At 67.0% G+C, this 114388-nt stretch carries 101 protein-coding genes, 3 tRNA genes and 3 pseudogenes (1 of these 107 cut by a window edge); 49 read left to right on the forward strand and 58 right to left on the reverse strand.

The window, feature by feature from the left end; translation table 11 throughout:
* From RZR99_RS06010 to RZR99_RS06025, 4 genes are all read right to left on the reverse strand, one after another.
* Positions 1 to 918: alpha/beta hydrolase (locus RZR99_RS06010; RefSeq protein ID WP_323118827.1), on the reverse strand; the 918-nt coding region annotated here is incomplete at its 3' end.
* A gap of 68 nt (positions 919 to 986) precedes the next feature.
* Positions 987 to 1985: an NADP-dependent oxidoreductase gene (locus tag RZR99_RS06015; protein WP_323118828.1), complete on the reverse strand. Its 999-nt coding sequence runs from the start codon at positions 1983 to 1985 to the stop codon at positions 987 to 989.
* Between the two features lie 93 nt (positions 1986 to 2078).
* Complete coding sequence (locus tag RZR99_RS06020) at positions 2079 to 2564, reverse strand: PaaI family thioesterase (RefSeq protein WP_323118829.1); 486 nt, start codon at positions 2562 to 2564, stop codon at positions 2079 to 2081.
* Positions 2564 to 2875: a Dabb family protein gene (locus RZR99_RS06025; RefSeq protein WP_323118830.1), complete on the reverse strand. Its 312-nt coding sequence runs from the start codon at positions 2873 to 2875 to the stop codon at positions 2564 to 2566. Before RZR99_RS06025 ends, RZR99_RS06020 begins: the two co-directional genes overlap by 1 nt.
* Here RZR99_RS06025 and RZR99_RS06030 point away from each other — a divergent pair.
* The 4 genes from RZR99_RS06030 (at position 2874) to RZR99_RS06045 (ending at position 5211) form a co-directional block, all read left to right on the forward strand.
* Positions 2874 to 3239, forward strand: a complete 366-nt coding sequence (locus tag RZR99_RS06030) for a hypothetical protein (RefSeq protein WP_323118831.1) — start codon at positions 2874 to 2876, stop codon at positions 3237 to 3239. The genes RZR99_RS06025 and RZR99_RS06030 overlap by 2 nt on opposite strands.
* 256 nt (positions 3240 to 3495) lie before the next feature.
* The gene (locus tag RZR99_RS06035; protein WP_323118832.1) at positions 3496 to 3771 is read left to right on the forward strand and encodes a VF_A0006 family four-cysteine protein; all 276 of its coding nucleotides are present in this window, start codon (positions 3496 to 3498) and stop codon (positions 3769 to 3771) included.
* A gap of 668 nt (positions 3772 to 4439) precedes the next feature.
* Positions 4440 to 4877 carry a BPSL0067 family protein gene (locus RZR99_RS06040; protein ID WP_323118833.1) on the forward strand — a complete coding sequence of 146 codons (438 nt, stop codon included), beginning with the start codon at positions 4440 to 4442 and terminating at the stop codon, positions 4875 to 4877.
* Positions 4864 to 5211, forward strand: coding sequence for an STY0301 family protein (locus RZR99_RS06045; protein WP_323118834.1), 348 nt, complete (start codon positions 4864 to 4866; stop codon positions 5209 to 5211). The genes RZR99_RS06040 and RZR99_RS06045 overlap by 14 nt, the downstream gene beginning before the upstream one ends.
* Positions 5212 to 5304: 93 nt before the next feature.
* Here RZR99_RS06045 and RZR99_RS06050 read toward each other — a convergent pair whose 3' ends face one another.
* The 5 genes from RZR99_RS06050 to RZR99_RS06070 form a co-directional block, all read right to left on the reverse strand.
* Positions 5305 to 7131, reverse strand: a complete 1827-nt coding sequence (locus RZR99_RS06050) for an ATP-binding response regulator (protein WP_323118835.1) — start codon at positions 7129 to 7131, stop codon at positions 5305 to 5307.
* A 399-nt stretch (positions 7132 to 7530) separates the two neighbouring features.
* Positions 7531 to 8709: an acetyl-CoA C-acyltransferase gene (locus RZR99_RS06055; RefSeq protein WP_323118836.1), complete on the reverse strand. Its 1179-nt coding sequence runs from the start codon at positions 8707 to 8709 to the stop codon at positions 7531 to 7533.
* Positions 8710 to 8765: 56 nt separating this feature from the next.
* Positions 8766 to 9392, reverse strand: coding sequence for a bifunctional nicotinamidase/pyrazinamidase (gene pncA, locus RZR99_RS06060; protein ID WP_323118837.1), 627 nt, complete (start codon positions 9390 to 9392; stop codon positions 8766 to 8768).
* A 31-nt stretch (positions 9393 to 9423) separates the two neighbouring features.
* On the reverse strand, positions 9424 to 11508 hold the full coding sequence (locus RZR99_RS06065) for a 3-hydroxyacyl-CoA dehydrogenase NAD-binding domain-containing protein (RefSeq protein WP_323118838.1): 2085 nt from the start codon (positions 11506 to 11508) through the stop codon (positions 9424 to 9426).
* A gap of 207 nt (positions 11509 to 11715) precedes the next feature.
* Complete coding sequence (locus RZR99_RS06070) at positions 11716 to 13359, reverse strand: 3-(methylthio)propionyl-CoA ligase (RefSeq protein ID WP_323118839.1); 1644 nt, start codon at positions 13357 to 13359, stop codon at positions 11716 to 11718.
* Between the two features lie 142 nt (positions 13360 to 13501).
* Here RZR99_RS06070 and RZR99_RS06075 point away from each other — a divergent pair, with 142 nt between their 5' ends.
* The 5 genes from RZR99_RS06075 (at position 13502) to RZR99_RS06095 (ending at position 17304) form a co-directional block, all read left to right on the forward strand.
* A complete protein-coding gene (locus RZR99_RS06075) occupies positions 13502 to 15067 on the forward strand; it encodes a protein adenylyltransferase SelO (protein WP_323118840.1) in 1566 nt (521 codons plus the stop codon).
* 64 nt (positions 15068 to 15131) lie between these two features.
* Positions 15132 to 15563: a peptide-methionine (R)-S-oxide reductase MsrB gene (msrB, locus tag RZR99_RS06080; protein ID WP_323118841.1), complete on the forward strand. Its 432-nt coding sequence runs from the start codon at positions 15132 to 15134 to the stop codon at positions 15561 to 15563.
* A gap of 97 nt (positions 15564 to 15660) precedes the next feature.
* Complete coding sequence (locus RZR99_RS06085; RefSeq protein WP_323118842.1) at positions 15661 to 16191, forward strand: septation protein A; 531 nt, start codon at positions 15661 to 15663, stop codon at positions 16189 to 16191.
* A gap of 2 nt (positions 16192 to 16193) precedes the next feature.
* Positions 16194 to 16502, forward strand: a complete 309-nt coding sequence (locus RZR99_RS06090; protein WP_323118843.1) for a BolA family protein — start codon at positions 16194 to 16196, stop codon at positions 16500 to 16502.
* A 22-nt stretch (positions 16503 to 16524) separates the two neighbouring features.
* Positions 16525 to 17304 carry a peptidylprolyl isomerase gene (locus RZR99_RS06095; RefSeq protein ID WP_323118844.1) on the forward strand — a complete coding sequence of 260 codons (780 nt, stop codon included), beginning with the start codon at positions 16525 to 16527 and terminating at the stop codon, positions 17302 to 17304.
* A 190-nt stretch (positions 17305 to 17494) separates the two neighbouring features.
* Here RZR99_RS06095 and purL read toward each other — a convergent pair whose 3' ends face one another.
* Entirely contained in the window at positions 17495 to 21562 is a 4068-nt protein-coding gene (gene purL, locus RZR99_RS06100) for a phosphoribosylformylglycinamidine synthase (RefSeq protein WP_323118845.1), read from the reverse strand.
* A gap of 264 nt (positions 21563 to 21826) precedes the next feature.
* Here purL and RZR99_RS06105 point away from each other — a divergent pair, with 264 nt between their 5' ends.
* The 3 genes from RZR99_RS06105 (at position 21827) to pgi (ending at position 26486) form a co-directional block, all read left to right on the forward strand.
* Positions 21827 to 23131 carry an FAD-dependent oxidoreductase gene (locus tag RZR99_RS06105; RefSeq protein WP_323118846.1) on the forward strand — a complete coding sequence of 435 codons (1305 nt, stop codon included), beginning with the start codon at positions 21827 to 21829 and terminating at the stop codon, positions 23129 to 23131.
* Between the two features lie 40 nt (positions 23132 to 23171).
* Complete coding sequence (locus RZR99_RS06110; protein ID WP_323118847.1) at positions 23172 to 24767, forward strand: NAD(P)H-hydrate dehydratase; 1596 nt, start codon at positions 23172 to 23174, stop codon at positions 24765 to 24767.
* Positions 24768 to 24863: 96 nt separating this feature from the next.
* Positions 24864 to 26486, forward strand: coding sequence for a glucose-6-phosphate isomerase (pgi, locus tag RZR99_RS06115; protein WP_323118848.1), 1623 nt, complete (start codon positions 24864 to 24866; stop codon positions 26484 to 26486).
* 70 nt (positions 26487 to 26556) lie between these two features.
* Here pgi and RZR99_RS06120 read toward each other — a convergent pair whose 3' ends face one another.
* Positions 26557 to 27273 (reverse strand): ABC transporter ATP-binding protein, encoded by a 717-nt coding sequence (locus RZR99_RS06120; RefSeq protein WP_323118849.1) that lies wholly within the window; start codon positions 27271 to 27273, stop codon positions 26557 to 26559.
* On the opposite strand from RZR99_RS06120, the gene RZR99_RS06125 reads away from it, so the two are divergent.
* Positions 27272 to 27943 carry an arylesterase gene (locus RZR99_RS06125; RefSeq protein ID WP_407655407.1) on the forward strand — a complete coding sequence of 224 codons (672 nt, stop codon included), beginning with the start codon at positions 27272 to 27274 and terminating at the stop codon, positions 27941 to 27943. The genes RZR99_RS06120 and RZR99_RS06125 overlap by 2 nt on opposite strands.
* 95 nt (positions 27944 to 28038) lie before the next feature.
* Here RZR99_RS06125 and RZR99_RS06130 read toward each other — a convergent pair whose 3' ends face one another.
* The 8 genes from RZR99_RS06130 to tig form a co-directional block, all read right to left on the reverse strand.
* Positions 28039 to 29970 carry a SurA N-terminal domain-containing protein gene (locus tag RZR99_RS06130; RefSeq protein WP_323118851.1) on the reverse strand — a complete coding sequence of 644 codons (1932 nt, stop codon included), beginning with the start codon at positions 29968 to 29970 and terminating at the stop codon, positions 28039 to 28041.
* An 85-nt stretch (positions 29971 to 30055) separates the two neighbouring features.
* Positions 30056 to 30132: transfer RNA gene (locus RZR99_RS06135), tRNA-Asp, on the reverse strand.
* 27 nt (positions 30133 to 30159) lie between these two features.
* Positions 30160 to 30235 (reverse strand) — tRNA-Val (locus RZR99_RS06140).
* A gap of 57 nt (positions 30236 to 30292) precedes the next feature.
* Complete coding sequence (locus tag RZR99_RS06145) at positions 30293 to 30565, reverse strand: HU family DNA-binding protein (protein WP_323118852.1); 273 nt, start codon at positions 30563 to 30565, stop codon at positions 30293 to 30295.
* A 224-nt stretch (positions 30566 to 30789) separates the two neighbouring features.
* Positions 30790 to 33210, reverse strand: a complete 2421-nt coding sequence (gene lon / locus RZR99_RS06150) for an endopeptidase La (protein ID WP_323118853.1) — start codon at positions 33208 to 33210, stop codon at positions 30790 to 30792.
* Between the two features lie 196 nt (positions 33211 to 33406).
* Positions 33407 to 34678, reverse strand: coding sequence for an ATP-dependent Clp protease ATP-binding subunit ClpX (gene clpX, locus RZR99_RS06155; protein WP_323118854.1), 1272 nt, complete (start codon positions 34676 to 34678; stop codon positions 33407 to 33409).
* Between the two features lie 150 nt (positions 34679 to 34828).
* Positions 34829 to 35482 (reverse strand): ATP-dependent Clp endopeptidase proteolytic subunit ClpP, encoded by a 654-nt coding sequence (clpP, locus tag RZR99_RS06160; RefSeq protein ID WP_323118855.1) that lies wholly within the window; start codon positions 35480 to 35482, stop codon positions 34829 to 34831.
* A gap of 138 nt (positions 35483 to 35620) precedes the next feature.
* Positions 35621 to 36970, reverse strand: a complete 1350-nt coding sequence (gene tig / locus RZR99_RS06165; RefSeq protein ID WP_323118856.1) for a trigger factor — start codon at positions 36968 to 36970, stop codon at positions 35621 to 35623.
* Between the two features lie 404 nt (positions 36971 to 37374).
* Between tig and RZR99_RS06170 the strand changes: the two genes are divergently transcribed.
* Entirely contained in the window at positions 37375 to 38520 is a 1146-nt protein-coding gene (locus RZR99_RS06170; RefSeq protein ID WP_323118857.1) for a glycerate kinase, read from the forward strand.
* A 151-nt stretch (positions 38521 to 38671) separates the two neighbouring features.
* A complete protein-coding gene (locus tag RZR99_RS06175; RefSeq protein ID WP_323118858.1) occupies positions 38672 to 39121 on the forward strand; it encodes a MarR family winged helix-turn-helix transcriptional regulator in 450 nt (149 codons plus the stop codon).
* A 370-nt stretch (positions 39122 to 39491) separates the two neighbouring features.
* On the opposite strand, the gene RZR99_RS06180 is transcribed toward RZR99_RS06175, so the two are convergent.
* On the reverse strand, positions 39492 to 40484 hold the full coding sequence (locus RZR99_RS06180) for a 2-dehydropantoate 2-reductase (protein WP_323118859.1): 993 nt from the start codon (positions 40482 to 40484) through the stop codon (positions 39492 to 39494).
* 225 nt (positions 40485 to 40709) lie between these two features.
* On the reverse strand, positions 40710 to 41852 hold the full coding sequence (locus RZR99_RS06185; protein ID WP_323118860.1) for a helix-turn-helix transcriptional regulator: 1143 nt from the start codon (positions 41850 to 41852) through the stop codon (positions 40710 to 40712).
* 292 nt (positions 41853 to 42144) lie between these two features.
* Between RZR99_RS06185 and RZR99_RS06190 the strand changes: the two genes are divergently transcribed.
* From RZR99_RS06190 to RZR99_RS06220, 7 genes are all read left to right on the forward strand, one after another.
* Entirely contained in the window at positions 42145 to 43200 is a 1056-nt protein-coding gene (locus RZR99_RS06190) for a porin (protein WP_323118861.1), read from the forward strand.
* A 38-nt stretch (positions 43201 to 43238) separates the two neighbouring features.
* Positions 43239 to 44429, forward strand: coding sequence for an MFS transporter (locus RZR99_RS06195; protein ID WP_323118862.1), 1191 nt, complete (start codon positions 43239 to 43241; stop codon positions 44427 to 44429).
* A 30-nt stretch (positions 44430 to 44459) separates the two neighbouring features.
* Positions 44460 to 45569 carry a class II histone deacetylase gene (locus RZR99_RS06200; RefSeq protein WP_323118863.1) on the forward strand — a complete coding sequence of 370 codons (1110 nt, stop codon included), beginning with the start codon at positions 44460 to 44462 and terminating at the stop codon, positions 45567 to 45569.
* A 296-nt stretch (positions 45570 to 45865) separates the two neighbouring features.
* A complete protein-coding gene (locus RZR99_RS06205; RefSeq protein ID WP_323118864.1) occupies positions 45866 to 46033 on the forward strand; it encodes a hypothetical protein in 168 nt (55 codons plus the stop codon).
* Positions 46034 to 46079: 46 nt separating this feature from the next.
* Positions 46080 to 46433 carry a BON domain-containing protein gene (locus RZR99_RS06210; protein ID WP_323118865.1) on the forward strand — a complete coding sequence of 118 codons (354 nt, stop codon included), beginning with the start codon at positions 46080 to 46082 and terminating at the stop codon, positions 46431 to 46433.
* Positions 46434 to 46529: 96 nt separating this feature from the next.
* A complete protein-coding gene (locus RZR99_RS06215) occupies positions 46530 to 46727 on the forward strand; it encodes a CsbD family protein (protein WP_323118866.1) in 198 nt (65 codons plus the stop codon).
* A gap of 524 nt (positions 46728 to 47251) precedes the next feature.
* Positions 47252 to 47875, forward strand: coding sequence for a phospholipase D family nuclease (locus RZR99_RS06220; protein ID WP_323118867.1), 624 nt, complete (start codon positions 47252 to 47254; stop codon positions 47873 to 47875).
* Between the two features lie 103 nt (positions 47876 to 47978).
* Here RZR99_RS06220 and RZR99_RS06225 read toward each other — a convergent pair whose 3' ends face one another.
* Positions 47979 to 53216 carry an ESPR-type extended signal peptide-containing protein gene (locus RZR99_RS06225; RefSeq protein ID WP_323118868.1) on the reverse strand — a complete coding sequence of 1746 codons (5238 nt, stop codon included), beginning with the start codon at positions 53214 to 53216 and terminating at the stop codon, positions 47979 to 47981.
* A 1146-nt stretch (positions 53217 to 54362) separates the two neighbouring features.
* Here RZR99_RS06225 and RZR99_RS06230 point away from each other — a divergent pair.
* Both RZR99_RS06230 and RZR99_RS06235 read left to right on the forward strand, forming a co-directional pair.
* A complete protein-coding gene (locus RZR99_RS06230) occupies positions 54363 to 54827 on the forward strand; it encodes a cupin domain-containing protein (protein ID WP_323118869.1) in 465 nt (154 codons plus the stop codon).
* A gap of 171 nt (positions 54828 to 54998) precedes the next feature.
* Positions 54999 to 55409 carry an amidohydrolase family protein gene (locus RZR99_RS06235; RefSeq protein WP_323118870.1) on the forward strand — a complete coding sequence of 137 codons (411 nt, stop codon included), beginning with the start codon at positions 54999 to 55001 and terminating at the stop codon, positions 55407 to 55409.
* Positions 55410 to 55670: 261 nt separating this feature from the next.
* Here the strand turns inward: RZR99_RS06235 and RZR99_RS06240 are convergent, their stop codons facing one another.
* Entirely contained in the window at positions 55671 to 57380 is a 1710-nt protein-coding gene (locus RZR99_RS06240) for a hybrid sensor histidine kinase/response regulator (RefSeq protein WP_323118871.1), read from the reverse strand.
* 137 nt (positions 57381 to 57517) lie between these two features.
* Positions 57518 to 58024, reverse strand: coding sequence for a response regulator transcription factor (locus tag RZR99_RS06245; RefSeq protein ID WP_323118872.1), 507 nt, complete (start codon positions 58022 to 58024; stop codon positions 57518 to 57520).
* A 71-nt stretch (positions 58025 to 58095) separates the two neighbouring features.
* Here RZR99_RS06245 and RZR99_RS06250 point away from each other — a divergent pair, with 71 nt between their 5' ends.
* Complete coding sequence (locus RZR99_RS06250; protein ID WP_323118873.1) at positions 58096 to 58680, forward strand: winged helix-turn-helix domain-containing protein; 585 nt, start codon at positions 58096 to 58098, stop codon at positions 58678 to 58680.
* 181 nt (positions 58681 to 58861) lie between these two features.
* On the opposite strand, the gene RZR99_RS06255 is transcribed toward RZR99_RS06250, so the two are convergent.
* The 5 genes from RZR99_RS06255 to RZR99_RS06275 all read right to left on the reverse strand — a co-directional run bounded on the left by RZR99_RS06255 (position 58862) and on the right by RZR99_RS06275 (position 61261).
* Positions 58862 to 59287 carry a lysozyme inhibitor LprI family protein gene (locus RZR99_RS06255; protein ID WP_323118874.1) on the reverse strand — a complete coding sequence of 142 codons (426 nt, stop codon included), beginning with the start codon at positions 59285 to 59287 and terminating at the stop codon, positions 58862 to 58864.
* Positions 59284 to 59784 carry a glycoside hydrolase family protein gene (locus RZR99_RS06260; protein ID WP_323118875.1) on the reverse strand — a complete coding sequence of 167 codons (501 nt, stop codon included), beginning with the start codon at positions 59782 to 59784 and terminating at the stop codon, positions 59284 to 59286. The genes RZR99_RS06255 and RZR99_RS06260 overlap by 4 nt, the downstream gene beginning before the upstream one ends.
* A gap of 244 nt (positions 59785 to 60028) precedes the next feature.
* Complete coding sequence (locus RZR99_RS06265) at positions 60029 to 60520, reverse strand: tyrosine-type recombinase/integrase (protein WP_407655412.1); 492 nt, start codon at positions 60518 to 60520, stop codon at positions 60029 to 60031.
* Complete coding sequence (locus RZR99_RS06270; RefSeq protein ID WP_323118877.1) at positions 60418 to 60957, reverse strand: tyrosine-type recombinase/integrase; 540 nt, start codon at positions 60955 to 60957, stop codon at positions 60418 to 60420. The genes RZR99_RS06265 and RZR99_RS06270 overlap by 103 nt, the downstream gene beginning before the upstream one ends.
* Positions 60958 to 61174: 217 nt before the next feature.
* Positions 61175 to 61261 (reverse strand) — tRNA-Leu (locus RZR99_RS06275).
* 268 nt (positions 61262 to 61529) lie between these two features.
* On the opposite strand from RZR99_RS06275, the gene hpnD reads away from it, so the two are divergent.
* Positions 61530 to 62363, forward strand: a complete 834-nt coding sequence (gene hpnD / locus RZR99_RS06280; RefSeq protein WP_323118878.1) for a presqualene diphosphate synthase HpnD — start codon at positions 61530 to 61532, stop codon at positions 62361 to 62363.
* 21 nt (positions 62364 to 62384) lie between these two features.
* Here hpnD and RZR99_RS06285 read toward each other — a convergent pair whose 3' ends face one another.
* The 5 genes and pseudogenes from RZR99_RS06285 to RZR99_RS06305 form a co-directional block, all read right to left on the reverse strand.
* Complete coding sequence (locus RZR99_RS06285; RefSeq protein WP_323118879.1) at positions 62385 to 63224, reverse strand: DUF3472 domain-containing protein; 840 nt, start codon at positions 63222 to 63224, stop codon at positions 62385 to 62387.
* Positions 63225 to 63229: 5 nt separating this feature from the next.
* A complete protein-coding gene (locus RZR99_RS06290) occupies positions 63230 to 64456 on the reverse strand; it encodes a DUF1501 domain-containing protein (RefSeq protein ID WP_323118880.1) in 1227 nt (408 codons plus the stop codon).
* Positions 64457 to 64514: 58 nt separating this feature from the next.
* Complete coding sequence (locus tag RZR99_RS06295; RefSeq protein WP_323118946.1) at positions 64515 to 65927, reverse strand: DUF1800 domain-containing protein; 1413 nt, start codon at positions 65925 to 65927, stop codon at positions 64515 to 64517.
* A gap of 205 nt (positions 65928 to 66132) precedes the next feature.
* Complete coding sequence (locus RZR99_RS06300) at positions 66133 to 66426, reverse strand: hypothetical protein (protein ID WP_323118881.1); 294 nt, start codon at positions 66424 to 66426, stop codon at positions 66133 to 66135.
* Positions 66426 to 66607, reverse strand: a pseudogene (locus RZR99_RS06305) (hypothetical protein). Before RZR99_RS06305 ends, RZR99_RS06300 begins: the two are co-directional and overlap by 1 nt.
* Positions 66608 to 66685: 78 nt before the next feature.
* Here RZR99_RS06305 and ompR point away from each other — a divergent pair.
* The 4 genes from ompR to RZR99_RS06325 all read left to right on the forward strand — a co-directional run bounded on the left by ompR (position 66686) and on the right by RZR99_RS06325 (position 70173).
* A complete protein-coding gene (gene ompR, locus RZR99_RS06310; protein WP_407655408.1) occupies positions 66686 to 67420 on the forward strand; it encodes an osmolarity response regulator transcription factor OmpR in 735 nt (244 codons plus the stop codon).
* 45 nt (positions 67421 to 67465) lie between these two features.
* Positions 67466 to 68824, forward strand: coding sequence for an ATP-binding protein (locus RZR99_RS06315; RefSeq protein WP_323118883.1), 1359 nt, complete (start codon positions 67466 to 67468; stop codon positions 68822 to 68824).
* Between the two features lie 195 nt (positions 68825 to 69019).
* Positions 69020 to 69568: a peroxiredoxin gene (locus RZR99_RS06320; RefSeq protein ID WP_323118884.1), complete on the forward strand. Its 549-nt coding sequence runs from the start codon at positions 69020 to 69022 to the stop codon at positions 69566 to 69568.
* A gap of 77 nt (positions 69569 to 69645) precedes the next feature.
* Positions 69646 to 70173: a carboxymuconolactone decarboxylase family protein gene (locus tag RZR99_RS06325; protein ID WP_323118885.1), complete on the forward strand. Its 528-nt coding sequence runs from the start codon at positions 69646 to 69648 to the stop codon at positions 70171 to 70173.
* A 138-nt stretch (positions 70174 to 70311) separates the two neighbouring features.
* On the opposite strand, the gene ispF is transcribed toward RZR99_RS06325, so the two are convergent.
* Both ispF and ispD read right to left on the reverse strand, forming a co-directional pair.
* The gene (gene ispF / locus RZR99_RS06330; RefSeq protein WP_323118886.1) at positions 70312 to 70794 is read right to left on the reverse strand and encodes a 2-C-methyl-D-erythritol 2,4-cyclodiphosphate synthase; all 483 of its coding nucleotides are present in this window, start codon (positions 70792 to 70794) and stop codon (positions 70312 to 70314) included.
* Between the two features lie 33 nt (positions 70795 to 70827).
* A complete protein-coding gene (gene ispD / locus RZR99_RS06335) occupies positions 70828 to 71538 on the reverse strand; it encodes a 2-C-methyl-D-erythritol 4-phosphate cytidylyltransferase (protein WP_323118887.1) in 711 nt (236 codons plus the stop codon).
* Positions 71539 to 71557: 19 nt separating this feature from the next.
* Here ispD and mfd point away from each other — a divergent pair, with 19 nt between their 5' ends.
* The 5 genes from mfd (at position 71558) to RZR99_RS06360 (ending at position 79094) form a co-directional block, all read left to right on the forward strand.
* Complete coding sequence (gene mfd / locus RZR99_RS06340; RefSeq protein ID WP_323118888.1) at positions 71558 to 75136, forward strand: transcription-repair coupling factor; 3579 nt, start codon at positions 71558 to 71560, stop codon at positions 75134 to 75136.
* A 103-nt stretch (positions 75137 to 75239) separates the two neighbouring features.
* Positions 75240 to 76451: an acetylornithine deacetylase gene (argE, locus tag RZR99_RS06345; RefSeq protein ID WP_323118889.1), complete on the forward strand. Its 1212-nt coding sequence runs from the start codon at positions 75240 to 75242 to the stop codon at positions 76449 to 76451.
* A 67-nt stretch (positions 76452 to 76518) separates the two neighbouring features.
* Positions 76519 to 77535 carry a threonine/serine dehydratase gene (locus tag RZR99_RS06350; protein WP_323118890.1) on the forward strand — a complete coding sequence of 339 codons (1017 nt, stop codon included), beginning with the start codon at positions 76519 to 76521 and terminating at the stop codon, positions 77533 to 77535.
* A 156-nt stretch (positions 77536 to 77691) separates the two neighbouring features.
* On the forward strand, positions 77692 to 78102 hold the full coding sequence (locus RZR99_RS06355; protein WP_323118891.1) for a hypothetical protein: 411 nt from the start codon (positions 77692 to 77694) through the stop codon (positions 78100 to 78102).
* A gap of 557 nt (positions 78103 to 78659) precedes the next feature.
* The gene (locus RZR99_RS06360; protein ID WP_323118892.1) at positions 78660 to 79094 is read left to right on the forward strand and encodes a DUF3574 domain-containing protein; all 435 of its coding nucleotides are present in this window, start codon (positions 78660 to 78662) and stop codon (positions 79092 to 79094) included.
* A 296-nt stretch (positions 79095 to 79390) separates the two neighbouring features.
* Here the strand turns inward: RZR99_RS06360 and RZR99_RS06365 are convergent, their stop codons facing one another.
* Positions 79391 to 81901, reverse strand: a complete 2511-nt coding sequence (locus RZR99_RS06365) for a penicillin-binding protein 1A (RefSeq protein ID WP_323118893.1) — start codon at positions 81899 to 81901, stop codon at positions 79391 to 79393.
* 518 nt (positions 81902 to 82419) lie between these two features.
* On the opposite strand from RZR99_RS06365, the gene RZR99_RS06370 reads away from it, so the two are divergent.
* The 4 genes from RZR99_RS06370 to RZR99_RS06385 all read left to right on the forward strand — a co-directional run bounded on the left by RZR99_RS06370 (position 82420) and on the right by RZR99_RS06385 (position 85843).
* Positions 82420 to 83100: a PspA/IM30 family protein gene (locus tag RZR99_RS06370; RefSeq protein WP_323118894.1), complete on the forward strand. Its 681-nt coding sequence runs from the start codon at positions 82420 to 82422 to the stop codon at positions 83098 to 83100.
* A 107-nt stretch (positions 83101 to 83207) separates the two neighbouring features.
* Complete coding sequence (locus tag RZR99_RS06375; protein WP_323118895.1) at positions 83208 to 84389, forward strand: tetratricopeptide repeat protein; 1182 nt, start codon at positions 83208 to 83210, stop codon at positions 84387 to 84389.
* A gap of 192 nt (positions 84390 to 84581) precedes the next feature.
* Positions 84582 to 85013 carry a large conductance mechanosensitive channel protein MscL gene (gene mscL, locus RZR99_RS06380; RefSeq protein WP_323118896.1) on the forward strand — a complete coding sequence of 144 codons (432 nt, stop codon included), beginning with the start codon at positions 84582 to 84584 and terminating at the stop codon, positions 85011 to 85013.
* 383 nt (positions 85014 to 85396) lie between these two features.
* Positions 85397 to 85843, forward strand: a complete 447-nt coding sequence (locus RZR99_RS06385) for a hypothetical protein (RefSeq protein WP_323118947.1) — start codon at positions 85397 to 85399, stop codon at positions 85841 to 85843.
* A 63-nt stretch (positions 85844 to 85906) separates the two neighbouring features.
* On the opposite strand, the gene RZR99_RS06390 is transcribed toward RZR99_RS06385, so the two are convergent.
* Positions 85907 to 86782, reverse strand: coding sequence for an NAD(P)-dependent oxidoreductase (locus RZR99_RS06390; RefSeq protein ID WP_323118897.1), 876 nt, complete (start codon positions 86780 to 86782; stop codon positions 85907 to 85909).
* A 130-nt stretch (positions 86783 to 86912) separates the two neighbouring features.
* Between RZR99_RS06390 and RZR99_RS06395 the strand changes: the two genes are divergently transcribed.
* Positions 86913 to 87122, forward strand: a complete 210-nt coding sequence (locus RZR99_RS06395) for a dodecin (protein WP_323118898.1) — start codon at positions 86913 to 86915, stop codon at positions 87120 to 87122.
* 123 nt (positions 87123 to 87245) lie between these two features.
* Positions 87246 to 87845, forward strand: a pseudogene (locus tag RZR99_RS06400) (IS6 family transposase).
* 281 nt (positions 87846 to 88126) lie between these two features.
* On the opposite strand, the gene RZR99_RS06405 reads toward RZR99_RS06400, so the two are convergent.
* Positions 88127 to 88639 carry a hypothetical protein gene (locus RZR99_RS06405; RefSeq protein WP_323118899.1) on the reverse strand — a complete coding sequence of 171 codons (513 nt, stop codon included), beginning with the start codon at positions 88637 to 88639 and terminating at the stop codon, positions 88127 to 88129.
* A gap of 442 nt (positions 88640 to 89081) precedes the next feature.
* Positions 89082 to 89420 (reverse strand): NHL repeat-containing protein, encoded by a 339-nt coding sequence (locus RZR99_RS06410; protein WP_323118900.1) that lies wholly within the window; start codon positions 89418 to 89420, stop codon positions 89082 to 89084.
* A gap of 529 nt (positions 89421 to 89949) precedes the next feature.
* Between RZR99_RS06410 and RZR99_RS06415 the strand changes: the two are divergent.
* Positions 89950 to 90189: pseudogene (locus tag RZR99_RS06415) on the forward strand (DDE-type integrase/transposase/recombinase); the annotation flags it as partial.
* Positions 90190 to 90384: 195 nt separating this feature from the next.
* A complete protein-coding gene (locus tag RZR99_RS06420; protein WP_323118901.1) occupies positions 90385 to 91314 on the forward strand; it encodes a LysR substrate-binding domain-containing protein in 930 nt (309 codons plus the stop codon).
* 90 nt (positions 91315 to 91404) lie between these two features.
* Here RZR99_RS06420 and RZR99_RS06425 read toward each other — a convergent pair whose 3' ends face one another.
* Entirely contained in the window at positions 91405 to 92817 is a 1413-nt protein-coding gene (locus RZR99_RS06425) for an 8-oxoguanine deaminase (RefSeq protein WP_323118902.1), read from the reverse strand.
* 525 nt (positions 92818 to 93342) lie between these two features.
* On the opposite strand from RZR99_RS06425, the gene uraH reads away from it, so the two are divergent.
* Positions 93343 to 93696, forward strand: coding sequence for a hydroxyisourate hydrolase (gene uraH, locus RZR99_RS06435; RefSeq protein WP_323118903.1), 354 nt, complete (start codon positions 93343 to 93345; stop codon positions 93694 to 93696).
* Between the two features lie 52 nt (positions 93697 to 93748).
* Positions 93749 to 94942, forward strand: a complete 1194-nt coding sequence (locus tag RZR99_RS06440) for a urate hydroxylase PuuD (protein ID WP_323118904.1) — start codon at positions 93749 to 93751, stop codon at positions 94940 to 94942.
* A 144-nt stretch (positions 94943 to 95086) separates the two neighbouring features.
* On the opposite strand, the gene RZR99_RS06445 is transcribed toward RZR99_RS06440, so the two are convergent.
* The 11 genes from RZR99_RS06445 to RZR99_RS06495 form a co-directional block, all read right to left on the reverse strand.
* Positions 95087 to 95509 (reverse strand): ACT domain-containing protein, encoded by a 423-nt coding sequence (locus RZR99_RS06445; protein ID WP_323118905.1) that lies wholly within the window; start codon positions 95507 to 95509, stop codon positions 95087 to 95089.
* 144 nt (positions 95510 to 95653) lie between these two features.
* Positions 95654 to 96166: an ureidoglycolate lyase gene (locus tag RZR99_RS06450; protein WP_323118906.1), complete on the reverse strand. Its 513-nt coding sequence runs from the start codon at positions 96164 to 96166 to the stop codon at positions 95654 to 95656.
* Entirely contained in the window at positions 96163 to 97176 is a 1014-nt protein-coding gene (gene alc, locus RZR99_RS06455; protein ID WP_323118907.1) for an allantoicase, read from the reverse strand. Before alc ends, RZR99_RS06450 begins: the two co-directional genes overlap by 4 nt.
* A gap of 121 nt (positions 97177 to 97297) precedes the next feature.
* Positions 97298 to 97819: a 2-oxo-4-hydroxy-4-carboxy-5-ureidoimidazoline decarboxylase gene (uraD, locus tag RZR99_RS06460; RefSeq protein ID WP_323118908.1), complete on the reverse strand. Its 522-nt coding sequence runs from the start codon at positions 97817 to 97819 to the stop codon at positions 97298 to 97300.
* A complete protein-coding gene (gene puuE, locus RZR99_RS06465) occupies positions 97816 to 98769 on the reverse strand; it encodes an allantoinase PuuE (protein ID WP_323118909.1) in 954 nt (317 codons plus the stop codon). Before puuE ends, uraD begins: the two co-directional genes overlap by 4 nt.
* Before the next feature lie 147 nt (positions 98770 to 98916).
* Positions 98917 to 99714, reverse strand: a complete 798-nt coding sequence (locus tag RZR99_RS06470) for an aspartate/glutamate racemase family protein (protein ID WP_323118910.1) — start codon at positions 99712 to 99714, stop codon at positions 98917 to 98919.
* Positions 99715 to 99727: 13 nt separating this feature from the next.
* Positions 99728 to 101248 carry an NCS1 family nucleobase:cation symporter-1 gene (locus RZR99_RS06475; RefSeq protein WP_323118911.1) on the reverse strand — a complete coding sequence of 507 codons (1521 nt, stop codon included), beginning with the start codon at positions 101246 to 101248 and terminating at the stop codon, positions 99728 to 99730.
* A 153-nt stretch (positions 101249 to 101401) separates the two neighbouring features.
* Positions 101402 to 102100: a GntR family transcriptional regulator gene (locus RZR99_RS06480; RefSeq protein WP_323118912.1), complete on the reverse strand. Its 699-nt coding sequence runs from the start codon at positions 102098 to 102100 to the stop codon at positions 101402 to 101404.
* 324 nt (positions 102101 to 102424) lie between these two features.
* On the reverse strand, positions 102425 to 103363 hold the full coding sequence (gene ldcA / locus RZR99_RS06485; RefSeq protein ID WP_323118913.1) for a muramoyltetrapeptide carboxypeptidase: 939 nt from the start codon (positions 103361 to 103363) through the stop codon (positions 102425 to 102427).
* 57 nt (positions 103364 to 103420) lie between these two features.
* Positions 103421 to 103978: a tRNA adenosine(34) deaminase TadA gene (gene tadA / locus RZR99_RS06490; protein WP_407655409.1), complete on the reverse strand. Its 558-nt coding sequence runs from the start codon at positions 103976 to 103978 to the stop codon at positions 103421 to 103423.
* The gene (locus tag RZR99_RS06495) at positions 103975 to 104376 is read right to left on the reverse strand and encodes a DnaJ family domain-containing protein (protein WP_323118949.1); all 402 of its coding nucleotides are present in this window, start codon (positions 104374 to 104376) and stop codon (positions 103975 to 103977) included. The genes tadA and RZR99_RS06495 overlap by 4 nt, the downstream gene beginning before the upstream one ends.
* 201 nt (positions 104377 to 104577) lie before the next feature.
* On the opposite strand from RZR99_RS06495, the gene RZR99_RS06500 reads away from it, so the two are divergent.
* A complete protein-coding gene (locus RZR99_RS06500) occupies positions 104578 to 104712 on the forward strand; it encodes a hypothetical protein (protein ID WP_323118914.1) in 135 nt (44 codons plus the stop codon).
* Positions 104713 to 104715: 3 nt separating this feature from the next.
* Here RZR99_RS06500 and RZR99_RS06505 read toward each other — a convergent pair whose 3' ends face one another.
* Complete coding sequence (locus RZR99_RS06505) at positions 104716 to 105207, reverse strand: Lrp/AsnC family transcriptional regulator (protein ID WP_323118915.1); 492 nt, start codon at positions 105205 to 105207, stop codon at positions 104716 to 104718.
* Positions 105208 to 105377: 170 nt separating this feature from the next.
* Here RZR99_RS06505 and RZR99_RS06510 point away from each other — a divergent pair, with 170 nt between their 5' ends.
* The 3 genes from RZR99_RS06510 (at position 105378) to RZR99_RS06520 (ending at position 108361) form a co-directional block, all read left to right on the forward strand.
* Positions 105378 to 106607 carry a diaminopropionate ammonia-lyase gene (locus tag RZR99_RS06510; protein WP_323118916.1) on the forward strand — a complete coding sequence of 410 codons (1230 nt, stop codon included), beginning with the start codon at positions 105378 to 105380 and terminating at the stop codon, positions 106605 to 106607.
* Positions 106608 to 106651: 44 nt separating this feature from the next.
* Entirely contained in the window at positions 106652 to 107824 is a 1173-nt protein-coding gene (locus RZR99_RS06515; RefSeq protein WP_323118917.1) for a M20 aminoacylase family protein, read from the forward strand.
* Between the two features lie 216 nt (positions 107825 to 108040).
* Entirely contained in the window at positions 108041 to 108361 is a 321-nt protein-coding gene (locus tag RZR99_RS06520; protein ID WP_323118918.1) for a hypothetical protein, read from the forward strand.
* Positions 108362 to 108394: 33 nt separating this feature from the next.
* Here the strand turns inward: RZR99_RS06520 and RZR99_RS06525 are convergent, their stop codons facing one another.
* From RZR99_RS06525 to guaB, 5 genes are all read right to left on the reverse strand, one after another.
* Positions 108395 to 109384 carry an aldo/keto reductase gene (locus tag RZR99_RS06525; protein WP_323118919.1) on the reverse strand — a complete coding sequence of 330 codons (990 nt, stop codon included), beginning with the start codon at positions 109382 to 109384 and terminating at the stop codon, positions 108395 to 108397.
* An 83-nt stretch (positions 109385 to 109467) separates the two neighbouring features.
* Positions 109468 to 109974: a DUF1993 domain-containing protein gene (locus RZR99_RS06530; protein WP_323118920.1), complete on the reverse strand. Its 507-nt coding sequence runs from the start codon at positions 109972 to 109974 to the stop codon at positions 109468 to 109470.
* Positions 109975 to 110596: 622 nt separating this feature from the next.
* Positions 110597 to 112216 carry a glutamine-hydrolyzing GMP synthase gene (guaA, locus tag RZR99_RS06535; RefSeq protein WP_323118921.1) on the reverse strand — a complete coding sequence of 540 codons (1620 nt, stop codon included), beginning with the start codon at positions 112214 to 112216 and terminating at the stop codon, positions 110597 to 110599.
* Positions 112217 to 112333: 117 nt separating this feature from the next.
* The gene (locus tag RZR99_RS06540) at positions 112334 to 112945 is read right to left on the reverse strand and encodes a hypothetical protein (protein ID WP_323118922.1); all 612 of its coding nucleotides are present in this window, start codon (positions 112943 to 112945) and stop codon (positions 112334 to 112336) included.
* Between the two features lie 6 nt (positions 112946 to 112951).
* On the reverse strand, positions 112952 to 114388 hold the 3' portion of the coding sequence (guaB, locus tag RZR99_RS06545) for an IMP dehydrogenase (RefSeq protein WP_323118923.1). 24 nt of this gene lie beyond the right edge of the window; 1437 of the gene's 1461 nt are visible here — the last part of the coding sequence; its start codon lies off the right edge, out of view — the gene reads right to left on this strand; its stop codon occupies positions 112952 to 112954.

Consider the following 114388-nt stretch of genomic DNA (forward strand, 5'->3'; position numbering starts at 1 on the left):
GGCATGCGCATGCCGCACCTCGGGGACGTAGCCGCCCATCTTGAAGAATTCGTGAATCATGCCCGCATGGCAGACGAGGGTCGCCTCGTTGCCGGCCGCGCGCAACTTCTCAGCATACGCCGCGCCCTCGTCCGACAGCGGGTCGTACTCGGCCGTCGCGATCCACGCCGGCGCGACATCGGCGAACGACGGCGCGTCGCGCGTACCGTCCAGCGGCGCGAAACGCCAGTCGTCGCGATCGGACGCGTCACGCAGATATTGCGAGAAGAACCATTGGATCGTGTCGCCGGACAGCAGATAGCCGTTCGCGAGCCGCGCATGCGAATCGGTCTGCTGGTGCCCGGTCGTGCCCGGATAGATCAGCAGCTGCAGCGCGAGCGTCATGCCCCGGTCGCGCGCGAGCACCGCGCAGACGGCGGCCAGCGTGCCGCCCGCGCTGTCGCCGCCGACCGCGAGCCGCGCCGGATCGATGCCGAATTCGACGGCATGCGCGTGCAGCCAGACGAGCGCATCTTCCGCATCGTTCACCGCGGTCGGGAACCGATGCTCGGGCGCGAGCCGGTAATCGACCGACAGTACCGCGCAATGCGCATCGCGGGCGAACATCCGGCAGAGCGCGTCGTGCGTCGCCACGCTGCCGACCGTGAAACCGCCGCCGTGATAGTAGACGAGCGCCGGCAGCGGCTCGGCGAGACTCGGTGCGACGGGCAGGTAGAGACGGGCGCGGAACGCCGCGCCGTCGCGCGCGGGCACGTCGAGATCCTCGACCGAAAACATCGGCGCGGCGGCGACCTCGAGGATCAGCGCGCTGCGCTCATAGGCCGAGCGGGCCTCCTGGGGCGTCAGGTCGTGGTAGGGGCGACGCTTCGCGCGCTCGATCATGTCGAGCACCTGGGCAATCTTCGGATTCAAGGGCATCGTGAAAATGCGGCGCCTGATGCGCCGCCTGGAGCGGGCGACAAGCGCCGTATGATGCCACGGTCGCGTCAGGTCAACGCAACCAGCTGCTTGCCGAAATTGCGTCCGTTGAGCAGGCCGATCAGCGTTTCGGGCGCCCGTTCCAGCCCCTGCGCGATAGTCTCCCGGTAGTGCAGCTGCTTTTGCGCGACGAGGCCGCCGAGCTGCCTGAGCGCTTCCGGCCACACGTCGACATGCTCGCTCACGATGAAGCCTTGCACCAGCAGCCGCGAACGCAGGATCAGGTCCGGATGCGCGAGCGGCACCGGTGCGCCGTCGTAACCCGCGATCATCCCGCACAGCGCGATGCGGCCGCCCGGATTCATCAGCTCGAGCGTCGCATCGAGCCCCGCGCCGCCGACGTTCTCGAAACAGCCGTCGATGCCGTCCGGCGCGGCCGCCAGCAGATCCTCGGCCAGCCGGCCCGCCTTGTAATCGATGCAGGCGTCGAAGCCAAGCGTCTCGACGACGTAGCGGCATTTGTCCACGCCGCCCGCGATGCCGACCGCGCGGCAGCCCGCGCGCTTCGCCAGCTGTCCGACCACGCTTCCCACCGCGCCGCTCGCCGCGCTCACGACGACCGTCTCGCCCGCCCGCGGCGCAATGATCCGGTTCAGGCCGTACCACGCCGTCACGCCCGGCATTCCCACCGCGCCGAGATAGGCGGACAGCGGCACGTGCGCCGTGTCGACCTTCCTCAGGCCCTCGCCGGCCGACGTGCCGTACTCCTGCCAGCCGAACATGCCGACGACCTGATCGCCGACCGCGAAGTCCGGATGTTTCGATTCGACCACCTCGCCCGCGGTGCCGCCGATCATCACTTCGTTCAGCGGCTGCGGCGGCGCGTACGATTTCGCGTCGCTCATCCGGCCGCGCATGTACGGATCGAGCGACAGGAAATGATTGCGCACGCGCAACTGGCCGTCGGCAAGCGGCGCGAGCGGGGTTTCGACGAGCTTGAAGTTGTCGACGCGTGCCGCGCCGTCGGGGCGCGACACCAGCAGAATCTGTCGATTGATCCGGGACATCGGAAATCTCCTGTTCGTGATCGTCATCGTGCGCCGTCTGCTCGCACGGGAAAACGCGGCGCCGCGCGCCGCGGCCGGGACCGTGCGGGGCGGCTACGCGTCGCTCGGTCCGGGCAGCGCGCCCGGGTCGGTGCGGGTGCGTTGCCGGGCGATGTCGCGGCCGACGGCAAGCCGCTTCATGTACTTGAATGTGCCGAGCGCCTTCGCGACGAAATTGCCCGCGCTGTCACGCACCTCGCCCTCGCAATAGGCCATCGTCGTCGAACGGTGCAGCACGCGGCCGTACGCGCGCAATTCCCCGCGCCCGGGCTGCATGAAATTCACCTTCATTTCGACGGTGACGACGCCGACGCCGTCATCCGTGAGACTGCGCGCGGCCATCGCGAGCGCGACGTCCGACAGCGTCATCGTCACGCCCCCGTGCGCGATATTCCACGTGTTCATGTGCTGCTCGGCCAGCGGCAGCACGACCTCGCTCGCCCCGTCCTTTGCCGAGACGAGCCGCACGCCGAGGGCGTCGACGAACGGACTTTCGATCGCGGGCTCGCGCGGCGCCGCCGGAGGCTGAGTGCCGCTCATCACGCTTGATCGACCCGGTAGTCGACGCATTCGCGGCTTTCGCGCACCGCGCCGACGAACTGCTTCACGCCCTCGTGCAGCGGATGAACCTGGTACGCGTCGAGCGCGGCCTGGTCGACGAAGTCCGACACCAGCACGACGTCATAGGTCGAATCGAGGCCCGGCGTCGCCACGCCCACATCGAGACGCAGGATGCCCGGCACGATGTCGCGGCACGCGTCGAGCCGCTCCTTCAGCTTCGCCGCGTTCTGCGCACGCGTCGCGCCTTCGGCCGTTTCCTTCAATTTCCACATTACGACATGTCGGATCATGGTGTTCGTCTTGGTTCAGATGATGGATTTGTCAATGTTGCGGCCCAGCCGCTCCGGCGATCCGGCGCCGCGCCGTTCACCGGATGCGCGCGCAACCGTGCCGATCCGCCGCCAACGCGGCAGCAACGGCGGGAATCTCCCCGCGCCCCGGCACCGCATACGGCTACCGGGACCGCGCCTCACGCCGGCCGACGCGGCCGGTCACAACCCGGGCCAATTCGAAGCCTATCAAACTTGGCGGCCCGATGGGCGCACGGCCGTCGCCGAATCCGGGACCGGCAGCCATCGCGACGCCATTCGCGACGGACAGGCTGCCCCGGACACCCGCTTCGCGAGCGCATCGAATCGCGCGGCGCGGCCGTGATGCGGGACGCATCCGCCGCCCCCCTCCCCGGTCCTTGCGCGGCCGGCAGGGACACCGGCACCGCCCCGTGGCGGAAGTGCACAGGCCCGCGCATCGCCCATCGGCGGCAATTCAAGCCGACGTCGCCGCACACCGCCGCCGCCCGCACGCACCCTCCGCCGAGGCGCCGTGAAACCGGAGCTTTCAGGTGGTAAGATCCGACGTCGCCATTCGCGCTACTCGTCCACACAACATGCGCCACGCTCCTCGTTGGTTAATGTCGATCCTGCTCGCTGCACCGCTCACCGCATCGGCCTTCGGCAGCGACGATCAATACGACCAGTGCATCCTGCAGGCGCTGCGAAACAGCGAAAGCAGCTCGGTCGCGAACATCCTCCGCAGTTCGTGCCAGTCGCTTTACCGGGACGGTGCGATGCTCCTGCCCCGAGAAAAGGCTTATCACGCCTGTATCCTGCAGAACCTTCCGGGTGTCAGGGACAGCTTCGCGGCTCAGCAGATCATGCAGGCCTGCTCCCGCCGGAATCAGATGTGACGGTGCCGGTATCGCCGCGTATCGCGCGGCGCGTCGGCTTCGCCTCGGCATGCGCGGCGGGAAGGTGAATGCGGCACGTCCTTTTCGACCGAACGCACTGCCCGCATTCGCGGAATGCTCTTCGACCCGACGATCCTTTTGCTCCGGTCCCGCACGGCGTAATCCACGCGTTCCAGCCCGATCGACACGCTCGGCATCGACGCGGCCCACGCCCAATCCGCCGACACCTGAAAATAGCGCGCTGCCATGTCCTGCTCGCACGCCAATGCAAACAGGAATACCGCCTCCTCCCGTCCCGCGCGCCGTCACCCTCTTCTGACCAAGTGCCCCCGCGCGGAAGCGCGCATTGCATCCCGCGCCGACCTTGCCGCATTGCGCATGAAAACTGAAATCGCAGATTCAGACATCGCACGCTCGCCAAATCCTCGGAGCGACCTGATTCGAGCGAATCTTTCGGATATATCGCGTACCGCCGCATTCAATCCGATTTCCACCCGCGTTAATCGCCGTTAATCAAGTCAGCCGCATATTGCGCGGTTATCTCGAAACTCAGCATAATGCTTACGCGCCGGAAATCGTCGATCAACCGGGCGCTCCGTCGTACTCATCGAATGCGTCATCACTCGGCACCTCTGCCGATCATCCGTATCTCAAACACGGAGGCGTTTGTGGCTTATTTATCCAGCAACTACCAGAACAATGCCGGCGCACCGGCCGGAAAATGGACCTGCGCGCCGACCTCCAGTCTCGGGCCGTTCGATGCCGCGCCGAGCGGCAACGTCACCAAGGGCACCGATCTCTGCGGCCAGTGCGTGTCCTACGTGAAGAAGGTCTGCCCGATGCTGCCGCCGACCTTCAGCTGGGGCAAGGGCGCCGCCGTCAAGGACAACAAGGACATCAAGCCCGGCACCGTCATCGCAACCTTCAACCACGCCGGCAAATACCAGGGACACGCCGCGATCTACGTGGGCCAGAGCGCGGCCGGCATCAGCGTGTACGACCAGTACGTGACGCCGCCCAGCCCGAAGGCCGTCGGCCCCCGCACGCTGCGCTGGGGCGCGCACGGCACGTCGAACAACGGGGACAATTTCTATGTCGTGGAATAGGCGCCTCGCCGTCCTGCTGCTCGCGCCGCTGCTGGGCTGCTCGATCGAATCGGCGACGTCGGCGGAAGTGTGCCCCGTGCAGCCCGGCCATCCGCTACAGTACGTCGATGTCTTCGACGGCGCGCCGGAGGACATGGCGACGCTGGTGCCGGACCAGGCGCAGCCGACGTCCGGCTATTGGCAGCTCGCCTATGTCTACGACGCGGGCCGGTCCGTCACGGTCCGCTGCAAGTATGCGGGCGGGCAGCAGTCGGACGTGAAGCTGGCCCAGCGGGTCAACCGGTGCGATTACCGCATCGACGCGCAGAAAACGCTCACGCTCAAGTGCAAATAGCGGCCGGTCGAGCAGCGCCGCGCCTGCGCTGACTGTGCCACGCCCGGAACCCGGGCCGGAGCGCGGCGCGCAAGCCCGTTGTGCCGGAGCGGCTCACTCCGGCTCCACCTCGAGCGCCAGCAGCTGCGCGATCGCCCGCCTCAGCCTGTCGTTCGGCACCGGCTTGTGCAGCAGCATCAGCTCGCTCGCCTGCACTTCCCGCAGCCGATCGGCAGCCGTATCGCCTGAAATCAACATGGCGGGAATCGTCTCGTTGTATTCGTTGCGCAGCCGCTGAATCGCGTCGATGCCGGTTTCTCCGCCATGCAGCCCGACATCGCACAGCAGCAGCCCCGGCCGGCGCGGGTGAGCGGCGAGCCGCACGATCGCCTCGTCGGCCGAACCGGCGGTCACGACGTCATAGCCCCAGCCGGACAGCAGGATCGACATGCCCATCCGGATCGCCGCCTCATCGTCGATCACGACGACCAGTTCCGCCGTCGCACCGGCCGCGCCGGCCGCGACAGGTGCGGCCGGCGGTTCGCACACGACGCTCGCCTGCGCGAACGACACCTCGAAGCACGACCCGCGCCCCGGTGTCGAGCGCAAGCGGATCGTGCTGCCCAGCAGCACGGTGAGCCGCCTCACGATCGCCAGCCCCAGGCCCAGCCCCTGGTTGCGATCCCGCTCCGGATTGTCCAGCTGGTAATACTCCTGGAAGACCAGGCCCTGCTGCGATTTCGGAATCCCCCGCCCGGTGTCCCACACCTGCATCGCCACCCGCCCGCCCCGCCGCCGGCAGCCGACCACCACGCGGCCCACGTCGGTATAACGCACGGCATTGGCCACCAGATTGCGCGCGATCCGCTCGACGAGCGTCGGGTCGGAGTCGACCCACACGCGGCTACGGACGTGCGACAGCACGAGGCCCTTGGCCTGTGCATCGCCCGCGTAGTCGCGGCACACCCGCGCAAGCACCGGATCGATCGGAAACGCCCGCCGGTCGACCGCCACGACGCCCGCATCGAGCTTGGAAATGTCGAGCAGCGCCGCGAACAGCATGTCCATCGCGCTGGTCGATGCATCGATCTGCTCGACAAGGCGACGGCCCTCGGCCGGCATCGGCACGTTGCGCAGCGCGCCGACGAACAGGCTCAGCGCATGCACCGGCTGGCGCAGATCGTGGCTCGCGGCGGCAAGGAAACGCGATTTCGCCTGGTTCGCCTGCTCGGCGATCTCCTTCTGGCGCCGCAGGTCGGCCGCCAGCAGCTCGGCCGCGCGCCGCTCCCGTTCCGACTCCAGCTCGGCCTGCACGCGGCCGACGAACATGCGCGAAATCAGCAGCGCCGCGGATGCCAGCAACCCTGCGTAGAGCAGCATGAAGGCGACGCCGATGTCCTGATTCACGTAATTCAGCTCGAACGCGGTGATGCACGACACCAGGACCAGAATACCGAGCCAGACAGCCGACACGAGCGGCACGGTGATGCTCGCGAGCACGCCCGCCGCGATCAGTCCGGGCACGACGGCGATGATCAGGATCCGGCCCGCCTCGTCCGGAATGCGCGGCGTGCTCAGGTAGAGGCCGATACCGCACCATAGCGCGGTCGCGCCGCACAGCATTGCGGTGGTCTTGAGATCGCCCGACGTGTAGTCGACCGGCCGGTCGGCCCGCCCGGCCTTCAGCCGGTTCAGCGCATGGCCGGACCAGCTTGCTTCGCAGAGGAAGAACACGACGCACCACGCGGCAACGCCGACCGTCGGCATGGAGGCGCCGATCGCGGCGATCAACCAGATTGCCGACAGGCAGTTGGCAAAGGACAGGATCGGAATGATCAGGAACAGCGGCCGCAATTGCCGGTTGAGCAGGTGCTGACGCGTCTGGGCATCGGCGTCGGGGATCGCCCAGCAGTGACGCAACGCCGCCCAGATAGCCGTCATTTAGCGATCCGTATTATTAACTCCGGATTAATAAATTCGGACTGTCCGCCAAGCGCCGGGCAGCCGCTCCGCGCATCTTATCTTGTTCCGACATGTCGTTGAGGGCGGTATCGCGCGGCGCGCGGGCCGGGATCGCCTGACCGGGGACTCCGCTTCGACGGAGGAACCCGTGATGGGTGCGGCAGCCGGGCACATCCTCGCCGGGACAGACCCATCTGCTCGACGTGCAGCACGCCTGTCGATCGGCATTGGTGCCGGATCGTGCCCGTCGAACCCGCCGCCAGACAGTCGTGAGCCGCGAGTCCACGCGGCCAGCGAGTCGAATTGGCGCCCACCGTCTCGCGACGGGTACCGTCGCGCGCAGACGGACGGACCGAACGGCCCGTCCGTCGTTGCACGTCATGCGATCTCGAACAGCCCTGCCGCGCCCTGCCCGCCGCCGATGCACATCGTCACGACGACATACTTCGCGCCGCGCCGCTTGCCCTCGATCAGCGCGTGGCCCGTGAGCCGCGCGCCCGACACGCCGTACGGATGTCCGACCGCGATCGCGCCGCCGTTGACATTGAGCCGGTCGTCGGGAATCCCCAGCGTGTCGCGGCAATACAGCACCTGCACGGCGAACGCCTCGTTCAGCTCCCACAGATCGATGTCGGACACCTTGAGGCCCGCCTGCGTGAGCAGCTTCGGCACCGCGAACACCGGGCCGATCCCCATCTCGTCCGGTTCGCACCCCGCGACCGCGAAACCACGGAAGATCCCGAGGGGCTGCAACCCCTCGCGCTCCGCGACCTTCGCGTTCATCACGACGCATGCGGACGCGCCGTCGGAAAACTGGCTCGCGTTGCCGGCCGTGATCACGCCGCCCGGCACGGCCGAGCGAATCTTCGACACGCCTTCGAGCGTGGTGTCCGGGCGGATGCCTTCGTCGGCGGTGAGCGTGACCTCCTTCGTGTACAGCCGCCCGCTCGCCTTGTCCGCGACGCCCGCGCGCACCGTGATCGGCACGATCTCGTCGTCGAAGCGCCCCGCTGCCTGCGCCGCCGCCGCGCGCAACTGCGAACGCGCGCCGTATTCGTCCTGGCGCTCCTTCGCGATCCCGTAGCGCTTCGCGACGTTCTCGGCGGTCTGCAGCATGTTCCAGTAGATTTCCGGCTTGTGCTCGAGCAGCCAGCCGTCGAACATCATGTGGCGGTTCATCTCGTTCTGCACGCACGAGATCGACTCGACGCCGCCGGCGACGAACACGTCGCCCTCGCCCGCGATCACGCGCTGCGCGGCCAGCGCGATGGTCTGCAGGCCGGACGAACAGAAGCGGTTCACCGTCATGCCCGGCACGCCGATCGGCAGGCCCGCGCGCAGCGCGATCTGGCGCGCGATGTTGCCGCCCGTCGCGCCCTCGGGGTTCGCGCAGCCGATCAGCACGTCCTCGATGCGCGCCGGATCGAGCTTCGCGCGTTCGACGGCCGCCGCGACCACGTGGCCGCCGAGCGTTGCGCCGTGCGTCATGTTGAGCGCGCCGCGCCATGATTTCGCCAGTCCGGTCCGGGCGGTCGATACGATTACGGCTTCGGTCATGCCAGTCTCCTGAAGCTGAGTTCTGTTGGTCAAATGGAACGGAAAGAACGCCGCGCCTACGCGCGCACGTCCGCGGACTGGGCACGCGCCACGCCCGCCTCCTGCAAATCCCGCCACGCCCGCGCGAGCGATCCGTCCAGATCGATCGCGCGGCAGGCATCCTCGATCACCGCCGCCTCGAAGCCCGCGGCGCGCGCATCGAGCGCCGACCACGCGACGCAGTAGTCGGTCGCGAGCCCGCAGCACCACACGCGCTTCACGCCCAGCTCGCGCAGATAGCCGGCGAGCCCGGTGGACGTCGTGCGATCCGCCTCGACGAACGCCGAGTAGCTGTCGACTGCCGCGTGATGCCCCTTGCGGATCACGAGCTGCACGCGGCGGAGATCGAGGTCGCCGTGCAGCGCCGCGCCGGCGCTGCCCTGCACGCAGTGCGTCGGCCACAGCACCTGCTCGCCGTACGGCAGACGGATCGTCGAGAACGGCGCGCGCCCCGGATGGTTCGCGGCGAACGACGCATGATCGACGGGATGCCAGTCCTGCGTCGCGACCACGCGCTCGAAGCGCGCCGCGAGCCGGTTGATGACCGGCACGACCTGATCGCCGCCGGCGACGGCCAGCGCGCCGCCCGGCATGAAATCGGGTTGCACGTCGATCACCAGCAGGACTTCATCGGTGCGTTTCATGATGCGTCTCCAAGCGGGCCGCGTGCGCTCGTCACGCGTTGAAGCCGCGGCCGCCGGCCGCCAGTTCGACGATCGACGGCGCGATCCGCCACGCATCGCCGTTCGCCGCCGCCGCGTAGCGGCGGATCGCCCGCTCGACGTTGTACAGCCCGACCGTATCCGCGTACAGCATCGGGCCGCCGCGCCACAGCGGGAAACCGTAGCCCGTCAGGTAAACCATGTCGATGTCGGACGCCTTCGACGCGATCTTCTCTTCGAGAATCTTCGCGCCTTCGTTGACGAGCGCGAACACCAGCCGCTCGACGATCTCATCGTCGCCGAGCTTGCGGCGCGCCACGCCGCGCTCCTTCGAATACGCGACGACCAGTTCGTCGACGAGCGCGGACGGCTTCGCCTTCCGGTCGCCCGCCTGGTAGTCGTACCAGCCCGCGCCGGTCTTCTGGCCGAAGCGGCCCTGCTCGCACAGGCGGTCGGCGATCTTCGAGTAATGGAGATCGGGCTGCTCGAGATAGCGGCGCTTGCGGATCGCCCAGCCGATGTCGTTGCCGGCCAGATCGCTCATCCGGAACGGCCCCATCGCGAAACCGAATTTCTCGATCGCGCGATCGACCTGCGCCGGCAACGCGCCTTCCTCCAGCATGAACAGCGCCTGGCGAATGTACTGCTCGATCATCCGGTTGCCGATGAAGCCGTCGCAGACGCCCGACACGACAGCCGTCTTCCTGATCTTCTTCGCGAGCTGCATCACGGTGGCGAGCACGTCCTTCGCCGTCGCGTCGCCGCGCACCACCTCGAGCAGCTTCATCACGTTCGCGGGACTGAAGAAGTGCATGCCGACCACGTCCTGCGGCCGTTTCGTGAATGCGGCGATCTTGTTGACGTCGAGCGTCGACGTGTTCGACGCGAGGATCGCGCCCGGCTTCGCGACCTCGTCGAGTTTGCGGAACACCTGCTCCTTCACGCCCAGTTCCTCGAACACCGCCTCGACGATCAGGTCGGCCTGCTTCAGATCGTCATACGACAGCGTCGGCGCGATCAGCGCGAGCCGCGCGTCGAGCTTGTCCTGCGTGAGCTTGCCTTTCTTCACCTGCGCGTCGTAGTTCTTGCGGATCGTCGCGAGGCCGCGATCGAGCGCATCCTGGCGGGTTTCCAGCAGCGTGACCGGCAGCCCGGCGTTGATGAAGTTCATCGCGATGCCGCCGCCCATCGTGCCCGCGCCGATCACCGCGACCGCCTTGATCTCGCGCACCGGGGTATCGGCCGGCACGTCGGGAATCTTGCTCGCGGCGCGCTCGCCGAAGAACGCGTGACGCAGCGCGCGGCTTTCCGGTGTCTGCACGAGCGCGATGAAACCTTCGCGCTCCAGCGCGAGCCCCTTGTCGAAGCCGTGCTGTACGCCGGCCTCGATCGCGTCGATGCACTTGTGCGGCGCGGGGAAATTCGGCGCGACGGACTTCACGCTGTTGCGGGCGAACTGGATGAAGCCCGCCGCGTTGTCGTGCGCGATCTTGCGGTCGCGCACGCGCGGATGCGGGCCGGGCGCCGCGCCCACCTTGCGCGCGAACGCATGCGCGGCCGCGGCGAGATCGCCTTCCGCCAGTTCGTCGAACAACCCGCTTTTCGCCAACTGCTCCGACGGCACCGGCGCGCCCGACACGATCATGTTGAGCGCGGTCTCGAGGCCGACCGCGCGCGGCAGGCGCTGGGTGCCGCCCGCGCCCGGCAGCAGGCCGAGCTTCACTTCGGGCAGCGCGATCTGCGCGCCCGGCGCGGCGATCCGGTAATGCGCGCCCAGCGCCAGCTCGAGGCCGCCGCCCATCACGACGCTGTGCAGCGCCGCGACGACGGGCTTCGGGCTCGCCTCCACCGCGCGGATCACGGTGTGCAGCGTCGGCTCCTGAAGCGCTTTCGGGGTATTGAATTCGGTAATGTCCGCGCCGCCGGAAAATGCCCGGCCGGCGCCCGTCAGCACGATCGCCGTCACCGACGGGTCCTGCTGCGCGCGTTCCAGGCCGTCCATGAGCCCGGCCCGGGTCGACAAGCCGAGCCCGTTGACGGGCGGATTGTCGAGCGTGATGACGGCGACGCCGTCGCGAGTCGTGTAGTCCACTGCCATCTGTCTGCCTCCATGCGGTTGCGCGCGCCGGTGCGGCGCGCGCCTGCTTCGATGCGCTCGATTGTCCGCCAACGGCCGGAAAGCCGCTCGCGCGCCATCGACGCTTGTCGAGAATCAGAGGCAGCATACAACAAAAAAGAACGATCGTTCAATTTGCAAAAATGCCCGCTCCTCGTATTCGGACCGGGCAGGTTTGCACGGCGCCGCCTAGCCGGCGCCGACCGCCGTGGGCAGGACGTAATCGCGGAACATCTCGCGCAGCTTGAGCTTCTGCAGCTTGCCCGTGGCCGTGTGCGGCAGCGAATCGACGAACACCACGTCGTCGGGGATCCACCATTTCGCGACCTTGCCCTGGAAAAACGCGATCAGCTCGTCGCGCGACACCTCCGCGTCCGGCCGCTTGATCGCGACGAGCAGCGGCCGCTCGGTCCACTTCGGATGCGCGCAGGCGATGCAGGCCGCCTCCGCGACGGCCGGATGGGAGACCGCGACGTTCTCGATGTCGATCGAGCTGATCCACTCGCCGCCGGACTTGATCACATCCTTGCTCCGGTCGGTGATGTGCAGGAAGCCGTCCGCATCGATGGTCGCGACGTCGCCGGTCGGGAACCAGCCGTCGGCGAGCGGCGAATCGGTGCCGCCGAAATAGCGGTCGATCACCCACGGGCCGCGCACCTGCAATTCGCCGAATGCCACGCCGTCCCACGGCAGTTCGAGGCCGTCGTCGCCGACGATCCGCATGTCGATCCCGTAGACGACCCGGCCCTGCTTCTCGAGCAGGCGCCGCTGCTCGTCGAGCGGCCGCTGCGACTGCGCCCAGTTCAGCTTCGCGAGCGTGCCGAGCGGCGACAGCTCGGTCATCCCCCATGCATGGATCACCCGCACGTCGTAGACATCCTCGTAGGTGCGCAGCATCGACGGCGGGCACGCGGATCCGCCGATCACCGTGCGGCGCATCGTCGAGAAACGCACCCCCGCGTCGCGCATGTAGTTGAGCAGCCCGAGCCAGACGGTCGGCACCCCCGCCGAACAGGTCACGCGCTCCGATTCCATCAGCTCGTACAGCGACTTGCCGTCGAGATCCTTGCCGGGAAACACGAGCTTGGCGCCCGTCAGCGGCGCCGAGAACGGCAGGCCCCACGCGTTGACGTGGAACATCGGCACCACCGGCAGCACCGCGTCCATCGACGACAGCCCCATCGCGTCGGGCAGCGACGCGCCGTACGCATGCAGCACCGTCGAACGATGCGAATACAGTGCACCTTTCGGGTGGCCGGTGGTGCCCGACGTGTAGCAGAGCCCCGATGCCTGGCGCTCGTCCAGGTCGGGCCACGCATAGACGCCGTCCTCGGCGCCGACCAGCGTTTCGTAGCAGAGGAAAGGCGTCGCGCCGGAGGGCACGCGCGCTTCGTCCGTCATCGCGATCCAGCCCTTCACCTCCGGGCACTGCGGCGCGAGCAGCTCGACGAGCGGCGCGAAGCTGATGTCGAACAGGACGTAGCGGTCTTGCGCGTGATTGACGATGTAGGCGATCTGCTCGGGAAACAGGCGCGGGTTGATCGTGTGGCAGACCGCGCCCATCCCGCTGATTCCGTAATACGCCTCGAGGTGCCGGTAGCCGTTCCAGGCGAGCGTTCCAATCCGGTCGCCAACCTCAATGCCGAGGCGGGTGAACGCCTGGGCCAGCTGTTTGGAACGCCGCTCGCAATCGCGGTAGGTATAGCGGTGAAGATCGCCTTCGACGCGGCGCGACACGATTTCCACGTCGCCCGCATGCCGCGCGGCATGCGTGATCAGCGACGACACCAGCAGCGGCATATCCATCATCTGGCCCAGCAACGGCTTACCCATCGTCTTGTTCTCCCTGGAGGATTATTCGCGAAACGGTCTGCTTGCATCCGGCACTGCCGCGCACGGCCAAGCGGCCCGCGCGGCGCGGATTTACAATATCGACTTACTTTCCGATGATCAATATGTTGTTTTCCACAACACTATGTTGTTTTCCACCAGCGAGGCCGTGTTGGCAGCTACTCTTCCCGATCTCGCCGCGTCGCTCGCCGCGCCGCGTGACGACGCTTTCCTGTCGCTCGGCGCCGCGTTCCTCACGCGCCTGCCCGCCGCGCCGCTGCCCGAACCGTATGTCGTCGGCTTTTCCGACGATGCCGCGCGCGGCATCGGGCTCGATCCCGCCGTGCGCGACGCCGCGGGCTTCGCCGAGCTGTTCTGCGGCAACCCGACGCGCGACTGGCCTGCCGAGGCGCAGCCCTACGCGACCGTCTATTCCGGCCATCAGTTCGGCGTCTGGGCGGGCCAGTTGGGCGACGGACGCGCGCTTGCCATCGGCGAACTCGAACACGACGGACACCGCTACGAGCTGCAACTGAAGGGCGCCGGCCGGACGCCGTATTCGCGCATGGCCGACGGGCGCGCGGTACTGCGCTCGTCGATCCGCGAGTTCCTGTGCTCGGAGGCGATGCACCATCTCGGCATCCCGACCACGCGCGCACTGACCGTGATCGGCTCCGACCAGCCGGTCCGGCGCGAGGAAATCGAAACCTCGGCGGTCGTAACGCGGGTGGCGGAGAGCTTCGTGCGCTTCGGCCATTTCGAGCACTTCTTCTCGAACGACCGACCCGACCTGCTGCGCGCGCTCGCCGATCATGTGATCGCGCGCTTCTATCCGCACTGCCGCGACGCCGACGATCCGTACCTGGCGCTGCTGGAGGCCGTCATGCTGCGCACCGCCGATCTCGTCGCGCGGTGGCAGGCGGTCGGCTTCTGTCACGGCGTGATGAACACCGACAACATGTCGATCCTCGGCGTGACGATCGACTACGGCCCGTTCGGCTTCATCGACGCATTCGATGCGACCCACGTCTGCAACCACTCCGACACGCAGGGCCGCTACGCATACCGCATGCAGCCGCGGATCGCGCACTGGAACTGCTTCTGTCTCGCACAGGCGCTGCTGCCGCTGATCGGCCTGCAGCACGACGCGCCGGACGACGACGCGCGCGCCGAACGGGCGGTCGACGATGCGCAGGCCGTGCTCGCGCGGTTTCCCGAACGCTTCGGCCCCGCGCTCGAGCGCGCGATGCGCGCGAAGCTCGGCCTCGAACACGAACGGGACGGCGACGCGGCGCTCGCGAACCAGCTGCTCGAAATCATGCACGCGAGCCATGCCGATTTCACGCTGACCTTCCGCCATCTGGCGCGTCTGTCGAAACACGGCCCGCACGCGGATGCGCCGGTGCGCGACCTGTTCATCGATCGCGACGCGTTCGACAACTGGGCGAACCTCTACCGCGCGCGGCTGTCCGACGAAACGCGCGACGATGCCGCGCGCGCCGCCGCGATGAACCGCGTCAACCCGAAGTACGTGTTGCGCAACCACCTTGCCGAGACCGCCATCCGGCTCGCGAAGGACAAGGATTTTTCCGAAGTCGAGCGCCTCGCCCGCGTGCTGAGCCGCCCGTTCGACGAGCAGCCGGAGTACGACGCGTATGCCGCGCTGCCGCCCGACTGGGCGAGCTCGCTCGAGGTGAGCTGCTCGTCGTGATACCGGCCGCGCCCCGCGCGGCCTTGCCCGTGCCGTACCCCAGATCAATCAGGAGCTTCGAGACATGTCCCACGATCGAGACGACAAGTCCTATCCCTACCCGAAGGACGATGCCGAGCTGCGCCGCCGGCTCACCCCCATGCAGTACGAGGTCACCCAGCACGCGGCCACCGAACGCGCGTTCACCGGCGAATACACCGACACCGAGGACGCCGGCATCTACCATTGCGTGGTGTGCGGCACCGCGCTGTTCGAATCCGGCGCGAAATACCATTCGGGCTGCGGCTGGCCCAGCTACTTCAAACCGCTCAACAGCGAGGTCATCGAGGAGAAGATGGATCACACGCACGGCATGACCCGGGTCGAAGTCCGCTGCAACGAGTGCGGCGCGCACCTCGGTCACGTGTTCGAGGACGGCCCCCGCGACAAAACCGGTTTGCGCTACTGCATCAACTCGGCTGCGTTAAACTTCGAGGTTAAACCCGGGCAGAAGTAAGCCGGCGCTTAAACGGCACCCGTCCGCGCACGCGCCGGGGCTGGGGTCCCTACAACGCTGACGGGTCAGGTCAGCCCGTCACGCAGCCGCGATCACCATGAAATTTCTGTTCGATCTGTTCCCGATCATCCTGTTTTTCGCCGCCTTCAAGCTATGGGGCATCTTCACGGCCACCGCCGTCGCGATCATCGCCACCCTCGCCCAGGTCGCCTGGGTCGCATTCCGTCACAAGAAAGTCGACACGATGCTGTGGGTGAGCCTCGGCGTGATCGTCGTGTTCGGCGGCGCCACGCTCGTGCTGCACGACGAGAAATTCATCCAATGGAAACCCACGGTGCTTTACTGGCTTTTCGCGGTCGGCCTGCTCGCCGCGCGCTATGCGTTCAACAAGAATCTGATCGAGAAGATGATGGGCAAGCAGCTCACGCTGCCGCACCCGGTCTGGGACAAGCTCAACCTCGCGTGGGCCGCGTTCTTCGCGGTGCTCGGCATCGCGAACCTGTACGTGGTGAACCACTTCACCGAATCGCAGTGGGTCAACTTCAAGCTGTTCGGCACGACGGGCGCGATGATCGTGTTCATCATCCTGCAGAGCCTGTGGCTCGCCAAGTATCTGAAGGACGAGTAACGATGAACGACGCTTTCCTCACCGCATCCCCCGACGAACGCATCGCGCTGATCGAGGCGCGTCTCAACGCCGCGCTCGCGCCCGCGTCGCTCGCCGTGCGCGACGACAGCGCGCTCCACGCCGGCCACGCCGGCGCGTCGGCGGGCGGCCACTACACCGTGACGATCGTCTCCTCAGCCTTTGCCGGCAAGGCGCGCGTCGCGCGACACCGGCTGGTGTATGATGCGCTCGCCGATGCCATGCAGCGCGGTATCCATGCGCTGGCGATCGTGGCGTACACGCCCGAAGAATTCAATGTGTCCTCTCATTAAGTCGTCTCATTAGGAATTCCCGATGATCCTGAAATCCCCCCGCCTGTGGGCCCTGGCGGCCGCTTTCGCAGCCGCTCCGGCTTTCGCCCAGAACATCGCCGTCGTCAACGGCACGCCGATTCCGAAGTCGCGCGCCGACGCGATGATCGCGCAGCTCGTCCAGCAAGGTCAGCAGGACACGCCGCAGCTGCAGCAGGCCGTGCGCCAGGAACTCGTCAACCGCGAGATCCTGATGCAGGAAGCGATCAAGGAAGGCATCCCGAGCCGCCCGGACGTGAAGGCGCAGATCGTCGTCGCCCAACAGACCGCCGTGCTGCGCGCGATGATCGAGGATTTCCTGAAGAAGAACCAGCCGACCGACGCCGAGGTGAAGGCACGCTACGACGAACTGGTGAAGAACGCGGCGGGCCGCGAATTTCACTTGCACCACATCCTCGTCGACAACGAGCAACTGGCGAAGGACCTGATCGCGAAGATCAAGGCCGGCGCGAAGTTCGAGGATCTCGCGAAGCAATACTCGAAGGATCCGGGTTCGGCGAAAAACGGCGGCGACCTCGACTGGTCCGATCCGAAGGCCTACGTGCCGGAATTCGCATCGGCCGCGCAGCAGCTGCAGAAAGGCCAGATGACCGATACGCCGGTGAAGACGCAGTTCGGCTGGCACATCATCCGCGTCGACGACATCCGCAGCATCGCGCCGCCGCCGCTCGATCAGGTGAAGCAGCAGATCGCGCAGCAGATCGTCCAGCAGAAGCTGCAAACGTTCGAAGAAGGCCTGCGTCAGCAGGCGAAGGTGCAGTAAGCGCCGTCGGGTAGGCGCGCTACGCGCGCCGAATGAAAAATGCCGCTCCCTCGGAGCGGCATTTTTTTTGACTGCGTGGCAGGGCCAGCGCGGCACACCGGAGCGAACCGGCTGCAAGGACCTGATCCGTCGCCGCAAGCCGCAATCGCGGGCCGTCACGCGTCTCGCGACGCACCGCGGCCCGCCCGGATCAGCCGATCCAGCGGCGCGCGTTGCGGAACACGCGCAGCCACGGGCTCGCCTCGCCCCAGCCTTCCGGATGCCAGCTCATCTGCAGCGTGCGATGCACACGCTCCATGTGCGGCATCAGTACCGTGAAGCGGCCGTCCGCCGTCGTCACCGACGTCATGCCGTCCGGCGAACCGTTCGGGTTGAACGGATAACGCTCGGTCGCCGCGCCGCGATGGTCGACGAACCGCATCGCGACCGCGACGCGGCTCGCGTCGCCCTGCTGCGAGAAGTCCGCATAGCCTTCGCCGTGCGCGACCGCGACCGGAATCCGCGAACCCGCCATGCCCGTGAAGAAGATCGACGGCGATTCCTGCACTTCGACAAACGACAAACGCGCCTCGAACTGCTCGGACTTGTTGCGCGTGAACTTCGGCCACGCGTCGGCGCCCGGGATCATCGACGCGATGCTCGACAGCATCTGGCAACCGTTGCAGATTCCCAGCGCGAACGTATCGGGGCGTGCGAAGAACGCGGAGAACATGTCCGCCAGACGCGGGTTGAAGCGGATCGTCTTCGCCCAGCCCTCGCCCGCGCCCAGCACGTCGCCATACGAAAAGCCGCCGCATGCGACCGCGCCGGCGAAATCGGCCAGCGTCGCACGCCCCGCGAGCAGGTCGCTCATATGGACGTCGTGCGCGTCGAAGCCCGAGCGATCGAACGCATAGGCGGTTTCCAGATGCGAATTCACGCCCTGCTCGCGCAGGATCGCGACACGCGGGCGAGCACCCTTGGCGATGACGAACGGCGCGGCGATGTCGTCGGCCGGATCGAACGTGAGTACCGGCGACAGGCCCGGATCGGCCGCGTCGAGCAGCGCGTCGTACTCGGCGTCCGCGCAGGCCGGGTTGTCGCGCAGCCGCGCGATGCGCCAGCTGACTTCGCCCCACGCGCGGTGCAGCTCGGTGCGCGGCGCGTCGTAGATCTTCTTCGCATCGCGGAACACCTCGATCGCGTCGCGCTCGTGCACCGCGCCGATCACGTGCGAGCAGGCCGACAGCCCGTGCTCGCGCAGCACGGCGAGCACCGCGTCGCGATCCGGTGCGCGCACCTGCACCACCGCGCCCAGTTCCTCCGAGAACAGCGCGCGCAGCGTGCGGTCGTCGCGGCGGCCGCTCGTCTGCTTGGCCCAGTCCTTCGCGTCGCCGTAGTCGGACTCGTGCGCGTCGAGCGTCAGCATGTCGACGTTGAGCGACACGCCCGCGTGGCCCGCGAACGCCATTTCGCACACCGTCGCCCACAGGCCGCCGTCCGAGCGGTCGTGGTACGCCAGCAGCTTGTCCTGCGCGTTCAGCACCTGGATCGCCGAGAAGAAGCGCTTCAGGTCTTGCGCATCGTCGACGTCCGGCGTGTCGTTGCCGACCTGCTGCGTGACCTGCGCGAAGATGCTGCCGCCCATCCGGTTCCGGCCGCGGCCGAGATCGATCGCGATCAGCACGCTGTCGCCCGCGTCGGCGACGCGGCGCAGCTGCGGCGTCAGGTGGCGGCGCACGTCCTCGACGGGCGCGAACGCCGAAATGATCAGCGACACCGGCGCGACCACTTCCTTCGCGACGCCCCGGTCCTCCCACTTCGTCTTCATCGACAGCGAATCCTTGCCGACCGGAATGCCGATCCCGAGCGCCGGGCACAGCTCCATGCCGATCGCCTTCACGGTGTCGAACAGCGCGGCGTCCTCGCCGGCGGTGCCGCACGCGGCCATCCAGTTCGCCGACAGCTTCAGCTTGTCGAGCGACGCGATCGGCGCCGACGCGATGTTGGTGATCGCCTCGCCGACCGCCATCCGGCCCGACGCGGGCGCATCGATGACGGCGAGCGGCGTGCGCTCGGCCATCGTCATCGCTTCGCCGTGAAAGCCCGCGTAATCCATCGCGGTGACCGCGCAGTCGGCCACCGGCACCTGCCACGGGCCGACCATCTGGTCGCGCACCGACGTGCCGCCGACCGTGCGGTCGCCGATCGTGATCAGGAACGACTTGCTCGCGACCGTCGGGTGCTTGAGCACGCTGACCGCCACGTCGGCGAGCGCGATGCCGGTCACGTCGACCGGCGCGCGGTCGAGCGCGACGCGCTGCACGTCGCGGTGCATCCGCGGCGCCTTGCCCAGCAGCACTTCCATCGGCATGTCGACCGGATGCGCCCGGTCGCCTTGCGCCTCGTCGTCGACGAGTTGCAGTTGACGCACGTCGGTCGCGACGCCCACCACCGCGAACGGGCAGCGTTCGCGCGCGCAGATCGCCTCGAAGCGCGGCAGCGCGTCGGGCGCGATCGCCAGCACGTAGCGCTCCTGCGCCTCGTTCGACCAGATCTCGCGCGGCGACAGCCCGCTTTCCTCCAGCTGCACGCGGCGCAGATCGAAACGCGCGCCCTTGTCCGCGCCGTCGACCAGCTCGGGGAACGCGTTCGACAGGCCACCCGCGCCCACGTCGTGAATGCTGAGAATCGGATTCGCGTCGCCCAGCTGCCAGCAGCCGTTGATCACTTCCTGCGCGCGCCGCTCGATTTCGGGATTGCCGCGCTGCACCGAATCGAAATCCAGCTCCGCGGTGTTGGCGCCCGTTGCCATCGAGCTGGCCGCGCCGCCGCCCATGCCGATCCGCATGCCGGGGCCGCCGATCTGGATCAGCAGCGTGCCCGCCGGCAGGTCGTGCTTGTGCGTGTGGCCGTCGGAGATGTTGCCGATGCCGCCCGCGATCATGATGGGCTTGTGATAGCCGCGCACCTGGCCGCCGACGTTCTGCTCGTACACGCGGAAGTAGCCGCCGAGGTTCGGGCGGCCGAATTCGTTGTTGAACGCGGCGCCGCCGAGCGGGCCGTCGATCATGATCTGCAGCGGCGACGCGATGCGATCGGGACGGCCGTACTGGCCGCACGCATCGGCCGGATTGCGCTCGGCGACCGGCTGCGCGGCGTCGCGATCGTTTTCCCAGGCTTCGCGCGCGCCCGGCAGATCGAGATTCGACACCGTGAAGCCCGTGAGGCCCGCCTTCGGACGCGCGCCGCGCCCGGTCGCGCCTTCGTCGCGGATTTCGCCGCCGGCGCCCGTCGCCGCGCCGGGGAACGGCGAAATCGCGGTCGGATGGTTGTGCGTTTCCACCTTCATCAGCGTGTGCGTGAGCTCGGTGTGGCGGCCGTAGTGCTCCGCCGGGCCCTGCTCCGCCGCGCCGCGCGGGAACCAGCGCTCCGCCTGCGCGCCGACCATGATCGCGGAGTTGTCCGAGTACGCGACGATCGTACCTTGCGGATTCAGCTTCTCGGTGTTGCGGATCATCTGGAACAGCGAAATGTCCTGCGCCTCGCCGTCGATCGTCCATTGCGCGTTGAAGATCTTGTGGCGGCAATGTTCGCTGTTCGCCTGCGCGAACATCATCAGCTCGACGTCGGTCGGGTTGCGTTCGAGCGTGCGGAACGCGTCGACCAGGTAATCGATCTCGTCATCGGCAAGCGCGAGGCCCAGCTCGGCGTTGGCGGCCTCGAGCGCCGCGCGGCCGTGGCCCAGCACGTCGACCGTCGCGAGCGGTTTCGCGGGCAGTTCGTCGAACAGGTGTCGCGCGTCGTCGCGCGACGCGACCACGCTTTCCGTCATCCGGTCGTGCAGCGCCGCGCTCACCGCCGCGCGCGCGTCGTCGGCGAGCGCTTTCTTGCCGCCGACGCCGAGGATGCCGCTCTTGAGCGTCACCGTGAATTCGATCCCGCGCTCGATGCGGCGCACCTGCGACAGCCCGCAGTGCAGCGCGATGTCGGTGGCCTTGCTCGCCCACGGCGACACGGTGCCGAGGCGCGGCAGCACGACGAAGGTTTCGGTCGCGCCGCGCTCGTCCGATGCCTCGAACGGCGCGCCGTAGTGCATCAGCGCATCGATCCGCGCGCGATCGTCCGCCGTGAGCGGTTCATGCGCGTTGACGAAGTGCAGGAATTGGCCGCGAACCGCGACGATGTTGCCGTCGATGTGCTTGAGCGTGTCGAGCAGACGGGTTTGACGGAAATCGGAAAGGGCCGAAGCGCCGGGAAAACACGAGAAGTGAGCCATGGGCTGGACTGACGTCGATGAGTCGCGCAAGCTGGCGACGTGGGGCGAAAGGAAGGCCGTAATTATACCCGGAAGTGGCCCGCCCAAGGCCCCGGGCACGCGGCCGTGGCGGCGATTCAACGCTCGTCCGGAAGGCTGACGGGCGGCCTGCAACCCGTCGGCGGCGCCATTTGGCGCTATCATTCGCGCTTCACCGGGCTTCATACGGCCTGTCACGGGGACCAACCAACCGGGCCGGATTCATTGCCCGTCATCGAATCAAACATGGATGTCATCGTCATCGGCGGCGGGATCGGCGGCGTCGCCACCGCCTATCAGTTGCGCGCGGCCGGCCATCGCGTGTGCGTGGTCGAGCGTCATGCGACGGTCGCGCAGGGTGCCACCTACGGGCACGGCGGCGCAGTGCTGCCGACGCCGCTCGACGTCTGGTTCGGCCCGACTTTCATGCAGCACCGCCGGCCGCTCAAGAACGGCATCGTCTACAAGCCCGGCCTGAACGGTCAGTTGCGCCGCTTCGTGCGCCGTCTCGGCGAACTGGGCGAGCCCACCGCATACGCCTCGCACTACGCGAAGCTGCGCCCGCTGATCGACGCGTCGCGCGAAGCGATCGCGGACATCGAAACCCGCTTCAACCTCGAATTCGAACAGAAGAGCGGCGTGCTGCACGTCGTGCGCCACGCGCGGGAATGGGAACAGGCGCAGCCCGCGCTCGACCTGCTGCGCAGCCTCGACCTGCCGCATCGGGTGTTGAGCGCCGACGAATGCGCGGCGCTCGAGCCGTCCGTGCCGCTCGATCCCGAGTTCGCCGGCGGCGTGCTGTTCGAAGGCGAACGCACCGCGAACTGCCCCCTTTTCGTGAAACTCGTCAAGCAGGTGCTCGACGACCACGACGTGCAGTTCCGGCTCGGCCGGGCCGTGACCGCGATCCGCGCCGATGCCGGCCGCGCGGCGGTCGAGCTGGCGCCCGACCCGAGCGACCCGCGCGCGGCTCGCTCGAAGGAAGTCGACGTGATCTCGGCCGACGCGATCGTCGTCGCGGCGGGTACCGGCAGCCTCACGCTGCTCGACCGGCTCGGCGTGCGCCTGCCGCTGCATCCGGTGCGCGTCCATACGCTGACGGCCCCGATCGCCTACGAGGAACACGCGCCGCACCTGACGGTCGTCGACTCGATCAAGCGGATCACGATGACGCGGATGAACCAGCGGCTGCGGATCGGTGGCGGCGCGGTACTGCAAAGCATGAAGGACACCGCGCGGCCGCTCGCCGAGCCGTTGTCGGAAGCGGCGCTCGCGCTGCTCGGCCAGGCCACCCACGACTGGATCCCGGGCGCGGCGAAAATCTCCGCCGCACTGGCCTGGCAAGGCATCCGCCTGCTGTCGCCGGACGGTCTGCCGGTAGTCGGGCCGACTCCGCACCCGCGCGTGTTCGTCAACGTCGGCCACGGCCCGGCCGGCTGGGGTCTCGCGTGCGGGTCTGCTAAAGTGGTGGCGGATTACCTCGGCGGCGGCGCCCACCGCGTACCGGCCGAGACGCTCGCCGCGCTACGCGCGGAACGCTTCGCTGTCTGATGCCGCCCGGGTGCCGGGCGACGCTTGCTCGCCCGCCGCCATGACCCTCCCGACGCTTGCCGCTCACCCCGCTCCATCCGCCGCCGAGACGCTCGCCGCGCTGCCCGATCCGGCGCCGTCGCCGCTGCTCGGCACCGCCGAACTGCGCGCGATCGAAACCTGGGCTGCCGCCGCGCTGCCGCCGCACACGCTGATGCAGCGCGCGGGCGACGCCGCCGCGCGCTGGCTCGCGATGCGGCTGGCCGATGATCGGCGCCCCGTGTGGTTCGCCGCCGGCCCCGGCAACAACGGCGGCGACGCGCTCGTCGCGGCCGCGCAGCTGCAGCGGCTCGGCATCGAGACGGAAGTCTGCATGCCGGTCGACGTCCGGCCGGACGACGCGCGCTGGGCGCTCGAACGCGCGCGCGCAGCGGGCGTGCCGATCGCAGCCGAACCGCCGGCGTCGTTCGACGGCTATAGCTGGCTGGTCGACGGTCTGTTCGGCCTCGGCCTCGCCCGCCCGCTCGACGGCGCATTCGCGGCGCTGGCCGACCGGCTCGCGGCGCGCGCGCGACGCGACGGCCGCGTGCTGGCGCTCGACCTGCCGAGCGGCCTCGACAGCGACAGCGGCGCGCGCGTCGGCGCCGGCCCCGCCGTGACGGCTACCCACACGCTATCGTTCATCGCCGCGAAACCCGGCCTCTACATGGGAGAAGGCCGCGATCTCGCCGGCGAGATCGCCGTCGCGGCGCTGGAGCTCGAACCGCCCTCGGCGCCCGCCGTCCGCCTCAACGAGCCGTCGCTGTTCGCGCACGCGCTGCCGTCGCGCGCATTCGCGTCGCACAAGGGCACCTACGGCAGCGTCGCGATCGTCGGCGGCGACACCGGCATGTGCGGCGCGCCGATCCTCGCCGCCCGCGCCGCGCTGCACGCGGGCGCGGGCAAGGTGCATGTCGGCTTCGTCGGCGCCGGCGCACCGCCGTACGACCCCCCTTATCCCGAGTTGATGCTGCATCCCGCCGACGCGCTGCCCATCGAATCGCTGACCGCGCTCGCGATCGGCTGCGGGCTGGGCGCCGGCGTGCCGTCGGTCCGCGCGCTGCGCACCGCGTTGGCGTTCGACGGCGCGAAACTGATCGATGCCGATGCGCTGAACCTGATCGCGGCGACCCCTGAGCTGGCCGACGCGCTGGCCGCCTGCGGCGCGCGCGGCGATCCGGCCATTCTCACGCCGCATCCGCTCGAGGCCGCGCGCCTCCTCGGCACCGACACCGCGACGGTGCAGCGCGACCGCCTCGCGGCAGCCCGCGCGCTCGCCGCGCGCTTCGGCGCGGTCGTGGTACTGAAAGGGTCCGGCACCGTGATCGTCTCCCCCGACGGCCGCACGGCCATCAATCCGACCGGCAGCGCGGCGCTCGCCACCGGCGGCACCGGGGACGTGCTGGGCGGCCTGATCGGCGCGTTCGCCGCGCAGCGAATGCCGCGCTACGAAGCGGCGCTGGCGGGCGTGTACCTGCACGGTCTCGCCGCCGATTACCTGGTCGCGACCGGCGCCGGCCCCGCCGGGCTCGCCGCCGGCGAACTCGCGCCCGCGGTGCGCCTGCTGCTCAACCGCCGGTTTTACGCGCGCGCAGCGGCGGCGGCACCGCTATACTGACTGGCCCGCCGCCATGGCGGTCGTGCCCGCCCGCCGGCGCCGCTCCGGCCGCCGGTGCGGTACTCTTCCGATTCACGCTGCTTCGCCACCATCGCTATGACGCTGAATTCGCTCCCCGCTTGGCCCGCTCTGCAATCGCACTACGAAGAGATTCGCGACGCGCATCTGCGCGACTGGTTCGCGCCCGGCAATGACCCCGCTCCCACACGCGCCGAACGCTTCACGTTCTCGGGCGGCGGGCTTGCCGCCGATTTCTCGAAGAACCGCATCACCGACGCGACGCTGCGCCTGCTGGCCCAGCTCGCGCGCGAAGCAGGCGTCGAGGCGCGCCGCGACGCCATGTTCGCCGGCGAGATCGTCAATCCGACCGAAGGCCGCGCGGCATTGCATACCGCGCTGCGCGCCCCTTCGCCCGATGCGCCGTTCCACGCGCAGATCGCGGCGGAACGCGCGAAGATGGCCCGGTTCGCCGATGCGGTGCGCGACGGCGCGTGGACGGGCTACACCGGCAAACGGATCCGCCACATCGTGAACATCGGTATCGGCGGGTCGGATCTCGGGCCGAAGATGGTCGTGCATGCACTGCACCACCTCGCGACGCCCGGGATTTCCAGCCATTTCGTGTCGAACATCGACGGTGCCGATCTGGCCCGCGTGCTCGAGCAGATCGATGCCGAAGAAACGCTCGCGATCATCGTGTCGAAAACCTTCACGACGCTCGAGACGATGACCAACGCGCGCTCGCTGCGCGACTGGTTCGTCGCGCAAGGCTGCCCGGAGGGCGCACTCGCGAAACACTTCGTCGGCGTATCCGCGAATCCGGCCGAGGTCGTGAAGTTCGGCATCGCCGAGCAGAACGTGTTCGAAATGTGGGATTGGGTCGGCGGCCGCTACTCGCTGTGGTCCGCCGTCGGACTGTCGATCATGATCGCGATCGGCCCGCATCAGTTCGACGAACTGCTGGCCGGCGCGCACGAGATGGACGAGCACTTCAGGCACGCACCGCTCGAACGGAACCTGCCGGTACTGCTCGGGATGATCGGCGTCTGGTATCGCAACTTCTTCGGCTCGCAGAGCTATCTGGTCGCACCGTATTCGGAGGCGCTGCACTTCCTGCCGTCATACCTGCAACAGCTCGAGATGGAGAGCAACGGCAAGTCGGCGCGGCTCGACGGCGCCTTCGTCGACTACCCGACCGCCGCCGTCACCTGGGGCGAGCCGGGCACGAACGGCCAGCACGCCTTCTTCCAGATGCTGCACCAGGGCCCGACGATCGTGCCGATCGATTTCATCGCGGTGCTGACGCCCGAGCATGCCCTCGCCAGCCATCATCCGAAGCTGCTCGCGAACTGCTTCGCGCAGAGCGAGGCGTTGATGCTCGGCCGCACGCTCGACGAAGCGCGCAAGATCGCCGGTCCCGACCGGCCGGATCTCGCGCCGCATCTCACCTTCCCCGGCAACCGCCCGACCACCACGCTGCTGGTCGACGCGCTCACCGCCCGCTCGCTCGGCGCGCTGATCGCGCTGTACGAGCACAAGGTGCTGGTGCAGGCCGCGGTGTGGGACATCAATCCGTTCGACCAATGGGGCGTCGAGCTGGGCAAGATTCTCGGCAAGGTCGTCGAGGCCGATCTGACGGCCGCGCGGACCGATCCGGCGAAGCACGATTCGTCGACCTCGGCGCTGATCGCGCGCGCGCGCTCGGCGCTCGAGCGCTAAACGGCGGGGGAAGGGACAAGGGGCGTGGGCGAGGCACCGCCGCGCCCTTTTTGACGGCTGCCTGAACGGTTCAGGTGCCGCTGCGCTGCTGCGCGGGCGTGTCGACCAGGCGTCCGGCGTCGAGCGTCACGGTGCTCTGGCAGCGGCGCGCCAGTTCGACGTCGTGCGTGACGAGGACCAGCGTGGCGCCCTGCGCGCGGTTGAGTTCGAACATCAGATCGATCACCGCGTGGCCCGTCGCCGCGTCGAGGCTGCCGGTCGGTTCGTCGGCGAACAGAACCGCCGGGTGCGTGACGAACGCGCGGGCCAGCGCCACGCGCTGCTGTTCGCCGCCCGACAGCAGTTTCGGGTAGTGGCCGGTGCGCGCACCGAGTCCGACCTGCTCGAGCAGCGCGCGCGCGCGCTCCGCCGCCTCGCGCGCGCCGATGCCGCCTTGCAGTTCGAGCGGCAGCATCACGTTTTCGAGCGCGGTGAGATGCGGCATCAGTTGGAACGACTGGAACACGAAGCCCACCGCGCCGTTGCGCAGCGCCGCGCGTTCGTCCTCGCCGAGCTGACCGAGATCCTGGCCCAACAGGCGAACCGTGCCGCCCGTCGCGCTGTCCAATCCGGCGAGCAGCCCGAGCAGCGTCGACTTACCCGATCCGGAAGCCCCGACGATCGCGACGCTGCTGCCGGAGCGGACCGTCAGGTCGATGCCGTCGAGAATCGTCAGTTCGCCGGCCGCGTCGGCCACGCGCTTGGACACATTCCGTACTTCGATGATCGGATCGTTAATCTTGAGCATGAAAAAAACACTTCACTGGAAAACCGGCGCGACCGTCGCCGCATGGATCGGATGGGCCGTCGTCACGGCGAGCGGCGCCCAGGCGGCCACCGGCCAGCCGGCGGCCGGCGCGCCGGTGATCGTCGTACTGGGCGACAGTTTGTCGGCCGAGTACGGCCTGCCGCGCGATACCGGTTGGGTGGCGTTGATGCGTCAGCGCCTCGCGGCGCAACGAATCGATTATAGCGTCGCGAATGCAAGCATCAGCGGCGACACCACGAGCGGCGGCCGGGCCCGCCTTCCCGCCGTGCTCGCCCGCCTGAAACCGAGCGTCGTGATCGTCGAGCTGGGCGCGAACGATGCGCTGCGCGGCGTGCCGCTCGCGACCACCGAGAACAATCTGCGCGACATCGTCGCGCAAGCCCGCGAGGCGCGCGCGAAAGTACTGCTGGTCGGCATGTACGTGCCACCCAACTACGGCCCGGATTACACGCAAAAGTTTCATCGCGTGTACAGCACCCTGTCGACGGATCTGCGCGTGCCGCTGGTGCCGTTCCTGCTCGCCGGCATCGAGAACAAACCCGAGCTGTTCCAGGCCGATCAGATCCATCCGTCGCAGCGGGCGCAGGGCCTGCTACTCGACAACGTGTGGCCGACGCTCAAGCCGCTGCTGCAGACGACGACGCGCTAACCCGGCTCGGCGGCAGGCGCTCCTGAAACGACACAGCCCCGCTCGAAGGCGGGGCTGTGTCGTTCAGTGCGCTGCGCGGCCCGGATCGGACGCGATCAGTTGCCGTCTTGCGAGTTGTCGGCCGTCGAGCCGTACAGTTTCACCTTCGAACGGTCGCGCAGCGCCGCGAGGAACGCTTCCGTTTCGCTCTGCGCGTACACCTGCGCCAGTTGCTGCTGCGCGGCCGCGAGACGCTGCGCATCGACCGGCGCGGCCGGCACCAGTGCATTCACGCGGAAGATCGCGTAGCCCGTATCGCCCAGATCGACACCGACATAGGCCGGCAGCGATTTCGGATCGACCTTGTAGATGGCGCTCACTGCCGCGGGCGGCAAGCCATGCGCCTGGGTGCGCGAGATCTTGTCGGCCGGCGTGAAGCCCGCCGTCGATTTCGACTTCTGCAGTTCGGCGAGCTTCGCCGTGCCGTCCTGCTTCGCCAGCAAGGCGGCCTGCTCGGCGACGACCTTCTGGCGCACCGCATCCTTGAGCGCATCGAGCACGGGCACGGTCGCCGGCTTGTAGGTGGTCACGCGCGCGGCGATCAGCGTGTTGTTGCCGACGTCGATCGCCTGCGTGTTGTTGCCGTTCTTCACCGAGTCGCTCGCGAACACCGCGGCGAGGAACTTCGCATTGTTGAGCGGGCTATCCGGCGGCAGCGCGGCGCTCGGCCGCGGTGCGACAGTCGCGGTCTGGATCGTCAGCTTGTACTTGTCGGCGGCCGGCTGCAGGCTCTTCGCCTTTTCGTAGACCATCGACGTGAAGGCATCTGAGTTGTCCGCGAATGCCTTCGCGGCGAACTGCTGCTTCAGGTCGGTCGCGATCGAATCCTTCACGTCGGCCAGCGGCTTCTCGATCGCCGGCTTCACTTCGGTCGCCTTCAGGATGTGGAACCCGAGGTCCGATTCGACGACGCCGCTCACTTCGCCCTGCTTCAGCGCGAACGCCGCGTTGTCGAACGCCGGGCCACCCGCCGTCGACCCGCGCGTGATGAAGCCGAGATCGCCGCCCTTCGCGGCCGACGGGGCGTCCTGCGAATCCTTCGCGGCCAGCTGCGCGAACTGGTCCGGGTGTGCGTTGACGTCGGCCAGCACCTGCTGGGCCTTCGTTTTCGCGGCGGCCTTGTCGGCGGCGCTGGCGTCCTTCGCGGCCGCGAAGAAGATGTGGCTCACGCGCACCTGCGCTTCGGTGCGGAAGCGCGCCTGGTTGTCGTCGTAGTACTTCTTGACGTCCGCATCGGTCGGCTGCGCCGACGCGGCCGCGACAGCCGGCGAATAGACCAGGTACTGGATCGTCGCCGTCTCGGGCGTCGCGAACGCCTGCTTGTGCGCATCGTAATACGCGCTGATCTGCGCATCGGTCGGCTGCACCTTCGCCGCGTAGTCGCTCGTCTTGAGCATCAGTCCCTGCACTTCGCGCTGCTGCTCGGCCAGCTCGGTCAGATGCTGCGCGAGGCTCTTCGGCGTGAACGCGGTCGCGACGATGCTGTTCGGCACCTGCTGCAGCGCGAGGTTGTAGCGTACGCGCTCCTGGTACTGGTCGGGCGTCATACCCTGCATCGCCAGCAGTTGCGTGTAGCGCTCGCCGTCGAACGAACCGTCGGGCTTCTTCAGGGAACCGATGATCGGATCGCTCAACAGCGTCTGGCGGACTTCGCCGTCCGATGCGGTCAGGTGCAGACGGCGCGTTTCGTCAGCGAGCGCGCGCTGCTGGATCAGGCTGTCGAGCAGTTGCTGGCGACGCTCCGGCGTATCGAACGACTTCGCGTCGAACTGGGCGCCCAGCACTTGGCGCGCCTGGTCGACCTGCTGACGCAGCGCCCCGTCGAACTCGGCCCGGGTGATCTTGTGCCCGTTGACCTCCGCGACATTCGTACTTTCGTCGAAGAAACCACGGAAACCTTGAATGCCGACGATCCCAAGCCCCGGCAACACGATCAGGAGCAGGAGGAACATCATCAGACGCTGGTGATTGCGGAAGAAATCGAGCATGCGTGGCGGGTGAGATGGACAAAACGCCCGATATTACAACAGCGGGCAAGAAAAAAGGCGAACCGGAGTTCGCCTTTCGAAATGTTGGCGGAGCGGACGGGACTCGAACCCGCGACCCCCGGCGTGACAGGCCGGTATTCTAACCAACTGAACTACCGCTCCTTGATGCTGCCTGGCCGATCGCGAAACTGGTGGGTGCTGAGAGGCTCGAACTCCCGACCTACGCCTTGTAAGGGCGCCGCTCTACCAACTGAGCTAAGCACCCGCTCCGGATCTGCCGCCTGCTTGATTGAGTATTGCGACCCCTCATGCAGCTAGCCCGCTAGTTTAGCGCATCCTTCAGGGCTTTGCCAGGCTTAAATTTCGGGATCTTTGCCGCCTTGATCTTGATCGTCGCGCCGGTGCGCGGATTGCGGCCGTTGCGGGCGAGGCGCCTGCCCACCGCGAACGTACCGAAGCCCACCAGCGTCACCGTGCCGCCCTGCTCCAGCGTGCGCTTGACACCGCCGATCAGCGCATCGAGCGCACGCCCGGCCGACGCCTTCGACAGGTCCGCCTGTTGGGCGATATGGTCGATCAAATCCGTCTTGTTCATTCGCAGCCCCCGCAAGGTTGTTGGGTCATCGCAGCCGCGTGCCGCGTGTTGACGCACGCGCGCCTTCACGCCCGACCGCCCGGCCAGGCTCAGTCATTAGAAAAAGCCGAAACTGCGGTGTCAAGACAGAGCGTATCCCGATACGCGCGCCCCAATGAAAAAGCCCACGGCGAACGCCGTGGGCTTTGCAGGACCCGGATGCCGGCCCCATGCGGGCCGCGCAATCAGTGCTTGACGAACTCCGTCGAGCCCGCGTCCTTCGACGCTTCCGCGACCGGCGCCGCGGCCTTCGCCTCTTCTTCCGGCAGCGCGGCCGGCAACCGTTCGAGCGCGAGTTCGAGCACCTTGTCGATCCAGCGGACCGGCACGATCTCGATCGCATTCTTCACGTTGTCCGGAATCTCCGCGAGATCCTTCACGTTCTCTTCCGGGATCAGCACGAGCTTGATGCCGCCGCGATGCGCCGCCAGCAGTTTCTCCTTCAGCCCGCCGATCGGCAGCACTTCGCCGCGCAGCGTGATTTCACCCGTCATCGCGACATCGGCACGCACCGGGATCCCAGTCAGCACCGACACCAGCGCGGTCGTCATCGCGATACCGGCGGACGGACCGTCCTTCGGCGTCGCGCCTTCCGGCACGTGGATGTGGATGTCCTGCTTCTCGAACGCCTCATCCTTGACGCCAAGCCGGCGCGAACGCGAGCGCACCACCGAGCGCGCCGCTTCGACGGATTCCTTCATCACGTCGCCGAGCGAACCCGTGCGGATCACGTTGCCCTTGCCGGGCATCACGGCCGCCTCGATCGTCAACAGATCGCCGCCGACCTCCGTCCATGCGAGACCGGTGACCTGGCCAACCTGGTTTTCCTTCGCGGCCAGACCGAAGTCGTACTTGCGCACGCCGAGGAAGGTATCGAGATTGCTGCCGTCGACCTTGATCGCGCCCGAAGCCTTCTTCAGCAGCAGCATCTTCACGACCTTGCGGCAGATCTTCGACACTTCCCGCTCGAGCGAACGCACGCCGGCTTCACGCGTGTAGTAGCGGATGATGTCGCGGATCGCCTGCTCGGCGACCTCGATCTCGCCTTCCTTCAGGCCGTTGTTCTTCTTCTGCTTCGGCAGCAGGTAACGCTGCGCGATGCTGACCTTCTCGTCTTCCGTGTAGCCGGACAGGCGGATCACTTCCATCCGGTCGAGCAGCGGCGGCGGGATGTTGAGCGAATTCGACGTCGCGACGAACATCACGTCCGACAGGTCGAAATCGACCTCGACGTAGTGATCGGCGAACGTGTGGTTCTGCTCCGGATCGAGCACTTCGAGCAGCGCCGACGACGGATCGCCGCGGAAATCCATGCCCATCTTGTCGACTTCGTCGAGCAGGAACAACGGATTGCGCACGCCGACCTTCGACAGGCTCTGCAGGATCTTGCCCGGCATGGAGCCGATGTAGGTCCGGCGGTGGCCGCGGATTTCCGCCTCGTCACGCACGCCGCCGAGCGCCATCCGGACGAACTTGCGGTTCGTCGCGCGAGCGATCGACTGGCCGAGCGAGGTCTTGCCGACGCCGGGAGGCCCGACGAGGCAGAGGATCGGCGCTTTCACCTTGTCCACGCGCTGTTGCACCGCGAGATACTCGAGAATGCGTTCCTTCACCTTCTCGAGGCCGTAATGATCCTCGTCGAGCACCTGCTCGGCGTTCGACAGATCATTGTTGACCTTGCTCTTCTTGCGCCACGGCAGCGCGATCAGCGTGTCGATGTAGTTGCGCACGACGGTCGCCTCGGCCGACATCGGCGACATCAGCTTGAGCTTCTTCAGCTCCGCGTCGGCCTTCTTCTTGGCTTCCTTCGGCATGCGCGCGGCGTTGATGCGCTTCTCGAGTTCCTCGAGATCCGCCCCTTCCTCGCCCTCGCCCAGCTCCTTCTGGATCGCCTTGACCTGTTCGTTCAGGTAATACTCGCGCTGACTCTTCTCCATCTGGCGCTTCACGCGCCCGCGGATGCGCTTCTCGACCTGCAGGATGTCGATCTCGGCCTCGAGCTGCGCGAGCAGATGCTCGAGACGCTCGATCACGGGGAACATCTCGAGGATGTGCTGCTTCTGGTCGAGCTTGAGCGGCAGGTGCGCGGCGATCGTATCCGCCAGGCGGCCGGCCTCGTCGATGCCCGACAGCGAAGTCAGAATTTCCGGCGGGATCTTCTTGTTGAGCTTCACGTACTGATCGAACTGCGACACGATCGCGCGACGCAGCGCTTCGGTTTCGGCGCTGTCGGCGTGGTCGGGTTCGAGCGGCATGACTTCGCACGAGAACTGGGTCTCCTGCTCTTCGATCGACAGCGCCTGCGCGCGCTGCAGCCCCTCGACCAGCACCTTCACGGTGCCGTCGGGCAGCTTCAGCATCTGCAGGATGTTGGCGATACAGCCGACCTCGTACATGTCCTTTTCGGTCGGCTCATCCTTGGCCGCGGTTTTCTGGGCGACCAGCATGATGTGCTTGCCGCCTTCCATCGCGACTTCGAGGGCCTTGATCGATTTCGGCCGGCCCACGAAGAGCGGGATCACCATATGCGGGAAAACGACGACATCCCGCAGCGGCAGCAGCGGGAGCGTAATGCGTTCCGGCGGAAGAAGTTGGGTGCCTGACATTTCATTTCCCCATGAGTGGAATCAATTGTTCGGTAATTGAGGCCGGTACAGCGGATTGCAAGCCTTCGGCGCGTGGGAAATATTCAGTAAAAAAGTTACCGTGGCGGTTCGAGTCAGAGTTACCCACAAGATAAACGAAAAAAAGCCGCTCACGACGCCATGAACGGCTTTTTTGCTCACACCATCCTAAAGCCGATCAATTCGAACCCGCCACTTTGGGCGTGTCCTCATAGATCAATAACGGTTTGCCGTCTCCGTCGATGACATTGTCATCGATGATGACTTTGCTGACCCCTTTCATGGTCGGCAATTCGTACATCACGTCCAGCAGCGCCTGCTCGATGATCGAACGCAGGCCCCGCGCGCCTGTTTTGCGGCGGATCGCCTTGCGGGCGACGGCCTGCAGCGCGGCGGGGCGGATTTCCAGTTCGACCCGTTCCATCGCGAACAGCTTGTGGTACTGCTTGACGAGTGCGTTCTTCGGTTCGACGAGGATCTTCATCAGCGCCGCTTCGTCGAGCTTGCCGAGCGTCGCGACCACCGGTAGACGGCCGATCAGCTCGGGAATCAACCCGAATTTGATCAGATCTTCCGGTTCCACTTCGCGCAGCACCTCGCCCGCGTCACGCTCCTGCTTGCTCTTGACGCTCGCGCCGAAGCCGATGCCGGTCTTTTCGGTCCGGTCGGTGATGACCTTTTCCAGGCCGTCGAACGCGCCGCCGCAGATGAACAGGATATTGGTCGTGTCGACCTGGATGAAATCCTGGTTCGGATGCTTGCGGCCGCCTTGCGGCGGCACCGACGCCATCGTGCCCTCGACGAGCTTCAGCAGCGCCTGCTGCACGCCCTCGCCCGACACGTCGCGGGTGATCGACGGGTTGTCCGACTTGCGGCTGATCTTGTCGATTTCGTCGATGTAGACGATGCCGCGCTGCGCCTTCTCCACCTCATAGTTGCAGTTCTGCAGCAACTTCTGAATGATGTTCTCGACGTCCTCGCCGACATAGCCGGCTTCCGTCAGCGTGGTCGCGTCCGCGATCACGAACGGCACGTTCAGCAGGCGCGCGAGCGTCTGCGCGAGCAGCGTCTTGCCGGAACCCGTCGGGCCGATCAGCAGGATGTTGCTCTTCGACAGCTCGATGTCGTCTTTCTTGTCGAGATGCTTGAGGCGCTTGTAGTGGTTGTAGACCGCGACGGCGAGAATCTTCTTCGCCCGTTCCTGCCCGATCACGTACTGATCGAGGATGTCGCGAATCTCCTGCGGGCTCGGCAGATCGGATTTCGACAGGCTGGCTTCGACACCCGCCGCCGCCGCTTCGTCGCGAATGATCTCGTTGCACAGGTCGATGCATTCATCGCAGATGAACACGGACGGGCCCGCGATGAGTTTCTTGACCTCATGCTGGCTTTTGCCGCAAAACGAGCAATACAACAGCTTCTCGCTGCTTGAACCTTTCTTGTCCGCCATGGATGTAGAGCCTCCGGACGCGTGAGTTACATAATACGCCGTTTGCCCCCGGTGCCCTGTCGGACACCCGGGAGCCGGCTGGATGTGCTTGCCGCAGATGCTCGGGGCGTATGGGCGGCACCGCCTCTAATGGGGCGGCACCCCACTAAGTCAGGGACGCTTGGCCGATACGTGGTCGATCAGCCCGTATGCCTTGGCATCGTCGCTGGACATGAAATTATCACGATCGGTGTCGCGCGCGATGCGTTCGACATCCTGCCCCGTATGTTCGGCGAGCAGTTTGTTCAGCCGTTCCTTCAGGTACAGGATCTCGCGAGCCTGGATCTCGATGTCCGACGCCTGGCCGCGCGCGCCGCCCAGCGGCTGATGGATCATCACGCGGGCGTTCGGCAGCGCGAAGCGCTTGCCCTTCGCACCGGCCGCGAGCAGGAACGCGCCCATGCTGGCCGCGAGGCCCATGCACAGGGTGGACACGTCCGGCTTGATGAACTGCATCGTGTCGTAGATCGCCATGCCGGCCGACACTGAGCCGCCCGGGCTGTTAATGTAGAGGCTGATGTCCTTGTCGGGATTCTCGCTCTCGAGGAACAGCAGCTGGGCGACCACCAGGTTCGCGGTCTGGTCGTTCACTTCGCCGACCATGAACACGATGCGCTCTTTCAGGAGGCGCGAATAGATGTCATACGAACGCTCGCCGCGGCCGCTCGTTTCAACGACGATCGGCACCAGCCCAAGCGCTTGTGTCTCGAAATCCCGCGGTGCGTGCGAAGCCAACGTATCCAGCAATTGAGCGCGATTGATCATTCAATGAGCCTTGTCCGAGTATGTAATGAACGGAACGGAAACGAGCCGCCGACTGCCATACTACCGGCAGTCGCGCATTGATGTGAAAACGGCGTGCGAGCCGTCGCTCAGACAGCCGGCACGCCGTTTGAGCAACACTTATGCTTGCGCGGTTGCGCTTGCCAGTGCTTCGAAGCTCACTTCCTTATCCGTCACCTTCGCCTTGCCGAGCACGAAGTCGACGACGTTGCTTTCAACGACGAACGCTTCCATCTCGGCCAGGCGCTGCTGATTCGAATAATACCAGCGGACCACTTCCTTCGGGTCTTCGTAGCTCTTCGCGAACTCGTCGACTTCCGCGCGGATCTGCTCCGGCTTCGCCTCGAGGCCGTTCGACTTCACCAGCTCGGCCAGCACGAGGCCCAGCTTGACGCGGCGCTCCGCCTGCTCGGTGAACATCTCGGCCGGAATCGGCGCGGTGGCCGCGTTCGGCACGCCGCGCTGCGCCAGATCCTGACGCGCCATTTCGACGAGACGCTGCTGGTCCTGCTCGATCAGCGCCTTCGGCACCTCGAGTTCGGAAATCTTGAGCAGCGCGTCCATCACCTGGTTCTTCACGATCGCCTGCGTGCGGCGCTTCGCTTCACGTTCCAGATTGTCCTTGATCTCGCCGCGCATCTTGACCAGATCGCCGTCTTCGATACCCAGCGACTTCGCGAATTCCGCGTCGATTTCCGGCAGGTGCGCCCACTCGACCTTCTTCATCGTGACCGTGAAGCGCGCGGTCTTGCCGGCGACGTCCTTGCCGTGATAATCGTCCGGGAACTTGAGGTCGAACTCGCGCGATTCGCCGGCCTTCAGGCCCAGCGCCGCGGTTTCGAATTCCGGCAACATGCGGCCTTCGCCGAGCACGAACGGGAAATCCTCGGCCGTGCCGCCCTGGAACGCGACGTCGTCGATCTTGCCGATGAAGTCGACCGTCACGCGGTCGCCGTTCTGCGCGATCGTTTCCGCGCCGCCGTCGCCGTGCTCGCCGCCTTCGCCGCGCGCGTGGAAGTGCACGCGCTGCTTGCGCAGGATGTCGAGGGTACGGTCGATCTCGGCGTCGCCGATGGTGGTCGTCGAGCGTTCGACTTCAGCCGTCGCCAGATCGCCGATCTTCACTTCCGGATACACCTCGAACGTCGCATCGAATGCGTAGGCGGCGTCCGACGCCGCGTCCAGCTTCGGCGCGAAGCTCGGCTGGCCCGCGACGCGCAGGTTTTCGGTGCGGCTGATGTCGAAGAACTCCTGACCGACCTTGTCGCTCAGCACTTCTGCTTCGACCTGGCCCGAATACTGCTGCGCGACCATCTTGAGCGGCACCTTGCCCGGGCGGAAGCCCGGCATGCGCACGTTCTTCGCGAGTTTCTGAATACGGGCGTCGATCTCCTTCTGCACGACCTCCTTCGGCAGGGAAATCGTGACACGGCGTTCGAGCTTGCCGAGGTTTTCAACAACGTTAGCCATGGCTTCAATCGTCCTAAAATTATTCGAGCGAATCGGTTTTCCTTGCCGTGCCCGCCTGGCGGCGACCTGGGCCGCGCGTCGGCGCCGCCGCTGTTCCACACTCGTGCGCGCGCAATGACTCGTGCGGCTGCGCTTGCGGCTTGAAGCACGGCTTTGGCCGGAAGAATCGGCTATTCTAGCAAACTATTTTCTCCTCACCGCGAGATTCACCCCCCTCGCACTGCACAACATCGCGCTTCGCGGCGGCCACCCCGCGCGATGCCGGTTATGCCTCGCCCGGTATCCGGGCCGGGCCGCCGTCCTGCTAAGCTTCGATCCGGTCCCGCAGACGCGACGTGTTCGCCGCGCCGCGCCGGCGATTCGTCAGATCAATCCCAACCGATACCGTCCAGTCCGGAGACACCATGCCGCACCACCCGACCGCGCCCGTCGTCGTCATCGCGCCCGACTCGTTCAAAGGTTCGCTGTCCGCCGAACAGGTGGCCGACGCGATCGCCGCCGGCATCCGCCGCGCGCGGCCCGACGCGGTCGTGCGCTGCTGCCCGATGGCGGACGGCGGCGAAGGCACGCTCGACGCGATGCTCGCGCACGGCGGCACGCGCCGCACGCTGCGCGTCGCCGGCGCGACGCTCGCGCCGCGGGAGGCGGCGATCGGGCTGCTCGACGGGCACGCCGCGCTGGTGGAAACGGCCGAGATCGTCGGCATCACCGACCCGGTCGGGATGAGCGTGCCGGTCGACGCGCGCAGCACCCGCGGGATGGGCGAGGCGATCCGCGCGCTGCTCGACGAAGGCGTCCGCACGTTCTACGTCGCGCTCGGCGGCAGCAGTACCAACGATGCGGGAGCGGGCCTGCTCGCCGGGCTCGGCCTCCGCGCATTCGACGCCGAAGGGCAAGCGATCGAACCCACGCCCGAGCGGCTCGCCCGGATCGCCCGCGTCGACGCGTCGGAACTCGATGCGCGGATCGCGCAAGCCACGTTCGTCGGCATGTCCGACGTCGACAACCCGCTCACCGGCGAGCACGGCGCAACCGCGATCTTCGGCCCGCAAAAGGGCGTGACGCCCGAGCAGGTCGCGACGCTCGACGCGGCCCTGGGCCATTTCGCCGACCTCGTCGAAGCCGCGCTGCGGCGCCGCGGCCGCGATCTGCCCGGCGCGGGCGCGGCAGGCGGCCTCGGCTTCGCGCTGCACATGCTCGGCGCACGTTTCGAACCGGGCGCGGAAGTCGTCGCGCGGCAGGTCGGACTGGACGACGCCCTGGCCGGCGCGGACTGGCTGATTACCGGCGAAGGCCGCTCGGACGGCCAGACGCTGCACGGCAAGGCGCCCTTCATCGCATGCCGGCATGCCCGCGCGGCCGGCGTGCCGGCGTCGCTGCTGTCGGGCGCCGTCGATGCCGCCGCGCTGCCCCAGCTGGGCGAGCACTTCGACGGCTGCTTCTCGCCCGCGCCCGGACCCATCACGCTCGATGTCGCGATCCGCGACGCCGCGCGGCTGCTCGCCAACGAAGCAGCGCAACTGACCCGGCTGAAGTACGGGCGGGCGTAACGGACACGCGCGGCGGACCGCCGCCGGCCTCATGCGTCGACGCGCGCTCAACGGCGCCGGCATGACGGCGGACACGCGTCGCGCGCGCCGCCGTTGACCGCGCATCGGGATGCGGCAACAATCGGACCGCCTCCCTCCTCCAGGACCCGACATGAAAGGCAGCAAAGCCGGCCTCGACCAGTTTCTGACCTACCGGATGCACGTACTGAACAAGCTGTCCGACCGCGGTATCGGGGAGCTTTATCAGGCGAAGCTCGGTATCTCCCTGCCGGAAGCGCGGGTCATTGCCGCGGTGGGAGCGTTCGGACCGTTCTCGATCATGGACCTCGCCCGCCGCACCAACCTCGACAAGAGCCAGGCGAGCCGCGCGGCGGAAGCGCTGATCCGGCAAGGGCTCGTCGAGCGCAGCGCGAGCGACGCGGACGGCCGCGTCGTGCTGGTCGTGCTGACCGCCGACGGCGTCGCGCTCAACCGCAAGATCATGCCGCTCGCGCGCAAGTGGAATGCCGAACTGCTCGGCTGCCTGAGCGAACACGAACAGGCCGCGTTCGGCCGCGCGCTCGATCGGATCATCGCCGGCCTGTGCGAACGGCTGGCGTGACGCGGCACGTCCGCCTGCCCGCCCCCATCGCATATCACGAGCCGCCGTCGGTCGTGAGCTTGGCTGCCTTAGCCCCGGTAACACGCGAGTACGGCAGCGCCGCGGCGCGTGCGGCGGTCCGATCCGGCCGGCAATACGCGACTCGACGGATCGATGCGATCTCGAATAGCCGCCCTTTCGACGGGTAGCCTGCCCACGCGCCGATCCACACGCCATGGCCGCGCACACCGTCCGCTGTTGGCCGAGGCTGCGCCGCAAGCCCTACACGCAGCGGCCTCCGTTCGTCGGTCTCGCGGCGCAGCCCGGAAACGCACACGGGGTCGGAATCATCTCGAACAACCGCCCGACCCCCGCGCGGCTTGGCCGCGCGTCACAAACCGCTGTTGGCCGCGCGCTGTCGCAGCAATCCCGACACCGCGTCGCAGTACGGTGTCGGCACGCCAAGCTGGCGGCCCAACTCCGGAAACACCCCCAGGATCGGCCCGATCTCGAGCGGCCGCCCCGCCTCGAGATCCTGCAGCATCGAGGTCTTGAACGCGCCGAGCCGGCGCGTCACGGCGATGCGCTCCGGCCCGCTCATCCCCGTCGACAGACCGAGCCGGGCGCCGATCGCATCGGCCTCCTCCATCATCCGCAGCGCCAGTGCGTGCGTATCCGGATCGTCGAGCAGACGGTCCGCGGTGGAGCCGGTCAGCGCGCTCAGCGGATTCATGTTCATGTTGCCCCAGAGCTTCACCCAGATCTCGGTGCGGATGTCCGCCGTGACGTCGACCTCGAAGCCGCCCGCGGCAAGCGCAGCGGCCAGCCGCTCGGCGGGCCCGGCCAACGCCGCGCCCGGCGCGCCGACGATCAGGCGGTTGCCGCGTCCGCGCCGTACCACGCCCGGCGCAGCGGTCGTCGACGACAGGTGGACCACGCAGCCGATCGAGCGCGCCGGCGGCAGCGCCGCCGATACGCCGCCGGCCGGATCGACCGATTCGAGCGAGACATCCTGGAGCGGACCGGCGAAGCCGTGCAGGAACCACCACGGCAAACCGTTCATCGCGGCCACCACGACCGTCTCCGGCCCGACCAGCGGCGCAAGGCTGACGGCCATCGCCGGCAGCGCCTGCGCCTTCAATGCGACCACCACGTAATCCTGCGGACCCAGCTCGCGCGCCTCGGCACTGACGGCGATCGGTACGCGGGTCTCCGCGCCGTGCTCGTCGATCACGCGCAGCCCCTCCGCGCGGATCGCCTCGAGCGTCGCGCCGCGCGCCAGCGCGCTCACGTCCCAGCCGGCTCGCGCCAGCGCGGCGGCGAACAGGCCGCCGATCGCACCGATGCCGACCACGGCAACGCGCGCGGGTGTCGTTGCATCCATGAGATGCGTCTCCTCGTTTGATCGTGCCGACGAGCATAGAGCCAAATGGTTGCGGGCACAACCAGTAAGAGGCGATGCGCGGGCACCGATCCGGCCCTCGTCCTCAGCGGAACACCCAGGCTGGCCGCGTGTCGCTCGGTTCGCTCGGTTCGCTCGGTTCGCTCGGTTCGCTCGGTTCGCTCGGTTCGCTCGGTTCGCTCGGTTCGCTCCGACAGCCGACGCGCGCTAAGCCTCTCCCTCGGGCGGACCAGCGCCGTGCGTGCTCGGCTCCGGAGCGCCGAGCACGCCCGAAATCTGGCTCTTGTCGTGCATGCCGAGCTTGCGGTACGCGCAGCGCAGATAATGACGCACCGTCGCCGGCGAAATCTCCATCCGCTGCGCCACTTCCTTGTGCGACCGTCCTTCGCCGTAGTAGCGGATCGCGGCCAGCTCGCGCGGACTGAGGCGGTCGAGCAGCGACCGGGGCCGCGCCTCCAGTTGGAAGAGTCCCGCCACCGGCAGGCACGACACGCGCAGCAGCTCGCCCGCGTACGGCTGCGCGCCGCCGCGCCGGACATGCTCGACGAGCGGCGCGGGCAGACGCGGCCCGGTCCAGTCCGGCCATTCGACGCGCAGCACCGCGTCGAACCCCGTATCCGCGTGATGCAGCACGCCGAAGTTGTCGCACAGCGCGCGCAGCGACGACGATGACGCCGCGCTGCGCAGACGGCCCAGTTGCGCGGCGCGGTTGAGGGTCAGCGCGGCGGAGAGATGCGGAATGATGTCCTCGTAGCGCCGCGCCTCGTCCTCGGTAAACGGACGGTTGAGGGATTGCCGGTAGATCGAGAGGAAGGTCGTGAGCCCGAAGCGATGGTCGAGCGTGCATACGCACATCAGATGCGCAAGACCGTACCGGACGCACCAGTCGCGAAACCGCGCGTCGAGCCCGGGCTCGACGACCGACAGGACAGCGGCCTGGCCGTAGGCGCCGTGCGCGGTCCGATGCGCGAGCGGATCGCACGCGCGCACCCGCTTCCAGTCGGCGAAGAACGCATGCGGCAGCCTGTACAGGTAGCTGTTGTGCATCACCGGGCCGGCCGGCGTGTGGCTCGCGACGCCCGTCCACGCCGCATCGAACGGCAGGAAGGCGGACAGCAGCTGGAAGAACCGGCATTCGAACTCGCCGATCGACGCGCTGCCCGCCACCGCGTACAGATCGAGCAGCGCGAGACTCAGCGCGCGCGGCGACCCCTCGTCGGCCGGCGCCAGCCCGGCGAAGTCGCGCCGCCGCGCGGCATCGGGCGGCCACGCGGCTTCGTCGAGCACGACGGCCGCCGGCGCATTGTGGAGCGCGTCGATGTCCTGCCGGATATCCGTGGTAATCCTCACTAACCGCCCCTTAGCCCGCCCGGCGCGACAGGCTTCGCGCACATCGACCGGCGATCGATTATAGCGGCCGATTTTTTTGAAAACCGCTGCGCCGGGAACGCCCCCGGACCCCATCCATTTGAACGGGATCCGGGCATGCCGCACCGCCGCAACCCCGGGATGACGACGGCGCCCGCCGTTGCTGCGCCCGGTTCGGGTTTTCCGCACCCGCCATCTGTACGTCTTCCGCGCGCCGCCGTCACTGCCGACACTGCGTCCATCCCTTTCCGCCAAGGTTCGGAGCAACGACGCCATGGACTCTCCCTCAACCCGCCGGCCGCACCTCACGCTCGCGGCATTCGCGCTGCTCGCCGCACTGCATTGCACCGCGCACGCGCAGTCGACGTTGACGCTATACGGCGTCGCCGACGCCGGCGTCCAGTACCTGTCGCACGCCGACGGCCAGCGCAGCGCATGGCAGTTGCAGAACTACGGCATCCTCCCGTCGCAGGTCGGCCTGAAGGGCAACGAGGATCTCGGCGGCGGCTGGCGCGCGCTGTTCAAGCTCGAACAGGGCATCAACCTGAACGACGGCACCGCGACCGTGCCGGGCTACGCGTTCTTCCGGGGCGCATACGTCGGCATCGGCGGCCCCGCCGGCACCGTCACGCTGGGCCGCCAGTTCAGCACGCTGTTCGACAAGACCCTGTTCTACGACCCGCTTTGGTACGCGGCGTACAGCGGCCAAGGCGTCCTCGTGCCGCAGGCGGCGAACTTCATCGACCACTCGGTCAAATTCCAGTCCGCGACGCTCGCAGGATTCGACGTCGAGGCGCTCGCGGCCACGGGCGGCGTCGCCGGCAATTCGCGAGCGGGACGCGTGCTCGAACTCGGCGGCCAGTTCAGCAGCAACGGCTGGTCGGCCAGTGCCGTGCTGCACCAGTCGCACGGCTCGGCCGCGAGCGGCGTCGACTCGGCCGCGCGGCGCCGCGAGATCGGCACGCTCGCCACGCGCTACGCGTTCTCGCCGCTGCCGCTGATCGTGTATGGCGGCGTCGAACGCGTGACGGGCGATCTCGATCCGGCCAAGACCGTCGTCTGGGGCGGCGCCCGCTATCAGACGAGCGGCGCGCTCGGATTCGCGGGCGGCGTCTATCACACCGATTCGCGAACGCCGGGCGTCGGCCACCCGACGCTGTTCATCGCGAGCACGACCTGCTCGCTCTCGAAAACCACCGTCGCCTACCTGAACCTCGGGTACGCGAAAAATCACGGCCAAAGCGCGCAAACCGTCTACGAGTACGACCCGGCGCCGCTCAACGGCGCCTCTCAGTTCGGCGCGATGCTCGGCATGTATCACGTGTTCTGAGCCGCGTCCGCCTTTCCTCCGCCCAAGAGATCCCGTCCATGAAAACCCTGCTGCAAGACGCGCCGTCCGCGCCTTCCGATGCGCGGCCGAGCCCCGCCCGCTTCACCGGCGCGACGCTCGCCGCGCTCGTCGCGTTCGCCGCGATCACGCCGCTGCTGCTGCTCGTCGCCCCCGCCGTCGCCGCGCAGCTCGGCGCGCAACTCGGGCTGTCCGCCACGCAGATCGGCACCTACTTCTTCGTCGAACTGGGTGCATTCAGCCTGGCGACGCTGCCATCGTACTGGTGGCTCGGACGCGTCGACGCGCGCCGCGTCGCCTGGTGCGCGATCGCGCTGTTCGGCGCGGGCAATCTCGCGACCGCCGTGTCGATGCCGAGCTTCGCGCCGCTGCTTGCGCTGCGAGCGGTCACCGCGCTCAGCGGCGGCACGCTGATGGTGCTGTGCATGACGAGCGCCGCGACGAGCGAGAACCGCGACCGCGTCTACGGGCTGTGGGTCGTCGGCCAACTGATCGCGGGCGCCGCCGGCCTGTTCGTGCTCCCTCACCTGTTCCAGGCGGTCGGACTGCGCGCGCTCTACGTGGCGCTCGCCGGGCTCGCGCTGTGCGCGGCGCCGCTCTGCCGCGGCTTCGCCGCCGCGCCCGCCACGCTCGCAGCGGCCGCACGCAGCCGCCTCGCGCCGGCGGCGCCGCGCGGCGGCGTCGCGCTCGCGATCGGCGGCGTGCTCACCTTCTATCTGTCGATCGGCAGCGTGTGGACGTTCGCGAGCAAGGCGGGGGCCGACGCGGGCCTCGACACGCAGACCGGCGGCACCGTGTTGGCCGTCGCGAGCCTGATGGGAATCGCGGGCGCATCGCTCGCGTCGTATCTCGGCGGCCGGATCGCGCGGCGAACGGTGCTGTACGCCGGCTACGCGCTGCTCGTCGCGTCGCTCGGCGCGCTGGCCGTGCAGCCGCGCGCGGCAGGCTACGCCGCCGCGATCTTCGGCTTCAAGTTCGCATGGACCTTCGTGCTGCCGTTCATGCTCGCCGGCGTCGCGCGGATCGACCCGTCGGGCCGGCTGATCGCGACGCTCAATTTCGTGATCGGCGCGGGTCTGGCCGCCGGGCCGCTGATTGCCGGCGTCGCGCTCGATGCCGGCGGCACGATGCCGCTGCTGTTCGTGACGGCGGCAACCGTGTCGCTCATGTCGCTGGCGGCACTGCTGCGTATCGAGCGGCGCGCGGCCTGACCCCCTTCCTCCATCAACCGGTTCATCGCCATGCCCCACACTTCCTTCTTCACCGACGAACGCACCTTCTGGCACACGGGCGGCTCGCACGCGCTGTTCTTCCCGGTCGGCGGCTGGGTACAGCCGACGTCGGGCGCCGGGTACGCCGAGTCGCCCGACTCGAAGCGCCGGCTGCTGGCGCTCGTGCAGGCATCCGGGCTCGCTGCGCAGCTCGATCTGCGCAGCGCGCCGGCCGCGACCGAGGCCGACCTGAGACGGATCCATCCCGCGCACTACCTGAGCGAGTTCAAACGCCTGAGCGACGCGGGCGGCGGCGATCTCGGCGATCTCGCGCCGTTCGGCGCGGGCAGCTACGAGATCGCCGCGCTGTCGGCCGGACTGGCGCTCGCCGCGCTCGACGCGGTCCTGAGCGAGCGCACCGCGAATGCGTTCTCGCTGTCGCGGCCGCCGGGCCATCACTGCCTGCGCGACCGGCCGATGGGCTTCTGCCTGCTCGCGAACATTCCGATCGCGATCGAGGCCGCCCGCGCGCGCCACGGCATCGAACGCGTCGCGGTGATCGACTGGGACGTGCATCACGGCAACGGCACCCAGGCGATCTACTACGACGATCCGAACACGCTGACCCTCTCGCTGCATCAGGATCGCTGCTTCCCGCCCGGCTACAGCGGCGCCGACGAACGCGGCGCGGGCGCGGGCCTCGGCGCGAACCTCAACGTTCCGCTGCTCGCCGGCAGCGGAGACGATGCGTACCGCTACGCGTTCGAGCGAATCGTGCTGCCCGCGCTCGAACGCTTCAGGCCGGAACTGATCGTGGTCGCGAGCGGGCTCGACGCGAACGCCGTCGATCCGCGCGCGCGGATGCAGCTCCACAGCGAGAGCTATCGGTCTCTGACCCGGACCGTCAAGGACGCCGCGCAGCGGCACTGCGGCGGGCGGCTCGCGATCGTGCACGAAGGCGGCTACTCGGAAGCGTACGTGCCGTTCTGCGGCCATGCGATCGTCGAGACGCTGGCGGGCGCGCGCACGGACGTCGTCGACCCGATGCTCGACCTCGCGATCGCGCAGCAGCCGGGCGAGCGCTTCATCACGTTCCAGCGGCAATTGATCGACGAGCTGGCGTCGAGCTTCGGTTACTAGCGCGACGCGGCACTCCCGGTCGACACAGCGTGTCGATGCGGGCCGCCGCGGCCCTGTCTCGTCGGCATGCCCAATGCGCCGTCGATGGCGTCGCCGGGCCCCGCTCATCTGCCGCCCCTCCGGGGCGGACAGTCCCCCTCCCCTCCCCCTTCATCCGGCCGGGCGACCAGGACGCCCCCGTCGCCCGGGGCAAACGCACTAGAAGACCCGATGCAATTGTCTCTGTCGGCGCGTCCGCTCGATCCTTATTCTGGTCCTGTATCGAGATTCACCGCATCCCGACACGGAGGTAGCCGATGAACCTGCATCAGACGCCCGACCCGACCCCGATCGAACCACCCCCGCCGGCCGACGATCCGCCGGCGCCGCCGGGCAAGCAATTGCCCGGGCAACCCCGGCCCGCGCCGCCCGGCACGCCGCAGCCGCCGGGCCAGCCGGAAGCCGACCGGCCGCGCATGCATTGAGCTCGCCCCGGACTCGCCCCGTTCCACTCGAACCAAGGAGGTTGTCATGACCCGAACCCGATCCATCTCGTCGCTGCTCGCCGTCAGCGCCGCGTTCCTGCTCGGCACGGCCGGCCTGACCGGCGCGCAGGCACAAACCCCCGACGCATCCGGCGACGGCGCCGCCGTCGAATCGAATCAGCCGGTGACCGATACGTGGATCACCACCAAGGTGAAGAGCCAGCTCGCCACCACCGACGGCGTGAAAAGCCTCGATATCGACGTGAAGACCGTCGACGGAACCGTCACGCTCACGGGCGTCTTGCCGACCAAGGTCGCGGTGAAGAAGGCGATCGCCGTGACCCGCGTCGTGAAAGGGGTGAAGAAGGTCGACGCCGCGGACCTCAAGGCCCGGGCCTGACACTCATCCAGCCTCAAGTGCCGGGCGGCGGCGGCAGCGCCTCGCGCCCCGCCGTCGCCCGGCAATCCACCCATCCGACCCAACCGGGAGCACACCATGAACGAAGACAAGATCAAGGGACAATGGAAACAGTTGAGCGGTAAGTTGAAGGCCAAATGGGGCAAGCTGACCGATGACGACCTCGCGGTCGCCGAAGGAAATCGCGAGTATCTCGCGGGCAAGATCCAGGAGCGCTACGGCATCGCCCGCGACGAAGCCGAGCGGCAGCTGAAGGACTTCGACACATCGCTCTGACCCATGCGGCGGGACGGCGCACTCCGCGTCGCCCCGCCGCCCGCCGAGGATCCTTCATGGGCAAATACCTCTTCGCATGGCTGCTGGGCGTGCCCATCGGCGTGCTCGTCATCATCTATTGCTTCGCGCATTTTCTGTGAGCGGCGAATCGGCCACTCAGGCTCGCGGCCGGTGAGCATGCGCGGCGCCCGGCCGCGCGGCCGCGTCGTCATGACGACGCCTCGCCGTACTCCGACCGGCACGCGCCCCCCCTCTTCGCCGCATCGCATCGGCATCCTTCACCGCGCATGCACACGGACCGACACGCCGGACATGCGCCGCACGGCGATGACCGCGCGCCGCGCACTCGTTCGACGACGCCATCACGCAGCCCGTCCGGCCTCGCCGCAACCCACGCCTACCCCGTCATTCCTTCCCGGCGAAACGCGCGCGCACCGCCTGCCGCGACACGCATGAACAGGCGAAAAATAGCGTCATTGCCATTACACTCACGCCTCGTCCGTTTTCAGACCCATCCGAACCACATGCTGTTGCGTAACCGGCTGACTGCCGCGTGTCTCACCGTCGCCCTGTTGTCCGCGCCCTCGCTCGCGACCGCCCGCTCGAGCGGCGATTCGCTGCTCAACGAGGTGTTCGATTTCATTTCCCGCCTGCTGCCGTCGACGGCGCGCGAGGCGCCCGCCGGTCAGGTCATCGAAGCGGCGTTCTCGCCGGACGGCGGCGCCGAGGCGCTGGTCCTGAAAGTGATCGGCTCGGCGCGCGCATCGATCCGGCTCGCCGGCTACTCGTTCACATCGCCGAAAGTCGTGCGCGCGCTGCTCGATGCGCATCGGCGCGGCGTCGACCTCGCCGTGGTGGTCGACAACGACGGCAACCGCTCGAAGTCGTCGAAGCAGGCGCTCAACCTGCTGGTCAACGCGAAGGTGCCGACCCGCACCATCAGCCGCTATGCGATCCATCACGACAAGTACATCGTCGTCGACGGACGCCACGTCGAGACCGGCTCGTTCAATTACTCGGCCTCCGCCGCGTCGAGAAACTCGGAAAACGTGCTGGTCGTCTGGAACAACCCGGCGCTGGCGTCGCAGTATCTGCAGCATTGGCAGAACCGCTACGACCAGGGGACAAACTACCGGTCCAGCTACTGACGCATCGGCGGACGATGCGGCGGCGGCGCACCGGACGCGCCCGGTCTCGGTCCATGCGTCCGATCCGATGGACGCCGTGCCGCCGCCGCATCCGGGCATCGCATCAGAATCGCTTCGTCAAGCCCAGCGTCAAGGCGTTGTCGTGCAGGTGGCTCGCGAACAACCCCTGATAGCTGACGGACACGCTCATCGAGCCGGCCACCTGCGCCGTCAGGCTCGCGCCGGCCGTCGCCATGCCGCGCCCGACCGAAGCGGCGGGCAACGCGAACAGCGTCCCATCCTGGGCCTGGACGGTTACCGTCGGGGTGCCGCTGTGCGTGTTGTAGCGATAACCCAGATCCAGGCTCGGCACATAGGTCACGCCGCGCATCTGGAACGCATGCGACAGCGACACTTCGGCATAGGGCTGCAGCGTCGTATACGTGCTGTGCAGGCCTTCCACTCCGAACGCCGGCGCCAGCGGATTGGCGCTCGCGACGGATTCGCCGAAGCCGTCGAGGCGCTGATGCTGGTACAGCACGCCGACGCGCGGCGTGACATCCCATTGCGCGGCCCGCAGCGGCAGCGCCGCCTGCAACGCCATGCCGACCGTGTTGCCGTCGGGGCCGCTCGATGCGTTGCCGATTCCGGTCGGCCGGTTGATCGTGAAGCTGCTGTGCATGAAATCGACGGTCCCGGACAACACGAGCGGCCCGATGTCCGAAAAACCGTACAAGCCGATATGCGCGTTGTCGGTCGGTCCGCCGCCGCCCAGCGAATCGCTGCTGTTGATCCGGTTCAAGCCGGCTTCCACGCCGAGATGCGCCCCCGTCCCCGCAATCGCGTGATCGATGCCGCCCAGTACGCCGTAGCTGTGCGCGTCGATGCCGTTGGCGCCGCTGATCGATACATCCGAGCCCGTTGCCTGAACCCATATGCCGGTCTGGCAAGTGGATCGATCCCTGTTCTGATTCTGCGCCATGCGCGTTTCGGTTCCGCAGAGGGTGTTCGCACTGGTCAGCGCCGCATTCAGCACCGTCGTCAGGCTTTGCTGCCCCACCAGGTTCACCACGCGCATGCGGTTGGCGAAGAGACTGCCGTCGGGCGGTGCGACACGCGTCGAAGTCGCTCCCCCTGAACCGGAGCCCGAACCCGTGCCGTTGCCGGAGCCCGTACTGGTACTCGTGCCTGTTCCGGTGCCTGTTCCGGTGCCTGTTCCAGTGCCTGTTCCAGTGCCTGTTCCAGTGCCAGTGCCTGTTCCAGTGCCAGTGCCGGTGCCGGTGCCGGTGCCGGTGCCGGTGCCAGTGCCAGTGCCAGTGCCAGTGCCAGTGCCAGTGCCAGTGCCAGTGCCCGTCCCACTACCCGCGCCCAGCACGAGGTCGGCCTGCGTCGCGTTATAGGTGACGTGCGGATTCAGACTCGCCGGCACGTTCCCCGTCGAGCTGGTCGTCGCGAAGGTTCCGTTGACCGCCTTGGCCTGCACCAGCGCAAACGTGATCGACGAGTAGGTGCCCGGCGCGTAGATCAGGTTCAACGCGCCGCCGAGCTGCGCCGTCTCCCCCACCGCAAGCTGCGATGCCTGGGTCGGCGTCACATCGATCTGCAGCGCGCCGCCGGCGTTCTGCGTGTAGTTGCCGTTGACGGTCAGCACGCCCACCGAGCCGCCGGGCCAGACCGTGCCGTCGTCGATCACATTGCCGCCGATGCTGCCGTGTCCGCGCAGCGTCGCGCCGCTCTGCACGTCGACGTCGCCCGCGAGCGACGCCGACGCGTGCGCACTGTCGCCGATCTCGAGCGTGCCCGCGCCGACCGTCGTGCCGCCGGTATATGTGTACGTGCCGTTCAGGATCAGCGTGTTCGCGCCGCTCTTCAGCATCGAGCCGATGCCGGAAATGTTCGCGCCGAGGCTGAGATCGTCGCTCCGGTTGAAGACGAGCTGGCTGTTGTCGACCACATTGCCGACGATCGAGCCGGTCGTGCCGCCGTTGCCGAGCTGCAGCACGCCGGTGTTGACGGTCGTGCCGCCGCTGTACGTATTGGTGCCCGTGAGCGTCGTGTTGCCGGCGCCGCTGATCACCACGGCGCCCGTCCCCGAGATGTTCCCGCCGAAAGTCCCCGCGTTGCTGTGATTGAACGCCAGCGTGCCGTTGTCGGTCACGTTGCCGACGATCGAGCCGGCCGTGCCGCCGTTGCCCACCTGCAGCGTGCCCGCGCTGATCGTGGTGCCGCCGCTGTAGGTATTCTCGCCCGTGAGGATCAGCGTACCGTTGTCGGTTTTCGTCAGGCTGCCGTTGCCGCTGATCACGCCCGCGTAGGTCGCGCTCGCCGGGCTGTTGGCGTTGCCGCTGCCCTGGTCGAACACCACGCCGGGGCTCGCGCCCGCCACCGGCGCAAAAGCGAGGTTGCCCTGAAGCGAGGTGGCGTCGCCCTGCAGCACGCCGTTGACGATCTGCCAGTTCTGGGCGGCATTGCCGGTGCCGGTGAGCGTCCAGGTGCTGGTGCCCGCCTTCTCGTAATGAGTAAAGCCGTAATACACCGAACCGGTCGACGCGCTGTATGAAGCCGGCGCGCTCGTCACGATCCGCGACACGTTGAACGTGCCGTTGCCCGTGCCGCCGCTCGCGGCGCTGTCGCCGCCGAGCACCAACGTATCGCCGCCGCCGGCCGTCCCGCTCGAACTGACGACGTTGCCGACGAAGCGATAGCCGTTCTCGAGCGTCAGCGTATTGCCGCCGCCGCTGAAATCGACGGCGTCGACCTGGGGCGCGCCGGCGTCGGAGCTGGGGGTACCGCCCTGGATCAGGCTTGCGTTCACCACGCTCGTGTTACCGGTGCCGACCACGCCGACCCCGGCAAGGCCGCCCGGCTGCCCCAGCGCCCGGGTATTGACGCCGGCACCGCCGCTGATGGTCGCGCCGCTCCCGTTGGTGACGCTCGCCCCGCTCGCGAGCGATACGCCGACGCCCCCCACGCCGCTCGACCCGCCGTTGCCATCATCGCCGCCCGCGCCGCCGACGATCTTCGCGGCAGCGCCGCTGTTGGCAAGCACGGCGCTGCCCGTCAGCGTGATGCCGGCACCGCCCGTGCCGCCCACGGCACGCGTGCCGGACGCATACGATGATTCGCCGCCGCTGCCGCCCAGGATGGACGCGCTGTTGGTGAACGACGCGCCGCTCGCGAGCGACACCCCGGCACCGCCCGCTCCGCCCGCGCCGATATAGCCGCCGCCCGCGCCGCCTCCGCCCCCCGCGCCGCCCTGGATGCTCGCGCCGGCCGAACTGGTCGCGCTCGCGCCGCTTGCCAGCGTGACGCCCACGCCGCCCGCTCCGCCATTACCGCCCGTGGCGCCGTTCTGCGTATAGTCCAGTCCTCCGCTCCCGCCCGCGATCGCCCCGCTGTTGGCGAGACTCGCCCCGCTCGCCAGCGCAACGCCGGTGCCGCCGGCGCCGCCCGCCGTGGTGCCGTTCACGCTGCCCTGGCCACCCGCTCCGCCGTTGACGGCCGCCCCGTTCGAGAACGTCGAGTTGGCCGCCATGTCGACGCCGGTTCCGCCTGCGCCACCGATGCCGCCCGACCCGCTCGCGCCGGCTCTGCCGCCGCTGATGGAGGCGCTCGCCCCGCTATTGGTCAGCGTCGCGCCGTTGCCGAGGGCCACGCCCACGCCGCCCGTGCCGCCCGTGCCGCCGGTCGTGTCCTGCCCCGGCCCGACGCCCGCATTGCCCGGCCCGCCCCAGCCGCCTGCGACGACGGCGCCGTTGTTCAAGGTCGCCCCCGAAGCCAGCAGTGCGCCCGCGCCGCCCGTGCCGCCGGTGGTACTGCCATTGCCACCGTTGCCGCCCGTGATGGTTGCGCCGGCGCTGTTCGTCACGGTAGCGCCGCTGCGCACATCGACGCCCGCGCCGCCCACGCCGCCTACGTCGTTGACGTCCGAGCCGCCGCCCCCGGCACCGCCCGCGATCGCCGCTCCGTTGCTGTTGGTCACGCTGCTGCCGTTGCCGAGCAACTGAACGCCGATTCCGCCCGCGCCCCCCGCCGCCCAACCGATCCCGCCGGCGCCGCCGGTAATCGTGCCGGGATAGGTGGACACGTTGCCGTGGGCGACGACTGCATTGACGAGCGCGGCGTTGCCGGACAGCACGGCACCGTTGCCGCCGGCGGCGGCCGTGCAGGCCGACAGGCAGAAGGTTCCGTCGCCACCGTCGATTTCGCCGTTATTGGTCAGCGTCGTGCCGCTGCCCAGCGTAACGCCATCGCCGCCGACGCCCTGCGTGAAACCCGAGCCGGAACCGCCGCCGGCGATCTTGCCCTGGGAGTTGTTGACGGCGGTCGTGTTGGTGCCCAGATCGGCGCCGTCCCCTCCGTTGCCGCCGGTCCCGCCCACTCCGCCCACCGTGATGCCGGCACCGCCGTAGCTGCCGTAGACACCCCCCGAATTGTTGAAAGCGAACCCGGTTCCGGCCACGCCCGCGCCGCCGTTTCCGCCCAGGTACCCGGCGCCGCCGTAGCCGCCCTGGGTCGACTCGTTCGACAGATTCGTGAAGCTGGATCCGCTGAGCGCGAGCACGCCCGCGCCGCCTCCGCCTCCCGCGCCGCTGCCGTCGTTGGAGTAACCCGTCGCCTCGCCGGGTCCGCCGATCCCGCCCTGGATCCCGCCGGCATTCGTCACCGCGCCGCCGGCCTGGATCAGCACGCCGGCACCGCCGCCGCCGCCGCCGCCGTCCCCCGCGTAACCGTTGCCCACGACAGCCCCGCCATACCCGCCGTTGCCGCCGTTGCCGCCCGACACGCCCTGGCTGTACGTCACGGTCGCCGCGGCGGTCGCGCCCAGGCCGCCGCCGCCACCTCCTCCTCCGCCCGCCAGGCTGCCGCTCGCGGCGCCGCCGCCACCGCCGCCGCCCACGCCCAGGTTGGCCAGGTTGCCGCCCGCTCCCGCGGTGGCCGGCGGTCCGTTCACGATCGATCCCGCGCCGCCGTCATTCACGCCGGGATTGCTGCCCGCTCCGCCTAGTCCGCCCGCCGTGGCCGTGCCGTCCATGCCGCTTCGTCCGGACGTAGCCTGGATCGTCTGCGCCGACACGGACGCCGGCGCGCCGGCGACGAGCCCCCAGCACGCGGCCGTCACGGCCAACACCCATGCGTGGTGCCGCCCCGAACCAGAGGGGGCGGCCGCGCATGACGCGCCGCCCACTTTCGGAGAACGAGCCAACTCCGATGCAACCTGCAGCACACCCCGCCGATGATTTCGGACCACGCTGTAAATGCGATTCATACACTTCCCTTTTCTGGTGTGAGTTCGTGCCAGTGCAACTTTCAAGAAAAACCGATTCGGCATCGGATGCGACCGTCCCGCCGTCCCGTTCATGCACGCTTCATCGATGCGCCACGTCCTCCCGACGTCTTACGAAGGCCGCCGGCGGACAAACGTGGTGCCCGCAACGCGCCCTCTATCCGGATCGAGGCCGCCCCAGTCCAGACTCGCAACGGAGCGCCATCGGAATAGCCATGCACAGCCATCGGCTTTGACTGTCAAATGACCAATCATTTAGTTCTGCGACTCATTTGAAAGAGCGTTTCGTCATGGCTGTCTGAGTTGAGGCTAGCCAGGCTCAAACATCGAGCGCGTGAAAACTGCCCTGAATATTTTTCAACTGTCGGCCCCCCTTGCCGAGCCGACACACGCCGAATGACACCGGGCGTGCCCGATCGTCGCGCCCACGGCGCCACCGGCTCGATCGGCGGCGAACGATCGCCGTTCATTTGTCGAGACCGCACACATGCGCAGGTCGCGCACGGCCGACGTATCGCGGCGCCGAACATGGAGCCGAATCGCCGACGAAAGGTCGGCCGTTGTCATACCGGAAGCACGGCGACAAAGACGCTGGGAATCGGCCCCGCGCTAAGCGAGCGATTCGCCGATGAGAGCGGTCAGCGCAACACCCTCCGCCTCGGCGCGTTTCGCGACATCCACGCTGATTGGCCCGGGAACGATAATCACGTTCACCCGTTCCCGAACCTCTTGCCTTTCATCTATCCCCGGCATCTGAAAGCCGCGTCAAACCGCGCGGTCAATCGAGAGGACTCCACCTCCGTGATCCCGGGTTTTCCGTGCTACCCAAGATCTCTCCGCTATCGGCAACGATTCTATTATTCGGTCGCGCAGGCCAAGTGCCTCGCCGTCCACATTTGGTTTCATTGCGTTCTGAGCCGTATCCAATCCGCTCCAAGGAGCAATTTTCAGGACGGAAACATTACGTCAACCTAACCCAAACCCTGCTGAACGTTGAACGCGGAGGATCGGCGCGTTGAGCCCGATGAGATCGCGCGTTGTCGGGAGCACGCGCAGCCGGCGGCGTACCGAGGACTCTGCGCCGCCGCCGGGCTGACGACATGACGGGCGCTTTTCGTCCCTTCATCCGTCACGCATTGGCATGTGGCCTTCATTGCCGGACAATCGTCCGCACGCTCTTGTCCCCGGCCGGTTGGCCGATATCGAAGCACGGAGCCCCGCATGCCCAAGCTCGACCTCTCCACCGTGCCTGAACACAAAGGCACCGGTTATCCGCTGCCGTTCGCGGCCCCCTGTGCCGAGCGCATACGACAGCGGCTGGGCAACGCCGGCGGCCTCGCCGATGTCGGAATCAACCTGATGCAGCTGCCGCCGGGCAGCTGGTCTAGCCAGCGCCACTGGCATTCGGCGGAAGACGAGTTCGTCTATGTCCTCGCAGGCGAACTGACGTTGATCGAAGACGGCGGCGAAACCCGGCTTCGCGCCGGCGATTGCGCGGCGTTTCCGAAAAATTCCGGCAATGGCCATCACATGATCAACCGGTCGAACGCGATGGCGGTGTATTTGGAAGTCGGCACCCGATCGGTCGAGGACGTCATCACCTGCTCCGACATCGACATGATGAGCGCCAGCACCGACGGCCGGTTCGTGCATAAGGACGGCACGCCATATTCCGGATCTGGGTGAAGAACGCTCGCGGAAGCTCGATCGATGCAAATCGGCACTGCGCGAGGGCCTTCGCGTCGGTTTGCATCGCGATCACTTCGTCTCTCCGCTGGGGCCGTTGCGGTACATGGACCAGGCCATGTCGCGCGTCATGGAAGCCAATGCGGAACAACGCGTGCTGAATGAGGCGGAATGCCTGAGCGCGCCGTTACCATCGACGCGGCCTGGCAATGCCATCTGGACGACCCGATCGGCTCCTCGAAGGAAGGAAAACAGGCGGACCTCGTGATCCTCGAGGAAGATCCCCTTGAAGGGAACGCCGGGAATCCTTATCGACTGCGCGATATCCCGGTCATGGAAACGTGGGTCAGTGGACACAGGGTCTACGCTGCGTCAGGAAGCGCAACCCAGTCAACCGTCACGCTTCGTCACGAGGCCCCCTCGATGCGAGCGTTCCCATCGCATCGAGGGCATGCCACGGTTGAGCAAGTCCGTTTGCCGCCGCCGCGCGGCGCGGCGCGCCGATCGCTCGTTTCGGAAACCGGCGATCCGCGATCGCCTTCGACGGAAACCGCGATACTCGTCAAACACGTACGCGATTGATCGCACGACCAGGCAATGCTGGACCGCATGCCGACTGCAACTGGAAGGTAAAGCCTGGCCGGGCTGACGGTATCGGGTTCGATGCGTTCCTCGAGACCCTCCTCGGTCGCGCAAGTGCTCCGCACAAGAGGTATCGCCGAATCGCGGCGCACGTTCCCTGCAGATAGACCTCGGACTCCCGATCCCGACTCGAATGGCAGTGCCCGTCAGCCGATACGATATCGTCGCGGACGAACGTACCGGCGGCTATCCCGCCCCGACTTACTCCCCCGGCTTCCTCCTCTGCGTATTCAGGATGCGTGCAATCGCCGAACGCAGCTTGTCGCTCGGCACCGGCTTGTGCAGCAGCACGAACCCGCCGCGCCGCGACGGGCCGGGCCGGCGCGCGGTGGTGTCACCCGTGATCAGCATCGCGGGAATCGCCGCGTTGTACTCGTCGCGAAGCAGTGCGATCGCATTGATCCCGTTCTCGTCGCCATGCAGGTGCAGATCGCAGATCAGCAGTGTCGGGCAGACGCCGCGCGACGCGAGGAGCGCGATCGCCTCGTCGGCCGACGAGGCCGCGACGACCCCGTAGCCCCATCGCGCCAGCAGCATCGACATCCCAGCGCGGATCGCCCCCTCATCGTCGATCACGACCACGAGGTGCGCCGCCGCCCCCGTTTCATCGACGGTCATCTCGTCGGGCGCGGCAGCGGGCGGCTGAGCGGCCTCGGCCACCCTCGCCAGCCTGAGTTCGAAACACGAACCCTGGCCAGGCGTGGAGCGCAGCGTGAGCGGACAATCGAGCAGCCCCGCGAGACGTCGCACGATCGCGAGTCCGAGACCCACACCCTGTTCGTACCCGTGGTCACGATGGCTCAACTGGTAGTAGTCGTCGAACACGCGGCTCTGCTGGTCGGCCGGAATGCCACGCCCCGTGTCGATGACTTGCAGGCGCACGTGCGTGAGCGTGCGCCTGCAGCCGACGACGATGCGCCCCGCGTCGGTATAGCGCACCGCATTCGACAGCAGGTTGCGCACGATGCGCTCGACCAGCAGCGGATCGGAGTCGACCACCACGTCGCTGGGCACATACGACAGTTGCAGCCCTTTCGCATGCGCATCCCCGACGACGTCGCGACACACGCGCTCCAGCACTGCGCCGATGGCAAAGGGCCGGCGATGCACTGGCACGACACCCGCGTCCAGGCGCGAGATGTCGAGGATCGCGGTAAACAGCTCGTCCATCGCGTTGACGGACTGGTCGATGCGTTCGACGAGCAACGCGCCGTCGGCGGACATCGGCACGTGCCGCAATGCGCCGACAAACAGGCTCAGAGCGTGAACGGGCTGACGGAGATCATGGCTCGCGGTCGCGAGAAAATGCGATTTGACCTGCACGGCCTCCGTGGCGAGATCCTTCTGTTGCCGGAAACGCTCGGCTAGCTGCGCGGCCTGCTGGCGTTGTTGCTCGGCGATCCGTTGCGCGCGGATCAGTTGGAGCTGGATCTCGATCTGGTCGCGAAACGCCTCCACCAGCCGGACGTACCGCTCGGAGTAAGCATTCTCCTTGCAGTCGAGCACGCAGATGGTGCCGAACGTCGTGTTGTCGGGCCAGCGGATCGGCAGCCCGAGGTACGAGACCATGTTCACGCGGATGTCCGGATTGTCCCGCCAGCGCTCCGACTCTCGTGCGTCCGGTACGACCAGCGAGCGACCGCTCGCGATCACGGCTTCGCAATAGAGCCCGGAGCCCGGCAATTCCGCCGACTCGCCCGGATAGTAAGGATTGCCTTCTGTCCGGCTCGACACCAGCACCTGGATGTCGCTCCCGACTTGGCGCATGATCAGTCCGGCCGGCACGCCGACGAGTTCCGCCATCAGGTCGACGAGACGCTGCCATCGCGCTATCACGTCGGCGGCAAGGTCGAACGGCACGGCCGGCGACGTCGAGGCCGATGCTTCGGGCGATGCGTCGGCGCGCGTCATGCGTGGGCTCCTCGGGCGTTGCGGCGGAAATCGAAAATCTAGGCGATTCGCGCCCGCATGGCAATCCCCGTCTGGCACGATGCTGCGTCAAGGGCCAGTGCGGCCGATACGCGGCCGCAGCGCCGCAGGCGAACGTGTCAGATGAGGCCCGCCCTCCTTCCGGCCACCGCCGCCTGGGTGCGGTTGATCACGTTCAGCGCCCTGAAGATCGCGGTGACATGCGCGTTGACGGTCTTTTCGGACACGCCGGGCTTGTCGGCGATGGCTTTGTCCGGCGCGCCTTGCGCGAGATGGCGCAGCACTTCGATCTGGCGTTGCGTCAACGTCGAGCCTCGTGCAGCGGGGCCGCCGTCCATCTGCTGCAGCGTCGGGTGGGAGAGCACGAGCGGCGGCACGTAGCGCTCGCCGTCGAGCGCGATCCTGATGGCGGACAGCAGCGTGTGCGGACTGGCGGATTTCGGCACGAACCCCATCGCACCTTGCGCGAATGCGCTGCGCACGGCCCCCGGATCCTCCGACGACGAAAACATGATAACGGGGAGCCGGGGACGCCGCTGCGCGAACCCGGCGAGCGCGTCGAGCCCGTTCATGCCCTGCAGCTTGATTCTTCCGATGAAAACGGCAGCACAGTCACGCGAATCCATCGCACGCGGCTCGCCACAAAATATTCTGGTTCCCCTGCGTTACGACGACGCAGACTCACACAGGAGCAACGATGATGAAGTCGAAGAAAGAGCAACTTAGCCGTCGCGCGAAAGTGGTCGAACTCATCAAGCGCCAGCCCGGAATCACATCCGCGGAGATCGCAGAAAAACTCGGACTCGATAGTTCCACCAAGGTCTCAACTTCCATATGGCCAGAAGTGAAGTCTGGTCGAGTACTTGTTGAGCGCATCAGTCGCAACGGCAAAACGATGAATTCGCACTATCTGCCAGACCAGGTACCACCCGATGCTGTTGAACGCGTACAACAAAAGATCGTCGATGCGAGCAGCGTCATCCCTATCGCAAAGTCGTCTGATACTCGAAGTAGCGTGTTCGACAACAAGCCACGGAGAACACTGAGGAAGCTAGGCGCCACAAAACATTTACCCCACGGACAGCCATCTACCGTCAGCGCCGTCACTTCGTCCCTGCAAATTGGGCCTGTTGGCTTCGCCTGCGCGGTAACCCATGACGGGAGGCTTGTTCTGATACGCGAAGGCCAAATCCAATTCTCACTGACGGACTATGAGGCGACGATGCTGCAAAGCTACCTGGTTAAGCGCGCCGCCGCCAACTTCTTCGTCAGTATGGCTTGAGGTACGGCCGGCGGTCGGAGCGCCGGCTCTTTCTGAAATATCAAAGACGTTTCGTCCACTTCGATTCTCTGCCGCGCTAGTTCCAGTAACACGTTGCTGAGCTGCTCCCAAGTGATCCCCGGCGTTCCGTCGATGCGCCGCGGCGCCTTGAGGCCGAGCGCGCACTCGCCCCATCGAGCAATCAGGTCGGTGCTCGAGCACCCGGAGCAGATAGTTTTTTTGTCATCTTCTTCGTTACTGCGGTTGCGCAGATCGCCTGGGCCGTTGGCCGCATCGATCCATCGCCCCACTCTTTGCGCGCCGATTTCTCGCAAGATGCGTCACGCGCTTTCTTCCACTTCGCAATCCGAGCCTCGATCGACATCTTGCGATCCGGATGCTCACTGACCTGCTTGTCGACGACCTCTTGCAACTCACGCTCGGCGACAATCTGGTCGCGCCATGCGCAAAAATTCATGCTCGTCTGGGTCGAATCGCAGTCGGCGAGCAACGCACTGACCTCGCTCGCCGGCAGCCCGCTGCGCGCCGAAATCTCTTGCGCCGGCGTCTGATCTGCCAATACGCTTGTCGACGCCAGCATGAGCAGGCCAAATACGAGCTTCTTCATTGAGCACCCTGTTGTCGGCGGAATGGAACGGTCTCAAGCCGGCGGCGGTTGACAAGGCCGTTCGATCGAACCGGAGCCAGGCGGCGACCGTTCGCGTCGCGCGGATGGATGTAGATACGCTGGTTCATGTGGGACACGACACCGGCATCGTTGTTCTGATTCGCGGCCTGAAGTGCCGCACGCGCGCCGGCGTCGCCAGCGTTATACGTATAGCTGACCAGCTCATCGAACTGGTCCTGCGTCAACTCGCGGGTTGTGACAACTCGGCGCACCGCGGCTTCGGCCCGGCTTACGCGGGTCGCGAGCTGCGCATTTACCTGCGTCGCGGTAACGGGTCGCACCAGTTCATCAGGCGTGCACGGACCAGTATGTGCGAGCGTGCCGACGCCGTAGGTACAGTTGTTTGCCTGATCGTTGTAGTACGCCATGACAGCATGCTCGCGTGTGCGCAGCGCGGTCCAACCCGCCTGGCTCAAACGCATGTTCTCGTTTGCCATTTGCCGCCCTCTCAAAGCGATGTTTTCATCCCACGACGGCCGCGTGGTCGTTGCACTTTATCATCAGTCGGGATCAGTCTTGTTTTCGCCTACGGATCACCGAAGCTTCACGTAACCGACAACGCTTTTCTACTAGATATCTTGCACACGGTTGGTCCCGGCAGAACGATCAGCGTCATGAGCTTCGCATCCTCGTCGCACTTCCGCCATCCGTCTCGCTTGCGATCAACCACAGGCCGACTCTTCAAACCTTAGTGCTGCAGACGGGATACAGCGCGTACAGGCTCGTGTTCTCGCTGATAGGTTTGTCGGGGCTCGACCGACTCGGGAAAAGGTAGCGACTATGACCGTTCAGCGCCCGAAACTTCGCAGTCACCTCGAGCGCCCGCTTCGATAGCAGCACGATGTGCGGCGAGCGCATCTTCATCTTCTCGGCCGGGATTCGCCACGCTTTCTTCTGCTCGTCGATTCCGGTCCATTCGGCGAACCGCAGTTCGCTCGTACGAACGAACATCAACGCCATGAACGGCAGGGCCAACTGGGTCTGGCAATCGCCCTCGTCTGTCGTCTTTCGCATCCACTCGAGCAGTTCAGCCTCGCTGACGCGCTTCATATGCACCACGGTGTGCGTCTTCAAAACGCTACGGAGATCGGGCGCCGAATCGTGCTCTGCCCGGCCCGTCGCAATCGCATACCGGAAGATCTGGCTGCACGCCTGGATCGCCTTGTTCGCCAGTTCAACAGCGTCGCGAGCCCGATCTTGCGCATGACTTCGAGCAGTTCCGGCGCTGAAATTTCAGCTATCGGCCGTGCTCCGAGCAACGGGAAAAGTTCCCGCTCGAGCAAGTTCATGACCCGCACCACGTGACGCTCGCTCCATGTCCCCTTCCGCTGCTCATGCCACGCCCTAGCGATCGGTTCAAACGAGTTCTCCCGATCCAGGCTGCGCTGCAATTTCACACGTTTCTTTTCGTGTGATGGGTCCAGCCCGCCGCGCAACTGCGCCTTGACCTCATCGCGCGCCTTCCGGGCTGCGAGCAACGTGACCGTCGGATAGACACCCAGCGCCATCCGATTCTCTTTGCCGCCGACACGGTACGTCAGGCTCCAGTACTTCGAGCCATCCGGCATGACCTCGAGATGCCTGCCCTGCTCGTCCGCCGGTTTGCGCACTTCTCGCGAAGCCCGGCTGCACGGACCGCGACATCCGTAAGAGGCATGGGGACGTGAGGCGCGCCCGTGCCCCAAAGCCGGAAAATTGCCCCCAACGATGCCCCGGGATTTTGTAGCGATCGATAAGAAGCGGTGGCCGACGTTAGCAGCAAAAAGCCCCGCCGGTCAAAGACAGGCGGGGCTTTCCGGTCAACCATAAAACTGCTTGGGGTATGGGTGGTGCGTGAGGCCGGACTCGAACCGGCACGGGATTGCTCCCGTCAGGACCTAAACCTGGTGCGTCTACCAATTTCGCCACTCACGCGCACGAGGTTTGCCGAACAGTTTACCGCGTCTCGCGCCACCGCGAGCCGCGGCCGTTCAGGGGATCGGCCGCCCTGCATGCGCTGCGGCCGCCCAAAAGCGCGAGCGCGAGATTCTAACCGATCTCCCCGCGCTTGTCTCCGGCGGCCGGCTTCAAATCCGCCACGATGCTAGAATTCCGCGCTACCCCCACGGCGGCGCGGCCGCCCAACGCCGCCCAACGCCGCCCAACGCCGCACGACGGCCATCGCCTCACTCGCTCCAGATCCGTGAATTTCGACGACTATTGTCAGCAAAAAGCCGCGCCCCCCGGCTCCAGCGTCTACTACGCCCTGCGCCAGGCGCCGCTCGCCCGCCAACCGCTTCTGACCGCGCTGTTCGCATTGCGCCGCGAACTGGAGGAAACGGTCAAGGAAACCAGCGACCCGACGGTCGGCCACACGAAGCTCGCGTGGTGGCAGAAAGAACTGGCTGCGCTGACGGCCGGCCGGCCGTCGCATCCCGTCTCGAAAGCGCTCGCCGCGCACCACCCCGACATCGCCGCCGAAGCGGACACGCTGCAGACGCTCGTCGCCGGCTTCGGCATGGATCTCGAACAGGCCCGCTATCTGGATTTCGCGAACCTGCGCCGCTACCTCGATCAGGCCGGCGGCAGCTTCGCGACGCTCGTCGCGCGCGCCAGCGCGACGGATGCGGCGGCCGTTGCGGCCTGGCCGGTTGCGCTCGGCCACGCGCTGATGCTGGCTCAATTCATCCAGGATCTCGGCAACGACGCGCGCCACGGCCGCATCTACCTGCCGATCGACGAGCTGCAGCGCTACGACGTGACCGCCGCCGATCTGATCAACCGCCGCTACAGCCCCGCCTTCACCGCACTGATGCAATTCCAGACCTCGCGCGCGCGCGACGCGCTGAACGCGGCACTCGACGCGATCCCCGCTTCCGAACGCCGCGCGCAGCGCACACTTCGGGCGCTGGCCGCACTGGCGCACGCGCTGCTCGACGAAATCGAACGCGACGGCTTCCAGGTGCTGCACCAGCGGATCGCCCTCACGCCGATCCGCACGCTCTGGACCGCGTGGCGCGCCGCGCGAAAACGGTGATGGCGCGCGCTCGCGAGCCGGCTATCGGTTGATCCGCATCAGCGCCGCGCGCCGGTCCGCGACGGCGCTTACCGTCACGCACCCCGAGCCCGGCACATCCGCGTCGAGCGTGCGTCCGACGAATTCGTCATGGCGTGCGCCGTCGCGGTAACCGACCGGCGCATCCATCTTCACGACGAAGCCGCGCTTCGCCGCACACGTCGTCGCATGCCCCATGATCCATTCCGCCCAGCCTACGCTGGACGGGCGGATGTCCCCGGCACGCGCGTCGACATCGACCGCCCCCACCTTCGTCGTGACGTTGGTGACGAGATCGGTGATCGTGCCGGTCCAGGTCACCTGCCCCGCGCCATGCGGCGCGCGCGTCACGGTGAACCGATACGGATGTCCCGTCTGCCAGTCGTAATGGATCATGCAACTGGTGCCGGCGCCACCGTCGGCGCCGCCGTGGCAGGAAGCGGCACCCGCCGACGTGCCCGCGCCGAAGAAACTGAACAGCGCACGCCGCCCGTCGGTCTTGCCCATGTTCTGCGGCTGCAGTCCCATGTAAAACACCTTGCCGCCCGCGAGACTCGTCTGCAGCGCCCAGAACCAGCGCGTCGACGGCCCTTCGCTGAAATCCAGGACGTTGACATCCCACTCGAGCCGGTCGAATGCAGGCGCGCCGGCGGACGCGGCGAACGTCGCCGTCGGCGTGCGGGCCTGCGCACCCGGCGCGGCGGCCAGCACGCCCCCGATCAGCAGTACCGCCATGCCCATCAGGCGCGCGAGGCCGCCTGTCGATGCCCCCCACGCCCCGGAAAACCCGGCCGCGAACCCCGTGCCGCGCACCGCCGGGGACCGCTCGCGCTCTTGCCGCATGGCCGTCATGCGCGCAGCAGCGGCAGCGGCTCGAAGCGCTGCTGCAGCACGCCGGTCGCGTCGAGCCCCCACCACGGCCCCAGCACGGTCGCATAGATGCGCCGGAAATCCACGGCGACCGGCAGGTTGCCGTTGCCGTCGAGCTGTCCGAGCCCGGGCGGTGCGCCGTACAGGCCGCCGCGCACGCGTCCGCCCATCACGAAATGCGGCGCGGCCGTGCCGTGATCGGTGCCGTTGCTCTGGTTCTCCCGTACCCGGCGCCCGAACTCCGCGTAGGTCATCACGAACGTATCGTTCCAGCGGCCCAGCTCGATCAGCGCCGAACGCATCGCGACCAGCCCCTCCGACAGCTGCTTCAGCAACGCGGCCTGCTGGCCGGGCTGGTTCTGGTGCGTGTCGAAGCCGTTCAGCGTGAGACGCAGCACCGCGACGCCCTGTCCCGCCGCGGGCGTGTGCTGCGGCGTATCGCACGCGGCCAGCACCTGCATCGCGGTCTTGACCGACGTGCCGAACGAACCGGCGGGAAACGCGGTCTTGAACGCGATCATGCCGTCGCGCGGCCGCAGCCGGTCGGCGGCCTTCACGATGTCGTTCTCGACGTCGATGATGTGCGCGAGCGCGGGATTCTGCTCGCGCAGCGACACGGGCTCCGCGAGCCGCGCCGCGCGAATGAACTGCGCGGGATTGACCAGCGCGATCGCGCGCGAGCCGTTCGCGAGCGGTCCCATCTCCGCGCTGCCGAGCACCACGCCGTCCGCCGCGAAACCCGCCGGTACCGGCGCCTGCGCGAACGCGCGCGTGAGCCATCCCTCACGCAGGTATTCATCGGAACGCGACGCGGTGTCCCAGATCTCGATCGATCGGAAGTGCGACAGGTTCGGCTGCGGATAACCGACGCCCTGCACGATCGCAAGCTGGTGCGCCTGCCACATCGGCATGAGCGGCGCGAGCGCCGGATGCAGCGCCGTGCGCTCGTCGATCTGGATCACCTGCTCACGCTTGATGCCGATGTTCTTGCGCATCGCGTAGTACGCCGGATCCGCATACGGAATCACCGTATTGAGTCCATCGTTGCCGCCCTTCAGCTCGACAAGGATCAGCACGTTCGAGTAGTTCGCCGCGCCGTGCGCAACGGCGCCGGCGGTCGAGGCGGCGAATGCGCGCGGCATCCACAACGAGACGCCCGCCGCCCCCGCAAGGCTCGTCAGAGCCAGAAATTCGCGTCGTTTCATGCTGCTTTCCTTGCTTGCATTCGGCCGGGAAGTCGCACGCGCCCCGCCTCCCGCGCCATCATTTCAACTGGTAGACCGGATCCATCAGCAGTGCTTGCAGATACGCGCTGCTGGTCGACCCGGCCTCGATCGCGGCCACCGGCGTGAGCGGCAGTACCGCATGCTGCAACTGCAATTCCGTCGACAGACCCGGCTGCGCCTGCGGTTTGGTCCGAAAACCGCCGAGCCACGCATCGAGATCGAAACGCATGCCGCCCGGCATCGGCTTCGCGGCGACGCTCTGCGACGCCGGCCGGGGCGGCGGCCGCATCGTCGCCGCCTCGGTCGCGCGGAACAACTGCTCGACGAACTGCTTGCGCGCGAGCAGCGTCGAGCTGTTGATCCACGTCGCGCCGCCCGGCCAGCCTTTGACGTTCGGCGGATAGAACAGGTTCTCGCCGAGCGTGCGAATCGTATTGACGAACGTCTCCGGCGTGCCGTAGCCGACGCCGAACAGCCGCACCGTGCCGACCACGAATTCCGTCGGCGACTTCACCAGCACGCCCCGATAGCGATCGGTCCAGAACGCGTCGGACAGCAAGAGTGCCGACAGCGCCGCCTTGATGTCGTAGCCGCTTTCCCGGAATCGCACGGCGATCGGTTCGAGCTGGGCCGGGTCCGGCATATCGGAGATGAATTCGCGCCATAGCTTCGCGGTGACGAAGCGTGCGGTTTCCGGGCGTGCGAGCAGGATATCGAGCACCTGGTCGCCGTCGAACGGGCCGGTCTCGCCGAGTACGGTCTTCACGCCGTCGTCGTGAAGATTCGGATGCCAAACATAGGACACCGTGTCGGGATCGAGGCTCCAGCCGGTATACGCGCGCGCCGCCTCGGACACGTCGCGCTGCGAGTAATGCCCTTCGCCGAGCGTGAACAGCTCCATCACCTCCCGCGCGAAGTTCTCGTTCGGTCGCCCCTTGCGATTGCTCGCGCCGTCGAGGTACTGGAGCATCGCGGGATCCTTCGCGACGCCGTGCAGCAGCACGCCGAAGCGGCCGAGCGCCTCGCTGCGCAGCAATGCGTTCTGCGCGGCCATGCTCTGGGGATAAGGCACCTTGTCCTGGCCCGACGTGAAGTGGTTGTGCCAGAACAGCGTCATCCGCTCCGTCAGCGGCGACGGCGTGACGAGCATCTCGCGCACCCACCACGCGCGCAGCGCTTCGTAGCGCTGATTGCGCATCTGCTGCTCCGCACGCCGTTCGTCGGGCGTCCACGCCCCACGCACCGCGCGCGACGGCGGCACTTCGTTCACCCAGTCGAGCGGCGGCGTGACGGTCCGGGGACGCGCGCCGTTCAGCAGATCGGCGACCGCCTGCGCGCGCGTCATCCCGACATAGCGCGACACGTCGGCGGGCGGCGGGGAAAAACCGGTGCGGGTGAGCAGATAGCGCGCGTCGTCGGCGTCGAGGGAAGCCTGCGCGTCCGCGGACATCACGCTCGCCGATTGCGCCGAGGCATGCCCGGCCGTGCTCGAATGGCTCATCGTCAACCGCTCTCAGGAAGATGAAAGGGACGGACAGCCGGCCGTCGCTGGATCGCCCGGGTCCTGGCGGTTCAACGGCTCGCCGGACGGCGAAGTTGACGACGAAGTTGCTACGGAATCTTTCCGGCCGCCGGCCGCGATTTAACGTTTGCGGTCAGCGCTTGTACAGGTCGCGCACCGCGTCCTCGATATGCTGGCGCAGCAGGTGACGTTCTTCGGGTGTCATGTGGCCGTCACGGCGACGCTGTTCGAGATCGGATGGCACAGCGGAGCGGCCCGCGGGCTCGGATGCCCGGTCCGCTTGCATCTGGCGCTGCTGCGCCGGCTTGCCGCGCGGCGCCTTGTAAGGCTGCGCGCCTCTTTCCTGGCGCTGAGCACAAGCGAAGTTCGAGGCAAAGAAACCGGCGAACACGATCGTCAGCACGAATGCAATCGTCGTCGACCGCATCACTGTCCTCGCTTCTTTCGTCGTTTTGTTCCCTTCGTCACGCGGCAACCGGCTACCTCTGGCACTTGGACAAACCCTGCGGAAATCGGGTGTGCAAACTATGAAATGTTAAGTGGGGGGAGTATCTACCGAATCTCCGGCTTGAGTAAAGGAGTCTGTAGCGAGTGTCTTTACTCCGCACGGCTGCACGGGTAAATTTTGTAACTGACTGTAACCCGCGAAAAGTCGCAACCGCGTTCTTTTTCCTAATCGCGATAAGATGCCGCTCATGGAAACAAAAAACCCCTCAAAAGTTCTGGTCGTCGACGACGATCCGCGCCTCCGCGATCTGCTGCGCCGCTATCTCGGCGAGCAGGGTTTCAACGTCTACGTCGCCGAAAACGCGACGGCGATGAACAAGCTCTGGGTCCGCGAACGTTTCGACCTGCTCGTGCTCGACCTGATGCTGCCGGGCGAGGACGGCCTGTCGATCTGCCGCCGCCTGCGCGGCAGCAACGACCGCACGCCGATCATCATGCTGACCGCGAAGGGTGAGGATGTCGATCGTATCGTCGGTCTCGAAATGGGCGCGGACGACTATCTGCCGAAGCCGTTCAACCCGCGCGAGCTGGTCGCGCGCATCCACGCGGTGCTGCGCCGCCAGGCACCGGCCGAATTGCCGGGCGCGCCGTCGGAAACCACCGAGGTGTTCGAGTTCGGCGAGTTTTCGCTGAATCTCGCGACCCGCACCCTGACCAAATCCGGCCAGGAGATCCCGCTGACGACCGGCGAGTTCTCGGTGCTGAAGGTGTTCGCCCGCCATCCGCGCCAGCCGCTGTCGCGCGAAAAGCTGATGGAGCTCGCCCGCGGCCGCGAATACGAAGTGTTCGACCGCAGCCTCGACGTGCAGATCTCCCGCCTGCGCAAGCTGATCGAACCCGACCCGGGCAGCCCGCGCTTCATCCAGACCGTCTGGGGTCTCGGCTACGTGTTCATCCCCGACGGTGCGGCCTGATCTGACGTCACGCCCGCCTTTCCCGTCCGTCCATCCGGCTGTCCTATGCGTATCGACCGGCGCCTTCTGACGCTCGTCTTCGGCGGGCTCTTCTGGCGCACCTTCCTGCTGATCGCGCTGCTGATCGCGGTCAGTCTGGCCGCGTGGTTCCAGAGCTTTCGCGTGATCGAGCGCGAGCCGCGCGCGCAGCGCGTCGCGCTGCAGCTCGTCGCGATCGTGAAGCTCACGCGCACCGCGCTGCTCTACTCCGATCCCGATCTGCGCCGCGCGCTGCTGCAGGATCTCGAGAGCAACGAGGGCGTGCGCGTTTACCCGCGGGAGAAAACCGACAAGTTCAAGCTGCAGCCCGATGAATCGCTGAACCGCCTGATCGAGCACGACATCCGCAGCCGGCTCGGCGACGACACCGTGATCGCGCAGTCGGTCAACGACATCCCGGGCGTGTGGATCAGTTTCAAGATCGACGACGACGATTACTGGGTCGCGCTCGACCGCGATCAGCTCGACACCGTCACCGGCCTGCAATGGGCCGGCTGGGGGCTGTTCGCGCTCGCGCTGTCGCTGTTCGGCTCGGCGTTCATCACGAGTCTCGTGAACCAACCGTTCGCGCGGCTCTCCAGCGCCGCGCGCAAGCTGGGCTCGGGCCAGATCCCCGATGCGCTGCCCGAGCGCGGGATGGGGGTCGCGGCCGAGACCAATCGCAGCTTCAACCAGATGGTGCGCGATCTCGAACAGCTCGAGGCCGATCGGGCGCTGATGCTCGCGGGCATCTCCCACGACCTGCGCACGCCGCTCGCGCGGCTGCGGCTCGAAACCGAGATGAGCCCGTCCGACCAGGCGACCAAGGACGCGATGGTCGACGACATCGAACAGATGGACCGCATCATCGCTGCGTTCATCGACTACGCGCGCCCCGCGCAACGCACGCCGGAACCGGTCGACCTGTCGCTGATCGCCTACGAGGTCGCGGCGCGGATCGGCAACGAGGCCGACGTGCAGATCCGCACTCGCCTCGCCCCCGCCGCGGTCATCGAAGCGGACGAGACCGACATGCGCCGCGTGATCGGCAATCTCGTCGAGAACGCCCGCAAGTATGGTCAAAGCAAGGCGGACGGCGTCGCGCGGATCACCCTCGAAACCCGCCTCGCGCACGCGCGCGTCGAATTCGTCGTGCTCGACGAAGGTCCGGGCATCCCCGAGGATCAGTTGCCGCTCGTGATGCGGCCGTTCTATCGGGTCGACACCGCACGCAGCAAGGCGGACGGCACCGGGCTCGGGATGGCGATCGTGCTGCGGCTGGTCGGCCGCTACCGCGGCTCGCTGCGGCTGCGCAACCGCACCCCCGACGCGGGACTCGAAGTCATCCTCGACTTCCCCGGCAGCAAGCCGCGTGCGACCGCTTGACGCAAGGCCGCCCGCCGCCCGCGCGGGTTAGGCTATCGGCGTCTTTGAAAATAGCTATCGGACGCATTAGTCAAAATCTATTGAAATTATTATTTAATAGAGTTATAGTCTGCCCGGTGCTGTCATGGAAACGTTGCAGCAACGAGGTAGTTTGACCCTTAAGCCGTTCTTCCCAACACAACCAGGAGTATCCGCATGAAAACCGTGGGCGATAAACTCGAAGCTTTCACCGTTGCAGCCGCGAAGCCGGGCTTCAACCATCACGAAGAAAACGGTCAGTCGGCATTCGAGAACATCACCGAAGCGTCGTTCCCGGGCAAGTGGAAGGTCATCTATTTCTACCCGAAGGATTTCACGTTCGTGTGCCCGACGGAAATCGTCGAGTTCGCGAAGCTCGCGAAGCAGTTCGAAGAACGCGACGCCGTGCTGCTCGGCGGCAGCTCGGACAACGAATTCGTGAAGCTCGCATGGCGCCGTGAACACAAGGATCTCGACAAGCTGAACCACTACGCGTTCGGCGACGTCAAGGGCGAGCTGATCGACCAGCTCGGCGTGCGCGACAAGGAAGCCGGCGTCGCGCTGCGCGCCACGTTCATCGTCGATCCGGACAACACGATCCAGCACGTGTCGGTGAACAACCTGAACGTCGGCCGCAACCCGGACGAAATCCTGCGCATTCTCGACGGCCTGCAAACGGACGAACTCTGCCCGTGCAACCGCTCCGTCGGCGGCGCCACGCTGTAAGCGTCGGCAAGCATGGGAGCCCGCGGCGCACGTTCCGCCTGCGGGCTTTTTTAACGGCTCATCCATAGGGGATATCAATGGAATTCATCGACTCGATTAAAGCGCTCATTCCCGACTACGCGAAGGACATTCGCCTGAATCTCGACGGCACGATCTCGCGCTCGTCGCTGGACGGCACGGACGCGGTCGGCGCGGCGCTCGCGGCGGCATTCGCCGCGAAGAGCACGACGCTCGTCAACGCGATCCGCGAAGCGGGCGTGCTGTCGCCGGAAGAAACCCACGCGGCGCTGACCGCGGCGGCGCTGATGGGGATGAACAACGCCTGGTATCCGTTCGTGGAGATGGCCGACGACGCCGACCTCAAGACCCAGCGCGCCGAACTGCGGATGGGCGCGTATGCGTCGCACGGCGGCGTCGACAAGCGCAAGTTCGAGATGTATGCGCTCGCCGCGTCGATCGTCGGCAAGTGCCACTTCTGCGTGAAGTCGCACTATGCGCTGCTGAAGAACGAGCAAGGGATGACCGTCACGCAGCTGCGCGACGTCGGCCGCATCGCGTCGGTGATCAACGCCGCTGCGCAGGTACTCGCCGCCGAAGGCAAGTAAGCACGGCATCGGTTTCATCCGCCCCAAAAAAACGCCACGCGGCGATGCCGCGTGGCATTTTTGCGTCGAGGTCCGGGACGAATCGGACGGATGCGCGACTCGCCCGCGACGGCGCCCCCACCCGCGCCGGGCCGGTATTCAGGCCGTACGCACCAGCAGTGCCGCCGCCTGCGCCTCGATACCTTCGCCGCGGCCCAGATAGCCGAGCTTCTCGTTGGTCTTCGCCTTCACGTTCACCCGCTCGAGCGGCAGGCCGAGATCCGCCGCGATGTTGACCCGCATCCCCTCGATGTGCGGCGCGAGCTTCGGCGCCTGCGCGATCACCGTGCTGTCGACGTTCTGGATCGTGAAGCCCGCCTGCGCGACGCGCGCCGCGCATTCGCGCAGCAGCGCCCGGCTGTCGGCGCCCTTGAACGCCGCATCGGTATCCGAGAAGTGGCGGCCGATGTCGCCCAGCGCGGCGGCGCCGAACAGCGCGTCGGTGATCGCGTGCAGCAGCACGTCGGCATCCGAGTGGCCGAGCAGCCCGCGCTCGTAGGGGATCGTCACGCCGCCGATGATGAGCGGCCGCCCGGGAACGAGCTGGTGTACGTCGTAGCCTTGTCCGATTCTGAAATCCATGCGTAATCCGGTTCGTGTATGAGGAACGTGAAATCAGGAAGCGTTCGCGGGGCGCTCGAGAATGGCCTCCGCGAGCGCGAAGTCTTCCGGGTAGGTCACCTTGAAATTGCGCAGGCTGCCCTGCACGACGCGCGGCGCATGCCCCGCCCATTCGATCGCGCTCGCCTCGTCGGTCAGGTCGTGGCCCTCGCGCTGCGCGCCCTGGATCGCGTCGCGCAGCATGCCGATCCGGAACATCTGCGGCGTCTGCGCCTGCCAGAGGCCGTCGCGCGCTTCGGTGCGGGCGATCGCGTCGCCGCCCGCCGGCACCCGCTTGAGCGTGTCCGCGACCGGCAGCGCGACGATGCCGCCCACCCGGTCGTCCTTCAGTGCGCCGATCAGCGTGCGGATCAGCGCCGGCGTGATGCCGGGGCGCGCCGCGTCGTGCACCAGCACCCAGTCCTGGTCGGTGGCGCCGTAGTCGGCCAGCTCCAGCAGGCCGTTCAGCACCGACGCCTGGCGCGACGCGCCGCCGCAGCGGCGTACCGCGAAGCGCAGACCGGCGAAGCGGCGCGCGTCGAAATGCGCGTCGTCGGGCGAAATCACGACGAGCGTCTGCGCGAACTCGCTGCACGCGTCGAACGCGGCGAGCGTGTAATGCAGCAGCGCACGCCCGGCGAGCGTGCGGTACTGTTTCGGCAACGCGGAGCCGGAACGGCTGCCCGTGCCGGCGCAGGGAATCAGGGCAAAAAGTCGGGGAGTCACGAAAGCGAACGCCGGAAAGATGAAAACGAAGGACGGATTTTATAATAGCTCTTTCGCCTTGACCGGCCATACTGCGAATCCATCCGCCGAAGCCGCCCCCGAGGCGCACGCAACCCAGCCGCCTTATATGCCAGACAACGCCTCCCCCCAGTCGTCCCCCGTCGCGCTCGTCAAGCCCGGCCAGCGTTTCGCCTTCGACGGCGCGCACGGCTCCGCCGATGCGCTCGCCATCGCCCGGTATCTCGGCGCCCACCGCGAACAGGTGCCGCTCCTCGCCGTCATCTGCGCGAGCGCGGTCGACGCGCAGCGGCTCGCGCAGGAGATCCGCTATTTCGCGCCCGACGCGCGGGTGCGCCTGCTGCCCGACTGGGAAACGCTGCCTTACGATACGTTCTCGCCGCACCAGGATCTCGTCTCCGAGCGCCTTGCGACGCTGCACGATCTCGGCGAGGGCCGCTGCGACATCCTGCTGGTGCCCGCCACCACCGCGCTGTACCGCATGCCGCCCGCGTCGTTCATGGCCGCGTACACGTTCGCGTTCACGCAGGGCGAACGGCTCGACGAGGGGCGGCTGAAAGCGCAGCTGACGCTCGCCGGCTACGAGCACGTGAGCCAGGTGGTGCGGCCCGGCGAATATTGCGTGCGGGGTTCGCTGATCGACCTGTATCCGATGGGCTCGCCGCTGCCGTATCGGATCGACCTGTTCGACGACCAGGTCGACTCGATCCGCGCGTTCGATCCGGATACCCAGCGCAGCCTCTACCCGGTGCGCGACGTGCGCCTGCTGCCGGGCCGCGAATTCCCGTTCGACGAAGCCGCGCGCACCGCGTTTCGCAGCCGCTGGCGCGAGACCTTCGAGGGCGATCCGAGCCGCGCGCCGATCTACAAGGACATCGGCAACGGCGTGCCGTCGGCGGGCATCGAGTACTACCTGCCGCTCTTCTTCGAGGACACGGCCACCCTCTTCCACTATCTGCCGGCGCGCGCGCAGCTCGTCTTCACCGGCGATCTCGACACCGCGATCAGGCGCTTCACCGCGGACACCCGGCAGCGCTACAACTTCCTGTCGCACGACCGCGAGCGGCCGATCCTCGAACCGCAGCGGCTATTCCTGAGCGACGACGACTTCTACACGCTCGCGAAGCCGTTCGCCCGCGTCGTGCTGCCCGCGCAGCCGGCCGGCGGCTGGGCCGCGCCGCTGCCGACGCTCGCGCTCGACCGCCACGCGGACGATCCGCTCGCCGCGCTGCGCGGCTATCTCGACAGCACGCCGAACCGCGTGCTGTTCACCGTCGAGTCGGCCGGACGCCGCGAAACCATCGCGCAACTGCTCGGCGAGCATCGCCTGCGCGCGGTATCGAACGACAGCTTCGCCGCGTGGCTCGCGAGCGACGAGCGCTTCGCGCTCGGCGTCGCGCCGCTCGCCAACGGTTTCGCGATTCCCGGCGAAGGCTATGCGATCGTCACCGAGACCGAGCTGTACGGCGCGCTCGGCCGTCGCGCGGGGCGCCGCCGGCAGGAACAGGCGAGCAACGTCGACGCGATGGTCCGCGACCTGTCGGAGCTGAAGATCGGCGACCCGGTCGTGCATGCGCAGCACGGCATCGGCCGCTACATGGGCCTCGTGTCGATGGATCTCGGCGAAGGCGAAACCGAGTTCCTGCATCTCGAATATTCGGGCGACAGCAAGCTCTACGTGCCGGTCGCGCAATTGCACGTGATCTCGCGCTACAGCGGTGCCGACCCCGACAGCGCGCCGCTGCACGCGCTGGGCTCCGGGCAATGGGAACGGGCGAAACGCAAGGCCGCGCAGCAGATCCGCGACACCGCCGCCGAACTGCTGAACCTTTACGCGCGGCGCGCGGCCCGCGAGGGCCACGCGTTCCCGCTGGAACCGCGCGACTACGTGAAGTTCGCCGAAAGCTTCGGCTTCGAGGAAACCCCCGATCAGGCCGCGGCGATCGCCGCCGTGATCGGCGACATGACGAGCGGCAAGCCGATGGACCGGCTGGTTTGCGGCGACGTCGGTTTCGGCAAGACCGAGGTCGCGCTGCGCGCGGCCTTCATCGCGGTGATGGGCGGCAAGCAGGTCGCGCTGCTGTCGCCGACCACGCTGCTCGCCGAGCAGCACACGCAGACCTTCATCGACCGCTTCGCCGACTGGCCGGTGCGGATCGTCGAGCTGTCGCGCTTCAAGTCGGCCAAGGAAGTGAGCGCGGCGATCGCGCAAATCAACGAAGGCAGCGTCGACATCGTGATCGGCACCCACAAGCTGCTGTCGTCCGACGTGCAGTTCAAGCGGCTCGGTCTCGTCGTCATCGACGAGGAGCACCGGTTCGGCGTGCGCCAGAAGGAAACGCTGAAGGCGCTGCGTGCGGAAGTCGACGTGCTGACGCTGACCGCGACGCCGATCCCGCGCACGCTCGGCATGGCACTCGAAGGCCTGCGCGATTTCTCCGTGATCGCCACAGCGCCGCAGAAGCGGCTCGCGATCAAGACCTTCGTGCGGCGCGAGGAAGAAGGCGTGATCCGCGAGGCGATGCTGCGCGAGCTGAAGCGCGGCGGCCAGGTGTACTTCCTGCACAACGAAGTGGAAACCATCGACAACCGCCGCGCGATGCTCGAGGCGCTGGTGCCCGAAGCCCGCATCGCGATCGCGCACGGCCAGATGCACGAGCGCGAGCTGGAGCGGGTGATGCGCGACTTCGTCGCGCAGCGCGCGAACGTGCTGCTGTGCACGACCATCATCGAGACCGGCATCGACGTGCCGAGCGCGAACACGATCCTGATGCACCGCGCCGACAAGTTCGGCCTCGCCCAGCTGCACCAGCTGCGCGGCCGGGTCGGCCGCTCGCACCACCAGGCGTACGCATATCTGCTGGTGCACGATCCGCAGGCGCTGACGAAGCAGGCGCAGCGCCGGCTCGAGGCGATCCAGCAGATGGAGGAACTCGGCTCCGGCTTCTATCTCGCGATGCACGATCTCGAGATTCGCGGCACCGGCGAGGTGCTGGGCGACAAGCAGTCCGGCGAAATCCACGAGATCGGCTTCCAGCTGTACACCGAGATGCTGAACGACGCGGTGAAGGCGCTCAAGAACGGCAAGGAGCCCGATCTCACCGCGCCGCTCGCGGCCACCACCGAGATCAACCTGCACGCGCCCGCGATCCTGCCCGCGGATTTCTGCGGCGACGTCCAGGAGCGCCTGTCGCTCTACAAGCGTCTCGCGAACTGCGAGCACAGCGACGCGATCGACGGCATCCAGGAGGAACTGATCGACCGCTTCGGCAAACTGCCGCCGCAGGCGCATGCGCTCGTCGAGACGCACCGGCTCCGGCTCGCCGCGAAGCCGCTCGGGATCGTCAAGATCGACGCGAGCGAAGCGGCGATCGGCCTGCAGTTCATCCCGAATCCGCCGATCGACCCGATGCGCATCATCGAGATGGTGCAGAAGCACCGCCACGTGAAGCTCGCCGGGCAGGACAGGCTGCGGATCGAAACGCGCACGCCCGACCTGGCGATTCGCGTGTCCACCGTCAAGGAGACGCTGCGCGCGCTCGGCCAGCCCACCGCGCAGCGCGCGCCGGCCAGCAGATAGCACGGCTTCGCGCGCAGGAAATGTTGCATTGCATCGCAGCCCGCGGAAGCGGGCTGCGGCGTTTTTGAGTATGATTTTCCGATTGACCCGCCGGAGTTTCGCCATGTCCACCCTCGACGCAGCGGCCCCGCCCACTGCCCCTTCCGCTTCCGCCCTCGTCAGCCTGCCCTGGGTCGAGCGCCTCGTTTCGATGGATACGACGAGCCGCGTGCCGAATCTCGGCCTGATCGAGACCGTGCGCGACGCCCTCGCGGCACGCGGGATCGAATCGACACTCACGCATGATCCTCGTGAAGGCTGGGCCAACCTGTTCGCCACCGTGCCCGCGCACGACGGCGCGACCGACGGCGGCATCGTGCTGTCGGGCCACACCGACGTCGTGCCGGTCGACGGCCAGCAGTGGGACAGCGATCCGTTCCGGCCGGTCGTGCGCGACGGCAAGCTGTTCGGCCGCGGCACCTGCGACATGAAGGGCTTCATCGGCGCGGCGCTCGCGCTGCTGCCCGAGATGCAGGCGGCCAGGCTCGCGAAGCCGATCCACTTCGCGCTGTCCTACGACGAGGAAATCGGCTGCGCCGGCGCGCCGCTCCTGATCGCCGATCTGCAGAAGCGCGGCTTCAGTCCGACCGGCTGCATCGTCGGCGAACCCACCAGCATGCGGCCCATCATCGCGCACAAGGGCATCAACACCTACCGCTGCTGCGTGCGCGGCCATGCCGCGCATTCGTCGCTGACGCCGAAGGGCCTGAACGCGATCGAGTACGCCGCGCGCCTCATCTGCCATATCCGCGATATCGCCGACCAGTTCCGCGCGAACGGGCCGTTCGACGCGCTGTACGACGTGCCGTTCACGACCGCGCAAACCAGCCTGATCCAGGGCGGCAACGCGATCAACACCGTGCCGGCCGAATGCCATTTCTCGTTCGAATTCCGCAATCTGCCGACGCTCGACCCCGAGCAGATCTTCGCGCGCATCGACGCTTATGCGCGCGAGACGCTGCTGCCGCAGATGCAGCGCGAGCACCCGAGCGCATCGATCGAGTTCTCCAAAATCGCGGCGGCGCCGGGGCTCGACGCGACCGAGCAGGCGGCGATCACGCAGCTCGTGCGCGCGCTCACCGGCGACCAGGAAAAGCGCAAGGTCGCCTACGGCACGGAGGCGGGCCTGTTCGCGCTCGCGGGCATCCCGAGCGTCGTCTGCGGCCCCGGCAACATCGAGCAGGCGCACAAGCCGAACGAGTACGTGGCGCTCGAACAACTCGCCGCCTGCGAGCGCTTCCTGCGCAAGTTCGTCCACAGCATGACGCTCGCCTGAATCCGCGACGACGGACGCACCGCCGCGCCGGGCAACCGGCGCCATCGTCACCCACACGCGTATGGCCATGTCGACCTCACAACAGAGCACCGCTCATCCCGCGATCAACGGCGAGCCGATCCCGACGCTCGATGCCATTGCCGCCCAGCATTTCGCGCTCACGCCGTGGGTGACGCGCACCCCCGTGTTCGAACGCGCCGGCCTGCCGTCGCTCGACAACACGCACGTCAATTTCAAGTTCGAATTGCTGCAGGCGAGCGGCAGCTTCAAGGCGCGCGGCGCCTTCGCCAATCTGCTCGCGCTCGACGAGGGCCGCAAGAGCGTGGGCGTCACCTGCGTGTCGGCCGGCAATCACGCGGCGGCCGTCGCCTATGCGGCGATGCGCCTCGGTACCAGCGCGAAGGTCGTGATGCTCCACAGCGCGAGCGCCGCGCGCATCGCGCTATGCCGCCAGTACCGCGCCGAAGTCGTGCTGGCAAGCAGCGCCGACGCGTTCGACGTCGTGCGGCGCATCGAGGCGGAGGAAGGCCGCTTCTTCGTGCATCCGTTCAGCGGCTATCGCACGATTCTCGGCACGGCGACGCTGGGCTACGAGTGGGCGACCCAGACGCCCGACCTCGACGCGGTGATCCTGCCGATCGGCGGCGGCGGACTCGCGGCGGGCGTGTCGACCGCGCTGCGGCTCGCCAATCCGCGCGTGCACGTGTACGGCGTCGAACCCGAAGGCGCGGACGTGATGAACCGCAGCTTCGCGGCGAACCACACGGTCAAGATGGGAACGATGCACACCATCGCCGATTCGCTGACCGCGCCCCACACCGAGGAATACAGCTACGAACTGTGCCGCCGCCACATCGACCGGCTCGTCACGGTGTCCGACGACGAACTGCGCGCGGCCATGCTGTATCTGTTCACCTATCTGAAGATCGCGGTCGAACCCGCGTGCGCGGCCGCGACCGCGGCGCTGCTCGGCCCGCTGCGCGAAACCCTGCAGGGCAAGCGGGTCGGCGTGCTGCTGTCCGGCACGAACACCGACCCCGTCACGCTCGCCACGCATCTCGAACACGCGCGCCTGCATCGCTGAACGGCGCGCGGCGACAGTTATCCCCAGTTTGTGTTGATGAGGATGTGGACAACCGCCTGACAAGCCCGTTAACCTGTTGACGCACCAAGGATTTCATCGAGCGATGCAAAACGTGTCGCGGCCCCGGCCGCCGTCCGTTTCCCGACCGGAGGATGCATGAGTCGATTCCTGCCCGCTGCCGTCTGGGCACTGCTGGCCTGTACGCTGGGCATCGCGTTCTGGAACCTGCGCGGCACGCCGCCCGGCCGCGAATGGCTCGATCATCCGGGGAGCTTCATCGCGCTCTCGCTCGCGCTCGCCTTCATCCTCGGCAGCGAGATCGGCAAGGCCTATGCGCGCTTGCGGCGCGGCGGCTTCGGCCCGAAGCCGATGCTGTCGCTGCTGTACGTGACCCTGCTCGCGTGGGCCTGCGGCCTCGGCTATCAGCGCATCGTCGGCGCGCAGAACGTGGCCATCGGCGAACAGCTCGGCACGCTCTGGATCGCGCTGTTCGCGTCGCTCGCGCTGCTCGGAACCGGATACGGGCGGCTCGAACACCTGTCGCAGCGCCGCGAAGTCGCGCGTTAGCGGCTTCGCGGCAGACGCGATCGACTCTCGAGCGCCGCGCATACGCGGCGCCGCATCGGCGCGCACGCATGGCCGCACGCGGAATCGGATGCCGATCCGGCCGCGAACGGCCGACCACCCGCGCATCGTCACGACATCCGCCGTGGCGAACCACCGCAACCGCACGCCCCGGTTATCCCCAGTTTCTGTTGAAAGTCCTGTTGATAAGTCCGGGGCAGCGAAGCTAAGTCACTGATCCGCCTCGGTTCGTCTGCCGTGTCGCGCCCGGGTGCATCGCGTCGTCCCCGTCGCGCGTCGCCGCACACGGTCGACGTTATGCACAGCGTGTGTTGACAGCCTTGTTGATAAGCCGCCTGACAAACGGCCAAGCCCTTGAATGCGCGGCGTTTTGCGCCGACGCCTCGCAACAGGCGCCGCGCGGGTTCCGGTCCGCACGCGTGTCCCGCATGCGTCCGGCATTCCAGACAGCTTGGAATCCGTCCGCCGCCGTGACACACTCGCGAGCGCCGCCCGCCATCGTCGGGCCAACTCGATTCGCCTCCCGCGAGACTCCCGCCATGCGCGCCCTGTTGATCAGCACCCTGTTCGGCGTCGCCCTGCTGTCCGGCTGCGCGGCCACGACGTTCCCGAGCGCGGGCGATTCGCCGTTCTGCACGCAAGCGGGCGGCAGCCGCGAATGGCAGGCGGATCTGCTGTTCGGCCGTGACATCAAGGGCCACGGCCCCGTGACCGATGCCGAGCGCGCGGCCTTCCTCGCCGACGTCGTCACGCCGCGCTTCCCGGACGGGCTCACGTACTGGGACACCCACGGCCAATGGCGCGACCGCGCGACCGGCGCCATCACGAAGGAGGACAGCTTCGTGATCCGCATCGCCGCCGCCGATACGCCCGCCACGCTCGCGCATCTCGCCGAGATCCGGCATGCGTACACCGAACGCTTCCATCAGGAATCGGTCGGCCTGCTGCTCTCGCCCATCTGCGCCTCGTTCTGAGCCGGCGCGACGCATCGGCCCGCCTCTAGCGCCGCACAAGCGTGCGGCGGGAACGACGCGCTGCACGCGTGCGCGCGGCGAGACCGGCGCCGTAGCGCGTCCGGCAGCTCGCGGCCGGCCCGCGCATGCAGCAGGCCTTCCTGCCGAGGCATCGACGCTCGGGCGCGGCGCCCGCATGCCGCTCGACGCAGCCGCATGAATGGCTGTTACGCCCACCGGCCCGTGCCTGCCCGCGTCGCGCAGGCAAAAAAACGGGCGCCCGCAGGCGCCCGTCGCGTCGACCATCCGTTACCGCGTCATGGCTTGTTGCTCTCGAACATATCCATGATCTGCTGCTTCTCCTGCTGCGTCACGGGCGGCGGCGTCAGGCCCGCCGAGCCCGCCGAGCCGAGCGCATCGTTCGCGCTGATCGGGTTGGCCGCCACATTGATGTCGACGAACGGCACGAAACCGTTGCCCGGCGTGCGGTCGGCGAAATACAGCTCGCCGTCGATCGTCGTCAGGCCGTCGGGCATCGGCATCTGCTGCTCCGGTACGCCATGCAGCGCGGTGCGCATGTAGTTGACCCAGATCGGCAGCGCGAGCTGTGCGCCGAACTCGCGGCTGCCGAGGCTCTTCGGCTGGTCGAAGCCCATCCACGCGACCGCGACGAGCGTCGGCTGGTAGCCGGCGAACCAGCCGTCCTTCGCGTCGTTGGTCGTCCCCGTCTTGCCCTGCAGATCGCCGCGGCCGAGCGCGTTGGTGCCGGCCCCGGTGCCCGCCGTCGCGACGGTGTGCAGCAGGCTGTTCATCACGTACGCATTGCGCGCGTCGACCGTGCGTTGCGCGTTGGCGCCCGCCGTCACCGGCTGCGCCTTCTGCAAGACCTGGCCGCGCGCGTCGTCGACTTCCGCGATCAGGTACGGATCGACCTTGTAGCCGCCGTTCGCGAACACCGCGTAGCCGGTCGCCAGTTGCAGCGGCGTGACGAGCCCGGCGCCGAGCGCCATCGGCAGATACGGCGGCGTCTTCGCGGGATCGAAGCCGAAACGCTGCGTCACGTAGTCCTGCGCGTACTTCGTGCCGATCGACGCGAGGATCCGGATCGACACCAGGTTCTTCGAGCGCTGCAGCGCGGTGCGCATCGGCATCGGGCCATCGGGCTGATCGTCGTCCTTCGGCTCCCACGCGGTGCCGCCCGGCACGCTCGGCGGGAAATAGAGCGGCGCGTCGTTGATGACGGTCGCCGGCCCGAGCCCCTTTTCCAGCGACGCCGAGTAGATGAACGGCTTGAAGCTCGAACCCGGCTGGCGCCACGCCTGCGTGACGTGGTTGAACTTGCTCTTGTTGAAATCGAAGCCGCCGACGAGCGAGCGGATCGCGCCGTCCTGCGGCGCGATCGCGACCAGCGCGCCCTCGACCTGCGGCAACTGCACGATCTGCCACACGTCCTTCGCATCCTTCATCACGCGCACGATCGAGCCCGGCTTGAGCTTCAGCGCATCCGACGCGCGCGCGCCCAGCGACGACGCGACGAAGCGCAGGCCCGCGCCGTTGATCGACGCCGTCGCGCCGCCGACGAACTGCACCTGCACCGCGTTCGGCGCCACGCTCAGCACGACCGCCGACTGCAGGTCGCCGTTGTCCGGGTGATCGGCGAGCGCGTCGTCGATCGCCTCGTCGCGATCGTCGCCCGCCGGCGGCAGCGCGACGAAACCCTCCGGCCCGCGATAGCCGTGACGACGCTCGTAATCCATGATGCCGCGCCGCACCGCCTGATAAGCCGCTTCCTGGTCCGCCGCGTTGATGGTCGTCGTGACGGTCAGCCCGCGCGTATAGGTTTCATCCTTGTACTGCGCGTACATCATCTGACGCACCATTTCCGACACGTATTCGGCATGCACCGCGTACTGGTTGCCCGGCGTGCGCGTGTGGATCTCTTCCTTGATCGCCTCGTCGTATTGCGGCTGCGTGATGTAGCCGATCTCAAGCATCCGCTTCAGGATGTATTCCTGCCGCACCTTCGCGCGCTTCGGATTCACGACCGGGTTGTACGCGGACGGCGCCTTCGGCAACCCCGCGAGCATCGCCGCCTCCGCGAGCGTGATGTCCTTCAGATCCTTCCCGAAGTAGACGCGCGCCGCGGCCGCGAAGCCGTACGCGCGCTGGCCCAGATAGATCTGGTTCATGTACAGCTCGAGGATCTGGTCCTTCGTCAGCGCGCGCTCGATCTTGTACGCGAGCAGCATTTCATAGATCTTGCGCGTATAGGTCTTTTCGCTCGACAGGAAGAAGTTGCGCGCGACCTGCATCGTGATCGTGCTCGCGCCCTGCCGCGCGCCGCCGTGCATGAGGTCGGCCACGCCCGCGCGCAGGATGCCGAGAAAATCGACGCCGCCGTGATCGTAGAACCGGTAGTCCTCGATCGCGAGCACGGCTTTCTTCATCACGTCCGGGATGTCCTGGAAGCGCACCAGGCTGCGGCGCTCCTCGCCGAATTCGCCGATCAGCACGTGGTCGGCCGTGTACACCCGCAACGGCACCTTCGGCTGGTAGTTGGTCAGGGCGTCGAGCGACGGCAGTTGCGGGGCCATCACCACCATCGCGTAGCCGACGATCAGCGCGCCGACCACCGCCGCGATCACGAACAGCCCGGCAAACCACAGCGCGACCCGCGAGCCGAACGAACGGCCACCGCTGCTGCGCGCGCGGCGGTCGTCGCGGTCGTCATCGTCGTCGGTGTAATAAGCGCCGGATGGGGAGCGTCGTAACGAGTAGTTGTGTTCGTTCGTGGCGCGAGATGAAGGCGGTCGTTTGATAATTGGCATGTCGGAATGGCGGGCGCGCGAGGCGCGCCTTGCGCGCATGCGGAGAACATGCGCGTGGATCGTTGAGCGTAGCGTCGTGGAGCGTATCACGTCGACAGACCGCGGCACGCGGCGATCCGTTCCCGCGACGTGACAGCGCATTTTAATGAAATCACCCGGCGCGCTCCGCGATTTTTTGTAAAAATTCCTTCGATTTGGCACCGAACGGGCAAATCCGGCGCGCCTTTGCGCCGTGCGCGCCTATCATGAAAGCGGCATGCCGCATGTCGGCGGGCGCTGATCCGCTCAGCTTTCGATTTGAAAGAAAGCACCGAAAAAAACACCGGCACGACTGGAAATCCCCGCTTGCCGCCCGCATTTCGGTGAGCGCCGGACACCGTTTCGTCCCCTGTCCTTAAGCGGGGTTTAAGCGATCCGGTGGTGTAATATCCGCCGACACCGGCCGTGGCGCGACCGCCGCGGCGATCTGTCGGACAAGCGATCTGCGATCGCATCGTCATTTATCTACGGAGGAATTCATGTCGCTTTTCGACTCTGTTTCGCGCACGCTCAAAGGCCTGCTGAACGACGCGGCCGATTCGGTGCAAGACCCGTCGCGCGACGCACGCCAGATCGTGCGGGAGCTCGACGACAGCATCGGCCGGGCGGAAAATTCGCTGATCGAGATCGAGGCGCAGGTCGCCACGCAGCGCAGCAAGTGCGACGCCGCCGGCGACAAGGCCAGGAAGTACGAGGACGGCGCGAAACGCGCGCTGCAGTCGGGCGACGAAGCGCTCGCCCGCGAGGCGCTGGCCGCGCAGGGGAACGCCGAGACCGAACGCGATGCGCTCGCGCGCGAACTGTCGGCGCTCGAGCCGTCGGTGGACAAGCTGAAGGAGCAGATCGCCGACATGCGTCAGCGCCGCAACGATCTCAACGCGCGCTCGAACATCCTGCAGGCGAAGCAGGAAATCGCGCAGGCCAAGGATGTCGCGGCCACCGCGCTTGGCGGTATCGGCGGCAAGAATCTGTCGGCCGACTTCCAGAAGCTCGAGGACAAGGTGTCGCTGTCGAACGCGCGCTCCGACGCCCGCCTGAACTCCGCCGACACGAACAGCGGCAAGGCGCTCGAAGACAAGCTCGCGGCCCTCGACAAGGGGCCGTCCGTCGAAGACCGTCTCGAAGCCCTCAAGAAGCAACTGAATACGCCGGCCCAGTAACGGCAACCCGCCGTGCCGGCCGGCGACTGCCGACGCGGCGCCGCCCCTCGCGGTGCCGCATCGGCGGCCTCGTTCGCAAGGAGACGGGCCCAGCGCCCGGTTCGATCATGAAAAAGCTTCTCGCAGCCGTCGGTCTCGCGCTGCTCGTCGTGTCGGCCGCGGCCTTCGCCGCCGTGCCGTCGCTGTCGCAGATCCAGCAGTCGATCTCGCAAGGCAACTGGCAGCAGGCCGACGCTCAGCTGTCGCAAGTCGTCGACGCCTATCCGAACAATGCGCGCGCCCGCTATCTGTACGGCCAGGTGCTCGACCGCGAAGGCCGTTCGGTCGACGCGCTCGAACAGATCCAGCGCGCCAAGTCGCTCGATCCGCAGATCCGCTTCACCGACCCCGCCAAGTTCGCGCAGACCGAAGCCCGGGTGCGCGCGGACGCGCAGCGGCTCACGTCGCAGGGCGAGCGCCGCTCCGCCACGTCCGGCGGCGCCCTCCTGCCGTCCCAACCCCAGCAGCAACAGCTGGCGCCCGCGGCGCCCGCCAAGCATGAGCCGTCCTCCGGCATGTGGATCGGCTTCGCCGTGCTGATCGGCGTGATCGCACTGGTGCTGCGCTGGACGCTGCGCCGCGCGCGCTCGTCCGACACTCAGCGGGGCGACGACGAACGCCGTGCGCAACTGAAGCGCGCGACCGACTTGCTCAACGAAGTACGTCCGCTCAAGCTCGATGCGCGCCTGTCCACCGCGCCGGGCGCGGCGGCGCTCAACGGCGAGATCGAGAACGTCGAGAGCCAGGCGCGCACGCTGGTGGAAACGCTGTCGAACGGCAAGAATCCCGTGCCGCCGTATCAGCTCGACGAACTGGAGCGCCAGTTCGCGAGCCTCAAGGCGCGCGTCGAAGGTCGGCCCGACCCGAACGCCGCCCCCGCCGCGCAAGCAGGCGGAAGCGGTTCGGCGTACGCGCAGGAAGCCGAGCGGTTCGGCGGCGGGTCCCAACAGCCCCCGTACTCGCCGTATCCGCCGCAACAACAGCCGCCCGTCGTCGTCCAGCAGGGCGGCGGATTCGGCGGCGGCATGGGCGGCCTGCTGACCGGCGTCCTGCTCGGCCAGGCGATGTCGGGCAGCCGCGAGCGCGTGATCGAGCGCGACGTGATCGTCGACGACGACGCGCGCCGGCGCGCGGCCGACCCCGGCTTCGACCTGGGCCAGGGCGACAGCTGGGGCAGCGGCGGCGCCGGAGGCGACTCGGGCGGCGGTGTCGACCTCGGCAGCAGCGACGATTGGAGCAACAACAGCTGATTGACGGTTAGAACGACGAAATGGGCCAGCGATGGCCCATTTTCACGAACGGCGCGGGCGCCCGCGGCATTGTTAACATTTTTAAGATGACTACCGATCGAGGGCCGGGTTCGTTATGATGGCGGCCATCAACGCGTGGTCACGAATCCCGGCCGCGCGCCCTCATTCCTCTCAGCCAGGAGAAAGCCGCGTATGAGCATCATCAAGGAATTCAAGGAATTCGCCGTCAAGGGCAACGTCATGGATCTCGCGATCGGCGTGATCATCGGCGCGGCATTCTCGAAGATCGTCGATTCCGTCGTGAAGGATCTGATCATGCCGGTGATCGGCGTCGTGACGGGCGGCCTCGATTTCTCGAACAAATTCATCCTGCTGGGCCAGATTCCCGCGACGTTCAAGGGCAACCCCGATTCGTTCAAGGATCTACAGGCGGCCGGCGTCGCCGCGTTCGGCTACGGCTCGTTCATCACGGTCCTGATCAACTTCGTCATCCTGGCGTTCATCGTCTTCCTGATGGTCAAGTTCATCAACAAGCTGCGCAAGCCCGACGAAGCCGCGCCGGCCCCGACGCCCGAGGACGTGGTGCTGCTGCGCGAGATCCGCGATTCGCTGAAGCAGCGATAACGCGCGGCGTCCGTTCGCCTGCCCACCGAAGCCCGCCCTGCGCGGGCTTTTTTTGTCTTGGCCGCTCCGGCACGGTATCGCACTCGCCGCAAGATCGACACGTCCGGCCCCCGCCCGCCGGAATCGTGGTTTTTTTATGAAGTCCGAATGCACGCTCGGCACGACCGGGTCTATTATTGAGACTAAACGACAGTGCAGGCGCAAAAGCGCTGGCTGTGGCGATCCTGGGCATGCGTGCGGTTCGACGGAAATGACGACGGCGTCGAACTTCATGAAGCCGGCATTTTCGTATGCTATAAAAGATCGACATGCGGCGCGCATAGCCGGGAGTGGGTCGCATGAGGAAGCCGCATTTCTTGCAATTGTTTTTGAGGCGAGTGTTTATGTCCTTCCCGAAAAAACGTCGACGTGCGCAACAGGACGGTCAGGAATCGTTTCTGGCGATCCTGCGCCACGCGAAACCGTTCGCGCAGCTCGATACGAAAATCGCCCGCGCCCGTGCTCAGGACGAACCGGTGCTCTACGCACACGTGCTGCCGGGCCTGGACGTCCTGCTGTGCAGCGTGCGGGGCGCGCAGCCGCCCTATCCGGCGATCGCCGAATTGCGCAAGCGCTGCATCGAATCGATCGCCAATGCGCTCGAACAGCCGCTCGACGGGCTGGAGAACGGCGGCTACTGGTACGAGGCGAACGGGTTCGGCTTCCTCGTGTTTGCGAGCCGCGCCCGCGCGCGCATCCTGCCCGAATTTGGTGCAGGCGTGAAAGCCAGCCTGCGCAACGGCATCGGCCGGCAGAACGCCGGCGATACCACGCCACGCTCGCTGGGCTGAGCCCCTTCCCTCGCGGGCCGCGTCAAGCGGCCCGTTTCGCATCCGCACCCCACCCGGCCCGACTCAGCGCCGCGGACGCACGATGTCGATGAATGCCGCGAAATCCGCGTCCGCGAGCCCCATCGCCGCGCCGAGCCGCAGCACCTGCTGAACGGTGCCCGCGACCGGCATCACCGCCCCCGCATCGCGCGCCGCGTCGGCGATCGCATCGACGTCCTTCTGGAACGTGCTCAGCGCGCCGATCGGCGGGTGGCCCCCGCTCGTCATGCGCGGCACGAACGTCTGCAGCAGCACCGAATCGGCCCAGCCGCCCGCGAGCGCCTCGGCGAGCCGCGCCGCGTCGATGCCGCTCGCCTGCGCGAGACCGACGGCCTCGGCAATCGCGGTGACCGTCGCGGTCACGATCGCCTGGTTGCACAGCTTCGCGGTCTGCCCCGCGCCCGCATCGCCCAGGTGCGTGACGCGGGCCGCGTAGGCGCCGAGCAACGGCCGCACCGCGTCGACGTCGGCGGGCAACCCGCCCGCCATCACGGCGAGCGTACCCGCCTGCGCACCCGGCACGCCGCCCGACACCGGCGCATCCACCCAGGCGACGCCGAGCGCCGCCGCGCGCGCCGCATAGGCGCGCGTCGCGGCGGGCGCGATGCTCGAGTGATCGACGATGCGGCGCACCCGGCGGGCGGCAGCGTCGCCCGCCAGCAGTCCGTCCGTCCCGAACACCACGTCGCCGACCGCGCGCGCGTCGAGCACGCACAGCAGTACCGTGTCGGCCCGCTCCGCCAGTTCGCACGGCAGGTCGACCACCTGCGCGCCGTCCGCGGCCAGCGCCTGCGCCTTCTCCCGCGTGCGGTTCCACACATGCACCCGATGTCCCGCCTTCAGCAGATGATGGATCATCGGCGCGCCCATCAGCCCCGGCCCACAAAACCCTACGTCCACGTTGCGCCTCTTCCTCGGTGTCGAATCCAGTTGAACTTGCCGCCCATCATACCTATCACTCAAGAAGGCCCGGGTGCCTGAGCGGCGTCGGCCGCCACGCCCGCGCCGTCCGATACGAACGGGAGACATCATGAGCGACCACGTCTACAAGCTGCTCGAACTCACCGGCTCGTCGCGCCAGTCGAGCGACGATGCGATCCGCACCGCCATCGCCAAGGCCGCGAAGACCGTGCGCAACCTGCACTGGTTCGAAGTGACCGAAACGCGCGGCCATATCGAAGGCGACCAGGTCGTGCACTGGCAAGTCACGCTGAAGGTCGGGCTGCGCATCGATGACTAGCGCGGCGGCCGCTCGCCGCGACGAAACGGACGCGCACGCGCCCGTCGCTTTGGGTTCTGTCGCCATCAAGGCGGTCCGGTAAGCAGGCGCGCTGAAAGCGAAAGAATCCGACCGGCGAAGCCGTTGATTGATCCGGCCCTGAACCATTCGTTCAAGCGCCTGCGCTACCCGTTCGTTCGATGTGCTCCCGGTATGCGTGCGCTGGTACGTCGACTACCCGTTGGACCTGCGCCCTCTGGAGGCAATGACGGCCGAACGCGGTCCGCCGGCGGATCGCTCGACGGTGCATCGCCGAGCCGGGAGACTGCTGCCGAATGGAAAAGGGGAGTCGGCGTTGCAAGCGACCGGTCGGCAAGCGCTGGCGGCTGGACGAAACTCGCATCGAGATCGGCAAGCAATGGAGGTACCTGTACCGGGCGGTCGACAAGGACGGCAACCCCGTCGACTGATTACTGCGCGCCCGTCTGGGCAAGTGCTGCCTGGCAATACGTTGAAAAGTCGATCGACAAGAGCGGCGCGAGCTTCGCCGCGCTGCAGGCGATCGGTGCCGAACGCGAGCAGCCGATTCGAATCCGCCGGAAGAAGTACTTGAATAACACCGTCGAACAGGACCATCGCGCGATTAAGCGGCACATGCGATCGATGATCAACTTCAAAACATTCCGCGGTGCGCGCATCATCCCGCCAGGCATCGAAATGATGTACACGATCAGGAAAAGATAGATGAAGGCGAATGGCAGGACCCGGACGCCAACCGATTAATTGACGCGTTGACGATAAAACAGTCCGAATCACCTCAGGACCCGCGTCTCTTTCCATCCTTATTGCGACAGAACCGCGCAACGGCGGAGTTTTTTGTCGGGCTTCATTTTGGCGGTTCTCCTGTTTGGGCGCTCGGCCTTGGAAACCCTATTTTCTCGGATTCCCGCGTGAACCGCCGCCTTCAACCTTCAACCCCGCTTGGAACACTATCCAACGCTCGCTCATTTACCGTTGCGACTAACTTAATCACTCAGAAGAAGGTTGAGCGCGCCGACCGGAAGCGCAGTTTTAAGCTTCGCGTCGATCTTGCCGGAGGTGGCACTCGTCGAATAACGATCGCCGTTGAACGTGGCGTATACCGGCACGGACCGCACGCCACGGGGGATCGTAATGGTCTGGTTAACCTCGACTTGTGCGGTGTTTGCGAAAACTACCTGAGTAGACCAGCAGCCTGACTGGCTGCAGTTCTGCACATAATCGTATCGGTTATATTCCTGGGTATGCTTGAGTTGAGCGGCGGTGTAACTCGCGACCTCGGTGTTGTTGACGAAAATCGTCAGCTTGGACGTAGAGTTTTGCGGGTTCGGCTGGATGCGTCGAACGACAATATCTCCCTTCAATACAACATGAACATTGACTGTGCGGTCTCTCGCGGAAACCATCGCGGCCGATGCTGAAATGACGGATTGGGTTGCTGCGACGGCGGCCGATGAAGCAAATACACCCAGCGCGGCAACAATGGAGATTTTTTTCATGTGCTTCATAAATTTATCAAATGAATTAACAGCCCGCCAAGGATGATCTGAATTCGCCGCTCATTTCCGATCATCGTCAGCACACCTCGTGAGACACAAGTCCGCAGAATCTTATCCAGCAAGTTTTTCGTCCGGCCGGTTCAGTCGCCGAGAGCAGCCGCTGACCGGCTGTGGCCCCGTGCAACAAGGCGTCGCCGGATGCGCTGGCCGCCCGCAAACCCTTGAGCCACATTGAACCTGGTGGTCGAGAAGCCCCGCGCATCAAGCGCTGAGCGGTCAATCGGCCATGTTGGATCTCGATATGTGTATAACGAAGCGCTCTCGGCATCGGCTGCTCTTTCAAAACGGATAATCAGATCAACTCGCGCAGATCACCCGTTTTGCACTGTTTTCAACCACCGCATACCTTCCGCAGCAGCCAATTTCCGCCCAATTATATTGATCACTGCGCTTCGGCAGCAAAACTACGAATCACGCACACTCCATTGTCCGAGGTATATTCGAAATACAGCTTCCCGCCATAAGATTTCGCAGCGAGAACCGTTACCCACAATTGCTTGTTTCGATCGGCGGAATCCGCGGCATCAAGAACCAATTGCCCATTGGTACATGGCGATCCCGTGTTCCACAGAACCGCCTTCGTATCGGTGTAGTTCTGCAACCTTATCACGCCTGCGTCCGGCACGACGAGATTCACTGCGAAAGCCTCGGAATAATTGAAAGCTCCAGCCGCGACCGCCAGAGCCATCATGGAATATTTAATTTTTTTAATCGAACTCATTTAATTTTCCTTGGGAATATATTGAATCACCGACTGAAAAAACAAGACCGTCACGACATTGACGATCGAGCAACGAATTCTTTTATTTTAATGAATACGCCAACCTGTCGATGACAGCTCGGCCAATCGACACGCCACGCCCGCAAATCTCGTGATCAGTTAATTTTTAAACAGCCGACCGAGAGGGCAGTCTGCAGCGACACTCTTCAATTAGAAAATCCTGCCCCGGGCGTATCGATAGAGAAATGCCGAATACCCTGCACCCAAGCGCCCTTGTTCACGAGCCGATACAATAGAGCCGCTGATGCAGAAGCGATTGATCGAGACAAGGCAGTCAACCCGAGACGTGCAATGAGAAGCATTCTGACTTCATATGTAATTTAAGTAAACAATTTTTAATCTGGTGCACCAGGTATGCATCCCGACAGGCGTTGCGTACCGATGAAATACGAGTCGATACCGGCCGAAGTGGAGAAACTGAGCTTCGAGCAACCCGGCGTAAATGATCTTCATCGAGACATCCGCGCACGAGCAGTCGATTCGAATCCCCCAAAAGAAATCCCTGAACAACATCGTCGAACAGGACCATCGCGCGATCAAGCGGCGCACGCGACCGATGATCAACTTCAAAAGATTCCGTGGCGCTCGCTTCATCCTCTCGGGCATCGAAGCGATGTCCATGATCAAGAAAAGGAAAATGAAGGTAAATTGCAAGACTCGGATGCCGGCGAGCAAGGCCGAGCAATTTATCCGCCAACGATATGAGTAGTCCGAATCACCTTGGGACCACACGTTCCGCTCTGTCCTTATCGCGACCGCCACCCTATTGCAGGCTCGCCGCCGGGCATGGGGCGTCAGATGGGCGGTCGAGGGTAAGCCGCCCTTGACGCTCATTTCTGTTCATATTAAAAACGATATACCCCAGCCCCCACTCGATCAGCCCGGACATATAAACGGAGAAATCATGAGTCAGCAACGCGAGGCGATCGACACGTATCTTTTGCGCGTCTTGCACACCCTGTTGATGGAACGCAGCGTCACGCGCGCGGCCGTCAAACTGAACCAGTCCCAGCCGGCCATCAGCGCCGCGCTGCGCCGCCTGCGCGACATCACCGGCGATCCGCTGCTGGTACGCGGCAAATCCGGCATGGTGCCGACCGAATACGGACTGCGCCTGCTCGAGCCGGTGCAGAATGCGCTGCGGGAAATCGAGCGCATCAAGTTCCAGCAGCACAATTTCGACCCGGCAACATCGATCCGCTGCTACCGGATCGGCTGTCCCGACTACCTCAACGTGCTGTTCGTGCCGACCGTCGTCGAGCGCTTCCGGCAGGCCGCGCCGAACGCGACGCTCGAATTCCACTCGCTCGGCCCGGCGTTCGACTACGAACTCGCGCTCGAGGACGGCAAGCTCGACATCGTCGTCGGCAACTGGCCGGAGCCGCCCGAGCAGCTGCACCTGTCGAACCTCTTCGTCGACGAGATCGTCTGCCTGATGAGCAACACGCACCCGTTCGCGAAGCGCGGCGGCCTGACGCTCGACCAGTACCTGAACGCGCCGCACCTTGCACCGACGCCCTATTCGGTCGGTCAGCGCGGCGCGATCGACGTGCACCTCGCGCGCGAACGGCTGAAGCGGCACGTCGTCGTGACTTTGCCGTACTTCAATCTCGCGCCGTACGTGCTCGTCAAGTCGGACCTGATCTTCACGACGACGCGCCTGTTCGCCGATCACTACGCGAAATTCCTGCCGCTATCGGTCGTGCCCGCGCCGCTCGACTTCCCGCCGATGCAGTACTACCAGCTGTGGCACGAGCGCTGCCACTATTCGGACGAGGTGCGCTGGCTGCGCAGCCTGGTCGCCGAGGCCACCCGCACGCTGATCGACGCATAGGCGGCGCGCCGCGGCCGAGGCGCAAAACAAAACGGACCGGTTTCCCGGTCCGTTTTGCCTCGTCGACAGGATGGCCGCTCAGTCCGCCCTTTAACGCGCCGCTTCGTAGAGCGTCTTCGCTAGCGCGTTGTGCCGTTCGATCACCGGCCCGAGGTCGACCGTCGTCAAGCGTCCCTCCTTCACCACCACGCGGCCGTTCACGACCGTGTAAGCCGCCTGCGACGGCGCGCAGAACACGAGCGCCGCGACCGGGTCGTGCAGCGCGCCGGCGAACTGCGGCTGGCGCAGATCGAAGGCCACGAAGTCGGCGGCCATCCCCGGCGCGAGCGCGCCGATATCGTTGCGGTTGAGCACTTGCGCGCCGCCCAGCGTCGCGATCTCCAGCGCTTCGCGCGCGGTCATCGCGTCGGGCCCGAAGCCGACCCGCTGCAGCAGCAGCGCCTGGCGCACCTCGGCGACCATCTGCGCGCCGTCGTTCGACGCCGAGCCGTCGACCCCGATCCCCACCGGCACGCCCGCCAGCCGCATCTTGTGCACGGGTGCGATACCCGACGCGAGCCGCATGTTGGAGCATGGGCAATGCGCGACCCCCGTGCCGGTGCGCGCGAACAGCCGGATGCCGGCATCGTCGAGCTGCACGCAGTGCGCGTGCCACACGTCGGGACCGACCCAGCCGAGATCCTCCGCGTATTCGGCGGGCGTCATCCCGAACTTTTCGCGGCTGTACGCGATGTCGTTGACGTTCTCGGCCAGATGAGTGTGCAGCGACACGCCGTGGCGCCGCGCCAGCTTCGCCGCATCGCGCATCAGCTCGCGGCTGACCGAAAACGGCGAGCACGGCGCGACCACCATCCGCAGCATCGCGTAACGCCCCGCGTCGTGATAGGTCTCGATGAGCCGCTGCGTGTCTTTCAGGATGTCCGATTCGCGCTCGACCACCGAATCGGGCGGCAGGCCGCCCGCCTTCCGTCCGACGCTCATGCTGCCGCGGCTCGCGTGAAAGCGCATGCCGATCCGCCGGGCGGCCGCGATGCTGTCGTCGAGCCGGCTGCCGTTCGGGTAGAGGTATAGATGGTCGCTCGACGTCGTGCAGCCGGACAGCAGCAGCTCGGCCATCGCGGTCAGCGTCGAGACCTCGATCATCTCCGGCGTCAGGTTCGCCCAGATCGGGTAGAGGCCGGTGAGCCAGCCGAACAGCTCGGCGTTCTGCGCAACGGGAATCGCGCGCGTCAGGCTCTGGTACATGTGGTGATGGGTGTTGACGAGGCCCGGGATCACCAGGTGGCCGCGCAGGTCGAGCACCTCGTCCGCCTCGGCGGGCAATTCGGCGCTCGGGCCGACCGCGACGATCCGGTTGTCCTCGATGTAGAGCCCGGCGTCGCGCAGCTCGCGGCGCGCGCCGTCCATCGTGACAACCACGTCGGCGTGCCTGACGAGCAGCGTCCTCGTGGGCTTCGGGGGTTGCGTGGGCGCGTCAGCGCGTGGGGGAAGGTGTTGCGCCATAGGGTTCGATCTCCGCTTCTGTCCGCTAAGCCGTTCGAACGCAAGCCGCAGCCCCGACCGCGCCGCCGCGTCCGTTCGAACGCCCTGGCCCGGTTACCCGGCATGCTTGCCGTCTTCGGGGTGCGCGGCCGGGGGCGTCGGGTTCGACGGCGCCGGCTGCAGCCACGGGGCCGAGGATCGCGCATGACGCGGCTTCGCACAATTCGCCGGGCCGAATACTCCCCTTCACGATTCCGATATGTTGGACTAACTTGGCATATCGGCGCGAGAAATCGCCCCGGATCGGCACCGGCCGGCCCGCGGGCACCGCAAGCCGATCCGCCCGGTCGCGCCGCCCTTTCATGCGGTGCGCATTATCTTTGCTATCGCTCGCGTGTTGCCGTCCGAACCTTTTTACAATGCCTGCACGGCGCTCGCTTCAACTCGCCGACGGGTATGTAGCCACTGACGTGGAGCCTCGATCCGCCGCAGCAGTATTGGATCGGGCCGCCGCCGATCCCCGCATTCACATAAGGACCCTTGCGAATGGGAAAGCTCACTACCCACGTGCTCGATACCGCACACGGCCGCCCCGGCGCCGCGCTCAAGATCGAACTGTACGCGCTGGACGGCGACACGCGCCGTCCGCTCAAGACCACCCTCACCAATAGCGACGGCCGCTGCGACGCCCCGCTGCTCGAAGGCGCCGAACTGGCCGCCGGCGAATACGAGCTCGTGTTCCACGCGGGCGACTATTTCGCGGCGCTCGGCGTGACGGTGCCCGAACCGCGCTTCGTCGATCGCGTCGTGCTCCGCTTCGGCATCGCCGACCCCGCCGCCCACTACCACGTACCGCTGCTCGTGTCGCCGTGGGCCTACAGCACCTATCGCGGCAGCTGACATCGTATCGGCCGCCTGTTTCACGATAACGAACGAGTTTCGGAGGAGTTTCATGGAAGGCTTCATTACCGACTGGCTGAGTCTCGCGATTCGCTGGTTCCACGTCATCGCCGCGATCGCCTGGATCGGCGAATCATTCTATTTCGTCGCGCTCGACAACAGCCTGAAACCGCCGAAGGACGCGAGCCTGCGCCAGCGCGGCGTGTTCGGCGAACTCTGGCACGTGCACGGCGGCGGCTTCTACAACATGCAGAAGTACATGGTCGCGCCGCCCGAAATGCCGGAGGATCTGCACTGGTCGAAGTGGCCGTCGTACACCACCTGGATGTCCGGCTTCGGACTGTTCTTCGTGCTGTATCTGATGGCGCCCAATACCTATCTGATCGACCGCACCGTGCTCGACATGGGTCCGGTGGTGGCCGTCGCGTCCGCGCTCGGCTTCCTGATGGCCGGCTGGATCGTCTACGACTCCGCGTGCCGCCTGCTCGGCAACCGCGACAAGCTGCTCGGCGTGTTCGTCGGCCTCTACGTGGTCGCCGCCGCGTACCTCGCCTGCCACATCTTCTCGGGCCGCGCCGCGTACCTGATCGTCGGCGCGATGCTCGCGACGATCATGTCGGCCAACGTGTTCTTCGTGATCATCCCCGGCCAGCGCAAGATGGTCGACAAGATGCTGAAGGGCGAAACGCCGAACCCGATCTACGGCAAGCGCGGCAAGCAGCGCTCGGTGCACAACACCTATTTCACGCTGCCCGTCGTGTTCGCGATGCTGTCGAATCACTACGCGATGACCTATACGAACAAGTACAACTGGATCGTGCTCGTCATCATCATGCTGGCGGGCGCGCTGATTCGCCAGTTCTTCGTGATGCGCCATCGCGGCCAGCAGCTGTGGTACCTGCCGCTCGCGGGCGTCGCGCTGATGCTCACGGCGCTGGTGTGGACGATGCCGCGCCCCATCGCGCCGGAAGCGCAGGCCGCGAACGCGCCGAAGGTCGCGATCAAGGACATCGCGCCGATCCTGCAGCAGCGCTGTATCGAGTGCCATTCGGCCAAGCCGACGCTGATGGGCAGCGCGCCCGCGGGCGTGATGTTCGACACGCCGGACGAGATCTCGCAGAACGCGCAGCGGATCTACCAGCAGGCGGTGCAGCTGAAGGCGATGCCGATCGGCAACGTCACGCACATGACCGACGACGAGCGCACGAAGATCGCCGCGTGGTTCGAGGGCGGCGCGACGAAGTAAGCGCCGCGTTCGCGGACAGGATGCCGGATGCGGCATCCGCATGAATCGTTTTCAGGCCCCGTAGCGGGCCTGTTTTTTCGAGGCGGACAAAACACAACGGCTTACCGGCGCGCATCGGATGCGGTAACGCACGGCGGAAATCGCTTACCGCGCTCCGTCGCCGGATGCCGCGTTGCGCTGCAGCGCGACAAGCGCCTCGAGCGCCCGCTCGCCGTCCTCGAACGGCACGAAGACATGATCGTGGTAGGCAGCCGCCAGGACATTGCAGCTGATGTTCGCCGCGCCCAGCGCCCGCGCGAAAGCGGCGGTCAGCCCCACGGCCTGCAGGTCCGAATGCACGGTGAGCGTGAGCCACGCCGCGCGGAACAGCACCGGCCACCCATGCCGCGCGGCGACGGCCTCGGCCGCGACCACCGTCAGCCCTTCGCACTCGCGAAAGGTGGCGATCACGTCGGCAAGATGGACTTGCGCATGGTCCGGCAGCGACGCGTAGACATAACCGCCCGGATTCAGTACGGGCTGCATCGTGCGCAATAGCGTGTTCAGATCGGCTTCGGATTTGCTCATCGGGCGGGGGCGCGTGGCAGCGCACGTATCGGTTTCGGTACGCGGACAATAGCACCGGCCGACACAGCGCACCCGTAAAAAGACGAAGCCCGCGATCGACTCGCGGGCTTCGCGGGAACGGCGGCAGGCGCGCGGCCGTGCCGCTCAGGTCGTCAGCGTATGCAGCGCTTCTTCCGTCAGCCACAGCGACTCGGCCAGATCCTGCTCGTTCAGGTTGAGCCCGTCGCCGCCGCGATCGACGACGACGAAATCGCTCACGCCGCCGAGCGCGATCAGCGGGTGATGCCAGACGCCCTTCGCGTAGTTCACGCCTTGCCAGCCGCTCGTGACGAACGCGCGGATGCGTGCCGGATCGAGCGGCCCCGCGGGCGCGACGACGACCAGATACGGCTTGTCGTTCAGTGGCACGAACGCCTGACTGCCGAGCGGGTGCCGTTCGAGCATCTTCACCTCGAACGGCAGCGTGCGCGGCTGACCGCGAAACAGGTTCACGAGCGTGCGCCCGCCCTCATCGGCGACGTCGACTGTCGCGAGGTCGTGAAAGCGGATCGTCGTGCCGAGATTGATCGGGATCTGCTTCGCGCCGTCGGTTTCGATCACGTCGCCGAACGGGGCGAATGCGTCGCGGGTCAGAGGTTCGATTGCCAGGGTTTTCATTTGTCGAGCGTACCCCATACGCGCACGCGCGACACGCCGCCGTCCGGAATGATGTTCACCCGCACGTGCGTGACGGGACCGAGCGCCGCGAGTTCCGTTTCGAAGTGATGCTGCTTGTCCATCTGCAGCTTCTGTTCGCCGAGCAGAACCGGCCAGAACATCGCCTGCGTAACCAGCGAACTGTCGGTGCCGCCCGTCACGTAGGCGGCCTGGATCGAACAGCGATCCGGGTAGTTGCCCTTGAAGTGCGCGGTGTCGACTTCGATCTTGCGGATCACGCCCGGCTGCGCGAGCGCGATGATCGCCCAGTCGTTGCCCGGCTCGCGGCGGCGCCGCGTTTCCCAGCCGTCACCCATGTTCACGCCGCGGCCCGGCAGCAGGATGCTCGATGCAAGCCCGAAGTGCTGGTTGTTCGCGGCCACCAGGTAGCCGCCGTTCTCCATGGCCGCGAGATCGAACAATTCGGTCGCGCTCGCGCCCGCCCAGTCGAGATTCGGCTGGCCGTAGACGCGCAGCCGCGCGATCCCGCCGTCCGGGTAGATGTTCACGCGCAGGTGGGTGAACGCGCGGGCGTCGGCTACCGTCACGTAGTGGTGGCTGTTGCCTTGCAGCGTCGTCGACGGCACGATCTCGACCCACTGCGTCGCCTGGTTCGGCGCGCCGTCGGCGACATACGCGGCCTCGACCGACGCGGCGGGCGGGAAGTTGCCGGTGAAATGGCTCGTATCGAGGTCGAGCCCGTGGATCACGCCCGGGCGCGCCAGCTTCACGATGCACCAGTCGTACCCCGTCGTGCGCTTGCGGCGGGTTTCCCAGCCGTCCATCCACTTGCCGTGGTCGTCGTACTTGCCCGGGATGAACACCGCCGGCTCCGGGTTCAGCATCCGCTCCTTCGGCGCGAAGAAATCGTCGCTGGCTTCGAGCGCCTGCGCACCCAGGCGCGGATCGGCCAGATTCACATAGCGCCGGGTGAATTCGGGTGCGTTGGGGTCGAGAAGCGGGAGAGCCATGATGTCGTCCTTTGTCTGTTTGTCGTGAAAAGCCGCGGCCGCCGGGCGGCCGATGAACCGCAACGGCCGCGCATGCCGCGGCGGCCGTTGCGATGGCTGCGCCGCGCGCAGCCGTGATGGGTCACGCGCCGATCAGGTCGTCGAGCCGGAAGCGCGCGATCCGGTAGATCTGGTCGAGACTGGCGCGCAGTTCTTCGCCACGCGTATGGGCGACGCGCGCCTCGAAGTTGGCGATGATGCCGTGGCGGTCGTAGCCGCGCACCGCGAGGATGAACGGAAAACCGAATTTCTCGCGGTACACGCGGTTCAGCCGCTGCAGCGTGTCGAACTCCTCCTGCGTGCATTGCGCGAGGCCCGCCCCGCTCTGCTCTCGGGTCGACTCCTCGGTCAGCTCGCCGCGCACCGCGGCCTTGCCGGCCAGCTCCGGGTGGGCGTTGATCAGCGCGAGCCGGCGCGCTTCGCAGGCGGTCTCGACCGCCTGCGACATGGCCCGATGCAACGCGTCGACGCTCGCGAACGGGCGCGCGCCCGCCACCGCCTCGGCGACCCACGGCGAATGCTCGAAGATGCCCGACAGCGCCGCGACGAAGCCGTCGGGCGACATCGTGTTCAGTTGGTCCAGGGGATAGCGCATCGCCTTCATGCTTTCTCTTCGCGTTGAGGTTGGGGCTGGTACGGATGATGTTCGCGCCAGTGGCGCGCGATGTCGACGCGACGCGTCACCCACACGCGCTCGTGCCGCTCGATGTGATCGAGGAAGCGCTGCAGCGCGCGGAACCGGCCGGGCCGGCCGAGCAGCCGGCAGTGCATGCCGATCGACAGCATCTTCGGCGCTTCGTCGCCCTCTTCGTAGAGCACGTCGAAGGCGTCGCGCAGGTAGTGGAAGAAATGATCGGCGGTATTGAAGCCCTGCGGCGTCGCGAACCGCATGTCGTTGGTGTCGAGCGTATACGGCACGATCAGCTGCGGCGCCGTCGCGCCGCCCGACACGGCGACGTCCATCCAGAACGGCAGATCGTCGCCGTAGTTGTCGGAGTCGTACAGGAAGCCGCCGTATTCGGCCGCGAGGCGATGCGTATTCGGACTGTCGCGGCCGGTATACCAGCCGAGCGGCCGCACCCCGGCGACCCGTTCGATGGCCGCCATCCCGAGCCGCATGTGTTCGGCCTCGCGCTCGGGCGACATGTCCTGGTAGTGAATCCAGCGCCAGCCGTGGCAGGCGATCTCGTGCCCCAGCTCGACGAACGCGCGCGCAAGCTCCGGGTGCCGTTCGAGCGCCATGCCGACGCCGAACACGGTGAGCGGCAGGCCGCGCTTCTCGAACTCGCGCAGGATCCGCCACACGCCCGCGCGCGAGCCGTATTCGTAGATCGATTCCATGCTCATGTGGCGTGCCGGATACGCGGCCGCGCCAACGATCTCCGACAGGAACTGCTCGGATGCCGGATCGCCGTGCAGCACGCAGTTTTCGCCGCCCTCTTCGTAATTGAGCACGAACTGCACCGCGACGCGCGCGCGGCCCGGCCAGTTCGCCTGCACCGGATGGCGGCCGTAGCCGATCAGGTCGCGCGGATAGTTGGGATCGAGTGACATGGTTGGATGCGAGTAATGACCCGAGGAAATGGGGTTCGCATCGGTAGCGCGGCGGTGTACGACACGGCGCGGCGCGCCGATGCGAAGGATGGCCCAGTGTAGCGAAAACGCGCCGTAGCGCCCATACAGCCGGGCAGATAGTGCGGGTCAGACGGCGTGTATGTGCGGTTGCGGAAAAACCTCCACGCGCAGCGCCTCCTCGCCGCTGTCCGGCATCGGACTGAACGGCGCGAACGCGCCGTCGTAGCGCTTCGCGAGCGGCCGTGCGTAGTCGCCGCGCTTCGCGGTCGACAGGCGCAGCGACACCAGCGCCTCCACCCACTTGACCGCGGCCGTCACGCCCTCCACCACCGGCGCGCCGATCTCGCGCTCGATCTCGTGCGCGAACTCCGCCATCCCCGCGCAGCCGAGCACGATCGCGTCGGAGCCGTCTTCGTCGAGCGCGCGGCGGCAGGCGTCGATGATGATCCGGCGCGCCGCGGAGCCGGGCCGGTCGAGGTCGAGCACCGCGACGTCGGTCGCCCGCACGTTCCGGCAGAACCGCCGCATCCCGTAGCGCTCGGCGAGATGCCACGCCATCCCGCAGGTGCGAGAGAGCGTGGTCACGACCGAGAAGCCGGGCGCGAGCACGCTCGCCGCGTGCATCGCCGCTTCGGCGATGCCGATCACGGGGCCGCGCGCGAGTTCGCGCGCCGCGTACAGCCCCGGATCGCCGAAGCAGGCGATCACGTAGCCGTCGAAGCCGTCGCGCTCGCCCGCCGCGACTTCGGCCAGCAGGCCCGGCGTCGCGAGCGCTTCGTCGTAATAACCCTCGATCGACGGCGGCCCCATCGGCGGGCTCACCGCGACGACGGCCGTGCCCGCCGCCGCCACCTCGCGCGCGCAGCGGCCCATCGCGTCCGTCATGCGCAGCGTCGTATTCGGATTGATCAGCTTGATCTTCATCGCGGGCCTCTCCTCAAATCTTGGCGACCAGCCGGTAGAACAGTCCGCCGAGCAGCGCACCGACGAACCATGAGAAATTCGCGAGCCCATGCAGCGCCGGGGTCATCACGCACGCGATCGCGATCGCGGCGGCCGGCAGCAGCGCGAACACCGCGCGGCGATTCACGCCGCCGCGATACCAGTACGCACCCTGCTCCGACATCGTGTAGAGGTCGTCGCGCACCAGCCTGCCGCGCTTGATCAAGTAGAAATCGACGATCAGCACGCCGTACAGGGGCCCGATGAAGCTGCCGAGCACGTCGAGCGTGTAATGGATCACGGCCGGGTTGTTGAACAGATTCCACGGCGTGATGAAAATCGACGCGATCGCCGCCAGCATCCCGCCCGCTCGCCAACTGATCAGGCGCGGCGCGACGTTCGAGAAATCGAATGCGGGCGACACGAAATTCGCGACGATGTTGATGCCGATCGTCGCGATCGTGAAGGTCAACGCGCCCAGGATCACCGCGGTCGGATGATCGATGCGGCCGACCGTTTCGACGGGGTCGGTAATCAGTTCTCCGAATACCGGCAACGTGGCGGCCGTCGTGATCACCGTGACCAGCGAGAACGCGAGGAAATTCACCGGCAGCCCCCAGAAATTGCCGCGCTGCACGCTGCGCAAGCTCTTGCCGTAGCGGGAGAAGTCGCCGAAATTGAGCATCGGCCCGGAGAAATACGAGACGACCAGCGAGATCGCCGTGATCATCACCGGAATCACCTCCGCGCCGTGGTACTTGACGCCGCCGAGATCGAGACCGATGTTGTGCCAGCCCGCGCGCCACACCATGTAGCCCGCGAGCGCGAACATCACGACGTACACGGCCGGCCCGGCGAAGTCGATGAACTTCTTGATCGTCTCCATGCCGTTCCAGAACACCAGCGCCTGCAGCACCCACAGCAGCATGAAGCCCGCCCAGCCCAGCGCGGACAGTCCGAGAAAACCGTAGTGATGGACCTGCGCATACGGCATCCACTGCGGCACGAACTTGAGCACGACGATCACGAGCGCGCTCGATGCAAGGTAGGTCTGGATGCCGTACCACGCGACCGCGATCAGCCCGCGAATCACCGCCGGCACGTTCGCGCCGAGCACGCCGAACGTCGCGCGGCACGCGACCGGGTACGGCACGCCGAGCTGCTGGCTCGGTCTCGCGATCAGATTGCACAGCACGTTGACGATGCCGATGCCGACGATCAGCGCGAGCAGCACCTGCCAGCTTGTCAGGCCCAGCGCGAACAGACTGCCCGCGAACACGTAGCCGCCGACGCTGTGCACGTCCGACATCCAGAACGCGAAGATGTTGTACGCGCTCCAGGTCTGGCGCTCGAGCGGCGCCAGATCGTCGTTGTACAGCCGTTCGCTATAGCCGTGGGGCAGCGGCGCGCCGCCGCTGCCNTCGCTATAGCCGTTCGGCAGCGGCGCGCCGCCGCTGCCGAACGGCTCTTCCAAGTGATAGGACGTACTTCCCGGGGCGACACTGAACTGGGCCATGACCTCTCCTTGCCCGCGGCGGCGAGCCGCGCGATCGTCACTGCAAATCGCGGCCCGGCCATCGAGGTCCGGCACCGCACCGGCCGGCGGCAGCGTTCGCGCTGCCGCCCGACATGAGTCCGTTCAGTGGGCGCGGTGCGGTCCGGGGCGGGGCTAGCCCGCGCCGCCGAAAACGTCGCGCAGATCGACCGCGCCTTGCGCCGGCCGGTCGAGCATCTTCAGTTCGACGTGCTGCAGGTGATGCGCCATCAGCCCGGCGGCCCGCTGCGCGTCGCCGGTTTCGAGGGCGGCGAGGATCTCGGCGTGGTCGTCGAACGAGCACGGACTGCGGCCGTGCGACTCGTACAGCGCCGACATCAGTGTCGAGCGCGCGACGAGGCCGTTCAGGCAATCGCACAACACCGTGTTGCCGGTGAGTGCCGCCAGCGCCGTGTGGAACTCGCCCGAGAGCCGGATCCACGCGGAGAAATCGTGCCGCTCGAATGCCTTGCGCTCCTTGTCGATCATCGCCGCGACGCCCTTCAGGCGTTTCGCGCCCGGTCCCGTCGCGAGCCGCTCCATCACGGCCAGCTCGACGATCCGCCGCATCTCGAACACCTCGTGCACGTCCCGCAGGCTCGGGCTCGCGACGAACGCGCCGCGATTCAGCTCGAGGTCGACGAGCCGGTCGGTCGCGAGCAGCGCGAGCGCCTGCCGGATCGGCCCGCGCTTCACGCCGAACACCTCGCACAGCTGCGCCTCGGTCAGCTTCGCGCCCGGCGCGAGACGGTGCTCGAGGATCGCGGCGCGAATCCGCTCGGCGATCGCATCGGCGCTGGCCGCGCCTGACTGGGCAGAATCGTTCTTCGTCATGATTCGCATCTCGTTATGTTCAGCATCCTAGGTTGGACATAAATATTGTCAACAATCCAATGATGAAATTTCGCACAACCCTGGCGCAGCAAGATGCCCGGAACTGGTGCCGACGCCCTGATATCGTTCATTCATCAAGATTCTCCGTATCCCATTCAAGACTTTCAGTCTGGACAGTCATCATTTTTTGTCGACAAAAATATGCCCGGATCATGAGCACCTTTTGTCGAAGTCGCTGGCGAAATAAGACCGTTAGTTGCTTTTTATGCTCAATAAAAAAGGCGGTCACCCGCCTTTTCCGACATCCCGCACTCACCCTTCCCGCTACGCGAGATACGGGTAATCCGACACCGTGAGCCGGAATCCGTGATCGTTCGCGACCAGTTGAGCGTGCGCGCCGAACGGCAACGTCAGCAGATCCGGCACGTGACCGAACTGCAGGCCGGTCACGATCGGAATGCCGATCACTCCGCGCAACGGCTCGATCATCGCCTGCATGTCGTAGCCGTTGTCGTAGTCGAACGAGCGCGCGCCGGTGAACTGCCCGAGCACGAGCGCCTGCTGATGCGCGAGGAGACCGGCCAGATGCAGCTGGTAGATCATCCGTTCGATCCGGAACGGCTGCTCGTTGACGTCCTCGATGAACAGGATGCCACCTTCGATCTGCGGCATGTACGGCGTCCCGACCAGCGAAGCGAGAATCGCCAGGTTGCCGCCCCACAGGGTGCCCGACACGTTGACGCTCTGCTGCTGCGGCACGTCGGCCAGGAAGGTGGCCGACGGCTGGGTCAGCGTGCTCCAGAAGTGTCCCATCGTGAATTCGCTCGGCGTTTCAGCGCCGAAATCCGCGGACAGCATCGGGCCGCCGAAAGTCTTGATGCGCGCCTTCGCGTACAGCGCGAGCTGGATCGCGGTGAAATCGCTGTGGCCGACCAGCGCGATCGGCTGATCGCGCAGCCGGCTTTCGAGGCCGCGGTAGTCGAGCCCGTGCAGGATGCGCGTCGCGCCGTAGCCGCCGCGCACCGCGAGCCCGATGTCGGGCAGCGGTTGCGACGTATCGGCCAGCCGGTTCAGGTCACCCGCCCGTTCGCTGTCGGTGCCCGCGAAACGCTGGTAGCGGCGCTGCGTCGCTTCGAGGTTGTCGATCCGGTGCTGCGCATCGCTCAGACGCTCGAGCGCCCGGTCGATCGCGACGGGGTCGTGCGGATAGCCGGAGGGGGCGAGAAGACGGATCGTGCGCGGCGCGTTCGGCATGAGAGGCATGAAATCGCTGAAGGAGAATGGATCAGACGTATTTAGAGACACACCGCACCGCCGGGTTCACCGGCCGTCGTCGGGCGGCTCGGCATCCGTCGCGGCGGCGCGCCGCGCGTCCCGCAGCGCGCGCCGCCGGTCGGCGAAAAACGCCTTGAGCGCGGCGCCGCACTCGTCCGCGAGCACGCCGCCCGTGACGATCGTGTGGTGGTTCAACCGGGTATCGGCGAACGCGTCGACGACGCTGCCGCACGCGCCCGTCTTGGGATCGGGCGCGCCGAACACCACCCGTGCGATGCGCGCATGCATGATCGCGCCCGCGCACATCAGGCACGGCTCGAGCGTCACATACAGCTCGCAGCCGGGCATCCGGTAATTCTGCAGGGTCTGGGCAGCCGCGCGCAACGCGGCCATCTCGGCGTGGGCGGACGGGTCGTGTCCGCCGATCGGGTGATTGAAGCCGCGCGCGATGACTTCGTCGCCGCGCACCAGCACCGCGCCGACGGGCACCTCGCCCGCCGCGCGCGCATCGGCGGCGGCGGCCTGCGCGAGCCGCATGAAGCGGCGATCGCGCTCGTCGTCCGGCGACACCGCCGGGACGGCGGTTGGGTCGACCGGGGTCACATCGCCCCCGCTTCGCCCGGGCCGTCGTCGAGCACGCGCTCCGACAGGCGTTCGGCGATGCGGCGGCAATATTCGCGCGGCACGACCAGCGGGCCGCCGCGCAGCGATTCCAGGGCCATATCGAGCGCCAGCATCTTGGCTTGCAGCCGGCAGCGGGTCGCGCGGTCGTTGACCGCCTGCAACTCGTCCTGCAGGTTACGCAGGGCCCGCAACTGCTCGACCGCGGGCGGCACGAAGCCCGCGTTCTTCAGAATCCGGTTCGCCACGCGCACCTCTTCCGGGACAAGCAGATCGTCGTCCAGTCCCATCGGCGCGCCGGTTCTCGGCAAAACGTCGAACTCGCCCCGCGCGGCAGCAGCGGCTATGCGTTGTTCGACCAAGGCATCAAGCAGTCTCATCGGCAATTCAAAACAATGCGGCATGCGGATTCTAGCAGGGGATGCGCCCGGCACCACCGCTGTCGAGCAAATGCTCCAGATCCGGGTTCCGCGCGGCGAAAGACGGTATGCTTGGCGGCATGCGCGCAAAGCGGCTCCGCCGCGCGACGGAATGCGCTCCGCCCCTCCCGTTTGCTCAGGGTAACGAACCGTTTTTCCGCAATGAAACGAAGTCTCTTGCTGGCCGTGGTGACCATCGCGCTCGTGTCCGGCCTGTCCGGCTGCGGCGTATTCTGCGGCGGCGCCGGCACCAATGGCGGCTATGCCGGCGGCTGCGGCACCTCGATGCGTTTCTGACGCTCAGGCACCGGCGGGCGGCGGGTCGACGTCGATCGGCACGGCCAACCCCGTCTTGACGCGGCTCATCGCGACGAGCGTCTTGAAGCGCTTCACGTTGTTGTTGTTGAAGAACAACTCGCGCGTCAGTTCCGTGTACTGCTCCATGTGCCGGACCGCGAAGATCAGCACGAAATCCCACTCCCCCGCGACGTAATAGCACTGCTGGACCTGCGGGCAGGCGGCAAACGTCTGCTTCATCGCGTCGAGCAGATCGATCCGTTCGTTCGCGACCTCGACTTCCACGACGATGGTCAGCGGATAGCCGAGCGCGTCCGGCGCGACCACCGCGGTGTACTTCTCGATCGTGCCCTCGTCGTGCAGCCGCTTCAAGCGTCGGTTGACGGCCGCCGCCGACAGGTTCACGCGTGCGCCGAGTTCGCCTTGCGGCAAACGGGCGTCCTGCTGCAGTTCCGCCAGCAGCTTGCGGTCATAGGTGTCGAGTTCGGTCGGCATATCGGTCTGGCCCCTGCAACCGTATTGCATCCCGATGCGATGCGATGCAAAACCATTGCAATTCGGTGGGCGTAAGAGACGAGAAATCGCGCATTACACGCAATATGATTCCGGATCAGACCATTTCGCCGCGGTGCAGTCAAGGCCGAGCGAGCCGTACCGGAGCCTGCATGCTGATCCTCAATCCCCACGTGCGCCGTGCGCCCTATCCCGCCGATCTCGCCGCCGTCCTGAACATCGCCCGCGCCCATGAGAGCCGCGCGTGGCTGTCGCACTGGGAGCAGCTGCATCTCGCCGCGACGCCGCTGTACACGCTGCCGGGCCTCGCGCACCTGCTCGGCATCGCCAGGCTGGGCCTCAAGGACGAGTCGGTGCGTTCGCCGCTCGGCAGTTTCAAGGCGCTCGGCGCACCGATCGCGCTCGTGCGGCTGCTGCTGCGCAGCTTCCCCGACGCCGACTTCACGCCGTTCGAGCTGATTACCGGCCGGCGCCGCGCGCGGCTGCGCGACTTCACCGTGATCAGCGCGACCGACGGAAATCATGGCCGCGCACTCGCGGCCGCCGCGCAAAGCATCGGCTGCCGCTGCGTGATCGTGCTGCACGCGCACGTCGACACCGAGCGGGAGCGGGCCATCGCCGCGTTCGGCGCGAAGATCGTTCGCATCGCCGGCAACTACGACGAATCCGTCGCCGAAGCCGCGCGGCTCGCCGCGCGCAACGACTGGTACGTCGTCTCCGACACCTCCTACGACGGCTACGAAGCGGTGCCGCGCGACGTGATGCAGGGCTACGGCGCGATCGCCGCCGAACTCGTCGAACAGACCGATGCGCGTCCCGCCGCGCCCGCCTATACGCACGTCATCCTGCAAGGCGGCGTCGGCGGTCTGGCCGCCGGCATCGCCAGCTACCTGTGGGAATACCACGGCGCGCAGCGGCCGCGTTTCGTGATCGTCGAGCCGCAACAGGCCGACTGTCTGCTGCAGAGCGCCCGCGCGCGCCGTGCCGTGCATACCGAGGGCTCGGTCGACTCGGTGATGGCAGGACTCGCGTGCGGCGCGGCGTCGCCGCTTGCGTGGGATTTCCTCGAAGGCAGCATCGACTGTTTCATGACGATCGACGACAACGCCGCGACCGTCGCGATGCGGATGCTCGCGGCGGGCAACGCGCTGGACAGCCCGATCGTGTCCGGCGAATCCGGCGCGGCCGGCCTGGCGGGCCTCGTCGCGCTATGCAGCGATCCCGCCGCCGCCGCGGCCGCGGGGCTCGACGCCAGCTCCCGCGTGCTGCTCGTCAATACCGAGGGCGCGACCGCGCCGGCCGTCTATCACGCGCTGGTCGGCGAGACGGCGGAATCGGTGTTGCGCCGCCAGCGCATGTGGCGTCCGCGCGAAGCCGCGTGAACGGCGCGGCACCCTACCTCCACCCCGAACGCGGAGCCTGCCCCATGTATCGCGACGACACCGGGCTCAAGGCCCAGTTGATCCAGTGGCGCCACCATCTGCATCGCCATCCGGAAACCGGCTTCGGCGAGCATCGCACCGCCGAGTACACGGCCGGCATCCTCGCCGCGCTCGGGCTGCGCGTGCAGCCGGGTATCGGCGGCACGGGCTTCGTCGCCAGCCTGCGCGTCGGCGACGGACCGCGCGCGATCGGCCTGCGCGCCGAGATGGACGCGCTCGCGATCGCCGAGCAGGTGCCGGGACGCGCGCACGCGTCGTCGTTCGCCGGCACGATGCACGCATGCGGCCACGACGGCCACATGGCGATGATCCTCGGCGCGGCGCGGTTGCTGGCCGAACGGCGCGACTTCAACGGCACCGTGCATTTCGTCTTCCAGCCGGCCGAAGAGCACGGGCGCGGCGCGAAGGCGATGATCGCGGACGGCCTGTTCGAGCGCTTTCCGATAGCCGCGCTGTACGGCGCGCACAACATGCCCGGGATGCCGGCCGGCCACATCGCGACCCGCGCGGGCGGCATCATGGCGAGCGAGGACAACTTCGTGATCCGCATTCGCGGCCAGGGCGCACACGCCGCGCGGCCGCAGATGGGCGTCGACGCGCTCGTGATCGGCGCGCAGGTCGTGCTGGCGCTGCAGACGATCGTGTCGCGCAACGTCGATCCCGGCGTGTCCGCCGTCGTGTCGTGCACGGAATTCATCACCGACGGCATCCGCAACGCAACGCCGTCGAACGTGACTATCAAGGGCGACACGCGCAGCTACGCGCCCGAGGTCCAGGCGCTGCTGGAGCGGCGGATGCGCGAAATTTGCGACAGCGTCTGCGCGATGCATGGCGCGCACTGCGAGTTCGAGTACACGCACGAATTCGCGCCGACCGTGAACTCGGTCGACTGCGTGCCCGTCGCGCTGCAGGCCGCGCGCAACGTGGCGGGGCCCGACCGGGTGGACGGCGAGGTCGCGCCGATGATGATTTCCGAGGACTTCGGCGCGTTCCTGCAAGTCGTGCCCGGCGCGTTCGTGTTCATCGGCAACGGCGTGGCGGGCGAGCCGGGCGGGACGCCGCTCCACAATGCGGCCTACGACTTCAACGACGATATCCTGACGACCGGTGCGCGCTATTTCGCGGAACTGGTCCGGCTGGAACTGCCCGTTCGATGACGGACAGACGGTCCGGGCCGGTCGGACGGGCTCCCGTTCACCGGAACGGACGAACCGGCAACCCGCACGAACTCGAATTCTCCAGCGGAATATCAAGCATCGCGCCGCCGATTCGGTACGATGGCGCACCGGCTCGACGCCGGCGCACACCCCCGACAAGCCGGGCGCCGCCCGCTTCGCGGCGCCCCTTCTCCGTCACGATACCGAGGTCGACCGATGTCCATCGCCGCCGCGCTTTTCTTCGCAGGCCTGCTGTTGTGCAACTGCATTCCCCATCTCGTGCGAGGGCTGTGCGGCTTGCCGTTTCCGACGCCGTTCGCGACACCGCGCGGCGTCGGCGACTCGTCGGCGCGAACCAATCTGCTGTGGGGATTCGTCAATCTGGTTGCCGGACTGGCGATCCTGTCGCGCTACCCGGTGACGCTGCGCTTCGACATGCCGCTGACGGCCCTGCTGGCGGGCGGCCTCGTCGCGGGGCTTTACCTGTCGACGCATTTCGGCAAAGTCATGCGCGACCGGGGCGACCGCGCGGCGTGAGCGCTTTCGCGCTCCGCCGCCGCGCACGCCGCGTCAGCGATTGACCATCGCGAGCCCGCCCGCGGTGTAGCGCTCGCCCGACACGCCTACATCGCTCAGCACCGTATCGAGGCGCCGGATATCGTCCGGCAGCAGGTCGAGATCGGCGGCGGCGAGATTTTCCTCGAGATAGCGGCGGCGCTTCGTCCCGGGAATCGGCACGACATCCTCCCCGGCCCTCAGCACCCACGCGAGCGCCACCTGCGCGGCCGTGACGCCGCGCAGCGCCGCGATATCCTGGATGACCTGCGCGATCCGCTGGTTCGCGTCGAAGTTCTCCGCCTGAAAGCGCGGATCGTTATGCGCGCGGAAATCGCGATCGCCATACTCGTCGGCGCGCTTCGCCGTTCCGGTCAGAAAACCGCGCCCCAGCGGGCTGAACGGCACGAGCCCGATACCCAGCTCGCGGATGACGGGAATGATGCGCTCTTCCAGGTTGCGTTCCCAGATCGAGTATTCGCTTTGCAGCGCCGATACCGGCTGCACCGCGTGCGCGCGGCGGATCACGTCCTCACCCGCTTCCGACAGGCCGAAGTAACGCGCTTTGCCTTCGGCGATCAGATCCTTCACGGCGCCCGCGACCTCCTCGATCGGCACGTTCGGGTCGACACGGTGCTGATAGAGCAGATCGATATGATCGGTGCCGAGGCGCTTGAGCGACGCGTCGACCACGTCGCGAATATGCTCGGGCCGGCTGTCGGTACCGACCGCCTTGCCATCCTTGATCAGGATTCCGAACTTGGTCGCGATCGTCACTTCGTCGCGCCGGCCGGCGATCGCGCGGCCGAGCAGCGCCTCGTTCGCGAACGGACCGTAGACTTCCGCGGTATCGAGGAACGTGCAGCCCAGATCGATCGCGCGATGCAGCGTCGCGATCGACTCCTCGTCATCCGACGCGCCGTACGTGTCGCTCATGCCCATACAGCCGAGACCGATCTTCGATACTTCGAGGCCTTGACGGCCCAGCTTGCGTTTTCCCAACAAGATTGCTCTCCGGAACGGAATGCGCGCGGGCGCACGGACAGACGAACCGTGCGCATCGCGCGGCGATGAGGGATGCGGACGCTTCAGCGCCCGCCGAGATAGTCCTGCTTGCCGATCGACACGCCGCGGTGGCGCAGGATGTCGTAAGCGGTGGTCACATGAAAATAGAAATTCGGCAGCGAGAAACCGAGCAGATACGACTTGCCGTCGAACGTCTGCACGCCTTGCCGCGTCGGCAGCTCGATCGCGCGCGTCTCGCTGCCGTCCATCTGCGCGGGCTCGATCGTCTTGATGAAGTCGACCGTTTTCGCGATGCGGGCCTTCAACTCCGCCAGGGTCGATTCCGTATCGTCGAACGACGGTACCGCGACGCCCGCGAGTCGGGCCACCGCGCCCTTGGACGTGTCGCTGGCGCGCTGGATTTGCCCGGCGAGCGGCAGCATGTCGTCGAACAGGCGCGCCTGGACGAGTTGCGTCGGATCGTAGCCCTGCTCCTGCGCATGCGCGGCGCCCTTGTCGAGCAGGCCTGACAGATTGATGAGGCCGCGGGTGAAGGCGGGAACCGAGATGTCGTACATCGAAAGGGCCATGAAAACTCCTTCGGGCGGGTGGATTCGATCAGACGGATGAGCGCCGGCCGCAGCTTCGCGGCCGACGCCGGTTCGTAGCATAGATCGGATCGCTGGAAGTTGCTTGACGTAGCGCGTGGCTGTGCGCGGGGCGCTTTGGTGGGAAATGGAGCGTTTGCCGCGTACTTTGGGGCGAAGGACGGTAGATCCGCAGCCGGAAACGCGCCGTGCAAGCGTTTGCACGTGCGGCTGTCGGATGCATCTTGGTTGCGGACGCTTTGAGGGTGCGCTGCAAGAAGGCGGATTTGGATAGGTGGCCGAGCCCGGCACGCGGGTCGATCGTGGGTATCGATACTTATTCGATCCGCAAATTTCGTCGCACCGAGGCGGCTGGCGTGCGCGGTTCTGCCATATCCGATCGCGACGGCCGGCTGAGCGGTCAGTCGACGTTAAGTCCCGTCGGATTCAAACCCGTGGGGACAACATTCCGCTCGGAGCGCTACGGAAAATGATCAGCGCGCGAGCCAGTTGGATCGAGGAACGACCAGCTAGAAAATCACGCTCGACGTGATTTGCGGCTCGGGCTGGATTCAAGTTGGCCGACATACAACAAGGGCGCCTCACGGCGCCCTTGTTGTTCAATTCACTCCCACTCGATCGTCGCCGGCGGTTTCCCCGACACGTCATACACCACCCGATTGATCCCGCGAACCTCGTTGATGATCCGGTTCGACGCGCGCCCGAGCAGCGCATACGGCAGATGCGCCCAATGCGCGGTCATGAAATCCGTCGTCTGCACCGCGCGCAGCGCGGTCACGTAGTCGTACGTGCGCCCGTCGCCCATCACGCCCACCGACTTCACCGGCAGGAACACCGCGAACGCCTGGCTGGTGAGGTCGTACCAGCTCTTGCCGACCTGCGCTTCCTCGCACAGCCCCGCAGCCGCATCCTGCGCGGTCGCCTTCGTGTTGCGCAGCTCTTCGATGAAGATCGCATCCGCACGGCGCAGCAGCTCCGCGTAGTCGCGCTTCACTTCGCCGAGAATCCGCACGCCGAGGCCCGGGCCCGGGAACGGATGGCGATACACCATGTCGGCCGGCAGGCCGAGCGCCACGCCAAGCTCCCGCACTTCGTCCTTGAACAGATCGCGCAGCGGCTCGAGCAGCTTGAGCCCGAGCGTTTCCGGCAAACCGCCGACGTTGTGGTGGCTCTTGATCGTCGTCGCCTTCTTGGTCTTCGCGCCGCCCGATTCGATCACGTCCGGATAGATCGTGCCCTGCGCGAGCCACTTCGCATTCGACAGCTTCTTCGCCTCGGCCTGGAACACCTCGACGAATTCGCGGCCGATGATCTTGCGCTTCGCTTCCGGGTCGGTCACGCCGGCCAGGTGACCGAGGAACTGCTCGGCCGCATCCACGTGCACGACCTTCGCGTGCAGGCGGCCCGCGAACATGTCCAGCACCATCTGGCCTTCGTTCAGGCGCAGCAGGCCGTGATCGACGAATACGCAGGTCAGCTGGTCGCCGATCGCGCGGTGGATCAGCGCCGCGGCGACGCTCGAATCGACGCCGCCCGACAGCCCGAGAATCACCTCCTCGTCGCCGACCTGTTCGCGAATCCGCGCGACCGCTTCCTCGATGTGATCGCGCATGATCCAGTCGGGCTTCGCACCGGCGATATCGAGCACGAAGCGCTCGAGGATCTTGCGGCCCTGCACCGTGTGCGTCACTTCCGGATGAAACTGCACCGCGTAGTAGCCGCGCGCCTCGTCGGCCATCCCGGCGATCGGGCAGCTCGGCGTCGACGCCATCAGCTTGAAGCCTTGCGGCAATTCGCCGACCTTGTCGCCGTGGCTCATCCACACCTTCAGCATGCCGTGGCCTTCCGGCGTCGCGAAATCCTGGATGCCGTCGAGCAGGCGCGTGTGGCCGTGCGCGCGCACTTCCGCATAGCCGAATTCGCGATGATCGCTCCACTCGACCTTGCCGCCGAGCTGCGCGGCCATCGTCTGCATGCCGTAACAGATGCCGAGCACCGGCACGCCGAGGTCCCAGACCGCCTGCGGCGCGCGCATCTGCTGGTCTTCATACGTGCTCGCGTGGCTGCCGGAGAGAATCACGGCCTTCGGCGCGAATGCGCGCACGAAGTCGTCGGACACGTCGTTCGGATGGATCTCGCAGTAGACGTGCGCCTCACGGACACGCCGCGCGATCAGTTGGGTGACTTGCGAACCGAAGTCGAGAATCAGGATTTTGTCGTGCATGGCTGCGGACGGGATGAAGAACAAACAGGTAAGAAAAACAGCGCATGAAGCGCTGCATCAAAAACAGACCGGCGCCCCGGACAAAACCGGTTGGCCGCCAAGCCGCGCACAGCCGGCTCAGCCGTGAAACGGCGGACGCGGCGCGTCGTCGCGCGGCTGACCGGGTTCGGCCGTCGGACTCGTGGTATCGGCAGCGGATGAAACCGCCGGCTCCGCACCGCCGGTCCGCGCCGTTGCGACCGGCTCCGAGCGTTCGGGCACCGGCCGCGGCAGCACCGCCGCCGGTTCAGCCGAGCGTTGCGGTGCGCGCGCCTCGGCGACTTGCACCTTCTCGCGCCGCCGCACCGCGCCGGCCAGCCGCACGCCGCCCAACCCGATCACCAGCAGCACCGCCCCCGCGACCACCGACACCAACTGCCCGAACCCCGACAGCGCGGGCGTCCGCAGGCCGATCAGCCAGACCAGCATCACGACGCCCGTGAGCCAGTTCACATGGCCGACCGCCCGCGCGACGCCGGACGTCAAGCCGCCGTTGACGGCCGCATGCAGCGACAGCCACGCGAGCCCGAGCAGCGCAATGCCGAACGCCTGCCCGACCATCGCGGGTTCGACGCTGACCAGTTGCAGCATGTCGTACAGGGCCTTCCACGGCGTCAGCACGAACAGCAGGCCGAATCCGGCGAGCAGCAGAGCATCGAGAAGCAGAACGGCACGCAGCAACGGTTTCATCGGCGATCAGTCCACGTGGTAGTTGGGTGCTTCCTTCGTGATCTGCACGTCGTGCACGTGCGATTCGCGCATGCCGGCCGTCGTGATCTGCACGAACTCGGCCTTGTCGTGCAACTCGGCGATGCTGCGGCAGCCGCAGTAGCCCATGCTCGCGCGCACGCCGCCGATCAGCTGGAAGATGATCGCGTTGACCGAGCCCTTGTAGGCCACGCGGCCCTCGATGCCTTCCGGCACGAGCTTGTCGATGTTCGCGGAGTTGTCCTGGAAGTAGCGATCGGCCGCGCCGTCCTTCATCGCGCCGACGGAACCCATGCCGCGATACGACTTGTACTGGCGGCCCTGGTACAGGAACACGTCGCCCGGCGATTCTTCCGTGCCGGCGAACATGCTGCCCATCATCACGGCGTTCGCACCGGCGGCCAGCGCCTTCGACACGTCACCCGAGAAGCGCACGCCGCCGTCGGCAATGACCGGCACGCCGGTGCCCTTCAGCGCATCCGACACATTCGCGATCGCGCTGATCTGCGGCACGCCGACGCCCGCGACGATCCGCGTCGTGCAGATCGACCCCGGACCGATGCCGACCTTCACGCCGTCCGCGCCGTATTCGACCAGTGCCTTCGCGGCGGCGGCCGTCGCGATGTTGCCGCCGATCACCTCGACGTGCGGGTAGGTCGTCTTGACCCAGCGCACACGCTCGAGCACGCCCTTGCTGTGGCCGTGCGCGGTATCGACGACGATCACGTCGACACCCGCCTGCACCAGCAGCTCGACCCGCTCTTCGTTGTCCGCGCCGACGCCGACCGCCGCGCCCACGCGCAGCTTGCCGTGTTCGTCCTTGCAGGCGTCCGGGTGCTCGGTCTGCTTCGTGATGTCCTTGACGGTCATCAGGCCGCGCAGCTCGAACGCATCGTTGACGACCAGCACGCGCTCGAGGCGGTGGCTGTGCATCAGCGCCTTCGCTTCGGCGAGCGGCGTACCTTCCTTCACGGTGACGAGCCGCTCGCGCGGCGTCATGATCGACTTGACCGCCTCGTCGAGGCGGGTTTCGAAGCGCAGGTCGCGGTTCGTGACGATGCCGACGAGCTGCGCGCCCTCGACGACCGGGAAGCCCGAAATGCCATGCTGGCGAGACAGCGCGATCACGTCGCGCACCTTCATCTGCGGCGGCACCGTGATCGGGTCGCGCACGACGCCCGATTCGAAGCGCTTCACCTTCGCGACCTCGCGCGCCTGTTCGGCGGGCGTCAGGTTCTTGTGAACGATGCCGACGCCGCCTTGCTGGGCCATCGCGATCGCGAGGCGACCTTCGGTGACCGTGTCCATCGCGGCGGACACGAGCGGCATGTTCAGGGAGATGTTGCGGGTCAGCTGGGTCTTGAGGCTGGTGTCGCGCGGCAGAACGTCGGAGAACGCCGGGACGAGGAGCACGTCATCGAAAGT

This window comes from Burkholderia alba (genome assembly GCF_034721475.1).
Classification (GTDB): Bacteria; Pseudomonadota; Gammaproteobacteria; order Burkholderiales; family Burkholderiaceae; genus Burkholderia; species Burkholderia alba.

Bases quoted from the DNA above. Each gene is read 5' to 3' on its own strand.
- RZR99_RS06095 (WP_323118844.1), top strand. From the start codon at position 16,525: ATGATCCTGAAATCCCCCCGCCTGTGGGCCCTGGCGGCCGCTTTCGCA.
- puuE (WP_323118909.1), bottom strand. From the start codon at position 98,769: ATGTCACTCGATCCCAACTATCCGCGCGACCTGATCGGCTACGGCCGC.
- RZR99_RS06530 (WP_323118920.1), bottom strand. From the start codon at position 109,974: ATGGCCCTTTCGATGTACGACATCTCGGTTCCCGCCTTCACCCGCGGC.
- RZR99_RS06505 (WP_323118915.1), bottom strand. From the start codon at position 105,207: ATGCCGACCGAACTCGACACCTATGACCGCAAGCTGCTGGCGGAACTG.
- pgi (WP_323118848.1), top strand. From the start codon at position 24,864: ATGACGCTGAATTCGCTCCCCGCTTGGCCCGCTCTGCAATCGCACTAC.
- RZR99_RS06230 (WP_323118869.1), top strand. From the start codon at position 54,363: ATGCCCAAGCTCGACCTCTCCACCGTGCCTGAACACAAAGGCACCGGT.
- clpX (WP_323118854.1), bottom strand. From the start codon at position 34,678: ATGGCGGACAAGAAAGGTTCAAGCAGCGAGAAGCTGTTGTATTGCTCG.
- RZR99_RS06190 (WP_323118861.1), top strand. From the start codon at position 42,145: ATGGACTCTCCCTCAACCCGCCGGCCGCACCTCACGCTCGCGGCATTC.
- RZR99_RS06290 (WP_323118880.1), bottom strand. From the start codon at position 64,456: ATGAAACGACGCGAATTTCTGGCTCTGACGAGCCTTGCGGGGGCGGCG.
- RZR99_RS06450 (WP_323118906.1), bottom strand. From the start codon at position 96,166: ATGAAAACCCTGGCAATCGAACCTCTGACCCGCGACGCATTCGCCCCG.
- RZR99_RS06350 (WP_323118890.1), top strand. From the start codon at position 76,519: ATGTCGACCTCACAACAGAGCACCGCTCATCCCGCGATCAACGGCGAG.
- RZR99_RS06110 (WP_323118847.1), top strand. From the start codon at position 23,172: ATGACCCTCCCGACGCTTGCCGCTCACCCCGCTCCATCCGCCGCCGAG.
- RZR99_RS06145 (WP_323118852.1), bottom strand. From the start codon at position 30,565: ATGAACAAGACGGATTTGATCGACCATATCGCCCAACAGGCGGACCTG.
- guaA (WP_323118921.1), bottom strand. From the start codon at position 112,216: ATGCACGACAAAATCCTGATTCTCGACTTCGGTTCGCAAGTCACCCAA.
- RZR99_RS06295 (WP_323118946.1), bottom strand. From the start codon at position 65,927: ATGTCCGCGGACGCGCAGGCTTCCCTCGACGCCGACGACGCGCGCTAT.
- RZR99_RS06065 (WP_323118838.1), bottom strand. From the start codon at position 11,508: ATGGCAGTGGACTACACGACTCGCGACGGCGTCGCCGTCATCACGCTC.
- tig (WP_323118856.1), bottom strand. From the start codon at position 36,970: ATGGCTAACGTTGTTGAAAACCTCGGCAAGCTCGAACGCCGTGTCACG.
- RZR99_RS06395 (WP_323118898.1), top strand. From the start codon at position 86,913: ATGAGCGACCACGTCTACAAGCTGCTCGAACTCACCGGCTCGTCGCGC.
- RZR99_RS06125 (WP_407655407.1), top strand. From the start codon at position 27,272: ATGAAAAAAACACTTCACTGGAAAACCGGCGCGACCGTCGCCGCATGG.
- RZR99_RS06410 (WP_323118900.1), bottom strand. From the start codon at position 89,420: ATGAGTTCGATTAAAAAAATTAAATATTCCATGATGGCTCTGGCGGTC.
- RZR99_RS06225 (WP_323118868.1), bottom strand. From the start codon at position 53,216: ATGAACGGGACGGCGGGACGGTCGCATCCGATGCCGAATCGGTTTTTC.
- RZR99_RS06075 (WP_323118840.1), top strand. From the start codon at position 13,502: ATGTTGTTTTCCACCAGCGAGGCCGTGTTGGCAGCTACTCTTCCCGAT.
- mfd (WP_323118888.1), top strand. From the start codon at position 71,558: ATGAAAACGAAGGACGGATTTTATAATAGCTCTTTCGCCTTGACCGGC.
- RZR99_RS06365 (WP_323118893.1), bottom strand. From the start codon at position 81,901: ATGCCAATTATCAAACGACCGCCTTCATCTCGCGCCACGAACGAACAC.
- mscL (WP_323118896.1), top strand. From the start codon at position 84,582: ATGAGCATCATCAAGGAATTCAAGGAATTCGCCGTCAAGGGCAACGTC.
- ldcA (WP_323118913.1), bottom strand. From the start codon at position 103,363: ATGCCTCTCATGCCGAACGCGCCGCGCACGATCCGTCTTCTCGCCCCC.
- RZR99_RS06240 (WP_323118871.1), bottom strand. From the start codon at position 57,380: ATGACGCGCGCCGACGCATCGCCCGAAGCATCGGCCTCGACGTCGCCG.
- RZR99_RS06375 (WP_323118895.1), top strand. From the start codon at position 83,208: ATGAAAAAGCTTCTCGCAGCCGTCGGTCTCGCGCTGCTCGTCGTGTCG.
- RZR99_RS06045 (WP_323118834.1), top strand. From the start codon at position 4,864: ATGTCGTGGAATAGGCGCCTCGCCGTCCTGCTGCTCGCGCCGCTGCTG.
- RZR99_RS06220 (WP_323118867.1), top strand. From the start codon at position 47,252: ATGCTGTTGCGTAACCGGCTGACTGCCGCGTGTCTCACCGTCGCCCTG.
- RZR99_RS06355 (WP_323118891.1), top strand. From the start codon at position 77,692: ATGAGTCGATTCCTGCCCGCTGCCGTCTGGGCACTGCTGGCCTGTACG.
- RZR99_RS06200 (WP_323118863.1), top strand. From the start codon at position 44,460: ATGCCCCACACTTCCTTCTTCACCGACGAACGCACCTTCTGGCACACG.
- purL (WP_323118845.1), bottom strand. From the start codon at position 21,562: ATGGCTCACTTCTCGTGTTTTCCCGGCGCTTCGGCCCTTTCCGATTTC.
- RZR99_RS06285 (WP_323118879.1), bottom strand. From the start codon at position 63,224: ATGCGGCAAGAGCGCGAGCGGTCCCCGGCGGTGCGCGGCACGGGGTTC.
- RZR99_RS06175 (WP_323118858.1), top strand. From the start codon at position 38,672: ATGAAAGGCAGCAAAGCCGGCCTCGACCAGTTTCTGACCTACCGGATG.
- RZR99_RS06025 (WP_323118830.1), bottom strand. From the start codon at position 2,875: ATGATCCGACATGTCGTAATGTGGAAATTGAAGGAAACGGCCGAAGGC.
- RZR99_RS06260 (WP_323118875.1), bottom strand. From the start codon at position 59,784: ATGGCAAACGAGAACATGCGTTTGAGCCAGGCGGGTTGGACCGCGCTG.
- RZR99_RS06130 (WP_323118851.1), bottom strand. From the start codon at position 29,970: ATGCTCGATTTCTTCCGCAATCACCAGCGTCTGATGATGTTCCTCCTG.
- uraH (WP_323118903.1), top strand. From the start codon at position 93,343: ATGGGAAAGCTCACTACCCACGTGCTCGATACCGCACACGGCCGCCCC.
- RZR99_RS06540 (WP_323118922.1), bottom strand. From the start codon at position 112,945: ATGAAACCGTTGCTGCGTGCCGTTCTGCTTCTCGATGCTCTGCTGCTC.
- RZR99_RS06510 (WP_323118916.1), top strand. From the start codon at position 105,378: ATGCTGATCCTCAATCCCCACGTGCGCCGTGCGCCCTATCCCGCCGAT.
- RZR99_RS06250 (WP_323118873.1), top strand. From the start codon at position 58,096: ATGATGAAGTCGAAGAAAGAGCAACTTAGCCGTCGCGCGAAAGTGGTC.
- RZR99_RS06210 (WP_323118865.1), top strand. From the start codon at position 46,080: ATGACCCGAACCCGATCCATCTCGTCGCTGCTCGCCGTCAGCGCCGCG.
- RZR99_RS06170 (WP_323118857.1), top strand. From the start codon at position 37,375: ATGCCGCACCACCCGACCGCGCCCGTCGTCGTCATCGCGCCCGACTCG.
- ispF (WP_323118886.1), bottom strand. From the start codon at position 70,794: ATGGATTTCAGAATCGGACAAGGCTACGACGTACACCAGCTCGTTCCC.
- msrB (WP_323118841.1), top strand. From the start codon at position 15,132: ATGTCCCACGATCGAGACGACAAGTCCTATCCCTACCCGAAGGACGAT.
- alc (WP_323118907.1), bottom strand. From the start codon at position 97,176: ATGGCTCTCCCGCTTCTCGACCCCAACGCACCCGAATTCACCCGGCGC.
- lon (WP_323118853.1), bottom strand. From the start codon at position 33,210: ATGTCAGGCACCCAACTTCTTCCGCCGGAACGCATTACGCTCCCGCTG.
- argE (WP_323118889.1), top strand. From the start codon at position 75,240: ATGTCCACCCTCGACGCAGCGGCCCCGCCCACTGCCCCTTCCGCTTCC.
- RZR99_RS06055 (WP_323118836.1), bottom strand. From the start codon at position 8,709: ATGACCGAAGCCGTAATCGTATCGACCGCCCGGACCGGACTGGCGAAA.
- RZR99_RS06020 (WP_323118829.1), bottom strand. From the start codon at position 2,564: ATGAGCGGCACTCAGCCTCCGGCGGCGCCGCGCGAGCCCGCGATCGAA.
- RZR99_RS06370 (WP_323118894.1), top strand. From the start codon at position 82,420: ATGTCGCTTTTCGACTCTGTTTCGCGCACGCTCAAAGGCCTGCTGAAC.
- uraD (WP_323118908.1), bottom strand. From the start codon at position 97,819: ATGAAGGCGATGCGCTATCCCCTGGACCAACTGAACACGATGTCGCCC.
- RZR99_RS06425 (WP_323118902.1), bottom strand. From the start codon at position 92,817: ATGGCGCAACACCTTCCCCCACGCGCTGACGCGCCCACGCAACCCCCG.
- RZR99_RS06215 (WP_323118866.1), top strand. From the start codon at position 46,530: ATGAACGAAGACAAGATCAAGGGACAATGGAAACAGTTGAGCGGTAAG.
- RZR99_RS06015 (WP_323118828.1), bottom strand. From the start codon at position 1,985: ATGTCCCGGATCAATCGACAGATTCTGCTGGTGTCGCGCCCCGACGGC.
- RZR99_RS06085 (WP_323118842.1), top strand. From the start codon at position 15,661: ATGAAATTTCTGTTCGATCTGTTCCCGATCATCCTGTTTTTCGCCGCC.
- RZR99_RS06500 (WP_323118914.1), top strand. From the start codon at position 104,578: ATGAAACGAAGTCTCTTGCTGGCCGTGGTGACCATCGCGCTCGTGTCC.
- RZR99_RS06495 (WP_323118949.1), bottom strand. From the start codon at position 104,376: ATGAGACTGCTTGATGCCTTGGTCGAACAACGCATAGCCGCTGCTGCC.
- RZR99_RS06030 (WP_323118831.1), top strand. From the start codon at position 2,874: ATGGTGTTCGTCTTGGTTCAGATGATGGATTTGTCAATGTTGCGGCCC.
- RZR99_RS06385 (WP_323118947.1), top strand. From the start codon at position 85,397: ATGTCCTTCCCGAAAAAACGTCGACGTGCGCAACAGGACGGTCAGGAA.
- RZR99_RS06090 (WP_323118843.1), top strand. From the start codon at position 16,194: ATGAACGACGCTTTCCTCACCGCATCCCCCGACGAACGCATCGCGCTG.
- RZR99_RS06235 (WP_323118870.1), top strand. From the start codon at position 54,999: ATGCCTGAGCGCGCCGTTACCATCGACGCGGCCTGGCAATGCCATCTG.
- RZR99_RS06440 (WP_323118904.1), top strand. From the start codon at position 93,749: ATGGAAGGCTTCATTACCGACTGGCTGAGTCTCGCGATTCGCTGGTTC.
- RZR99_RS06515 (WP_323118917.1), top strand. From the start codon at position 106,652: ATGTATCGCGACGACACCGGGCTCAAGGCCCAGTTGATCCAGTGGCGC.
- RZR99_RS06195 (WP_323118862.1), top strand. From the start codon at position 43,239: ATGAAAACCCTGCTGCAAGACGCGCCGTCCGCGCCTTCCGATGCGCGG.
- ompR (WP_407655408.1), top strand. From the start codon at position 66,686: ATGCCGCTCATGGAAACAAAAAACCCCTCAAAAGTTCTGGTCGTCGAC.
- RZR99_RS06105 (WP_323118846.1), top strand. From the start codon at position 21,827: ATGGATGTCATCGTCATCGGCGGCGGGATCGGCGGCGTCGCCACCGCC.
- clpP (WP_323118855.1), bottom strand. From the start codon at position 35,482: ATGATCAATCGCGCTCAATTGCTGGATACGTTGGCTTCGCACGCACCG.
- RZR99_RS06360 (WP_323118892.1), top strand. From the start codon at position 78,660: ATGCGCGCCCTGTTGATCAGCACCCTGTTCGGCGTCGCCCTGCTGTCC.
- RZR99_RS06120 (WP_323118849.1), bottom strand. From the start codon at position 27,273: ATGCTCAAGATTAACGATCCGATCATCGAAGTACGGAATGTGTCCAAG.
- RZR99_RS06255 (WP_323118874.1), bottom strand. From the start codon at position 59,287: ATGAAGAAGCTCGTATTTGGCCTGCTCATGCTGGCGTCGACAAGCGTA.
- RZR99_RS06050 (WP_323118835.1), bottom strand. From the start codon at position 7,131: ATGACGGCTATCTGGGCGGCGTTGCGTCACTGCTGGGCGATCCCCGAC.
- RZR99_RS06470 (WP_323118910.1), bottom strand. From the start codon at position 99,714: ATGAAGATCAAGCTGATCAATCCGAATACGACGCTGCGCATGACGGAC.
- RZR99_RS06325 (WP_323118885.1), top strand. From the start codon at position 69,646: ATGGAATTCATCGACTCGATTAAAGCGCTCATTCCCGACTACGCGAAG.
- RZR99_RS06300 (WP_323118881.1), bottom strand. From the start codon at position 66,426: ATGCGGTCGACGACGATTGCATTCGTGCTGACGATCGTGTTCGCCGGT.
- RZR99_RS06315 (WP_323118883.1), top strand. From the start codon at position 67,466: ATGCGTATCGACCGGCGCCTTCTGACGCTCGTCTTCGGCGGGCTCTTC.
- RZR99_RS06205 (WP_323118864.1), top strand. From the start codon at position 45,866: ATGAACCTGCATCAGACGCCCGACCCGACCCCGATCGAACCACCCCCG.
- RZR99_RS06405 (WP_323118899.1), bottom strand. From the start codon at position 88,639: ATGAAAAAAATCTCCATTGTTGCCGCGCTGGGTGTATTTGCTTCATCG.
- RZR99_RS06445 (WP_323118905.1), bottom strand. From the start codon at position 95,509: ATGAGCAAATCCGAAGCCGATCTGAACACGCTATTGCGCACGATGCAG.
- RZR99_RS06070 (WP_323118839.1), bottom strand. From the start codon at position 13,359: ATGGGTAAGCCGTTGCTGGGCCAGATGATGGATATGCCGCTGCTGGTG.
- RZR99_RS06520 (WP_323118918.1), top strand. From the start codon at position 108,041: ATGTCCATCGCCGCCGCGCTTTTCTTCGCAGGCCTGCTGTTGTGCAAC.
- RZR99_RS06180 (WP_323118859.1), bottom strand. From the start codon at position 40,484: ATGGATGCAACGACACCCGCGCGCGTTGCCGTGGTCGGCATCGGTGCG.
- pncA (WP_323118837.1), bottom strand. From the start codon at position 9,392: ATGAAACGCACCGATGAAGTCCTGCTGGTGATCGACGTGCAACCCGAT.
- RZR99_RS06320 (WP_323118884.1), top strand. From the start codon at position 69,020: ATGAAAACCGTGGGCGATAAACTCGAAGCTTTCACCGTTGCAGCCGCG.
- RZR99_RS06480 (WP_323118912.1), bottom strand. From the start codon at position 102,100: ATGACGAAGAACGATTCTGCCCAGTCAGGCGCGGCCAGCGCCGATGCG.
- RZR99_RS06245 (WP_323118872.1), bottom strand. From the start codon at position 58,024: ATGGATTCGCGTGACTGTGCTGCCGTTTTCATCGGAAGAATCAAGCTG.
- RZR99_RS06420 (WP_323118901.1), top strand. From the start codon at position 90,385: ATGAGTCAGCAACGCGAGGCGATCGACACGTATCTTTTGCGCGTCTTG.
- RZR99_RS06035 (WP_323118832.1), top strand. From the start codon at position 3,496: ATGTCGATCCTGCTCGCTGCACCGCTCACCGCATCGGCCTTCGGCAGC.